Raw genomic sequence first — 112,743 nt, 5'->3', positions numbered from 1 at the left:
CACGGCCGCGAGGTATTGCTCGACGGCGGCGGCCTCGGCGACTGGATCAGCCGTGCGCCGCGCCCGGGACCGGTCGAAGCGGGCCTGCAGGAGGAACAGGGCGGCGAGCCGGTGCTCGTGCACCGGGCTGTCGAGCAGGATGTCAATCGCCGCCGGTTCGATGCCGGCGAACGCCTTGGCGACCTTCCGGGTGGCAGGCACGCGCACCCCGATGAATTCGTCGCCCTCGCCGTATTGTCCGGGCCCGGTCTTGAAGAACCCCGCCAGGAACGCGGCGTCGCCCGCGTCGGCGACGGCCGCGAGTGCCTCGACGACTGCTGCCGCCTGCTGCTCCGCATCCACACGCCAACGCTACTCCGCGTCGAGTCGCCAGAATCCGGCGGAATGGCGGGTGGGGAAGCGGCGTGCGTTGGCGATTCGATGCGACGACACTGCGAGCGCTGCGAGCAGAGCAGGCCAGCGCGGTGCGGCGGCAGGCGCAGGTGGCGGACGGCGCAGCGGACGGGCGGCGCAGCGGACGGGCAGGCGTCCGCGGGTGGACGGGCAGGCGTCCGCGGGTAGACGGACGGGTGGACGGACGGGTGGACGGACGGGTGGACGGGTGGACGGACGGGTGGACGGACGGACGGGCGTGGCGGATGGACCCGGCGCGGGCGGCGGCGAAGCGGGAGCTACGACGGGGGCGCGCGCACGCGTGCGGCGAGCGCACCCACGGGTCCCAGCTGCTCGGGCGCGTCCGGGCGCGTGAGGACGCGTGTATTCATCGCGGCCGACGGCACGACGCGGCGATGCTCAGGGGCGGCTCAGGCGGCATCCGTAGCGTGGCGGCATGAGCGCAGGGGTGGTGAGCATCGGCATCGGTGCGCGCGAAAGTGGCGGCGGTAGCGACGGAGACGGCGGCCTGGGTCCGGTCGGCGACTGGGTGGTGGGCCTCATGGAGACCTTCGGAGCTGCGGGCGCAGGGCTCGCGGTCTTCGCCGAGAACCTCTTTCCGCCGATCCCGAGCGAGGTCATCCTCCCCCTCGCGGGTTTCACCGCCAGCCAGGGCGACCTCGACCTCGTGGCGGCCATCGCGTTCACGACCCTCGGCTCGCTCCTCGGCGCGTTCACCCTCTACGGCTTGGGTGCATGGCTCGGACGGGACCGCATGCGCCGCCTCGCCCGGCACATCCCGCTCGTCGACGTCGACGACGTCGATCGCACGGAAGCCTGGTTCAACCGGCACGGCGGCAAGGCGATCTTCTTCGGCCGGCTCGTTCCCATCTTCCGCAGCTTCATCTCCATCCCGGCGGGGATCGAGCGGATGCCGCTCCTGACGTTCGGGCTCCTGACAACAGCCGGGAGCCTCATCTGGAACACCACGCTGATCCTCGCGGGCTACCTCCTCGGCGAGCAGTGGCACGTCGTCGAGGAGTACGCGGGCATCCTGCAGTGGGTGGTCATCGCGACCGTGGTCGGCGCCGTCGCCTGGTTCGTGGTCTCCCGCATCCGCAAGCACCGAGCCGGCGTACGCTGAGCCGCCCCAGGGGGCGCTGACAGCCGCCGTCAAGCGCTGATCGAGACGCCGAACCGCGTTCATCGACATGGGGTCAGCTTCTCGACCTCGCCGTTCAGGGTAACTGGCCCGCCGTAAAGGGTGACCTTCCGTGTGATGCCGTCCGAGATCAAGTCAACGACTGGCTGAGGCACGCAGTCTGGATGCACGAGGAGCACCGGCGAATCCTTCAGCCCCGCACCGACCCCTCCTGCCAATGCGTCGGGGAACGTCGTACCGCTGGCTAGATAGACCAGCCTCGGCGTTGTCGGGGTGAACGCGTCGCGCACGATCGCCTGCGAGACCAGATAGCGGTCAGCGCCGCTGAGGCGCTGAACTGTCGCGACGCCGCGGATCTGTGTCTCGATACCCGTACTGACGGAATTGGGCCCGCCTGAGATCTTGACCGATTTGCCCGCGCCCTTGAATTCGCCGATCACTTTCATCTCGTCGGCTGACAGACTCGCCGCGGCTCCGTTGACCAGCAGGATCGCTGAGTCGAGATGCGCCGCCGCCGCCGTGCTCGACAACGCGTCGGGGAAGTCTCCACCGTTCGCGACATAAAGCGTCGGTGAGTCGTCCGGAGCCAGATCACCAGTGAGCAGAGCGCGAGAAACGGCATAGCGGTCTGCGCCCTCGACCCGATCGACCGTAGCTCCAGGCACCGCTGCCTTGATCGAATCCAGCGCAGCCGACGACACCGATGCAGGCCCACCGACGACGACCACCCGCCGCGGCGCCAACCGCACCAGTTCACCTCTCGTGCTAGGGGGCAAGGCCGCTCGGGTGGTCAACAACACCGGCGCGTTGTGCGCGGCGGCGATCGGCCCCGCGCTCAGCGCATCAGCGAACGTCTCACCACTGACCACGAACACGATGTGTTCGCTACTCCCGCTGTAGTCGCCGGCCTTGGAGATGTTGACCGCGAGCTCGTAGCGATCCGAGCCACTGATGCGCTCGACACGAGGGGCGGTCGCGTCGATTCGAACCACTTTGCCGCTGTGCTGCTCTGCCGACCAGAGATATCGGCCGTCCGTGATGGTCATGCCGGCAAGGCCGCTCCTTTCCGTCGGCACGAGGTAATCGACCTTTTCTCCGCCGAGGTTCCATCCGATCGAGTTCGTGCCCGCGTCGGCAAACCAGACGATGCCTCCCAGGAACGCCACTCCGACGAGATCTCGCCGACCCGCGACAAGGCTGTCGACCTGAAATGATGTCGGCGTGCTCGTGACCTGCACCACGTCTGAGGCATTGAAAGCGATGCCCGTGGTGGCACCCCCGCCCGATGAAGCCCAACGAAGGCCTCTTTGAGGAGGCATCCGACCGAGGAGTACCGGTCGCTCACCGTTCCAATCCACCACATAGGCGGAACCAAGGTTGTCGACAACCCAGATCTTGAACCCCATCTTCGTGATGAAGACCGGCGACGAGCTGCCCGTGAAGGGAAGCTCGTCGAGTTTGCCCGTGGACTCCGTCAGCCGAGCGAGTTTCCCAGAACCCGACTCGGCGATGAGCACAATGTCGCCGTCGTCGAAGATCTGAGTAGGGAGCGCGTTCGGAGTAGGGAGGCGGATCTCCTCCGCTGACGGAGACAGCGTCACATGAGCAATTGAGTTCTCAGAGGGCACGGTCGCCCACACGCCGCCGTTGTTGTCGTCTGCCAGATTCGAGGGCGCACCGGCGAGCGACACCGATCGCACCACGCCGCCCGATCTGTCGAGTTGCACGATCTTCTTGTCGGACGACAAGGCGACCCAAACGGAACCGTCTAGGCCGGGAAGAACGTCGACCGGGTTCGCTCCGCCCGCGGCGAATTCGACTACCGTGGGCCCTCCGCTCAAAGACGCATCCAGGGCGTCGTCGGCTGGAGCGAATCCAGCCGCCGAGGATTCAGGGCCTGTCAATCCCCACCCGAGTGCCAACAGCACCGTGATGGCTGACGCAGTCCACACAAGTGATCGGACGTGCCCCATGACGAACCTCTCTCACCGCCGACGATCAGCGGTTCAAGTCTGAACGAGGCCTCATGAGGCGCGAGTTGAGTACTTTCTACTCAAGATCGCCCTAGGCCGCCCCCACCGACAGACCGTCGCCGTCAGGCGCGACATCGACGCGCACCGTGTCGCCGTCGCGCACCGTTCCGGAGAGCAGGGCGGTCGCCAGCTTGTCGTCGATCTCGTGCTGCATCAGGCGCCGCAGCGGGCGCGCGCCGTAGATCGGGTCGTAGCCGCGCTCGGCGAGCCAGGCCCGCGCATCCGGAGTCACCGCCAGCTGCAGGCGACGCTGCGAGAGCCGCCGCACCAGACGATCGATGTAGAGCTCGACGATCTGCGCGAGGTCTTCGTGCGTGAGCGCCTGGAACACCACGATGTCGTCGAGCCGGTTCACGAACTCGGGCTTGAAGGCCTGACGCACCAGTCCCTGCACCGCCCCTTCCTTCTCCTCCAGAGAGAGGGTCGGGTCGACCAGGTACTGCGATCCGAGGTTCGAGGTGAGGATCAGGATGGTGTTGCGGAAGTCGACGGTGCGCCCCTGGCCGTCTGTCAACCGCCCGTCGTCGAGCACCTGCAGCAGCACGTCGAAGACCTCGGGGTGCGCCTTCTCCACCTCGTCCATCAGGATCACCGAATAGGGTCGGCGGCGCACGGCCTCGGTGAGCTGACCGCCCTGCTCGTAGCCGATGTAGCCGGGAGGGGCACCGAGCAGCCGGGCGACCGAGTGCTTCTCGCCGTACTCCGACATGTCGATGCGCACGAGCGCCTTCTCGTCGTCGAACAAGAACTCGGCGAGCGCCTTCGCGAGCTCGGTCTTTCCGACACCGGTGGGCCCGAGGAAGAGGAACGACCCGGTGGGCCGATCCGCGTCGGCGATGCCCGCGCGCGACCGGCGCACCGCATCCGCCACCGCGTGCACGGCGCGCTTCTGGCCGATCAGCCGCTTGCCGAGCTCGCCCTCGAGGTGCAGCAGCTTCTCGGTCTCGCCCTGGGTCAGCCGGTCGAGCGGGATGCCGGTCCACGCCGCGATCACGGCGGCGATGTCGTCGCTCGTGACCTGGTCGTTGACCATCCGCTCGCCCTGCTCCTCCGACTCCTCGTCGCGCTCGGCCTCGGCGAGCGAGCGCTCGAGCACCGGGATCTCGCCGTAGAGCAGCCGCGAGGCGCGCTCGAGGTCGCCCTCGCGCTGCGCCCGCTCGGCCTGCATCCGCGCCCGGTCGAGCTTCTCCTTCAGCTCACCCACCCGGTTGAGGGCGGCACGCTCGCGATCCCACCGTTCCTGCAGCTCGGCGAGGGTCGCCGTGCGCTGCTTGAGGGTCTCGCGCAGGGCGGCGAGCCGCTCCTTCGACGCGTCGTCCTTCTCCTTCTTCAGCGCGAGCTCCTCGAGCTTCAGCCGGTCGACGCCGCGCCGCAACTCGTCGATCTCGACGGGTGCGGAGTCGATCTCCATGCGCAACCGCGACGCAGCCTCGTCGATCAGGTCGATGGCCTTGTCGGGCAGTTGCCGGCCCGGGATGTACCGGCTCGAGAGGGAGGCCGCCGCGATCAGCGCCGAGTCGGCGATGGCCACCTTGTGGTGCGCCTCGTAGCGCTCCTTGAGCCCGCGCAGGATGGCCACGGTGTCTTCGACCGACGGCTCACCCACGAACACCTGCTGGAAACGACGCTCCATCGCGGCATCCTTCTCCACGAACTCGCGATACTCATCGAGTGTGGTGGCACCGATCAGCCGCAGTTCACCACGCGCCAGCATCGGCTTCAGCATGTTGGATGCCGCCACCGATCCCTCGCCGCCGCCTGCGCCCATCAGGGTGTGCAGTTCGTCGATGAACGTGATGATCTGGCCGTCGGCGTCGTTGATCTCCTTCAGCACCGCCTTCAGGCGTTCCTCGAACTCGCCGCGGTACTTCGCGCCCGCGACCAGCGCCGCCAGGTCGAGCGACACGAGCTGCTTGCCCTTCAACGACTCGGCGACGTCGCCGGCCACGATGCGCTGGGCAAGGCCTTCGACCACGGCGGTCTTGCCGACGCCGGGCTCGCCGATGAGCACGGGGTTGTTCTTGGTGCGCCGCGTCAGCACCTGGCTGACCCGGCGGATCTCGGCGTCACGCCCGATCACGGGATCGAGCTTGCCGCTCGCCGCGATCTCGGTGAGGTTGACGCCGTACTGCTCGAGGGCGCTCTTCTGCTCCTCGCCGTTGGATGGGCCCTGGTTCGCCATGTGTGGATATGTCCTTTTCAAACTTGAGTTAATGTGACTCAAGTTTAGCAGAACGCCCGTTTCGGCACCACCGTTCGCCCAGCATTCACCTGAGCGTGATAAGACGTAACAGTGCATGTCCTTTCTCCACGCGTGCGTCTGCTGCTCGGAGTCATCGGTTCCGTGAGCATCGCCATCGGGTCGCTGGGCGTCGGCTGGCTCGGGCCGTCGAGCGCGCTCCGGGGCTGGGTCGTGTTCGAGCTGCTGCGGAACTCGCGTGGTGCGGTGACCCTCAGCGGCCTGCTCGTGGTGGGCGGAGTCCTTCTCCTGCTCGTCGCCTGGGTGGCGCTCGGTGTCTCGCTCCTCGAGCGTCGATCGTCGCGCGGCAGCACCCTGCCCGCCTCGGCGGAGGCACCGGGCGATAGCGGTGCGGATGCGCGACGCACCGCATCACAGGTTCGCACCGTCGCGATCTCGGCGACCGCGTGGAGCATCCCGCTCCTGTTCGCCCTTCCCCTGTTCAGCCGCGACATGTTCGCCTACGTGGGCCAGGGCCGACTGATGGCCGCGGGCCTCAACCCCTACAGCACCGGCATGGCCGACTTGCCGGGCTGGTTCGGCCTCGGGGTCGATCCGCTCTGGGCCGACACCCAGACCCCCTACGGGCCCATCTTCGTCTGGCTGGAGAAGCTCGTCGTGATGTCGACGGATGCGCTCCCACCCGAGGTCGCGATCTTCGCCTTCCGCTTCCTGGCCGTCGCGGGACTCGCGATGCTGGCCTTCTACGCCTGGCGGATCGCGCGTCTCCGCGGCCTCAACCAGGCGGGCGTGCTCTGGATCGTGGCCGCGAGCCCCCTCGTCATCATGAACTTCGTGGTGGCCGGTCACAACGATTCGCTCATGCTCGGCTTGATCGTGGCCGGCGTCTACTACGCGATGAAAGACCGCCCCATCCTCGGCACCGTCTTCGTGGCGCTCGCCATCGGCGTCAAACCGATCGCCCTCATCGCACTGCCCATCATCGGCTTGATCTGGGCGGGGTCGAACGCCGGCTGGCCCGCGATCATCCGCCGTTGGAGCGCGGTCGCAGCCGTCGGCATCGGCGGCGTCGTGCTGCTCGGCTGGGGCATCGGAGTCGGCGTGGGCTGGATCGGCGCGCTCGCCACCCCGGTCACCATCTCGTCGTGGTACGCCCCCGCGAACATCCTCGGCATCAGCATCGGCGGCCTCGCGAACGGGGTCGGCCTCGACGGCGACATCGCGCAGGCCATCGTGAAGACGGTGCTCCTGGCCGCCGGATGTGCGGCTGCCGCCTACCTGCTCATCACGAAGCGGCGCGCCGATCCGCTGTGGCTGCTCGGCGGCTGCTTCGCCCTGATCGTGCTCGCTTCGCCCGTCATCCACCCCTGGTACGGGTTGTGGCTGCTCACGCTGCTGGCCCTCGTGGGCGTCGACCGGCTCTGGCGCATCCGCGTCGTGCTCTACGCCACCGCGTTCTTCCTGCTGATCGGGCTGGCAGAGCCGATGGACCTGATCCCGCGCCTCGACACCGACACCATGATTCCGGTGGCGGTCATCGGCACGGCGATCGTCGGTGTCGCCGCCGTGCTCGTGTCGGCCGAGATGGTCACGCGGCGCACCGTCGCCGTGCGCGGGCTTCGGGTGCCCTCGATCCCGGGCTGAACGGCCGGCCGGCTCAGCGGCCTGTCGACACCATCACGGTGAATTTCGGGTTGCGGTCGACCTGACGTGTCGGCCCCACCGCCCGCTGCAGCGCGGCGCGGTAGGACAGGTGCGAGTTGAACACGGTCCAGAGCTCACCGCCGGGCCGAAGCACCCGGCCGGCGGCCTCGAACAGCTTCAATGCGATCCCCGCGTGCACCGTCGAACCGACGTGGAACGGCGGATTCAGCACGATGAGGTCGGCACTGTCGTCGTCGAAGTCGCCGAGAGCGTCGTCGCGCACCACCTCGACGAGGTCGGCCAGTCCGTTGGCCGCCATCGTCTCCCGTGCGGATTCGACGGCTGCCTCGGACTGGTCGGTGGCGATGACGCGCACGCCGCCGGCGCCGCGCGCGCGGGCCACCAGAGCGGCGAGCACCCCGGTGCCGCAGCCGAGGTCGATCGCGATGCGCGCATCCGGGGCCATCTCACCGAGATGCTCGATCAGCAGCCGGGTGCCGATGTCGATCTTCGTGCCCGCGAAGGCGTTGCCGGATGCGTACACCCAGAGATCGAGATCGGCGTGGTACTCGCGACGGTGCAGGGCGGCCCCCACGCCCTCGCGGGGCTTGCGGGCAACCAGCACGCGCGACTTCTGCCGGGCCAGCGTGGCAGTCACCTCGTCGAAGGAGGCGGCCAGCACGTCGTTCATCGCGGGGGTCATGTGCTTGACGCGGCCGCCGGCGTAGACCACGACGTCGGGATGCGCGTAGGCGGCGATCGCCCGGGCGATGTCGTCGAGCGCCGCGAGGCTGCGCGGGAGCTGCACCAGCACGACCGTGGCGCCCTCGAGCAACTCACGGCCCAGCGGATGATTCGTGTACCGCCCGCTGAGGTCGATGTCGACCACCCGACGGGCGTTCGCCGCGAGCGCGAGTTCGCTCGAGCGGGCGTCTTGCTGCACCCGGATGCCGTGCAGATCGAGCACGGCGGCGGCACCCAGCGTGAGGGCGCCGTAGTTGTCGCCGATCACCACGACCGTGCCGGGCTGTCCGACGGTGTCTTCGAGGGCGCCGTTCGCTTCGTCGAGGATGAGGCGATCGCTCGCGTCGACCGCGAAGAGGTTGTCGGCTTCGACGTCGGGCGCGCGCCGCAGGGCGTCGAAGGAGAACTCGGTCACGCCTCAACCGTACGCGGTGCGGCCGCTCACTCGGGGCGGGTGGGCGTGCGCGGGCTCCAGACCACGACTTCGGTGCGGCGCTGCGTGCGCGTGCCGTGCTTCAGCGAGATGACCTCGCCCTCGACTCCAGCCGCGAACACGCGGCGGCCGGGGCGGTTGAGCAGCTCGTCGGCGAGAGCCGACTCGAGCTCGCGCACGCGCGCGCTGAGTTCGACGACCTGATTCTCGAGCTGCAGGATGCGCGCGATCCCCTCGAGCGAGACGCCTTCCGACGAGAGGCGGGCGACTTCACGCAGCTGCACGACGTCGCGCATCGAGTACCGGCGTGACTTTCCGGCCGTGCGCGTCGGGCTGACGAGCCCCAGCCGGTCGTACTGCCGCAGCGTCTGCGGATGCATGCCCGCCAGCTCGGCCGCCACCGCGATCGCGAACAGGGGCGAGTTCTCGTCGACGTCGCTCATGTCTCGCTCCCTTCTCACGACCTATTTTCCGCCAACCGCCCGAAAACTCGGGTTTTGGGTCGGTTGGCGGAAAATACTCTTACTCTCGCGCCTTGGCGAGGAGTTCGGTGCGGGGGTTCTCGGCGGGCTCCACGGCGTGGAACGCCTCGAGCGCCTCGCGTTGCGCGGGCGTGAGATGGCTCGGAACCGCCACCTGCACCACGGCGAGCAGGTCGCCCTTGCCCTTGGACGACTCGACTCCCCGGCCCTTGACCCGCAGGATGCGGCCCGAGGGCGTGCCGGCCGCGACCTTCAGCTTCACCGGCGCGCCACCCAGGGTGGGCACCTCGATGGTGGCGCCGAGGGTCGCCTCGACGAAGGTGACCGGCACGTTCACGCGCAGGTTCAGCCCATCGCGCTCGAACACCGGATGCTTGCGCACCGACACCGTGAGCACGATGTCGCCGGGTTCGCCGCCGTCGGGCGAGGGCTCACCCTTGCCGCGCAGCTTGATCTTCTGCTGGTCGGCCACGCCGGCCGGGATCTTCACCGTGATCGGCTTGCCATCGGCCGTCTGCAGCTTGATGGTGTCGCCCTTGACGGCGGTGATGAAGTCGATCGTTGTGCGGGCGGTGACGTCTCGACCACGGGTCGGCCCGTAGGCTCCGAAGCCTCCCCCACCACGCCCGAACATGCCGCCCAGGATGTCGTCGAAGCCGCCCGGAGCCTGCTGATAGCTGTAGCTCTGACCGCGGGCACCGCCGCCGCCCTGCCCGAACATGCCGCCGAAGACGTCTTCGAAGCCGCCGCCCTGGCCCCCGCCGCCCGCCGTGAAGCGAGCGCCGGAGCCCATGGCGCGGATCTGGTCGTATTCCTTGCGCTGCTCGGCATCCGAGAGCACCGAGTAGGCCTCGGAGATCTCCTTGAACCGGGACTCCGCCTTGGCGTCGCCCTGGTTCGAGTCGGGGTGGTACTGCCGGGCCAGTTTGCGATAAGCCTTCTTCAGCTCGGCGTCGGAGATGTCTTTCGACACCCCGAGCACCTTGTAGAAGTCTTTGTCGAACCAGTCCTGGCTAGCCATTGGGCACCGCCACTACGACCTTCGCGGCGCGTAGCAGCGTGGACCCGAGGTAGTACCCGGATTCGACCACGTCGGCGATCGTGGGCGTCTCGACGTCGGCGCTCGGCTGCTGGAAGATCGCCTCGTGCACCTGCGGGTCGAACTCCTCCCCCGCCGCGGCGAAGGGCTTGAGGCCCACGCGCTCGACGTTCGAGCGCAGCTTCGTGGCGATGGCCGTGAACGGACCGCCCTCTTCGAGGTCGCCGTGCTTTTCCGCCCGGTCGAGGTCGTCGAGCACCGGCAGCAGCACCTTCACGACCTCGCCGACCGCGCGCTCACGCTCGATCTCGCGGTTGGCCTCGGTGCGCTTGCGGTAGTTGGCGTACTCGGCGGTGACCCGCTGCAGGTCGGCGAGCCGCTCCGCAGCCAGTTCGTCGGCCGAGGTCTGGCCCGAGAGGAACGCCAGATCGGCATCCGTCAACGAGGTCTCCACATCCGGTCCTTCAGCCTGGATGAAGCCCGAGTCGGGAGCGCCCTCTTCGGGCGCCCCCGACTCCGCAGCAGGCTGACGAACCTGACCGGTCTCGGGGTCGATGCGCCGCTTGTCGCGGATGATCGGCTCCTCGGGGCCCTCGGAATCGTCTCCGGGGCGACCGTTCTTGTCGTCAGTCATGAATTCAGTTGTCCTTCTTGGGCTCGTCTTCGTCTTCGACGACCTCGGCGTCGACCACGTCGTCATCGCTCGACGACGACTCGGTCGGCTCCTGCGCGCCCGCCTCGGGCGCAGCCGCCTCGGCCTGTGCAGAAGCATAGATCGCCTGACCGAGCTTCTGCTGGCTCTCGTTGAGCTTGTCGAACGCGGTCTTCACCGCGTCGTCGTCCTCGCCCGCGAGAGCGGACTTCAGAGCGTCGACATCGGCCTGCACCTCGGACTTCACGTCGTCGGGCAGCTTGTCGTCGTTGTCCTTGATGAGCTTGTCGGTCGAGTACGCGAGCGTCTCGGCCTGGTTGCGCACCTCGGCGGCCTCACGGCGCTTCTTGTCTTCGGCCGCGTGCTCCTCGGCCTCGCGCACCATGCGCTCGATGTCTTCCTTCGGCAGCGACGAGCCGCCGGTGATGGTCATCGACTGCTCCTTGCCGGTGCCCTTGTCTTTCGCCGACACGTGCACGATGCCGTTGGCGTCGATGTCGAAGGTGACCTCGACCTGCGGGATGCCGCGGGGCGCGGGTGCGATGCCGGTGAGCTCGAAGGTGCCCAGGTTCTTGTTGTCGCGAGTGAACTCGCGCTCGCCCTGGAAGACCTGGATGGCCACCGACGGCTGGTTGTCGTCAGCCGTGGTGAAGGTCTCGCTGCGCTTGGTGGGGATGGCCGTGTTGCGCTCGATGAGCTTGGTCATGATGCCACCCTTGGTCTCGATGCCGAGCGACAGCGGGGTGACGTCGATGAGCAGCACGTCTTTGCGCTCACCCTTCAGCACACCGGCCTGCAGGGCGGCGCCGACGGCGACGACCTCATCCGGATTCACGCCCTTGTTGGGCTCCTTGCCGCCGGTGAGCTTCTTCACCAGGTCGACGACGGCCGGCATACGGGTCGATCCACCCACCAGCACGACGTGCGCGATGTCGTTGACCGACACGCCCGCCTCCGCGATGACGTCTTTGAAGGGCTTCTCGGTGCGAGCCAGGAGGTCCTTGGTGAGCTCCTCGAACTTCGCACGCGTGAGCGTGACGTCGAGGTTGGCCGGGCCGTTCTCGGTGAGCGAGAGGTAGGGCAGCGTGATGCTGGCCGACATGCCCGAGGAGAGTTCCTTCTTGGCCTGCTCAGCGGCCTCCTTGAGGCGCTGGAGGGCGATCTTGTCCTTCGAGACATCCACTCCCGTGGTGTCCTTGAACTGCTTGATCAGGTATTCGACGACCCGCTGGTCCCAGTCGTCGCCACCGAGGCGGTTGTCGCCCGCGGTCGAGCGCACCTGGATGGTGCTGAAGTCGTCGTCTTTGCCCACCTCGAGGAGGGAGACGTCGAAGGTTCCGCCACCGAGGTCGAAGACCAGGATGAGCTCGTCTTCCTTGCCCTTGTCGAGGCCGTAGGCGAGCGCCGCGGCGGTCGGCTCGTTGATGATGCGCAGCACGTTGAGGCCCGCGATCTCACCGGCCTCCTTGGTGGCCTGACGCTCGGAGTCGTTGAAGTAGGCCGGAACGGTGATGACGGCATCGGTCACGGTGTCGCCCAAGTACGACTCGGCGTCGCGCTTCAGCTTGGCGAGGATGCGCGCCGAGATCTCCTGCGGCGTGTACTTCTTGCCGTCGATGTCGGCCTTCCAGTCAGTGCCGATGTGGCGCTTGACGCTGGAGATGGTGCGGTCGACGTTGGTGACGGCCTGCCGCTTGGCGGTCTCACCGACGAGAACCTCTCCGTCCTTCGTGAATGCGACCACGGACGGCGTGGTGCGGAAACCCTCCGCGTTCGCGATGACGGTGGGCTCTCCACCTTCGAGCACGGCGACCACCGAGTTGGTGGTTCCGAGGTCGATGCCTACTGCACGAGCCATATCGGCTGTTCTCCTTCTGTTGTGTTGCGTTCGTAACCTGCGAAAGTCTGCCAAGACTTGAGCCTTGTGGGTTCAAGTTTTCCAGGCAGACTCTCGCAAGTCAAGTTCTCACAGCAAAAGTTGAGTTAATTCGACTCAAGTTTGCCTCGGACTAGGCAGCCGGACCCTCCGTGAGGTGCACCGCGGCCTGCTGAGTGGCGCCGGTGGCGTCGACCCAGGTCAGCACGACCTGCTCGCCCGGCTCCATGTCGGCGAGCAGCGAGGAGAGCTGGTCTCCGGATGCGATGGCCGTGCCGTTCACGCCGGTGACGACGTCGCCCGCGGCGAGTCCCGCATCCTCGGCCGGGGTTCCGGCGATCACGCCGGCCACCACGGCACCGGCCGTCGCGCCGGTGACCGTGCGGCTCGAGCGGTCGGGGCTCGTCGCCTGGCTCGAACCGACCTCGATGCCCAGGAAGCCGGGGTAGCCGATCTCGATGGTGTCGGTCTCGACGCCCTGCTGGATCTGCGCGGCGATGTCGAGCGCCGTGGTGATGGGGATGGCGAACCCGGTGATCGCGGCCGAGCCGGAGGAGGCGGCGGTGTCGATGCCCACGACCTGGCCGTCGGAGTCGAGCAACGGGCCGCCGGAGTCGCCCGAGACGATGTCGGCGTCGACCTGGATGAGGCCGGTCAAGGCCTCGCCCTCGATGCCGGTCTCGCTCTGGGCGGTGATGCTCTGGCCGGTCGCCGTGACCGAGCCCGCGGCGGCCACCAAGTCGCCGGTGCCCTCGGCATTGCCCACGGCCGTGACCGCGTCGCCCGTCTGCGCGGCGTCAGCGGTGTCGAGCGACGCGGTGGTGAGGCCTTGCGCGTCTTGCAGCTGGAGCAGAGCGATGTCGTGCGTCGCATCCGTTCCGACGACGGTGGCCGCATAGCTCTGCCCGGTGGTCTCGTCGGTGACCTCGGTGGTGGTCGAGCCCTCGACCACGTGGTTGTTGGTGAGGATCAGGCCGTCGGAGGTGAGCACGATCCCCGTGCCGGCCGAGCGGGCGTTCTGGTAGGGGAGATCGGACACGATCGTGACCACCCCTGCGGTCTGCTCGACGCTCGCGGGCACGGCATCGGTCGCCGAAGAAGACGAGGTGCCGCTGCGCCCCGACGACCCGCCGGACTGCGACGGGCCGGAGCCGTAGTAGCCGTAATAGCCGTAGGGGCTCTGCGAGGTGGTGCCGCTCTGGCCGCCCGCGTACGGCGAGTATCCCCAGTCCTGAACGACGGTGGGGCTGGCGGATGCGCCGGTGCCGGTCGCGCTCGCACTCGCACTCGCGGCGAGCGACGACGACTGGTTCACGGCGAAGGCCGCGCCGGTGACGCCGAGTCCGGTGATCAGAGCGAGCCCGGCCGCCCCCGCGAGGAGAGCGGTGCGGCGACGACGCGGGGGCCGCACGACGGGGCGAGGATCGGCCGAGCGGATGGGGTCAGGACCGGAGACGGAGGTGGGATCGTACATGAGGTGTCCTTGCTCAAGAATGGCTGCGCGGGGCGGCGCTCATCCATCACAGCGCGCCCGATCCCATCGGGGCTGGGTGAACGTTAAGCGTTTCCTATGACGCTGTCGCCCTGAGCGAACGCGGGCGGGCTCAGCAACCCGAGCACGATCTCGCGCAACTGCTCGAACGGAATCTCCTCCCGCCCCAGGCGCACCGCGAAGTTCGCGGGCACCACGGTCTCGAGTTCTTCGACCCGCGTGAGCAGCTCGTGCAACGCGACGCGCACCCGTTCCGGGCGAGGATCGGGTTCGACGGCCTCCACGAACGCGGCGATGTCGCGCGCGACCTGCTCGAGCGCCGCGCGCTGGAGCACATCCAGCACCACGGGCTCCGGAGGGCGCACGGCCGCGAAGAACCGCGCGTAGACCGGATCGATCGTGGCGGATCCCTCGGCGGGCGGGGGTCCGAACCGCCGCCCGGCCCCGAGGAGCATCACCCGCGTGCCGTCGGCGCGGCATTCGACGGGGCCCGATTCGCGCAGCACCCCGTGCCGGTCGATCTCGAACACCATTCGCGTCACCACCGCGCGCCCTCGGGTGACCCGGATGGCGTAGACCCCCGGGTGCGCACTCAAGTCATGCACGCCGGGCACCTCGCCGAGAACGAACGCCCGGGCGCCGGGGAAGCGCAGTTGCACCTGCCGGTGGCGCGGCGCGTCGACCGAGGTGCCGAGGCGATCGATCAGCCGGACCTCCACCGGGCGTCGGCGCACTCCGGCGAGGCTCGCAGCGAGGCTCGAGCCGACGCCCGAGCCGGCAACGGCGCCGGCACCCGAACCCAGGACGGGACGGCCGTTGCGGTAGAGCACGGCACCGAGGTCGGCGATCCCTCCGCCGGCCTCCGCCTCGGCGCACCAGAAGCTGCAGGCGAGCATCGGTGCATCCGCCGTCGCGCTGTCGTCGAACCACAACACGGCGCTGTCGATCAGGTGCCGGCCCGACACCGCGAAACCGACCCCGATCTGCTCGACCGTGACCCTGCCGACGTAGAGCTCGACCCCGTCGAGGCTGAGCCGGAAGTCATACTCCCCCACCCCGCCGAGCAGCCCCGACTCGATGCGGAACCGACCCTGCACCACCGATCCGAGGGTGCCGCGCGCCTCCGCGCACGACATTCCCTGCCGCGCCGCGATCGCGGCCGTCACGCTCGAGGGCCGGCCGCCGACATCCGTCGCTCCGGCGACCTCGCCCTCGAAGACGAGACGGAATCCGGGCCCACCCGCACCTGGCGACACCACGCGCACCAGCAGGCTGGACACCACCGACTTCGCCATGAGCACCTCTCGAGTCTTCGTTTCTGAGTTTGCCTCAGCTTACGACATCGACCGGATTTCGAGCCCGAAAGGCCACCGATTGTTCACCGCCTGGGGCTACTGTGACTGCATGACCGACGGTGCTCCCTCCAGCGACTTCACGCCTCCGCCGCTCGCGAACACCCGCGCCGTCGCTGCGGCAGCCGCCGAGGGCGAGAGTGTCGGACAAGGCAGCGGCGCCCGCCCGAGAAGCACCCATGTTCTCGCCTGGGGCCTCTGGGACTGGGGCTCCGCCTCCTTCAACGCCGTCATCACCACCTTCGTCTTCACCGTCTACCTCACCAGCGACGCGTTCGGCGGCGAGACCGCCGTCTCGGCCCAGCTCGGCATCGCCATGACCATCGCAGGCGTGCTCGTCGCGTTGCTCGCCCCGATCACCGGGCAGCGCTCCGACCGGCGCGGCCGGCGCAAGCTCTGGCTCGCAGTGAACACCTACATCGTGGTGGCGCTGAGCGCGGCGATGTTCTTCGTGGCACCCGACCCGGGCTATCTGTGGCTCGGGCTCTTCCTTCTGGCCGCCGGCACGATCTTCTACGAGTTCGCCACGGTCAACTACAACGCGATGATCACCCAGGTCTCGACCCCGAAGACCATCGGCAAGGTCTCCGGATTCGGCTGGGGCATGGGCTATGTGGGCGGAATCGTGCTGCTGCTCATCGTCTACTTCGGCTTCATCGAACCGATCGGCGGCACCGCCCTGTTCGGTGTGCCCGACAGCGACGGGCTCCCGGTCCGCGTCACCGTGCTCGCGTCGGCCGTCTGGTTCGGGATCTTCGCGCTGCCGGTGCTGCTCCGGGTGCCCGAGTACCGCTCACCCAAGCAGGAGGCGGCGACGGCGGCCGGACGGGTGGGGATCGTTGAGTCCTACCGCATCCTCTTCCGCGACATCCGCGCCCTCTTCCGGGAGAGCCGGCAGACCGCCTACTTCCTCATCGCCAGCGCCGTGTTCCGCGACGGACTGACCGGCGTGTTCACCTTCGGCGGGGTGCTCGCGGCGGGGTCGTTCGGCTTCTCGTCGGGCCAGGTGATCATCTTCGCCATCGCGGCGAACGTCGTGGCCGGCGCGTCGACCATCCTGGTCGGGCTGCTCGACGACAAGTTCGGCGCGAAACCCGTGATCGTGGCGTCGCTGATCGGGCTGGTGGCCTGCGGAACCGCCGTGTTCTTCCTGCACGACGGCGGCCAGATCGTGTTCTGGACCTTCGGCCTCGCGCTCTGCGCCTTCGTGGGCCCGGCGCAGTCGGCCAGCCGCTCCTTCCTCGCCCGCCGCATCCCCGAGGGCCGCAACGGCGAGATCTTCGGGCTCTACGCCACCACCGGCAAGGCCGCCACCTTCCTCGCTCCGGCCATGTTCACGCTGTTCATCGGCCTCGGTGCCGCGATCGCCGGGCCGGGTGCGAACGTGCAGTACTGGGGCATCCTCGGCATCGTGCTGGTGCTGCTCGTGGGGCTGCTGTTGCTTATTCCCGTGAAGTCGGGGGCCGAGAACGGCACGACGGCCGCCTCCGAGTGAGGCGGTCACGTTTCGGGAGGAGGAGAGCGTTACCTCCCCCGAATTCGGGGTCGGTTGCGCTCTCCTCCTCCCGAAACGACCCGAAACGACCCGATCAGATGAGTGAGCCGAGCCAGAGGCCCAGCAGGGCCGCCGCGACGGAGACGAGCATCATGCCGACCCCGTTCGCGAGCGCCGCGCCCCAACGGCGGTTCTGCAGCAGACGCACGGTCTCGAAGCTCGCGGTGCTGAACGTCGTGTAGCCGCCGAGGAATCCGCCGCCGAGCACAAGGCGCCAGTCGTCGGCCACGAGATGGGTGAGCGCCAACCCGGTCACCAACCCGAGCAGCAGTGATCCCGAGACGTTGATGATCGTCGTGCCGACGGGATACGAGCCACGGATGCGCGCCTTCACCGCGCCGTCGACGAAGAAACGGGTCGCCGCCCCCACGCCCCCGGCCGCCGAGAGGGCGAGGAACACCAGCGGCGTCACGAGCGCACCCCGGCTCGCCGGGCGGCCCGGCGCGGCCGCCCGAGACGCATCCCGAGCGCGATGCCCGCCCACGTCGCGAGGGCTCCCGCCAGCAGGGTGGCGAAGGCGTAGAGGATCGCCACCCCCGCCGATCCGCCGGCCAGGAGCTGCGCCGTGTCGGTGGCGAACGAGCTGTAGGTGGTGAATCCGCCGAGCACACCGGTGCCGACCAGCAGGCGGATGCGCCGCCGCCGCCCTTCATCGGGCCCCCGGAGGGCGAGCAGGTCGAGCAGTCCGCCGAGCACGAAGGCGCCGACGACGTTGATGGCGAAGATCGCGATCGGGAAGCCGCCGATCGGTCCGATGCCGAGACTGATCGCTTCGCGCAGCGCCGTGCCGACCGCGCCCCCGATCGCTACGAGACCGAGGTAGCCGATGCGCAGGTGGGCGGGGCGGGGTGCAGCGGTGGTGGCGGCTTCGACATCGCTGTCCATGGGCAGCTCGGCGTTGGTGTCGCCCACCCAGGCGGGCCCGGAGGCGGCCTGCTCGTCGCCGCTCACGCGGTCTCCGCCGCTGAGCCGCCCGGCCTGCGCGGGCCGCCCGGCCCGCCCGCTCCGCCCGGCCCGCCCGCTCCGCCGGGTGCCGCCGACGGCCCGCGCTCTCCGGGTGCGGCGGCCGCATCGTCTGCGCCGCCGTCCAGCTCCGGCCACCCGGACGAGGGCGCCAGCGGATCCAGCGGCACCACCAGCACAGGGCGGTGCTGCCGGTGCGCCAGGTGCACCGCAACCGAGCCGCCGAAGAACTCGGCGATGCTCGCCCGCACCGTCGCATCCCGTGTGCCCACCACGATCATCGCGGCATCGAGCTCGTCGGCCAGCACCCCGAGGGCGTGCGCGGGGTCGCCGCTGAGAAACCGCACCGACCAGCGGATGCCCGCCCCGGCCGGGTCCGCCGGGTGAGCATCGAGCACACTCGCGATCTCGCGGGCGAGCGCCTCGTCGAAGAGCTCGGGCGGGTCGAGCGCGAGGTCGGGATCGATCGGCTGGGCCTCGGTCGTACCGTCGGCCCGCTCCACCGGGTAGCGCCCGGGATCGACGTAGGCGCAGACCAACGCGGCCCGGTACCGCGCCGCCACCCGGGCAGCCGTCGTCAGCACGGCGGGCGGTTGCCCCGGCACGACACCCACCACGATCGTCGCAGCCTCGCCGGCACGGACGCCCGCGGCCACACCCCCCGTGCTCGCCTCGCTCGCCGCGTTTGCGTCCGCTGTGCCTACGCCGGCCGCATCCGTCCCGCCCGCACCCCACGCATCCACGCCGCCGCTGTTTCGCGATCCGGCCATTCTGGGCTCCTATCTCCGGGCGCGCCGAGGCGCGCAGAACTCTCGAGATAGGGACTGTTGTCGGCCCAGGCCTTTCGGCCCGGCCCGAGGTTGGGAACGGTGAGCCCCACCGCCGTAGCGAACGGATCGCTTCCTCCAGCGTAGCGGGTTGACCCCGAACACTGGAGCGCGGGCCCATCCGACAAAGCGCGCGACCCGTCACTTCGTCTCGCTTTCGAGGGCACGGAAGGGGACGAACTGACGGGTCGCGGATGGTTGCGTTTGAACCCTTCTAGGGCGCCAAGTACCCGTTGAGCGCGGTGAGTAACGCATCGGAGACCGTATTCGGCCCACCGAGAACGACGATGTGCCGCGGCTTCAACCGCCGGAGTTCGGCGGCCACCGGGTCGGGCACCGATGTCGCCGTCACCAGCAGAACCGGTGAGCGCCCGGCGATCGCGGCGGCCGATCCCGACAGCGCGTCCGGGAAGGTGGCCCCCGACGCGATGTAGACGGTGCCGCCGGTCAGGGTGAACGCTGCGGCGGCCACTCCCGCCGACACCGCGTACCGGTCGCTGCCGCCGATCCGGGTCGTCGGCGCTGTGCCGTTCAGGGCCGCGACGACGGCGTCGGAGACCGTGTTCACTCCGCCCAGCACCACGATCCTCTTCGGAGCAAGCCGGGAAAGCGCAGTCGTGACGCTGGCCGGCACCTCGTCCTTCCCGACGAGCAGCACGGGTCCCTTCTCCATTCCCGCAGCCGCCGACCCCGACAGCGCATCCGGAAACACGGCCCCCGAGGCCACATACGCCACGGCCGGCCCGGCTGCGAAAGTGTCCGCGATCGCCGCCGAAACCGCATATCGGTCGGTCCCGGCGATTCTGCTCACATTCGCGGAGTACGTTCGCAAGTCGGCTTCGACCGTTGCATTGATCGTGGCTTCACCACCCAGCACTGTGATGCTGCCGGGCTTGAGACGCGTCAGTTCGGCGGCGACCGAGGCCGGAATGTGATCCTTCGCTACGAGAAGCACCGGAGCCTGCCTCAGACCAGCGATGGCCGACCCGGACAGCGCATCCGAGAACACCTCACCCGAGGCGACAAATACGTCCTTCACACCAGGATTGAAAGTGGATGCGGAGACTGCAGCGGAAACCTCGTATCGGTCGGCACCCCCGACGCGTTCCACAGACGACGGATCCTGAACGTCGCGCGCATACACCTGCGCAAAGCCCGAAGGCATGATCGGCGTAAGGTTCGTGGCCACCGACGAGAAGGCGACCCTCCTTCCATCGCTCGAGATGGCCGGGTTTGCGGAGTCACGCCCTCCCGCGTTGTTGGAATCTTGCGCCCGGCTCACCAGCACCGAGGTGTGAGACATCAGGTCGGTTACATAGACCTGAAACGTGGCTGGTGGAAAACTGCTGCCTTCAGGAACTATGTTCGTGGCTTGCGAAGCGTACGCCACGAGACGGCCGTCCGGAGAGATCGAGGGCTCCTTGCTCACAAAGTTTGATGCCCCACCTGACGGAATCCCGATCGACCCGAATTGCGTGGTGCCGGCTTGAAGGTCTCTCACAAATATTTGTGCGCTCCTGCCCGGCATGGTGGAATCAACGGCATCGGATGCCCCACTCGAGTAGGCGAGGTGCTGTCCATCGGCCGAGAGTGCGGCGTCGGAAACATCCCGGTTCACGCCCGCAATGCCATCGAAGTTGAGACTGACCAACTGGATGGCGTCGTGGACACGATCACGGACGTAGGCCTCCTGGTTCGGTGCGGGAAGGCCGGTGAGCTTCCAACTGGTGATGAATGCGATCAGATTGCCGTCGGCCGAGATAGTTGGTCCAAAGGCGTTGGCCTGCGCTCCTGTCACGGGCGTGACAGTCGTGTCACGGCTGACCAAAGCGGTCATGTGATCAGTGAGGTCGCGCACATACACCTGGCGGTATCCCCAGGTATTCTCCGGAGTCAGATTGGTAGCCGATGTCGACCATGCCACCGTCGTCCCGTCCGCCGACATGACCACTTCTTGTGCAGTGGCGTTAGCCACCTGCGGAACTGCATCATTCGACACGCTCACGACTTCAACAGCTCCGGTGTCGGCCGACCACAAAAACACCTGACCCACTGCACCAGGAGATAGGTTCGTTGACATCGACACGAAGGCAACTAATCGGCCATCTGCTGAGATCGACGGAGAGAACGAGATCCGATTTCCGGCAACGCCTGCTGGTGTCGCACTCACCATGCGGGTCGTGCCTGAGACAGTATCGCGGACGTAGACCTGACTCGTCCCGAACGCTGCGCCCGTCTCATTCGTCAAGTTCGTGGCATTCGACGTGAACGCGACGTAACGGCCGTCGGCCGAGATCGACGGATGCTCCGAAACCTCGTTGCCCGCGACCGGCGGCGTCGTGTTCGAGACGCTCACCAGTTGGGTCTGCGCGGGACCGGTGGCCCCTAACGCAGCGTGCGGCGCCAGCGATATCGATAGAGACAGGGCCGCAAGAGCGGCGACTCCTGCAAGAGACGACAGCCTTCTCATGGGTTACTCCGTACGGATCGAAACAGGGGAAGCGACCGAGGGTATGCATGGTCGTAGCTGACAATTTATCACTTCTCTGATGGAAGCTCCAGGCGAACCGACGAATTCTCAGGTCAGGGTGTGACAGTGACCCGCACGTCGACGCGTGTCTGCGCGGCCGCGACGGCATCGATCTGCGCCTTTGCGGCCTCGTCGGGGACGGTGAGCTCGAGGGTCTGCAGCGGCGGCAGGTCGCCGACAGGCTCGATCGACCAGGCACCGCCCTGCTCGATCGGCACGGTGGCCGCGAGGCGCTGCCAGATCTCCACGGCCTCGTCGATCGGCGCCGACGGCTCGGCGCTGACGCGGGCGGTGCCGTCGGCACTGGAGGCCGTGAAGGTGAGGTTCGTCTGCACGCCGCCCGCGCGATCGGCGAGCTCGAGCAGGTGATCCACCTCCGCGAGGAGCGCACCCGGATCATCGGCATCGACCGTGACGCAGAAGATGCCTCCGCAGTCCCCGTTGCCTCGCGCGCTCGCGATGACGTAGTGGTCGTCGTCGCGGATGCCGAGGAAGACGTCGAGCGTGGCCCGCCCGCCGAGGTTCGAGAAGCTGCGGCCGTTTCCGAGGTCGTAGCTCAGGAACGGGTTGTCCCATCCGGCATCCCGCGCCCGTTTCTCCGCCGCGTCGGCGAGAGCGATCAGGTCGTCGTCATCGATGTCGGGTTCGACCTGCACGGTGAGATCCACGCCCTTGTTCCACGGGTCTTCCGAGACGTACGACTCGGCCCCGATGACATGGTCCTGGCCGGCGATCCAGTCGGCGACCCGCTGGCCGTCATCGGTTCCGGGCCCCGCGCATCCGGTGAGCGCAGCGACGAGCGCGACGGACAGCACGACGACGGCCGCGCCTCCGACTGACGCCGACCTCGGTCGGATGCCCCTCCGACGCAGATGAACCATGGGCCGACCTTAGCGTGAAGTCGACGATCCGTCAGCTTGTCACGCCAGGGAAAACCGAGTGACCCCCCAATTGGGGAGTCGAGGAATCATCGACTTATCGAAGCCCGATGGTTATGGTCAGACCATCGAGGTCGGGGGCTGCATGGGGCAGAGGGCCACGATGGGGAATCGAGTCGAACATGGGTGTACAGACCACGGCTTCCGCGCGCCACAGGACAAGCCGAGTCAGGCGCGGGATCCGATCCGGGGGAATCGCGGCGTTCATCGTCGCGATCGTCGCCACCAGCCTTGGGAGCGGCGGCATCGCGCAGGCGTCCGGCGTCGGAGGAGATGCTTCGGATGACCCACCCAGCTCGGGCAGCGAGCTGTCGGTCTCGGTGTCGCGGATCAGTGCGGCCGACCGCTACGACCTCGCGGCGGAGATCGGAAAACGGGTCAGCCCCGGAGCGTCGAACGTCGTGTACCTCGCATCCGGAGCCTCCTTTCCCGACGCCCTGAGCGCCGGACCGGCCGCCAGCGTGAACTTCGCCCCGTTGCTGCTCGTGCCACCGGACAGCGTGCCCGCCTCGGTGGCCGCATCTCTCACCCGCCTCGATCCACTGGTGGTCAAGGTCATCGGAGGACCCGCCTCCGTGTCGGATGCCGTCGTCGCCACGGTTCGCACCCTCGCTCCGCACGCACTCGTGTCGCGTATCTCCGGCAGCGACCGGTATGCGGTCAGCCGCGCCGTGGTCGCCGACGCCTACCCCGACGGCGTGACGGGCGTCATGGTTGCCACCGGCCGAGACTTTCCCGACGCCCTCTCGGCGGGAGCGGTCGCGGGAGCGGTCAGAGTTCCGGTCCTCCTAGTCGATGGCGGGGCGGCATTCGCCGACGGGCCGACGGTGACATTGCTGCGCGACCTGAACGCCTTCATCGTGACGATCGTGGGTGGGCCCACGTCCGTCTCGGACGGCATCCAGAGCACGATCAATCCCGGGGGCGGCGTGCTTCGAGTGACGGGAGCGAACCGGTACGAGGTGTCTCTGAATCTGGCCGGGTTCGACGCCCCGACTACACGACGGTCTACCTGGCCACGGGCGCGAACTACCCCGACGCGCTCGCCGGTGGTGTTCTCGCGGCCAAGACGCACTCCCCAATGTTCGTCGTGCCGCCGGATTGCGTCCCCACGGGCGTGCTCGCGCTGCTCTCCAGCAAAGGCACGAAGAACGTGATCCTCCTCGGCGGACCGCTGTCGCTCACCCCCGCGGTCGCCGCCCTCACTCCATGCTCGTTCTGACCCCCTGTGTACGCCAAGACATCACTTTCCGCGCGAAACCGCGGAGGGTGGCGCGGAAAGTGACGTCTCGGCGGGGAGCTCGGCGGGTCAGGCGCCCGAGCGGGGTCGGCGACGGAGCACGAACACCGAGAGCAGTGCGACGAGAGCCACGACACCGAGCGCCGTGCCGACGCCGACCAGCACGAGCGGCAGCTGGATGCCGCCGCTCCCACCTCTGGCGTCGGCACCGGTCGTCGCGACCGCCGACGGGGTCGTGCCACTCACCGTCGGCGTGGGCTCAGGCCCCGCGGAGTCGCCCCCCGCCGACGGCCCGGCGTACTCGAACGCGAACTCCCCGGAGACCGCGTGGCCGTCGGCCGACACGTTCTGCCAGAGCACTGTGTACGACCCCGGCGTGGTGGGCGCCACGTCGATGCTGAGCGTGCTGTTCACGATCGACACCGCACCCGAGGCGACGTTCGTGTCGCTCGGGTCGTGCACCTCGATCGCGATCGCCGCACTCGCGTCGGCCAGGGGCGGCTCGTTGAAGGTGAGCGAGACCTCCGTCAGCGCCTCCGTGACCGTCGAGTCGGCGACCGGGTTCGTCGATACGAGATAGTCGTGAGCGGATGCGCTCTCCGCGCCGCCGAGAGATCCGCCGGCCACGAGACCCAGGGCGAGCAGGGCTCCGCCCGCCGTTGCGCCCCATCGGAGCGGGTTCGTGCGGGCCGTCACTTCGCGTCCGGGGAGTCGGGAGCCGGAGCAGTCGCGGCGGCCGGCGCAGTGCGGGCCGGACGACGGAGCACGGCGACCGCCGCCAGCACCAGCGCCAGGGCCCCGAGCACGAGACCCCCGATACCGAAGCCGAGCGCCAGCGATGCCGCGCCGTCAGCACTCGAGACTGCTGCCGCATCCGAACCGCCTGCCGCATCCGCATCACCGCCCGCGCCCGCCGTGACCGTCGCAGCTCCATCCTCTTCCGAGGCGGGAGGGGCCTCGGTGATGTAGAGGGTGGGCGCCGGATGCTCCGGCTCCTCCCCCGAGGCCGGCGTCGGCTCCGCCCAGTCGACGGTGCTGCCGTCGGAGTAGCCCTGATGGGCGGGCAGCACCACCGACCCCGTGTCGGGCACCGGCCCGACCGAGATCGGGAACTCCTGGAACTGGCCGGGCGCGACGCCCGCGGTGCCGGCATCCGCGGTCCACACCACGGAGAGCGGCGCCTCGGTGATGGTCGCATCGCCCGTGGTGATCGGACTCGGCAGGGTGCCGGTGATCACCTGGGCGCTCCACCCGGGAACGGGCCGGTAGGAGACGCTCGTGAACGGCGTGTCGGCCGGCAGGTCGACCTCGAGCCGCATCGTGCTCGCGGTGGCCGACTCGTTCGGCACCTTGAACGTGAGGGTGGTGTAGCTACCGGGCACGGCCTGCCCGGGGTCGACTCGGACGTGCGCAGAAGCGGCCAGGGGCGCGCCCACGACGACGGCTGCGGTCGCGAGCAGGGTTGCGGCGCCGAGAGTCGCGGCGCGCGAAAGGGTACGGGGATTCATCGATCTGTCCTTCGGTGAGAGATGGCGGAGCGAGCACGCGCGCACACCGACTCCCCACCGGTGTCGACCGACGGAGTCTAGAGGTGCACGGCGACCCTCGCCGGCGGACCGCGATGCCGACGGCTGCCGAGCAGCACACCGAGGTCGCGCAGCCGATCGACCACCGGAAGACCGGATGCGTGCGTCTGCGACCGCGCGGGAACAGGCTCCGAGAACGCGAGCCTCAGGAGCGCCCAGACGATTCCGAGCCGGGCGCGGGCGAGAAGGAGCAGATCGCGCAGCGTGCGCTCACCCCGGTGCAGCAGTGCGATCGTCGCAGCGGCGGCGAGCGCGTGCCCCAGCCACATCCATCCGGAATCGTGACCCGGATGCGCGGCGACGGTCGACGCATCCGTCACCGCGGCCAGCGCGATGTGCCCGTGATGCGTGGTCTGGGTCAGCACGAGGCCCGAGCCCGAGCCGGTCCCTACCCCGAACAGCATGTGCAGCGCGAACTGGCTGATCAAGACTGAGATGGCGAGCAACGGCAACGACAGTCGGCGGCGAGCCAAGACGACGCAGACCACCGCGGACAATGCCAGCGCGAGCGCGAGCCCGACGGCGCCCGGCGCTCCCCCGCCTGCGGCGGCGTGGGAGAACGCGGCGACGAAGACGGCGACGCCGGCGGCGGTCAGGCCGCGAGCGACGCGCATCCCTCTGCCGGTCATCCTGCGCCCTTCGATCCTCACGCTCCAGCATAGGAGAAACCGGATGGGCCAGACTTCGAAATGCTAGTTGGTCTAGCTATATGCCGTTAAATCGTCCCCTTGTCAACCCCCCTCCACCCCATTTTGGGGGGAGGCGGTTGCGGCGATAGCGTGACGAACAACCGGGATACGGATCAGTTACGGAGATGAAGATGTCACGCTCAGGAGTAACGACGACGATGCCGGAGGCACAGGTCGACGAAGGCGAGCCGGAGGCACGCCTCACGAACATCCGTGGGGCCTCGGAAGATCCGGTGAAGGACTACCTCCGCCAGATCGGTCGCACCGCCCTGCTCTCCGCAGAAGAAGAGGTCGACCTCGGCCGCCGCATCGAGGTGGGCGTGCTCGCCGACGCGAAGCTCGCCAGCAACCCCGTCCTGGACGCCACGCTGAAGCGCGAGCTCGAGTGGCTGGCCCGCGACGGCAAGGCTGCCAAGCGCAAGCTCATCCAGGCGAATCTGCGACTCGTCGTCTCGATCGCCAAGCGCTACCTCGAGCGCGGGCTCCCCTTCCTCGACCTCATCCAGGAGGGCAATATCGGCCTCGTGCGCGCGGTCGAGAAGTTCGACTACCAGGCCGGGTTCAAGTTCTCGACCTACGGCTCCTGGTGGATCAAGCAGGCCATCAACCGAGCCCTGGCCGACAGCGGTCGCATCATCCGCATCCCGGTGCACACGTCGGAGAAGATCTCCTCGATCACGCGGATGCAGCGCCGGCTCGTCATCGAGCTCGGCCGGGAGCCCTCGATCGCCGAGGTCGCCGACGCCGTCGACCTGCCGCCCGCCAAGGTGCAGGAATTGCTGCGTCACGGTCGCGACACCGTGTCGATCCACACCCCGGTGGGCGACGACGACGCCGAGCTGGGCGACCTGATCGAGGACACCTCGCAGGCCCAGCCCTTCGATGCGGCCGCCGCCACGCTGCAGCACCACGACCTGGCCGTCGCCTTGGCGACCCTGCCGTCCCGCGAAGCGCGGGTGGTGTGCATGCGCTTCGGGCTCGACGGAGAGGACCCGATGTCGTTCGACCAGATCGGCGAGGCCCTCGGAGTGAGCCGGGAGCGCGCACGCCAGATCCAGCGGCGTGCCCTCGGGATGCTCCGCGACGAGTCGCTGCACGACTACCTCATCGCGTGACGAACGCCCGTCAAGGGTTGCCCGCTCCCGCCATCGCGTGGGTCTGAGAGGGGCCGATCGCCTTGCGCGACGGCCCCTCTCTCGCGCTCACCCGGCGTGAGAAATCCCCAATTCGGATCGCGCAAGGGGGTTGACAGGGCCGTTTCAGGAGAGAAAGGTCGATGACAGCAGGGCATCCGACGAGGGATGCCCGGTTCCTGCGCAGGGGGTGACTGTCGTGGAACACGCAACTGAAGAGCGGTCACGACGCCTTCTGCGCCTCGGACTCGGAGCTCTCGCAGCGGTCGGTGGCCTGCTCGTGCTCGGAGCGGTCTTCGGATCGTCGTCCGCATCGGCCGAGGAGAGCGCTCCGCCCGCCGGATCCTCTTCGTCGTCCGGATCCCTGCTCGGCTCGGTCTCCGATCTGGTCGACTCCACGGGCTCCACGGGCTCCACGGTCGGCGCCGTCGTGGCCGGCGTGAGCGATCAGGTGCTCGAACCGGTGGCGAACCTCCTGCCGGAGCCCGTCGCCGAGGTCGTCGCGACGGTTCCCCAGCTGACGGATGTGCTCGGCGAGGTCGCCGCGTCCGATCCGGTGTCGACCGTGGCCGAGCCGGTGACCGACGCCGTGGATGGCGTGGTCGCCGCTCTGCCGGTCGTGCCTGATGTGATCGGTTCGGCGCCCGCCGGGTCGCTGACGTCGCCCGTGACGGGAGCGGTGGATGACGCGCTCGGCGGAGTGGGCGGAGCGCTTGCGCCCGTCGTGCACGCGGTCGTCGATCCGGTGACGGATGGCGCGGCCGGGCTGCTCCCGGAGCTTCCCGGGCTCCCCGTGCCCGGCACGCCGGGCGCCCTGGGCGGCAGCGATGGTTCGGGTGGCACCGTCGGTGCAGGAAGTGGTGCCGGATCGGGTCCCGGCACCGCGGTCACCGGCACAGCGGCGGGGGCTCTCGCCGCGGCGGCCGGTGCGGTCTCGGGTGCGCTGGGGGCATCCGATCAGGGGGATCGGGGCGGCCACGGCTCCCCGGGCGAGGGCGCGGCAGGTGCAGGGGGCGCCGCGGATATGGGCCTCGTTCCGGGAGCCGGTGGCTCGCCCGGGTCACCGGGGGGCGGGTGGCCCGGGGGGCCGGGGCCGTTCGGGTCGGGCGGCGGCGCGCTGCCGTCGTCCGGTTCGTCGAGCGGCGGCACCCTGACGGCCCACGGCGGCGCGACCGCGAGTTCTGATCTCTGGGGCGGCGGATTCTTCGCGCCGGCCCGCGCAGCCCTGTCCGGCGCCGCCTCCGACGACGCACTGCCGTCGTCGCCCTGCTACGACACCGACGTCTCTCCCGACTGAATGAGCCCGGCTCCGCCCCACGCGGAGCACGGACCGACGTCTCCCCCCGGGGAGCACACCTCATTCAATCGTTAGGGAGAAATCACCATGAACAAGTACGTCTCGAGAGGGCTGTGGACAGTCCTCATCACCGGGGGCCTGTGCGTCCTCGGCGCGGGAGTTGCGAACGCCGCTGAGACCAGTGGCGACGACGGCGCGGCATCCGGCAACCAGGCCATCATCCACGTGGGCCTGCCGATCGACCTCAGTGGCAACGGGGTCGCGGTCGTCGGGGATTCGTCGAGCAGCGACTCGTCGGCTGCGGTGGATTCCGCTCCCGCGGCGACGCCCTCCGTCGACGTCTCGACCGACGGCGCGGATTCGCTGATCGGCGGAAATCAGGCGGTCGTCGATGTCGACGTGCCGATCACGATCGGCGGTAACGCGATCTCGGTCATCGGGGATTCGTCGAGCAGCGATTCGGCGACGGACTCGGCTGCTCCGGTCGCCGACCCGACGCCCGCTGAGGCGCCCGCTCCGGCTCCGGCCGAGACCTCGGGCGACGACAGCGTGGCCGGCGGCAACCAGGTGCCGGTCGACGTGTCGGTGCCCGTGGTCGTGGGTGGCAACGCCGTCTCGGTCATCGGCGATTCGGAGTCGACGGATGCCTCGAACACCAGCACCGGATCGGCGCCCTCCGCGGGCACCGGCTCCGGCCTCACCACCTCCGGCGAGGACGGCGTGGCGGGTGGCAACCAGCTGCCCATCGCGGTCGGCGCGCCGGTGACGGTGGGCGGCAACGGCATCAGCGTCATCGGCGACTCCTCGTCGAGCGGCTCCGACGTCACCACCGCCGGCGGCAACGGCGGCTCCGCCACCGGCGCCACCACCACCGGCGAAGACGGCATCGCGGGCGGCAACCAGATCGCCCCCGAGATCGGCGCGCCCGTGACGGTGGGCGGCAACGGCATCAGCGTCATCGGCGACTCCTCGTCGAGCGGCTCCGACGTCACCACCGCCGGCGGCAACGGCGGCTCCGCTGCCGGAGACGGCACCACCACCACGGGTGAGGACGGCATCGCCGGCGGCAACCAAGTGCTGCCCGACCTGGGCGTCCCGGTGACCGTCGGCGGCAACGCCGTCTCGGTCATCGGCGACGCCGAGTCCTCGGGCTCGGAGGTCACCGCGACCACCGGGTCTGGCAGCGGTGACCCGGTGACCGGCGGAGACGACGGGATTCTGGGCGGCAACCAGATCATCCCGGGTGTCTCGCTTCCGGTCACGGTCGGCGGCAACGCGGTCTGCGTCGTCGGTGACTGCACCACCACGGGATCAACGGTGACCGACCCGGGGGATCCGACCGATCCGACGGACCCCACGGACCCGACCGACCCCACCGACCCGACGGACCCCGGAACGCCGACCAACCCGGTCGACCCGGGCACGCCGGTGACCCCGGGATCGCCGACGGAACCGGGCACCTCGGTGCCGGCCGGCTACTCGAGCTCGGCTCTCGCGAGCGACTCGGGAACCGCATCCGGCAGCCTCGCCCTCACGGGGGGAAACCCGATGCCGCTCCTCGGCGGCATCGCGCTCATGATGCTGCTGGGTCTCGGGCTGATCGCTGTCACGCGCCGCACAGGCCGGGGGGAAGGGTCGAGCCACTGAGCGCACTGCGCTGAACGCTCGACCCGGCGGGGTGTCGCCACCACGCGACGCCCCGCTTCGCCCTGCTCCGGGGCGCGGGAGTCAGCGGGCCGCGCGGGCACGCAGCAGGAGGCGCAGCAGGATGCCTGCTGCCAGAACTGCGGCGCCCACCGCGACCGCGAGCGGCGGCAGCGTCACCACGAGTACCACGCAGCCGACCGCGCCGAGCACCGCCAACCAGCGCCAGTACCGCCGCTGGGCGCGCGGCTGCGTGAACGCGGAGAGGTTGGCCACGAAGTAGTAGAGGAGCACACCGAACGAGGAGAATCCGATCGCGCCGCGCAGATCGACCGTGAGCACCAGCAGCACGACGATTCCACCCAGCACGAGCTCGGCCCGGTGCGGCACCGAATAGCGCGGATGCACGGCGCTGAGCCAGCGCGGAAGGTCGCCTTCACGGGCCATGGCGAGGGAAGTGCGCCCGATCCCGGCGATCAGGGCGAGCAGCGCGCCGAGCGACGCCAGCGCCGCACCGACGGTGACGATCGGCACCGCCCACGCCCAGCCGTTGGCCTCGACCGTCGCCGTGAGCGGATTCGCCGTTGCGGCCACCCCGGCCGGCGACAGCGCGCCAAGCGTGACGACGGCGATGGCAGCGTAGACCACCACCGCCACGATGAACGCGATCGTGATGGCGCGGGGAATGGTGCGGGCCGGGTCGCGCACCTCTTCGCCCATGGTGGCGATGCGCGCGTATCCGGCGAAGGCGAAGAAGAGGAGTCCAGCGGCTTGGAGCACACCGTAGAGGCCGCCCGCGCCGAGCGTGCCGGCGCCGAGCCCGGCGAACCCACCGGCCGCGTCAGCGCCGGTGCCCGCACCGGCCACGCCCGCCACGACTCCGGATGCCACGACGACCGCCAGGATCGCCAGCACCACCACCACGATCACCCGCGCCAGCCTCGCCGTGCGCGTCACCCCGAAGTAGTTCACGGTGACCAGTGCGGCCACGGCGAGCGCTGCGACCGGCCGGGCCCACGCATCCGGCACCGCGTAGGCCGCGAAAGTGAGCGCCATGGCCGCGCAACTGGCGGTCTTGCCGATCACGAAACTCCAGCCCGCGGCGAACCCCCACCAGGGGCCGAGGCGTTCGCGACCGTAGACGTAGGTTCCCCCCGCGGAGGGATACACCGCGGCCAGCTGCGCCGACGAGGTCGCGTTGCAGAAGGCGACCACGGCCGCCACCACCAGCCCGATGAGGAGCCCCGAACCCGCTGCCGCAGCCGCCGGGGTGAAGGCCGAGAAGATGCCGGCGCCGATCATGGCGCCCAGACCGATGAAGACGGCGTCGCCGAGACCGAGCCGCCGCGCGAGCGGCGCCGACGCGGGAGGGGAGACGGAAGGGGAATCGGGCACGAGCGGCACTGTACCGCGCCCGCGTGAACGGCTCGCGATCGACGCGGCGACCACGCGCCACCCACTAGCGTTGCGACATGAGCACGCACGTCAGCCGCCTGCAGAGCGCCCGCGCCCGACACCTCACGATCACCGAGGCGATGGCGGCCGGCCGGGCCCTGCGCGCCGAGGTCCCACGATCGGCGCATCGCGACGCCACGCGATCCGGCGCCGCCTCCACCGCGCCCGCCGACGCCACGACATCAGCCCGCGCCGAGGCTCCGACCCGCGACCCACTCGGCATCCTCGCCGCCCAGAACGCCACCCGGCTCGCCCATCTCGTGCCTCTGCGCCTCGAACGGATGCTCACCAGCCCGTTCGCCTTCTACCGCGGCACCGCCGGCATCATGGCCGCCGACCTCGCCGCCGGGGCTTCGACCGGCATCGACGTCGTCTCCTGCGGTGACGCCCACATCAGCAACTTCGGTCTGTTCGCCTCACCGCAGCGCACCCTGGTCTTCGACCTCAACGACTTCGACGAGGCGGCCTCCGCGCCGTGGGAATGGGACGTGAAGCGACTCGTGGCCAGCGTCGTCATCGGCGCCCGGGATGCCGGCCACAGCGAGAAGCAGGTGCGGCGCGCGGCGCTCGCCAGCGCATCCGCCTATCGCACGGGCCTGCGCGACATGATGAAGATCGACGCCCTCGAGCGCTACTACACCCGCGTCGACACCGACGAACTGCACCCCGAGCTCGACTCGGCCGCCCAGAAGGTGCTCGACAAAGCCACCCGGCAGGCCCGCCGCCGCACCAACGCCGCCTATCTCGAGAAGGTCACCGCCCGTGACGACGACGGCACCCTCCTGATCGTCGAAGACCCGCCCGTGCTCACGCACGTTGCCGAGGCCGTCGAATCCGACGTCGAGGCGCTGTTCGAGCGCTATCGCAGCACGGTGCCCGCCGATATCGCCCTGCTGCTCTCGCACTTCACCCTCAATGACGTCGCGATGCGCGTGGTGGGCGTGGGCAGTGTGGGCACACGGTGCTACATCCTCATCCTGTCGGGCCCGGCGGGAGAGCCGCTGATCCTGCAGGTGAAGGAGGCGCAGCAGTCGGTGCTCCAGACCTTCGGGGGCGCCGCGGTCCACGTCGACCACGCCTCCGACGGACAGCGCGTGGTCGACAACCAGCGCATCCTGCAGGCCGTCTCCGACTCCTTCCTCGGCTACCTGCGCTTCGGCGGGCGCGACTTCTACGTGCGTCAGTTCCGCGACATGAAAGGCTCGATCGACGCCTCCACCCTGCCTCCGAAGGAGTTCCGCACCTACGTCTCCGGGTGCGGCACCGTGCTCGCCCGCGCGCACGCGCAGAGCCTCGACGCCCCCGTGGTGGCGGGCTATCTGGGCGGTTCCGACGAGTTCGACCAGGCGGTGGTCGACTGGTCGCTGGCCTATGCGGATCAGTCGTCGGCCGACTTCGAGGCGCTGCGGGATGCGGTCTCCCGCGGCGCGCTGTAGGTTCCGGCCTACCCCGCGGCGGCGAGCCGGGGCGCCGGGATCAGCCCCGCGATGAGGGAGTGCCCTCGCGCGGTGAAATGGATGCCGTCGGCGTTCACGTCGGGCCGCAGCACCGACGGTTGCTGCGGATCTCGCAGGGTGTAGTCGGCATCCAGCACCCGGTCGACACCGTAGGGCCCGAGCGACAGCCAGGAGTTCCAGTCGAGACGGGTCCGTTCGGCTGCGCCGCTCAGGTCGCGCGGCGGCTCCGTGAGGGCGTAGACCGTCGCATCCGGCCACAGCGCCTGCACCTGGGTCACCACCGCTCCCCAGTCGCGCTCGATGTCGGCGAGCGGCCGGCCGTGCGCGATGTCATTGGAGGCCGTCCAGATCGTCACGATGTCGGGGTCGAGCTCACCGAACTCGGTCCACTTCGCCGCCCCGGGCCCGAACACGGTGGTCTCGGCGCCCGGCGAGGCGAACGACACGGCCGCCGCGTCGTTGCTGAGCGCCCACTGCTGCGGCCAGGCCGTCTGCTCGCCGCGGGTCGGGAACAGGTCGGTCCGGTAGTTGCCGGGCGCGTTGAGCGAGTGCCCGATGCTCACCAGCAGGGGCGCGTCGCCGGAGTACTCGTACTCGATCCAGACGTCGAAGTAGCTGAGATAGCTCTGTGCGCCCTGCACCCCGTCGGCGTTCGCTCGCGAGGAGCCGGCATCCGTCGCCAGCCAGGAGAGCCCCGGATTCGTGGCGAGCACGGCTCCGGCGGGCGCCGTCCAGCCGAGCGAGAGCAGGTAGCTGGTGTGGGCGTCGAGCGTGAACCGCCCGGGTTCGATCCAGTCGCTCACGAACCCGTCGGTGGAGAGGTTCGCCGTGCCCGCCACGCCGACCGGGGTCGAGGCGAAGGCGCCGCTCTGCCCCGACTCGCCGCTCATCGCCTGCTCACCGAGGTAGACGCCGGTGATCGTCACGGGGGTCGGAAAAGTCTCCTCCGAATTGAACTGCCAGTTGCGGATGTGCACGCGGAACGCCTCCGCCGGCACGCCGAGCTCGAACGGCAGGCGCATGCTCGCGTCCATCGGCGCGCCCGGGCTCGGCACCGCCCGGTCGGTCGTGTGGCCGAAGCTGAGGGCGGCCGCGGTTCGGGGCGCGCCGGCGTGGCGTTCGAGCAGCAGGCCTGGTCCGTCGGCGCCGGACTCCGTCGAGCCGCTGCCTGCCCCGCCTGCCCCGCCCGCTCCGCTGCCCGCAGCGGGCTGCTGGTCGGCCGAGACGGATGCCGCATGCCCGGTCTCCGAGGTGAGCGCCCACACCGAGACGCTCGCCGCCGCGACGGTCACCACCGCACACACCGCAGCGGCGGCGAGCAGCCGGCGGGAGCGGCGCTCGGCGCTCGGCTGCCGGGGTGGGCGCGTCATCCACCGATTCTAGGCAGACGCGGGGAGCACCCAGGCCCAGATGAGCAGCAGGGTCACGAGGAACCCGGTGGCGAAGTTGAGCCCGAGGAACCGGCGCCAGCCGGCGTTCGCCCGCTCCGCATCCGCGTCGGGGAGCGACCAGAACGGGAGGATGCTCACGGCATAGGGCAGGGCGAGCACGGCGGCGAGCGGCCCGGGCCAGGGAGTCAACAGCAGCAGCACGCCGGCCAGGAGGTAAGCGGCGAAGGCGAAGCGCACGGTCGCGGCGGCGCCGATGACGGTGGCGACGGAGCCGATTCCGCCCTCGCGGTCGGCCACGATGTCTTGCACCGCCCCGAACGCATGGCTGGCGACTCCCCAGAGGAAGAAGGCGCCGAGCACGGCCCAGAGTCCCAGAGTGAAGGTCGCGCCCGCGAGCACGAGTCCGTACACGGCCGGGCTCACGAAGTGGGTGCTGGAGGTGAGCGAATCCAGGAAGGGCCGCTCTTTGAACCGCAGCCGCGGAGCGCTGTAGGCGATGACCGCGAAGACGCTGACCGCCAGAACGAGCCACGAGAGCGGACTGCCCACCAGAACGAGAAACACCAGGAACGGCACGTTCGTGATCACCACGGTCCAGAGCGTCACGCGGTGCAGCGAGCGGTCGAGCACGGCGCCCTCGACCCCGCCCTTGCGCGGATTGCGCAGATCGGACTCGTAGTCGAAGACGTCGTTGATGCCGTACATCGCGAGGTTGTAGGGCACCAGGAAGTAGAGCGTGCCGAGCACGAAGACGAGGTCTACCTCGCGCGTGGTGAGCAGGTACCCCGCGGCGAACGGGAACGCGGTGTTCACCCACGAGAGCGGGCGGGAGGAGAGGAGGAGCTGGCGGATCACTCGGGGTCACCGCGCTCGTGCCTGGTCGCCCCTGGGCGTGGTCGCTCCAACAGCAGCCAGAGCGATGGGAGCAGGAAGGCGGCCGCCAGGGCATACGCGAAGTCTTCGAGTGGTGCGATTCCGACGAACGCCCCGCTGATGCGCCCCTCGTCGTAGCCCACCAGGCCGACCGCGATCATCACGTTGTCGAACAGTGCCGTGAGCACCAGCAGGAGGCCGAGCGTCAGACCGAACACGCCGGCGAGGCCGCGTCGCGCATCCGCCGGTCGCTTGCGCACGACGACGACGACGACCACGAAGACCACCGCGACCACCGCGAGGAAGACCAGGTTGAGCGCCCAATAGGTCACCGTGCCTCCTTGCGGCCACCGCTGCGCTCCCGCGTCACGAGCATATGCGCTCCGCGGAATACGTTCATCGTGAGATAGCAGAGCAGTGTGAGGAAGAACACCTCCTCGAGGGGCAGTTCGGGGGCGAGGAGGATGCCGGTCATGAAGTCGGTCTCGCCGCGGAAGAAGATGCCGAGGCCGATGCCGAGCAGGTCCCAGACCACGAAGAAGGCGACGCCGACGAGGAGCACCACGGCCGCGCGCACCGGTCGATCGAAGAAGAACAGCCGGAATCGGCGGTCGAGCACCACCATTCCGCCGAGCGACACGAGGAGCGCGGCGAGATACAGGATGCCCATGGCCGGCCGTCCGGATCAGCGCGGCTCGGCCGAGGCGCCGGGCAGCGGATCTGCGCCGGCGTCCGCACCGCGGGCACCGGGCGACGCGCCTCGCACGGCACCGAGGGGCTCGGGCAGCTGCCCGGTCGAGGTGTCGCCGTGCAGGCGCTTGATGACGAGTTCGGCGCTGATCAGACACATCGGCAACCCGATGCCCGGTGTCGTCGATCCGCCCGCGTAGTAGAGCCCGTCGACTTTCGTGCTCACGTTGCGGGCGCGGAAGAACGCGCTCTGCCGCAGCGTGTGCGCGGGCCCGAGGGCGGTTCCCTTCCAGGCGTTGAGATCGGTGGCGAAGTCGGCCGGGCCGACCGTGCGGCGAACGACCACGCGCTCCGCGAGATCCGGGATGCCCGCCCAGTCCGCGATCTGCGCGATCGCAGCGTCGGCCAGGGCTTCGATGCGCGCATCCCCCGCGCCGCCGATCCCGCCGGCCCCGATCGAGGGATCGGCCGGGATCGGCACGAGCACGAACAGGTTCTCGTGACCCACCGGTGCCACCGCGTCATCCGTCGCGCTGGGGCGGCAGACGTAGATCGAGGCCGGGTCGGGGATGGAGGTGCGGTGCGGTGTCGCGCCCGTTCCGGTGCCGAAGATCTTCTCGAAGTCGCTCTTCCAGCTCTTCGTGAAGAACAGGGTGTGGTGCTCGAGCTGGGGCAGCTCACCGCGAACGCCGAGCATCACGAGGAGGGCGCTGGGCCCGGCGACCTTCTTCTGCCAGTAGCTCTCCGGGTAGGTCTGGAGCTCGGGCAGCAGCATCGAGGTCTCGGTGTGCCAGAGATCGGCCGTGGAGACCACGAGTTCTGCCTCGAGCGAGTGCGCCCGGCCATCGATGTCGGTGTAGTGCACACCGCCGACGCGCGGACGGGAGGCGGTCGCGCCGGTGGCCGGAGAGCCCGTGTCCGAGGCGTCGGCGGCCGCCGGACCAGCGGAACGGGCACGACCGCCCGCCTGCGCGGGCGTCGGCTCTTCACCCGCCAGCACGCGGCGCAGCTCGTCGCGGTCGATCACATTGGTGTCGAACTCCGTGGTCTCGTAGTCGTACACGTCGACCGGAGCGGCAACGACCGGCGCCGTGCCCTCGACCGCCGTGACGATCCGCGACACCGCGGCTCCCGTGACGATCGTGACGCCCTCGGCGACCGCCAGCCGCTCGATCGCATCGATGACCGCGGCGATGCCGCCCCGCGGGTAGAGCACGCCTTCGTCGAGGTCGAGGTGGCTCATCAGGTGATACATGCTCGGAGCGGCATATGGTGACGTGCCGAGGAAGACGGCGGGGTAGCCGAGCACCTGCTGCAGCCGCGGATCGCGCACCGTGCGGGCCGCGAATCCGGCCAGCGGCTCCGTCAGCAGACGGGTGAGGCGCGGCAGTCTCTTCAGCACGGGGCCGGCGAACAGGGGCGAGACCTTCTCGAACGTCGAGTAGAGGAAGTACTCCTTCGCGAGCTCATAGGTGGAGGCCGCCGAATCGAGGTAGCCCGACATCCGCACCCCCGCGCCCGGTTCGAGCGACTCGAAGAGCTCGAGGTTCTCGTCGCGGCTCGCCGCGATGTCGATCGACGAGAACTCGCCCGCGAAGTAGACGCGGTAGCCCGGGTCGAGCTTCACGAGGTCGAGCTGCTCGGCGGCGCTCGTGCCGAGCAGGCGGAAGAAGTGGTCGAAGACCTCGGGCATGAGGTACCACGACGGGCCGGTGTCGAAGCGGAACCCGTCGCGCTCCCAGACACCCGCGCGGCCACCCACCCGCTCGTTCTTCTCGAGCAGGGTCACGGAGTGGCCCTCCCGGGCGAGGAGTGCCGCGCTCGCGAGCCCGCTGATCCCGCCGCCGATCACGATCGCTGTCTTCGCCGTCGTCGTCACTCGGTCGCGTCTCCCTCTGCCGGCGTCCGCGCTCGTCGCGGATGCGGGAGCCGGCCCAGTGCGGCCCCTGCAGCTATTCTCGCCTTCACGGGGTTCGGAACCCTGACACGCGTGCGGGCGAGTACGGATGCCGGCGTCGCGCGGAGGCGATCGGTGAGCTCCTCGAAGAGGCCTTGGGCGAGCACGACGGCCCGTCGGCTGGAGGCCGGCAAGCCCGGGAGGGTGACGCGCGCGATGCGCAGGTCCTCCTCGATGTCGGAGAGGATGCGCTCCTTCTCGGCCTCGGTGAAGGTGGTCACGTCGATTCCCGGGAAGTAGCTGCGGCCGAGCGTGCCGAAGTCGGCGGCGAGATCGCGGAGGAAGTTGATCTTCTGGAAAGCCGCACCGAGATGGCGCGCACCGTCGACGAGCACGGTGCGTCGCGCATCCGTCACCGGCTCGTCGCGGAGGAAGGCGGCCAGGCACATCAGGCCCACCACCTCGGCCGATCCGTAGACGTAGTCGTCGAAGGACTCGGGAGTGTGCCGGGTCTCCGAGATGTCGGCGCGCATCGAGCGGAAGAAGGGAGCCGTGAGGTCTTCGCCGATGCCGACCCGACGGGCCGTCCACCCGAAGGCGTGCACCACGAGGTTGGTGCTGTAGCCGCACGACATGGCCACGCAGGTCTCGCGTTCCAGGGCGTCGATGCGCCGCGTGATCTCGGCGCGGCCGAGCGCGGCCGAAGCAGCGACGCCGTCGACCACCTCGTCGGCGAGCCGCACCAGGGCGTAGATGTTCTCGACGTCTTGCCGCACCGGCTGGGCGAGCAGGCGCGAGGCCAGACCGAACGACGTGGAGTAGCGGCGGATGACCACGGAGGAGGCCTCCATGGCCACCCGGTCGTAGAGGCTCGGGCCGCCGCTCCAGCGCGCCGAGTTCCTGCCGTTCATCGCACCTCGATCATCGTGCCGTCGACATCCGGACCACCCGGCAGCGCGTCGGGGAGTCCTCGTGTCATCGAACCCTACCGAGCACCGAGGCCACCACGGGGCGGAACTCCTCGCGCGCCGTGTCGGGCAGCTCCGGATCGACGAGCGCTTCCCAGGCGCGGTTGGCGAAATCGCGCGCGAGCGCCTCGGTGAAGCGGCGCGACCCCGTCTGCTCGAGCACGGCACGGATGCGCGCAGCCTCGTCGGGCGTGAGCTCCGGCGAACCGACGAGATCGGCCACCTCGGCCCACTCCGGGTGGGCGGCCGCGTGGGCGAGCAACACGGTGCGCTTGCCCTCCCGCAGGTCGCCGAGGGTGGTCTTGCCGGTGTCGCGTTCGTCGCCGAAGACCCCGAGCAGGTCGTCGACGATCTGGTAGGCGATGCCGATGTTCCGGCCGAAGGCGCCGAGCGCGGCGATCGCGGCGGCGGAGGCCCCCGCGAGCGCGGCGCCGGCCTGCAGCGGGGTCTCGAAGGAGTAGACCGCCGTCTTCAATCGCTCCATCTCGAGGATGTCGTCGACGGTCGGCAGATCGGCGCCGCCCGCCGGCCCGCTCCGCAAGGCGAAGTCGACGTCGTACAACTCACCCGCCGCCGACACGAACATCGCCTCGTCGAGCAGATCGTGCAGCCGGGTGCGGAGGATGCCGTCGACGCCGGAGCGGTCGATCAGCCGGTAGGCGTTGAAGAGGGCGAGGTCGCCCGCGATGATGGCGACCGACATCCCGCGGTGCTCGGCATCGGGGAGTGGGATGCCCGCCGTCGTGGCGATGTCGCGGTAGCGACCCGAGACATTGACGCCGCCGCGCCGCACGAAGTCGCGGTCGATCACGTCGTCGTGCACGATCAAGGCCGTGTGCAGGAGTTCGAAGGCGGCGCCCACGTGTGCAGCGGCGTCGAAGTCGGTGCCTCCGAGCGCCTCGTAGGCGGCCATCACCATCCGCGGCCGCACGCGCTTGCCGCCGGAGGCATTGCGCTCGAGTGTCTGCCAGAGCGCGGCGTATGGTGCCCCGAGGGCTTTCGCCCGATAGTGGGAGTCACTGAAGAAGGCGGCCAAGACGCGCTCGACCTGCTCGTGTCGTCGTTCCGACACAGCGAGGAGGTCGTGAGTGTCCACAGCTCCAACTTACATGGTAGCCATGTAATAAAGGACAATAGTGAAATGACCAGCGATACCGAACAGGTCGTACTGCTCTCCGACGACGGCGCTCCCATCGGCGTCGCCGACAAGCACGAGGTGCACACCGACGACACGCCGTTGCACCTCGCCTTCTCCTGTCACGTCTTCGATGGGGACGGGCGCATCCTCGTCACCCGGCGCGCACTCACGAAACGCACCTGGCCCGGGGTCTGGACGAATTCGTTCTGCGGCCACCCCGCACCGGAGGAGGAGCTGACGGATGCCGTCGCCCGCCGCGCCCGCGACGAGCTCGGTCTCGAACTGGCCGGGTTGGAGCTCGCACTGCCCGACTTCCGCTACCTCGCGATCGACGCCTCCGGCATCGTGGAGAACGAGATCTGCCCGGTCTACATCGCCCGTGCGGCCGGATCCGTTCTCGCCAACCCGGCGGAGGTCGCGGAGTGGCGCTGGGCCGAGACGGCCGAGTTGCAGCTCGCGGTCTCGCTGACGCCCTGGGCCTTCAGCCCCTGGCTGGCGCTTCAGCTGCCGCAACTGTAATGCTGGGCACATGGATGCCCACGAGATCCGAAACTCCTATCTAGCGTTCCTCGAAGAGCGCGGTCACACGGTGATCCGGCGTGCCCCGCTGGTGCCGCGCGGCGACACCAGCACCCTCTTCAACGGCAGCGGGATGCAGTCGCTGCTGCCCTACCTGCTCGGGGAATCGCATCCGGACGGCCCGCGCCTCACCGACAGCCAGCCCTGCGTGCGGGCGCAGGACATCGACGACGTGGGCGACAACCGCCACACCACCTTCTTCGAGATGCTCGGCAACTGGTCGCTCGGCGACTACTTCAAAGAAGACCAGATCCGCTGGTTCTTCACATTCCTGGTCGACGTCGTGGGGCTCGATCCGTCGAAGATCTCGGTCACCTGCTTCATCGGCGACGAGGAGAACGGCATCCCGCGCGACACCGAGGCGGCCGGCATCTGGCAGCAGGTCTTCGCCGAACGCGGCATCACGGCCGAGATCGCGGTGATCGGCAGCCAGGCCGATGGCGATGCACGCGGTGTGCGCCCCGGCGAGCGCATCTTCTTCTACGACGGCGGCGAGAACTGGTGGTCGCGGGGCGGCTCGCTCGCGGCGACGCCGATCGGCGATCCGTGCGGGCCCGACAGCGAGGTGTTCTACGACTTCGGGCCGGAGTTCCAGGATGCGTCGTACGGACTCGCGCATCCGGCCAGCGACGGCGGCCAGTTCATGGAGATCGGCAACCAGGTCTTCATGCAGTACCGGCGCTTGGAAGACGGCTCCTTCGAGGAGCTCGCCCGCCGCAACGTCGACTTCGGCGGTGGGTTGGAGCGGATCGCCGCGGCCTCGATCGGGTCGGACGACGTGTTCCGCATCTCGCTGCTCTGGCCGATCGTCGAGACCTTGCAGGAGCTTTCCGGGCGCTCCTACGACGAGGAGACCACCGCGATGCGCATCATCGCCGACCACCTGCGGGGAGCGACCTTCCTCGCGGTCGACGGAGTGCGGCCGTCGAACAAGGAGCAGGGCTATGTGATGCGCCGGCTGCTGCGTCGCGCCATCCGTCAGGCCCTGTCGTTGGGACTCACCGAGAACTTCTTCGAGGTGGTGGTGCCGGTGATCGCAGATCTGTATGCAGCCGACTACCCGGAGGTCGCCGCGTCGCGCGAGGAGGTGATCGCGGTGCTGGTGAAGGAGGAGATCGCGTTCCGGCGCACACTCGAGGGCGGGCTGCTGGCGCTGTCGGGATACTCCGGCAGCACGCTGACCGGAGCCGACGTGTTCCGACTGTCGGACACCCACGGGTTCCCGAAGGAGCTCAGTGTCGAGGAGGCGCGGCGGCTCGGCATCGACGTCGACGACGCCTGGGAGGTGGGGTTCGCCGAGGCTCTCGAGGAGCAGCGCGCCCGCTCGCGCGGTGCCACACGACTCGGCGCGGCGGGCCTCCCGGGCGGGGGCCACCCGGCCTGACCGGCGCTCGGCGCCGCATCACCCCGACGCACTCGTCGGAATCTGTCACTTTCGGCCCTGAAAAGCACCAGGTAGGGCCGAAAGTGACGGGTCGGATGGGTCAAGCGGTCAGGCGCCGGCGGCGCCGTCAGTGACCGTCGAGACGTCGGTGCGGTGGAAGTTGAGGTGCGAACGCGAGGCGGTGGGACCGCGCTGGCCCTGGTAGCGCGAGCTGTACTGGCTCGACCCGTAGGGGCGCTCGGTGGGGCTGGAGAGCTGGAAGAAGCAGAGCTGCCCGATCTTCATGCCCGGCCACAGTTTGATGGGCAGAGTCGCCACGTTGCTCAGTTCGAGGGTGACGTGCCCCGAGAATCCGGGGTCGATGAATCCGGCGGTCGAGTGCGTGAGCAGTCCCAATCGGCCGAGCGAGCTCTTTCCTTCCAGACGAGCCGCGATGTCGTCGGGCAGGCCCACGCGTTCGAAGGTCGAGCCGAGCACGAATTCGCCGGGGTGCAGGATGAACGGCTCGTCGGGCTTGGTCTCGATCAGCCGCGTGAGTTCGGGCTGGTCTTCGGCCGGATCGATGAACGGGTACTTGTGGTTGTCGAACAGGCGGAAGTAGCGGTCGAGTCGCACGTCGATCGACGACGGCTGCATCATCGCGGGCTCGTAAGGCTCGAGGCTGACGCGGTTCTCACGGATCTGGGTGCGGATGTCGCGGTCGGAGAGGAGCACGCAGTCAGTGTAACGGGGCCGGCACGTCGATCGCGGGCCGGAAATACCGCGCCCGGCGGTGCGGACGCGGTAGCCTCGTCCCGACGTGTCCGATCGACGATGGAGTTGAGCTATGCACGCACAAAGCGATGTCACCGTGTTCCTCGTTCTCTGGGCTCTCGTGGGTGCGATCCCGGTCGCCTGCGGACTGGTGCTGACCCGCGCGCGCCCGCACCGCATCCGGGGCAAGCGCGGCGACCAGCTGCGCTGAGGCGTTGCGCTCCCCGTCGAGCCGACTTAGGCTGTGCAGGTTGGCGTTCGGGGGAGGTCACATGCGCACCGGGGTGGATCTCGTCTTCTTCGTCGCCTGGGCGTCCGTGGGGGTGGTGGCGCTGGGCATCTGGTTCGTCGCGACTCTGCGACTGACTCGCCGGCGCGCTCCGAAGGCCGATCCGCTGCGGGATCCGGCGCCCGACCGCGCTTCCACCGCTCCGGCAGCGCCCGTCACCGTGGCCGTCTGATCCGCAGCGACACGGCTGCTATCCTCGATTGCACGCGGATGTAGTTCAATGGCAGAACTTCAGCTTCCCAAGCTGATAGCGCGGGTTCGATTCCCGTCATCCGCTCTCTGAGACCGCCCTGAGACGAGCGATCCACGACCACGCAACGCACGACGCGATGCGTCGTGGGGTTCGATTCCCGTCATCCGCTCCAAGAGACCTTCCGTGGGCCCGGTCCGGGTGCAGGATGAGGGCATGACTCAGAAACGTCACGTCGCCCGCACCATCGCCCGGATCGTCCTGGGCGTCGCGCTGGTCGGCGCCGGTATCACGCACCTCACCGTCGCCCGCAAGGATTTCCAGGCCCAGGTGCCCGACTGGGTGCCGTTCGACAAAGACACCGTGGTGCTCGCCTCCGGCGTCGCCGAGATCGCCCTCGGCACGGCGCTCACCGTGCTGCCGAAGCAGCAGAAGGCCGTCGGAACCGTCGCCGCCCTGTTCTTCACGGCGATCTTCCCGGGCAACATCTCACAGTGGGTCAACGGCCGTGACGCGTTCGGACTCGACAACGACCGCAAACGCGCCGCCCGCCTGGTGTTCCAGCCGTTACTGGTCGCGTGGGCGATCTGGTCGACCCGTCGGGGGTGACAGCGGGCGGAGGAGCCCACCGGCCGGGGGAGTGCGGCGCGGTGTGCGCGCCGCAGGAGGTAGGCGCTGCATGCGGTGGCCTCACGGCAGGCGCACAGGGCGCGTGCGGGCGGGGCTCGTAGGGTGTGGGCATGACCACGATCGCACCCGTGCGGCGCCGGTGGAGCTGGGCCTCCATCAAGAACGCCGGCTTCGTGCAGCGACTGCCCGTCTGGGTGTGGCGGCTGCTCATGCACACCGTGAGCCGCAGCGAGCGCACCCGCTTCAACGCCGATCCGATCACCGCCGTCGACTACCGGTTCGACATCGACTTCGTGGGCGACGGAATCCGCGCGCACCGTCTCGACGTCATCAGCCCGCTGCCCGGAGCGGTCGTCGGCACGCCGACCGAACCCGGCACACCCCTGCCCGTCTACGTCTACTTCCACGGCGGCGGCTGGACCTCGGGCGACAAGGCCGCCCTCACGAAGTACTGCGCCAGCCAGGCCGTCGGCGGCATGGTGGTGGTGAACGTGAACTACCGGCGCGCCACCCGTTTCACCATGGCGCACATGCTGCACGACGCCAACGCCGCGCTGGCGTGGGTATCGGCCAACATCGCCGCCTACGGGGGCGACCCCGAGCGCATCGTGCTCGGCGGCGACTCGGCTGGCGGGCAGCTCTCTGCTCTCCTCTCCGCCGCCCATTTCCGCCCCGAGCTGGCCGAGCACTACGGCATCGCGCCCGCGGCGCCCCGAGAGCACCTCCGCGGCCTCGTGCAGCACTGCAGTGTCGTCGATTTCTCGGTGATGTTCGAACGCGGGTTCATCCTGGGCCTCGGATTCATCCGGATGCTCCTGCCCGGTCCGCTGCGGAGCACCCGCAGCCGGGGTGAGTTGCGTCGCGCCGCCGACTACCTCTCGCCCATCGAATGGCTCGACTCCTCGTTCCCGCCCGTCTTCGTCACCACCTCCGAGCGCGACTACTTCTACACCGCCAACCTCAACTTCATCGAGCGTCTCCGCGAGCACCAGGTGCAGGTGGATGCTCTCATCTACGACCGCGACAACGCCAACACCCTGCACACCTGGCAGCAGAACTACCGCTATCCGGAGTCGCAGGAGGTCTACCAGCGACTGCAGCACTTCGTGCACGACGTGACGGGCCCGATGACGATCGCCGCCACCGCCGCCGCCCCCACAGCGCGATAGATTGAAGCGGTGACCCAGCCGGTTCTGCTCGACGTCGACACCGGTGTCGACGATGCTCTCGCCATCCTGTTCGCCGTGGCGCATCCGGAGATCGATCTGCTCGGAATCACATGCGTCGCGGGGAATACATCTCTCGAGAACGTCGTGGCCAACACGCTTCGCGTGCTCGACGTGGCGGATGCGCCACCCGTTCCGGTGGCCGGCGGCGCGCTCCGGCCGTTGATCGAGACGCCACGTGCCTCTCACGTGCATGGTTCCGACGGACTCGGCGAGCTGAGCACCCATCCCGACTTCGCGCATCCGCGGTCCACCCGCGCTGCCGACCCGCGTCATGCGGTCGATCTGATCCGTGACGTGCTGCTCGCCTCGACGGCACCGGTGACGATCGTGGCCCTCGCCCCGCAGACGAATCTCGCTTTGCTGCTCCGCCAGCATCCGGAGCTCGCGCCCCGTATCGATCGAATCCTCTTCATGGGCGGATCGGCGGGAGTCGGCAACGCCACACCGGTGGCCGAGTTCAATGTCTGGCACGACCCCGAGGCCGCGGCGATCGTGATCGATTCGGGCGTGCCCACGTTCATGTACGGCCTCGACGTCTTCAACCAGGTCACTATCGGCCGCACCGACGCCGATGCTCTCGTGGCGTCGCCCCGGGCATCCGCTCGGTTCGCCGGCCGCCTGTTGCAGTTTCCGATGGGCGACGACCCGGATGCGCCGGACGCGGCGACGACGGATGCCGCCTTCGCGACCGCCGACGCCCGCTACACCGGGCACATCGGCGACGCGGGCGCCCTCTGCGCTCTCGTCGACCCCGGCGCTCTGCGGATCGAGCGGCACCCGGTGCGCGTCGAGCTCGCCGGCTTCGCGCGCGGCCAGACCATCGTCGACCGACGCCGCCGCGCGGGCGAGGATGCGATCCACGCCCCGGGAGAACGAGCGGGCAGCGCCGGAGCCCTCCCCGGCCCCGCCCTCGTCGACGTGGCGCTCGACGTCGACCGCGCGCGCTACGCCCGCCTCTTCCTCGACACGATCGCTCGCCTGCCGTGACGCGGGCGCTCAGCGAACTCGAATACGCCGCCGAGACCGGCGGCGGTCCCGCGCCGGCGGCCGCTCGGGCGGGCGACGACGTCTGGGTGCTGCCGCAGCCGATGCCGAACGAGTACTCGCCGCACTATTCGCTCGGCTACCTGATCCGGGATGCGCGGGGCGGCCTGCACCTCGTCGATCCGGGTCTCGACAGCGACGGCAATCGGGAGCGGCTCTCCGCTCTCGTCACCGAGATCCGCGGCGACAGCGGCGCACCCGGCGACTCGTGGGCTACCCCTGAGCTCGCCTCCATCACCGTCACGCACCTGCACCGCGACCACCTCGGCATGGCCGAGCGCCTGCGCCGAGAGACCGGCGTGCCCGTCGCCCTGCACCGCGAGGAGCAGGCTTCGCTCGCCCGGCTGCTCGAAGCCGCGCCACGGCACGCGGAGATCCAGGCGGCGCGCGCCGAGGCATGGGGGGTTCCGGCCGATCGGATGCCCGAACTCGCCGCCGCGGCCGATCGTGCGGCCAGCGGCGGCGCCGAGTCAGATTTCCGGGCCGACGTGCTGCTCGACGACGGGGAGCTCCTCGCGATTCCCGGGCGACGCATCCGCGCCCTCCACACCCCTGGCCACACCCCCGGGCACCTCTGCCTGCACGACCTCGACCGCGGCATCCTGTTCACCGGCGATCACCTCTTGCCCTCCATCTATCCGGGGATCGGCCTCGGCGGGCCGGCCGCCGACCCGATCGGCGACTACCTGCGCTCCCTCGACCGGGTCGCCGCCCTCGACGCGCAGGCCGCCGCAAGCGGGCCGGCCGCCCCGAGCGATCCCGGTTCCGGCGCCCTCGTCACCGAGGTCTTCCCGGGCCACGGCTACCGATTCACCGGCCTCGCCGAACGCGCGGAGGTCACCCGGCGCCACCACCTCACCCGCTCGGCCGAGGTCGCCGCGGTGCTGGCCGGGCAGGCCGACGCCACGGTCTGGCAGATCGCCGAGCGCATCCGCTGGACGGCCGGATGGCCCAACATGCGCGGCTTCTACCTCGCCTCCGCGCTCGCCCAGACCCAGATGCACGTCGCCCACCTCTCGGCCGCCTGACGGCGCATCGATGAGGCACGATTCGTCGATCGCCTGAGGGCCGGGAATCGAACCGTGCCCACTCGGTTGGACGGGCCGGCGCTCGGCCGTGCGAGAATCGAGGCAACGACCGGAGGAGCCGTGGCCGAATTCGTCGACATCCCGTCTCCGGGCTGGCCTCTGGAGTACGGCGAGCAAGGCCGCCCGACCATCGTGCTCGTGCACGATTCCTATGGGCGGCTTCCTTACCTCGAGGCCTACGCGCGCTCCCTCGCGAACCAGGGCTTCTTCGTGACGGTGCCCGACCTCTTCCACGGCGTGGCCACCGTCGATCCCGAGGGCGCGACCGAACTCGCCGAGCGCATCGACGACGGGTTCGCCCTGGCCACCCTCGACGACTCCGTGGCACTCGGCCGTGGGCACGGCGCCAGCCGCGTGGGACTGATCGGCCTCGGAATGGGCGGGCGACTCGCCCTCCGGCTCGCCCAGAGCGGTGATGCGGACGCGGTGGTCGCCTACTACGCCGTGCTCGGCGAGGAGGAGGCCGGCATCATCCCCTGCCCCGTACTGATGCATCGACCGGAAGACACCGGATGGGCGGGCGACATCGACGTCGACGTCTTCGTGAGCCGTCTGAAGGAGCACGGCACCCCGGTGACGCAGTACACCTACTCCGCGACCGCCGACGGGTTCGCCAACGCGACGATGCTCGAACTGCTCGACAAGAACGCCGCCGCGCTCGCCTTCGCGCGTTCGACCTATTTCCTCCAGGCGCAACTGCTCGACTGAGAGCGTTCTCGACTAGCGTTGGGAGGCGTGACCACCTTCCCTTCTGACATCGTCGACGCCGTCCTCCGCCACATGAACGGCGACCACACCGACGACAACCTCCTGATCGCCCGGGCCTTCGTCGACCCCGGGGCCTCCGCCAGCACCATGGTCGGCTTCGACGGCGACGGGGGCGAGTGGGACGTGACCCGCGATGAAGTGACCACCCGCGCATCCGTCGCCTGGCCGAACGCACCGATCTCCGAACGCCCCGAGGTGCGGCGGGAGATCGTGGCGCTCTACGACGAGGCCTGTGCGGTGCTCGGCATCGAGCCGCGCCCGCACGCCTGACCGAAACGCCCGGGTGGCGGCTGATCCGGCCGGTTCTTGCGAAACACCTAGAAATCACAGGCCCTTCGTCCGCTAAAGTTAGGTAACACTAACTTCGTCGTGGAATGAGCGTATGGCTGCCGTAATCCCTTTCTCGCAAGCTCTTCGTGAGCGCACCTGGACCGGTCACAGCGACAGCGAGGGCGCCGGTTTCATGACCGACCTGATGAGCGGCAAGGGCACCCGCGACGACTACATCGCGCTGGTCGCCCAGCACTACTTCATCTACGAAGCCCTTGAAGCAGCCGCCGAACGGATGAAGAACGACCCCGTCGCGGCGGAGTTCATCTCGCCGAAGCTGACCCGCCTGCCCGCGATCGAAGAAGACCTCCGCTTCCTGATCGGGGAGGACTGGCGTGAGCAGATCACGCCGCTGCCCACCACGGGTCGCTACGTGCAGCGCATCAACGAGGTCGCCGCGACCTGGAACGGCGGCTTCATCGCCCACCACTACACGCGCTACCTCGGCGACCTCTCGGGCGGGCAGATCATCCGCACCCTGATGCAGCGCCAGTTCGGCTTCGAGACCAACGGCGTCGGCTTCTACCTCTTCGGCGACATCGCGAAGCCGAAGGAGTTCAAGGAGACCTACCGCGCTCAGCTCGACGCCGTCGGCTGGGACGACGCGGAGCGCGACCGCGTGATCGATGAGGTGCTGGTGGCCTACCGCTTCAACACCGAGCTGTTCCTCGACTTGGCCGACGCGAAGGGCTCATCCGCGCAGATCGCCTGATCGGGCGCAGACGACGTCGCGATTGCCTCTCCTGGTGCACGAGAAGCACGAAGTCAGATCACGCCGGCTGAGCGGATGACGGCGTGCGAGCCTGCTCCGAGGCGCGGGACGGGGCCGGGACGGGCACCGTGCTGCGCGATCGAGCCCGTGTGACCGCGATCAATGTGAGGGCCAGACCGATCAGGGCGAAGACGACGAGCAGCGCCGCCTCCTGCGCCGCGAGTGCCACCGATCCGCCGCCGATGAGCGCTTGCATGCCCGTGATGGCATGTGACAGCGGCAGCAAGGAGGAGAGCCCCGTGTAGAGCGGGGAACTGAGTCCGTTCGGCACGATCACGGCGGCCGCAGCGATCTGCACCACCACGAGCGCGAGCGAGATCAGTCGGCCGGCCTGGCCGAACAGCGCGACGAGACCCTGGTGCAGCATGACGAAGGCGAGCGACATCACCACCGAGAACAGGATGCTGCCGGCAACGTGGGCGGGCTGCGCACCCACCAGGAACAAGACGATCGCGACGATGGCGGCCTGCAGCAGGCCCAGGAGCGCGGCCGGCGCGAGCGAGCCGATCACCACCCGGAACGTTGACGCGGTCGACGCCAGTTCCCGGCGTCCGAACGGAGCCAGGAGCAGGTAGATCGCGAAGGCCCCGACCCAGAGGGCCAGCGGCACCGCGACGGCGGCGATCGCGGCGGAGGAGGAGGGGAGGGCGTCGACGTCGCTCTGCTGGGTGACGATCGGCTGCGCCACCACGGTGGCCATCGTCTGCTGCTGCTGGTCGGTGTAGGTGGGGATCTTGGCAACGGCTTCGTCCAGGCCTGACGCGAGTGCGCCCATGTTCGTGGCGAGGTCGGTCGATCCGGTGGCGATCCCCGCGGCGCCGGAGGAGAGGTCGCCGAGACCCTTGGCCAGACTGCTCGTGCCGCCCGCCAGCTTCTCGGTGCCGTCGGCCACCTCGGAGAGCGTGGTCGTGAGCAGCGGCAGGTCTTCCGCGAACGCGGCATTGCCCTTGCTGACGAGGTCGGCGCCCGGCGCCAGCAGCGTGTCCACCCCCGCGTAGTCGACGCGGAGCGCGACGGTGACGAGGCCCTGATCCACGGCGATCGCGCCGGCGTCCTGCGCGGCAGTGCCGATGGCCTCTCGGTTCGGATCGGCAGGATCCATCGTGTCGTAGATGTGCTTGAGCGACTGCGCGAGGGCGGACTGGCGATCGGCGAGGCTCTGGCTCTCGTTCGCCCGGTCCTGGAACTGGCCACGCGTGATGTCCACGCCCTTGCTCACCGCGGTCGAGCCGTCGGCGAGCAGCTGCGCGTACGTGGGCAGGTCCGTCGTGCCGTCGGCGATCGCCCGCATCCCCACGGCGAGGCCCTGAACAGCCGTGTCGAGATCGGTTCCGCCCTGAGCCGCGCCGGCGAGCCCGGTGGCGAGTTGGCCCTGGTATCCGGCCAGCGTCGTGGCACCGTCGGCGAGCTTGCCCGCTCCATCGGCGGCCGTGGCCAGATTGGTGTTCAGCGCCGTGAAAGCGCTCAGGGTGTTCGTGACGAAGCTCTGCGTGGCTTTGTCGGCCAGGGCGGCCTGCAGGTTGGCCGACAGAGCGCTCGCCAGCAATTCGGTGACATAGCTGTTCGCACCGTTTGTCTGCACCTGCAGCTGGGCCTGCACGGGTGCGCTGCCGGCGGTGGAGACGTAGGCGGCCGAGAAGTCCTTCGGAATGGTGACGACCGCGGAGTACTGACCGGCGGTCAAGCCGTCGGATGCGGTGCCGGCATCCGTCACGGTCCAGGTGAAGCCCTGGCCGGAGTCGCCCGCAGTGAGTTCGCTCACGAGCAACTTGCCCGCAGCGACCGGGGTGCCGGCCTGGTTCGGGGTCGACGGATCGGCGGCCACCACGGTGCCGTCGTCCTGCAGATAGACGATCTGGTCGAGATTGACCACGGCCGCCGGAAGGCTGGGCGCGGCGGCGGAGGCCCCCGTCGAGGCCAAACCACCGGCCGACGACGAAGCCTCGGCCTCGGCGCGCAGCGAGGTGACGGCGACGCCGGCGATGAGCAGCGGGGTCAGCACGGCGAGTGCGATGGCCACGCGTCGGGCGAGCGGTGAGAGGCCGCCCGTGTCACCGCGACGCACGAGGGAGCGAAGGCTGCTCACGCGGTCACCTCTTCTCGGGGGTTCGGGTCGTTCGGGTGGTCAGGACTGTCGGATCGACCGGACTGGTCCGGCTCCTCGGCACCGGCGACCGGTGGCACCGGGGGCGACGGGGGAGTGGGCGGCTCGGGCACGACTGCGGCGAGCGCGATCACTCGCACCGGCCGCGTTCCCGCCTCGAGCCGAGCGCCGTGGTGGGCCACCACCAGGGTGGTCTCCAGCGGCAGCGCGGCGTCGATCACGCCGAGGGCGTGCTGCAGGTAGGCGGTGGGGATGCCGGTGCCGTCCAGTGCGATCAGGCGCACCCGCGGATGCGCGCGCGAGCCGCGACCGGCGACGATTCCGGCCGTCGCGGTGGCGATGGCCAGTTGGCGCATCCATTCGGCGGCCAGCTCGGCACCCCACAGCTCCGCGAGTTCGTCGCCGAGCTCGCGCTGCAGCCGCTCTTGCACGCTCAGTGCGCCGGGCGGCAGCTTTCCGAGCGGCAGCCGGTCGGCGAGCAGGTCGGCCTCGACCGGTCGCGCGACCAGCACGGAGTGCCGCCGCAGGGCGGCGGCGTGCACCGGCAGAGGTTGGTCGAGCACGCGCAGATGACCCTCGAGCAGACGCTGACGCCCGGCGATGGCGGCGACGACCGCGGCGGGATTGGTGTCGGCGGCACCCGTGACGAGCAGCAGCGAGCCCACTTCGGCCCGCGCCGAGAACGGCGCCACCCGCGGGGCCGCGACCGCGCCTTCGACCACGGCCAGCTCGGCGGCCACGGCATACGGCCTGGCCTCGCTGCCGACCGAAACACCGGCGACGGCACGGTCGGCGGCGTCGGCTCCCGACGCATCCGACCACCCTGCGAGCGGACGCCAGGCCACGGCGTCGAGCATCTCGCGCACACCCTCGCCCTCGAGGTCGACGTTCGGCAACGCACGTTCGAGCCGTCGGGGTATCGCCCAGCCGAGGCGGCCGAGCAGGGTCATGACGGCCGGGATGAACGTCATCCGCACCAGGAACGCGTCGATGAACACACCCGCCGCCAGTCCCAGCGCGATCGGCTGCAGCACGGCGTTGCCTCCCGGCACGAAGGAGGCGAAGACCGCGAACATGATGCACGCGGCCGCCGTCACAACGCGGGCAGCACCGATGAAACCGTGCTTCACCGCGTAGTGCGGGTCGCCGGTGTTCACGAACTCCTCGCGCATCCGCGACACCAGGAACACCTGGTAGTCCATGGCGAGACCGAACAGCACCGCCATCAACAGGATGGGGAAGAAGCTGATCACCGGCCCCACCTTCGCCACCCCGAAGACATCGGCCAGCCAGCCCCATTCGAACACGGCTGTGACGATGCCGAACGAAGCGGCGACCGAGAGCAGGTAGCCGATGGTGGCCGAGATCGGCACGGCGAGAGAGCGGAACACGATGGTGAGCAGGATGATGCACAGCCCCACCACCACCACGGCGAACGGCAGCAGAGCATCCGACAGACGGGCCGAGACGTCGATGCCGAGGGCCGTCTGTCCGGTGACCTGGTAGGTGAAACCGTTTTCGGCGTCGAAGGCGGGCGCGGCGTCCCGCATGGTGTGCACGAGGTTCTCGGTCTGCACGCTGTCGGGCGCGCTCGAGGGGATGATCGACACGATCGCCATGTCGAGCGTGGGATTCGGGATGGCCGTGCTCACGCTGGCCACGTCGTCGAGTCCGGCGAACTGGTCGTGCAGGGCGGTGAGAGCCGGCTGCAGATCGGTGATCTTCGAGATGTCGGCAGTCACCAGCAGTGGTCCGTTGAAGCCGGGACCGAAGCCCGCGGTGAGCTGCTCGTAGCCCTCGCGTGACATCGAGCCCTGCGGGTTGTAGCCCGCATCCGGGAGCGTCAGGCGGAGGGTGGTGGCCGGCAGCGCCACCACGACGAGCCCGATCACGACGACGACCACCGTGATCACGGGCTTCGCTGTGGCCAGGGCCACCCAGCGAGCACCGAGGGTGCGGCGCTTCGATGACGGGTCGGCCGAGGCGAGCTCGCGTCGAGCGGCTCGTGACGTCGGTTTGGGGATCAGCTTTCGCCCGAAGAGGCCGAGCACGGCGGGAAGGAGTGTGAGTGCCACCAGAACGGCGATCACCACGGAGACGGCGGCGCCGATGCCCATCACGGTGAGGAACGGGATCTGCACGACCGAGAGGCCGAGCAGCGCGATGATGACGGTGAGTCCCGCGAACACCACGGCGCTCCCCGCGGTGGCGACCGCTGTAGCGGCCGACTCCTTCGGATCCATCCCGTGGATCAACTGAGTGCGGTGGCGGGCCACGATGAACAACGCGTAGTCGATGCCCACCGCCAATCCGAGCATGGTGGCCAGCAGCGGAGCGGTGGACGAGATGGTGACGAAGCCCGAGACGATGGTGATCAGCGTCGAGGTGACGGCCACGCCGATCACCGAGGTGATCAGCGGCATGCCGGCCGCCAGCAACGATCCGAAGGTGATCAGCAGCACGATGAACGCCACCACCAGGCCGATCGCCTCGGTGTAGTCGACCGCCGCCTCGGGCGGGTCGGTCACGCCCGAGAAGTAGACGGAGAGGCCATCGGATGCCGCGGTGTCGCCGGCCGCGACGACCGCCTCGTTCTGCGCCTCGGTCAGCTGCGTGGTCGGAACGTCATACTGCACGGTCGCGTAGGCCATGGTGCGGTCGTCGTTGATCTGCGCGGTGGCGTCGGCCGAGAAGGGGCCGGTGACGCCGGAGACGTGATCCAGGGGTGTGAGCGCGGCGACGGATGCGGCGATCTGGCTCTCGAAGTCGTCGACCGTCTTGCCGGCCGGAGCCGCGTAGATCACCTTCGCCGAGCCGCCCGACGCCGCCGGGAAGCGCTGGTCGAGCATGTCGATGGCTTGTTGCGATTCGGTGCCCGGGATGGCGAACGACGAGGTCATCACGCCGCCGAGAGCTCCCGCGCCGGTGATCGCAAGGCCGAGCACCACGATCCAGCCCACGATGACGGCGATGCTCCGCCGTGCGGCGAACCGCCCGATTCGGTACAGCAGCGTGGCCATGACTCCCCTTCCCTGTTGAAGGGTATCGGCTGGGGTGGGCCGCATCCGGGGCGAACCATCCCCCCTTAGTGGGGTGAGCGGGCTACAGCGAAGGCGTCGGGCCCGGTGTCTCAGCCGCGCCGCGCGAGCGTGAGCGCATGAAGTTCAGCACGTTCTGGTCGACGATGATGTCGCTCGGCCGCAGCGGCCGGGTGAGGTAGAGGCCCTCGAGCGACGTGAGCCGGCTGAGCGCGACGTAGGTCTGCCCGGGGCTGAACACCCGGGCGCCGAGGTCGACCACGGCCTCGTCGTAGGTCTGGCCCTGGGATTTGTGGATGGTGACCGCCCAGGCCAGGCGCAGGGGGAACTGCGTGAACTCCCCGATCACCTCTTTGGAGAGCTGCTTCGACTCCGGCGCGTAGGAGTAGCGGTATTTCTCCCAGGCCACCGGATCGACCTCGTGCACCTCGCCGTCGACCTCGACCCACACCGTCGAATCGATCTTCGTGACCGTGCCGACGGTGCCGTTCACCCACCGCTGATCGGCGTCGTTGCGGAGGAACATCACCTGCGCGCCCACCTTCAGCTCGAGGTTCACGTCGGCCGGGTAGGTGCGCCCACCGAAGTCGCCGCTGATCTCGGCCTTCGCGCTCAGCACGCGCCCCGGCAGCTTGCCGAGCGCGGTCTGGTTGATGCGGTTCACCGCGTCGTTGCGGGTGGCCAGCGTGATGGCGGTGTCGGGAGCCGGGGAGCGGGCGCCCGTGGAGTTCAACGCGTCGGCGATCTCCTTGGTGACCATGCCGAAACGCACGGCGTTGAGCATGAACTTGAAGTCGTCGTCGTGCTGCCGGTGGATCTCGGTGAGCTCCACGATCTCGAGCTCGGTCTCCTCCCATACCTTCGCATCGAAGAACCACATCGAGCGGTAGTGGTCGGCGAAGTAGGCCCGCTCGTCGCCGTCTCCCGGCACGGGCGCCAGCTGGTAGGGATCGCCGAACAGCACCACCTGCACGCCGCCGAAGGCCTCGAGCGGGCGCTGCCTGGCCTGCCTCAGCGACCGGTCCATCGCATCCATCAGGTCGGCGTTCACCATCGACACCTCGTCGATCACCAGGGTGTCGATGGTGTTGAGGAGCTTGCGCACATCGCCGTTCTGCTCGATCGTGTGATCGGCGATGACCCCGATCGGCAGCCGGAAGAGGGAGTGGATGGTCTGCCCGCCCACGTTGAGGGCCGCGACCCCGGTGGGCGCCGAGATGACGAGCTGCTTCTCCGTGTTCCAGGAGAGGTGGTTCAGCAGCGTCGACTTGCCGGTGCCGGCCCGGCCGGTGACGAAGACGTGCTTGCGGGTGCCCTCGATGAGCTCGAACACCCGCTGCTGCTCGGCAGAGAGGGTGGGCCTGGTCATCCGTCCAATCTACCCGCCCGGCGAGCCGCGAAACTGAGCCCGCCTAAACTGTGGACATGAGTACGGCGGATGGGGACGAGCGCACCGCGCTGCACCGTTCGATCGTGATCTGGGTGGGCCTCCTGCTCCTCACCGTGGCCGCCTTGTTCTCAGCCATCGGCATCCTGAACCGCGAGGTCTACAGCGCCTCGGCCTTCGTGCGCATCTACCTCGATGCGGTCGCCCATCACGACGTGGATGCCGCGCTGGCCACCCCCGGCGTGGCACTCACCACGAACGACACCCCCGGCACCGGCGTCGCCGCCCTCGTCACCCCGGATGCGCTCGGCGACCTCGCCGACATCGAGCAACTGAGCGACACCGAGATGGCACCCGGCCGCCACCGCATCGTCTACGACTACACACTCTCGGGAGTCGGCCAGAACCGCGCGCACGGGCAGTCGGAGTTCGACGTGGTGCAGAGCGGAACGAGCTGGCTGTTCTTTCCCGAGTGGAGGTTCGTGCGCTCACCCGTGGCCACCGCAACGGTCACCGTGTCGCACGCCTCGTCGTTCACGGCGGGCCGCGCGGCGGTCGAGACGGCCGACCCCACCGCGTTCCACGCCAGTCAGGACTACGAGGTGCTGGTGCCGAGCCTCTACGTGCTGTCGCACCGCTCCGACTACCTGGGCGCGAACCCGATGGCCATGGCCGCCACCGCCCCGAAGTCGACGATCAGCGCGATCGTCGACGTGCAGCCGACCACCACCTTCCTCGACGAGGTGCAGACCACGGTGAACGGATTCCTCGACGACTGCGCCGAGCAGACCGCCCTCTACCCTCCCGGATGTCCCTTCGGGCAAGACGTGAACGACCGCATCGCCTCCGACCCGGCGTGGTCGATCGAGAGCTATCCGACGCTCACGATCCTGGCGGGGCAGGACAGCTGGATCGTGCCCAACGCCGCGGGCGCGGCGCACATCACCGTCGAGATCCGCTCGCTCTTCGACGGCACGGTCTCGACGCTCGACGCCACGGTGCCGTTCGACGTCACCTTCTCGCTGTCGATCCAGCCAGACGGCTCGGTACAGTTCGCGCCCCGCGCTTAGGGCTTGACGCCTACCGCCCGTCGCGCGCCGCGAGCTTCTCCAGCATCGCGTTGTACTCGCCGAGTTCGGCCTCGCCCGTGCGGTCGGCGTTGCGGTCGCGGCGCTTGGTCTCCTTCTTGTCGCTGCGGCTCCACTGGATGGCCACCACGAGCGCCAGGATGAACGTCGGGATCTCCCCGATCGACCAGGCGATGCCGCCTCCGGCCTGCTGGTCTTCGATGGCGCTGACGCCCCAGTCGCGGCCGGTGGCGCCGAACCAGTCGGCCAGCAGGAGCCCGGTGCCGCTCATCAGGGCGAGACCGAAGAAGGCGTGGAACGCCATCGTGGCGAGCAGGAGCAGCAGCCGGAAGGGGTAGGGCAGCTTGTAGGGCACCGGATCGATGCCGATCAGCGCCTGCACGAAGAGGTAGCCGACGATGAGGAAGTGCACGATCATCCACTCGTGCCCGATGTGGTCCTCGGTCGCCCAGCGGAACAGCGGCGTGTAGTAGAACGCCACGAGGCTGGTGGCGAAGAGCACGCCCGCCACGATCGGATTCGCGATCACGGTGGCGGCGCGCGAGTGCACGGCGAGCAGGATCCACTCGCGCATGCCCCGGGTGCCGTCGTCGCGCTTGCGGATGGCGCGGAGCGCGAGCGTCACGGGCCCTGCGGGCACGAGCAGCAGCGGCACCGCCATGCTGAGGGTCATGTGCCCGAACATGTGCATGCTGAACAGGTACTTCTCGTAGACGTTCAGACCACCGTTGGTGACGTAGAAGAGCATCAGGAGTCCGGCGATCCAGAGCACCGTGCGATACCACGGCCACCGGTCTCCGCGGCGGCGCAGGCGGAGCACCCCCATCAGGTAGAAGACTATGCCGAAGCCGCAGACCAGGATCCAGATCAGGTCGAAATTCCACTGGGTGAGGAAGTTCGCCGTCGTGAGCTCGGGCGGCAGCGGTGATCCGGTGAGGATCTCGGCGGCGGTCTGCGTGGCCGGAACGGTTTCGGGAACCGGGGTCGCGGTGCGGGCGAGCGCGGCGGCGAAGCCCGAGGCGATGCCCATGAAGGCGAGTTCGGCCACGATCAACCACCAGAAGTGACGGCGGCGACCGGTGTCCCCGAGCTTCTTGATGACGAAGCGGCGGTGCAGCGCGCCGAACACCCCGAGCGCGATGAGGGCGCCCACCTTCACGAGCACCAGCAGGCCGTAGGGGGTGAGCAGGCGGTCGAGCGAGCCGATCCGCAGTTCGGCGCTGACATAGCCGGATGCCGCCACCACGATGAAGCAGATCAGTGCGACGCTCGAATACCGCGTGACGATGTCGACCAGCTTGGGTGTTTCGATCTGTCGGCTGATCAGGGCGATCACGGCGAGGCCGCCGAGCCAGGCGGCGGCGAAGATGAGGTGGAGGCCGAGGGCCGTGATCGCCGCGTCGTGCCCGGTGGTGCCGGCGGCGTGCCCCTGCTGGGCCATCGGGATGAGGGAGGCGACGGCGAGCAGCCCGACGAAGAAGAGAGCGGTCTGGTTGCGCACCGCGAAGCAGAGCACCGTCACGACGGCACCGATGAGGGTGGTCTGCAGCCACGCCTGGCCGAGGGCGATCTGGGTGAGGAACTGGCCGAGGCCCTGGCTGAAGGTGTCGTCGAAGCTGAGAGCGCGGGCGGTGACGCTGAGATAGCTGAAGAAGCCGGTGAACGCGGCGGCCACGGTGAAGACGGCGGCCGATCCCGCGGCGACGTCGAGCGCCCGGCCGTAGGCGGCGCTGGCGGGCGGGATGGCGAAGAGCACCAGGCCGAGGGCGCCGATCATGCCCGAGGCGGCGAGGTTCACGAGCATCGTGGACGTCGGGAGGCCGAAGCGCACCACCGCTCCCGGGTCTTCGAGCAGCTGCGGGGCGGCCCCGCCGCCGATGGCAAGGGCTACGAGGAGTGCGGCGAATCCCACCCCCACGAGCGTGGCGGGCCCGGCGATCCGCACGACTCTCAGCACCTGACCACCTTACGCGTCCGTTCCTGACGTTAAACACGGAAGGGTGACGACCGAAGTCGTCACCCTTCCGAAGAACAGCCGGTGTTACTTGGCGGCAGCCTTCAGCTTCGAGCCGGCCGAGATCTTCACGGAGTGACCCGCGGGGATCTCGATGGTGGCGCCCGTCTGCGGGTTGCGGCCGGTGCGAGCGGCACGCGAGGTGCGCTCGACGGCGAGCCAGCCCGGGATCGTGACCTTGGTTCCCGAGGCAACCGAGTCGGCCAGCGTGGAGAAGAGAGCGTCAAGAACCTCGTTGACGGAAGCCTGCGTCTGGCCGGAAGCGGCGGCGACGGCTGCGACGAGCTCGGTCTTGTTGAGTGACTTGTCAGCCATTTAAGGTGTCCTCCTCGGACCTTTTCGCTGCGGATGCAGCTGTTTTACATGGAACGGTCCCGGCCACCAGGGCCAGTTCGGTTGGTCGGTATGACCGTGGGTAATTTACCAGCTGGACTTCGTAATGCCCGGCAACTCGCCCCGGTGCGCCATGTCACGGAAACGAACCCGCGAAATGCCGAACTTGGTGAGAACACCGCGGGGGCGACCGTCGACGGCGTCGCGGCTGCGAACACGGATCGGCGATGCGTTGCGGGGGAGCTTCTGCAGACCGAGGCGAGCGGCTTCGCGCTCCTCGTCGGTCGAGGTCGGGCTCACGAGAGCCTTCTTCAGCTCGAGGCGCTTCGCCGCATAGCGGTTCACGATCACCTTGCGCTGCTCGTTACGGGCAATCTTGCTCTTCTTGGCCATGTGGTTACCGCTCCTCTCGGAAGTCGACGTGCTTACGGATGACCGGGTCGTACTTCTTCAGCACGAGACGGTCGGGGTCGTTGCGACGGTTCTTCTTGGTCACGTAGGTGTAACCGGTGCCCGCCGTCGAACGGAGCTTGATGATCGGACGGACGTCCTGCTGCTTTGCCATTAGATCTTCTCCCCACGAGCCAGGATGTCCTTGACGACCGACTCGATGCCGCGGGCGTCGATGACCTTGATGCCCTTGGCCGACAGGGTCAGCGTCACGTTACGGCGAAGCGACGGCACGTAGTACGTCTTCTTCTGCACGTTCGGGTCGAATCGGCGCTTGGTGCGCCGGTGCGAGTGCGAGATGTTGTGACCGAAACCGGGAACGGCTCCTGTCACCTGGCAGACTGCTGCCATTGTTTCCTCCATTTGGTTACCGTGAGACGACTGCCTCACCCAAGATGACTTGTCGGCAAGGTGCACCATGCGGGCACCTCACAATGGGCGGAGGATTCCACCCAACCTGTCTATGGTAGGCGATCCCCGTCTTTCCGCCAAATCCCGGCCCGTGGCGCCCCTTGTGTGTACGATCGTCCACACGTATCATTGCGGATGATCGTCCACATGAGCTGGAGTGGACGATCGTCCACATCGAGGAGCAGCATGTTCAAGTCGGCACGGGAGTTGGGCGGGTACGTCCGCGAGCTCCGCCTCGAGCGTGAACTGACGCAAGCTGAGCTCGCGGAGCGGGCCGGGGTGTCGCGAGAGTGGCTGGTCGCCTTCGAGAACGGCAAACCGAGCGTCGATCTCGCGCGCGTTCTCGACGTGATCGGAGCCTTGGGCATGACGCTCGACGTGGTGCCCGACGGCCGAGACGGCGGCAACGACGACCTGCTCCGCCGCTTGTTCGGGGGTGAATCCGAATGAGCGAATCGCTCGATGTGTACATGGACGGACGGATGTGCGGCACCGTGTCGCAGTCGTCGTCCGGAGATCTGGGCTTCGATTACCACGAGGACTACCGAGCTGATCCGGCAGCGACGCCACTCTCGCTCTCGATGCCGCTCTCGCGCCCGCACCACCGCAATGCGAGCATTCGCCCGTTCCTTGCAGGGCTTCTGCCTGACAACGATGACGCGCTCGCTGCAATCGGCCGGGAGTATGACGAATCGCCGAAGAACCCGTTCGCTCTGGTGCGGCATGTCGGCGCCGACGTGGCCGGCGCGATCCAGATCGTTCCCCAGGGCACGGCGTCGCCCGACGGTACCCTGCCTCGCGGCGGCAGCACCCCCATCGGCGACCTCGACATCGAGACCGAACTCGACGCCGTGATCGAGGAGTACAGCGAGGGGAGGCCGGTGCCGGGGCTCACCCAGCGCTTCAGCCTGGCCGGCGCCCAGCCGAAGATCGCGTTGCACCGCTCGACCACTGGGTCGTGGGGCGTGCCGACTGGGTCGACGCCCACCACACACATCCTGAAACCCGTCGCCGGGTCGTTCCGCCGGCTCGACGTGGTGGAGTTCCTCTCGATGCGGGCGGCTGAGGCGCTGGGTCTCACGGTCGCCCAGTCCGAGCTGCTCACCTTCGGGTCGCGTCGAGCCTTCGTGACCACCCGCTACGACCGTCGGCATCTCGACGGCCGATGGCGGCGCATCCACCAGGAAGACCTCTGCCAGTCGCTCGCCGTGCCGCCGCAGAAGAAGTACCAGCGCTCCGACGGCGGCCCCGGTGTGGGTGCCATCGCCTCGCTCTTCAAGTCGCTGCCCGTGCCGGCCGACCGCACGTCCTGCGCGAGTTCGTTCTTCACCGCGTTGATGTTCAACACGGTGCTGGAGTGCACGGATGCGCACGCGAAGAACTACTCCGTCATCCTGCTCGGTGATCGGGTCATCCTGGCGCCGCTCTACGACCTTCTCACTTTCGCGCCCTACAAGTCGACGGCCACCACGTACTCGGCGATGCAGATCGGCGGCGAATACCGCTTCGACGCGATCGGCGAGCCGCAGGCGATCAAAGCGGCCGCTACCCTCGGAGTCAACAGCGAGACCGCGGTGGAGACGCTGGCGAGGTTCCGGCGCGACGCGGTCGGCGCCTTCGAGAGCGCGCGCGACCAGCTGGCTGGGCAGGATGCCGACACCCGCGAGATGGCGACCGAGGTGGTCGATGCCGTGGCGAAGCTGCCGTCCCTCGCGCGCTGACAGCGGCGCGCGCTGCTGACAGCGGCGCTCCCTGCTGACGGAGGTCAGTGGGTGGGGGGCGGCACGCAGGCCGAGCAGAAGCCGAAGATGTCGACCACGTGCTCCGGGCGGCTGAAGCCGTGCAGGGCCGCGGTCTTCTGAGCCCAGGCCTCCACCTCGTCGGCCTCGATCTCCACCGTGAGGCCGCAGCTGCGGCAGATGAGGTGGTGGTGGTGCACCATCGAGCAGGCGCGGTAGAGCGCCTCGCCTTCGGGCGACTGCAGCGAGTCGGCCTCACCCTCCTGCGCCAGATCGGCCAGCGCACGGTAGACGGTGGCGAGCCCGATCTGCGAACCGGTGCCCTTCAGCGACGAGTGCAGCCCTTGCGCGCTCACGAAGCCCATCTGGGTTCCGAGCGCACTGCGCACGGCCTCGCGCTGCCAGGTGTTCCTCTTCACGACTGCTCCACCTTTCTCATCGGCAACGCTAGTCCGGCATCCTGAATCCTTCCAGTGCCGGCGCCGCGCCGCCAGGCGATCACCCGGCACACCACGTAGATGGCGAAGGAGATGGTGGTGACGTAGGGACTGATCGGAACGGATGCGCCGAGCGCCAGCATGATGCCGCCCACCAACGAGGTCACGGCGAAGAGAGTGCTCAGCACCGGAACGAGCACGGGCGACGATGACACGCGCAGCGCGGCGGCGGCGGGCGTCACCAGGATGGAGAGCACCAGCAGCGACCCCACGATCTGCACCGAGACCGCCACCGCGAGCCCGAGCAGCAGCATGAAGAAGATCGACAGACCGCGCACCGGCACGCCGCGGGCCGACGCGACGTCGGCATCCACGCTCGCGAAGGTGAGCGGGCGCCAGACGAGCAGCAGGCCCACCACGACGACGATCGAGATGGCGATCAGAGAGTTGAGCCGCGGGTCGTCGACCGCCACGATCTGGCCGGTGAGCAGCCCGAACTTGTTCGCCGAACGACCCGGATACAGCGACAGGCACAGGATGCCGATCCCCAGTCCGAACGGCATCAGCACGGCGATGATGGAGTTGCGATCGCGTGCCCGCGTGCCGAGCAGCCCGATCAACAAGGCGGCGACGAGCGACCCGAAGATCGACCCTTGCACGACCCCCACGCCGAAGAGCAGGCCCGCCGCGGCGCCCGCGAACGAGAGCTCGCTGATGCCGTGCACCGCGAACGCCATGTCGCGCGACATCACGAACACCCCGATCAGCCCGCCGACGACCCCGAGCACCGCTCCCGCGATGATCGAGTTCTGCAACAGGGCCACCAGTTCGCCGTAGTTGGCGAAGTTGAAGATCTCGCCCCAGAAGTCGCCGCTCACGGCAGTCCCTCCAGTCGGTGCACCGGATGGTCGCCGTGCTCCGGATGCTCGGCCGAGACATCCGGAGCCCCCACCACGATCACCCGACCGTGCGTGCGGATGACGTCGACGTGGGAGCCGTAGAGCTCGCTGAGCACCTCCGAACGCAGCACCTCCGAGGGCGACCCGATGCGGAATCCGCCGCCCGCGAGATAGAGCACCCGGTCGACCATGTCGAGGATCGGATTGATGTCGTGCGTCACGAACAGCACGCCGAAGTCGCGCTCCCGCCGCTGCCGGTCGATCAACTCGCTCACCGCACGCTGATGCGTGAGGTCGAGCGAGAGCAGCGGCTCGTCGCAGAGCAGCAGCCGCGGGTCGCCCGCCAGCGCCTGGCCGATCCGCACCCGCTGCTGCTCACCGCCGGAGAGCGTCGAGACGCCCACGTTCGCGTACTCGGTGGCGCCGACGGCCGCGAGCAGCGCATCCACTTCGCGCCGCCGGGTCGCGGAGGGCAGCGGCACGCCCCAGCGGTGACCGGACAGGCCGAGGCCCACGAGGTCGCGGGCGCGCAGCGGCGTGCCATCGTCGGCGAGCTTCTGCTGGGGCACGTAGCCGATGCGCCGGTCGCCGCGCCGCCCCGGGGCCCCGAGAAAGGAGATGCTGCCCGAGGTGAGCTTCTGCTGGCCCAGGATGACCTTCAGCAGGCTCGACTTGCCCGATCCGTTCGATCCGAGCACGGCGATGAACTCGCCCGGCTGCACGTCGAGATCGAGCCCCGACCAGAGGGTGCGCGAGCCGAACGAGAGGCTCGCGTCGCGCAGCGTCAGCACCGGATCGGTCACCGTCACACCCTACTGCCCGGCCGCACGCCGCTGGCGGCACGATCCGGCAGCACGCGCCCCACTACTGGCCGAGCGCGGCCGAGACGGCGTCGAGGTTCGCCTTCATCCAGCCGAAGTAGTCGACCCCGTCGGGCAGCGTCTCGGTGACGCCCACCGCGGGGATGCCGTTCTTCTTCGCGGCCTCGATCACCGCATCCGTCTGCGGCCCGCCGGTCTGCTCGTTGTAGACCAACAGTTTCACGGCATGACTGTCGAAGAGCGCGAGCGCCTCCTGCAGCACCGTCGGCGGCACGTCGGTGTCTCCTTCGATCGCCTCGCTGAAGGCGTCGGGCGTGCGGTTGTCGAGCCCGGCTGCCTCGAGCAGATAGAGCGGCACGGGCTCCGTGATGGCGACACCCGAGCCGGAGTACGTCGCCTTGATGTCGGTCTCGGCCGCCTCGAGGGTGGCGAGCTGCGCTTTCACGCTCTCGCCGTTGGCCTGGAAGACGGATGCGTCACCGGCGTCGAGGGCGGACAGCTCCGTCACGAGCGAGTCGACCAGCTTCTGCATGGTGGGGAAGTCGTACCAGAGGTGCTCGTTGAACTCGCCCGAGGCCGGCTCCTGGTCGTAGCCGGAGATGTCGGCCACGTTCAGCACGGTCACCTCGGAGTTGTCGGCCGCCGAGAGCATGGTGTCGACGAAGTCGTCGTAACCGCCGCCGTTCTCGATCACGATCTGCGCCTTCGAGAGCGAGAGCTGGTTCTGGCCGTCGGCCTGGTATTCGTGCGGATCTTTGTCGGGGCTGTCGATGATCGACGTCACGCTCGCGAAATCGCCACCGACGGCCTCGGCGAGACTGCCGTAGACGTTGGTGGAGGCGACGATGCGGATGCCGTCGCTCGCGTCGGCGGTCTCGGCCGAGGTGCCGGAGGAGCAGCCGGCCAGTCCGAGAGCGAGCGCGGCCGCCGTGGCGGCCAATGCGGTGGAGAGGACGTGTCGTTTCACGTGGGGTGCCTGTCTAAGTCGGGAACGACTCCACGCTACCTAATTGATAATGATTTTCAAAATCACCCATTCATCCTCTTCACGACTCGCCAAAATCCGCCCCTTTCGCGCGCGAAAGAGGGCGGATTTTGGCGGGTCGCGAAGAGGGAGGAGGGAGGAGGGAGGAGGGTTAGAGGGCGGGGGCCTCGGCGAGCGCCTGCTCGGCGTGGTGGCAGGCCACCTCGCGGAGGTCGAGGGAGCGCAGGGGCGGCTGGGAGGTGCGGCACTCGTCGGTGGCCAGCCAGCAGCGGGGGTTGAACCGGCAGCCGGCCGGCGGGTTCACGGGGGAGGGCGGCTCGCCCCCCAGCACGCGGCGCCGCGAGAGCTTGCCGCGGTCGGCACGGCTGTGCGACGGCGTTGCCGAGAGCAGGGCCTGGGTGTACGGATGCGCGGGCGTGTCGTAGACCGTCTCCGTGTCGCCGAGCTCCGCCATGCGGCCGAGGTACATCACGCCCACCCGGTCGGCGATGTGCCGCACCACCGAGAGGTCGTGCGCGATGAACAGGATGGCGACGCCGAGCCGTCGTTGCAGGTCGGCGAGCAGGTTGATCACCTGGGCCTGCACCGAGACGTCGAGCGCCGAGACGGCCTCGTCGCACACCAGCACGTCGGGGTCGAGGGCGAGCGCGCGAGCGATGCCGATGCGCTGCCGCTGGCCGCCCGAGAACTGGTGCGGGTAGCGCGACATCATGTCGGGGGCGAGGCCCACGAGGCCGAGCAGTTCGGCCACCCGATCGCGCCGCACCGGGGCGGGCGCCGACCGCGTGGCCGCCATGGGTTCGGCGATGATGTCGCCCACGTTCATCCGTGGGTCGAGCGAGGTGTACGGGTCTTGGAAGATCATCTGCACGCCGCGGCGCAGCAGCTTGCGGTCGCTCGCGCGGCCCTTCGTGACATCCGTGCCGTGATAGAGCAGCGACCCTCCGTCGGGCTTCTCGAGGCCCACCAGCATGCGCGCGAGCGTCGACTTTCCGCAGCCGGATTCACCCACGATGCCGAGCGTCTCGCCGGCGTGCAGGGTGAGGCTCACACCGTCGACCGCGGAGACGTGGGTGGGGCGCAGGCGCGAGCCCCCCGTGAAGGTGCGGCGGAGGTCGGTGGCCTCGAGCACCACGCGGCGCTCGGACGCGTTCGTGAGAGCGAGTCCGCCGGATGCGCCCGCGACGACGTCAGCTGACGAGTTCATGCAGCAGTTCCTCCGATCGGTGGCACGCGGATGCGCGTCCCGCCGCCACGTCGACGAGCGGCGGCCGCTCGGTGCGGCAGATGTCGATGGCCATGTGGCAGCGCGGGTTGAACGAGCAGCCGGGCGGGGTCTGGGCAGGGCTCGGCGGGGAGCCCGGAATGGTGAGCAGGTCATGGCCGCGCGCCGCGGCATCCGGAACCGAACGCAGCAGGGCCTGGGTGTACGGATGGGCGGGCAGGTCGAGCACGGTGTCGGCGTCGCCGCGCTCCACGATGCGCCCGGCATACATCACGGCCAGGCGGTCGGCGACCTCCATCACCACGCCGAGGTCGTGGGTGATGAGCAGCACGCCCATGCCGAGCTGGTCGCGCAGCCGCCCGAGCAGGTCGAGGATCTGCGCCTGCACCGTCACGTCGAGCGCCGTGGTCGGTTCGTCGGCGATCAGCATCTCGGGCTCGAGCGCGATGGCCATGGCGATCAGGATGCGCTGGCGCATGCCGCCGGAGAACTGGTGCGGATAGTCGTCGACGCGGTTGTTCGGGGCCGGGATGCCGACGAGTCCGAGCAGTTCGATCGCCGCGGCACGCGCCTGCTTGCGGGTGGCCCCCCGGTGCACCTTGAACAGCTCGCCGATCTGGTTGCCGATGGTCATCACGGGGTTGAGCGCCGAGAGCGCATCCTGCAGCACCAGGCTCATCCGTTCGCCGCGCATCAACCGACGCTCCTCCTCGGAGAGGGCGAGGATGTCGGTGCCGGCCACGTCGAGCGAGGCGGCCGAGACCCGGGTGTACTCGTCGGTGAGGCCCATGACGGCGCGGGCGGTCACCGACTTGCCCGAGCCGGATTCGCCGAGCAGCGCCACGAATTCGCCCCGCGCCACGTCGAGGTCGACGTTGCGCACGGCACGGATCTCGCGCCCACCGCCGGTGAAGGTCACGTTGAGGTCGCGCACCCGCAGAGCGGGGGTGCCGGCCGTTGTCATCTCGTCTGCCACCACTCCATCATCACCCCTCGCCGTTACCGAATTGTTTCAAGCATGCTAAATCTATGCCGAAAAAGATCAAGAGAGTTGACAAACTTGCCGGAAATCGAAGAGGTTGTCTAAAGCAACGCCGGACTTTCCCAAGAAAAGGAGATCAGATGCTTGATCCCGCCGCGGCCTACAAGGGCTACACCGCCTACGACTACCTGGAAGCAGGAAAGGACTACAAGGAGTTCACCTACGCGAAGCAGATCGGCCGCGTCCCGGCCTACGAGGGTCTGGGCCTCAGCTCGGCGGAGGAGGAGCGCACCCGCAAGCTCCTGGCCGAGGAGACCGTCATCTCGCTGCACGACCACGTACAGGTCTTCCCGGAGGACATGGGGCAGCTGCGCGACCACATCCGCCAGGGCCGCGAACCAACGGGCTACGAGGGTCTGTCGCGCTCGGGCATCACCGCCGTTTTCGACAACGGAATGGACGGCACCTGCTGCATCTCGAGCGACGCCGGCTGGAAATACCAGGACGTGCTGTTCGACCTCGGCGTGCGGATGGCCGACCTCGCCCACCAGGACTTCGTGATCAAGGCCGAGTCGGTGAAGGACATCGAGCGCGCCCAGGCCGAGGGCAAGGTCGCCCATGTCTTCGCGCTCGAGGCGGCGACCATGATCGAGAACGAGGTCGACCGGCTCGACGTGCTCTACGGTTTCGGCGTGCGCCAGATGGGCATCGCCTACTCCGAGCAGAACACCCTGGGCTCGGGCCTCAAGGAGCGCGGCGACGGCGGACTCACCTACTTCGGCGAGCGCGCGGTGGAGCGGATGAACAAGCTCGGCATCGCCATCGACATCTCGCACTCGGGCGACCGCACCTGCGTCGACGTGATCAAGGCGTCGACGCAGCCGGTGTTCATCACGCACGCCGGGGCCCGCGGCCTCTGGCCGACGAACCGCATGAAGACGGATGAGACGATCATCGAGTGCGCGAAGCGCGGCGGCGTGATCGGCATCGAGGCGGCGCCGCACACCACGCTGTCGCCCCAGCACCCGTCGCACTCGCTCGAGTCGGTCATGGACCACTTCCAGTACTGCGTCGACCTGGTGGGTCTCGAGCACGTGAGCTTCGGACCTGACACGCTGTTCGGAGACCACGTGGGGTTGCACCACGCCTTCTCGTCGAACCTCTCGATCAGCCAGGCGCACGGACACGTCGAATACGAGGAAGTGGAATACGTCGACGGCATCGAGAATCCCGCCGAAGAGTTCTACAACATCATCGGCTGGCTCGTGAAGCACGACTACTCAGACGACGAAATCCGCGCCGTCGTCGGAGGCAACACCATGCGGGTCCTGAAGGAGGTTTGGGTTTAATGCGAAAACGAAGTCTGGTCATCGCGACGCTCGCAGCGAGCGTCGCCCTCACGCTGAGCGCCTGCGCGCCCTCAGCTCCCCCCGAGGCGTCGAGCAGCGCGGCAGCCGCGGGCAACGACACGCTCACCATCGCGACGACGACGGATGTGGTGAACTACAACCCGCTGATCGGCAACAGCCGCAGCGACTACTGGATCACCAACCTGATGTACCCGCACCTGATGTCGATCGACGACACCGGCAAGAAGACGCCCGAGCTCGCCACCGAGTGGGGCTACGTCGACGACACCACGGGCTACTACGTGATCCGCGACGACATGAAATGGAGCGACGGCGAGCCCGTCACCGCCGAAGACGTGGCCTGGACCATGAACGCCGTGAAGAAGGACGCCCCCTCGGGCACCTTCTACGGCCAGCTGGCGAACTTCGACTCGGCCACCGCCGTCTCCGACACCCGGGTCGAGGTCAAGCTCTCGAAGCCCGACTCGTCGATCATCGAGGAGATCGGATTCTGGGGCAACGTCGTGCCGAAGCACGTGTTCGAGAAGGCCGCGTCGGTGGCCGAGTTCCCGAACGACGGATCGGACGGCGGCTGGGTGGGCGCAGGCCCCTTCACCCTCACCAAGGTGCAGGTGGGTCAGAGCTACGAACTCGACCGCGTGGAGGACTACCCGCTGGTCGACGGCGGCACCCCCATCCCGGCCAAGGTCGTCTACCGCGTGTTCCCGGATGTGAACACCGAGATCCTCGCGCTGCAGAGCGGTGAGGTCGACGCGATCGCGAACGCCCTCCCGCCGGCCCAGGTCGACCAGCTGAAGAACTCTCCCGGCATCACCGTCGAAGAGGTCACGGGCCTGGGTTACGCGCACATGACCTACAACATGCAGAACCCCGATCTCGCGAAGCTCGAGGTGCGTCAGGCGCTCGCCCACGCGGTCGACTACGACGCGATCCGCACGGTCGTGCTGCAGGACCAGGCCGTGTCGACCGGATCGAGCCCGCTGATGCCCGTGCTGAGCGACTACTACGACGACTCGTTGACGGAGTACGAGTTCGACACCGACAAGGCGCGCGAGCTGATGGAGAAGGCCGGTTACACGGCCGATGCCAACGGCAACTTCCCGGTCTCGTTCCGGCTGATCTATTCGCTGCAGGACAGCGTGACCAGCCAGTGGGCGCAGCTCGTGAAGGACTCGGCGGCCGAGGCCGGAATCACCATCGAGCTCCAGGGAACCGAACGCAACACCTACCTGGCGCAGACAAACAAGGGTGATTTCGACATCTACGCCGGCAACTTCGCCATCATGGACGACCCGGTGACGAACTTCACCCTTGCCTACCTGCCGGGCGGCGCGATCAACTACACCTACGTCGACGACCCGCAGCTGAACGACCTGATCGCCCAAGGCGCTGTCACCAGCGACCAGGACGAGAAGATCGACATCATGCGCCAGGCGGCGAAGATCGTGCATGACAACGTCTACGACAACATCATGTACACGCAGAATCTGTTCTTCGCCCACAGCGACAAATGGGACGGATTCATCACCCAGCCGAGTGAGCTGCTGTCGATCGTGAACCCCGAGTCACTCGCCAGCGCCCACAAGGTGCAGTAACACCCGGCCGACAGGAAAGGGCAGCCCGCGTGCCTCGTTCTTCATTCATTCTCCGTCGCCTCGGCAGGGCGGTGTTCACGATCTGGTTCGCCGTGACCGTGACCTTCCTCCTACTGCGGCTGCTCCCCGGAGATCCGGCACTGGCGGTCGCCAGTCCGAACATGACGGACGACGCGCGGGCTGCCCTGCTCACCCAGTACGGGCTCGACAAGCCCCTGATCGTGCAGTACGGCCTCTACCTGATCCAGCTCGTTCAGGGCAATTTCGGGGTCTCGTTCACCCAGTCCATCCCGGTGATGGACGTGCTGCTGCAGCGATTGCCCTGGACACTACTGCTCACCGTCTCGGCCCTCGTGCTGACCACGGCCATCGGCATCCCGCTCGGCGTGCTCGCCGCTTCCAAGCGCGGCGGATTCCTCGACAAGCTGGTGCAGGTGATCGGCGTCACCGGGCAGTCGATCTTCGTGCCGTCGATCGGCGTGCTGCTGCTGTTCGTGTTCGGCCTCACCCTGCGCTGGCTGCCCATCGGCGGCGCCTACGACACCGACGCCTACGGGGCGGCCTGGTACGGCAGCGTCGCGTCGCACCTCATCCTGCCGGCCGTGTCACTCATGCTCATCCAGCTCGGCTCCTACGTGCTCACCATGCGGTCGACGCTGATCGACGCCCTGGGCGAGGACTATGTGACGCTCGCGAAGGCCAACGGCCTGCCCTATCGGCGCATCCTCTGGAAGCACGCCCTGCGCAACGCTCTGCTGCCCACGACGACCCTAATCGGCCTGCAGCTCGGCTTCCTGGTGGGCGGCGCCGTGCTCACCGAGACCGTGTTCGCCTACCCCGGCATCGGCCGGGGCATCTACGAGGCCGTGACCCAACTCGACTTCCCGGTGCTGCAGGGGGCGTTCTTACTCCTCGCCATCACCGTGGTGCTCGCCAACATGCTCACCGACATCGTCTACGGATTCCTCGACCCCCGGGTGAAGACATCATGACCTCTCTCGAATTCGATCCCGCCGCCACGGCCGGGATGTCGACACCCTCCGAGCCCGTCGCCACCGAGAGCGGACGGGCGGGCCTCGCCACCTGGCGGGTCTTCCGCAGGGAGCCGCTCGGCATCGCGTCGCTCGTCATCCTGGCGTTGCTCATCGTGGTCGCGATCGCCGCACCGCTGCTCGCGCCCTACCCGGCGAGCTACGGCTCCGACGTGCTGAAGCCGCCGAGCCTGCAGTACGTCTTCGGCACCGATTCGCTGGGGCGCGACGTGCTCGGCGAGGTGATCTGGGGAACGCAGCAGAGCCTGCTCGTCGCGATCGCGGCATCCGTCATCGCCATCGCGTTCGGCACGCTGGTCGCCGTGCTCGGCGCTTACTTCAAGAAGCTCGACGGGTTCATCAGCGTGATCGTCGACCTCACGCTCTCGCTGCCGGTGCTGCCGCTGATGATCCTGGTCGCCGCCCTCGTCGGGCCCAGCACCGCGACGATCATCGCGGTGGTCGCCGCGTTCTCCTGGCCCGAAGTCACGCGTCTGGTGCGGTCGCAAGCGCTCACCATCGTCAACCTGCCCTACGTCGACGCGGCCCGGCTGATGACGACATCTCCGCTCTGGATCATCTCGCGGCACATCGTGCCCGCCGTCACACCGGTGATCGTGGTCTCGGTGGTCGTCACCGCCTCGCGCGCCGTGCTCTCGGCCGCCGGGCTCGCCTTCCTCGGCCTCGGCGACCCGACCACGTGGTCGTGGGGTCGCATCCTCTACGAGGCTCAGCAGTCCGGCGCCATGTCGAGCGCCTGGTGGCTGACACTGTTCCCCTCCATCGCGATCCTCCTCCTCGTGCTCTCCGCGACGCTGCTGTCGATCGCCTACAACGACGCGCGCAATCCGCGCAACCGAGCCCGGTAGGAGCATCCATGACCCTGACCGACACCCCTCAGCGCTTCTCCCAGCGCCTCGCGCCCGAGTTCTTCGATCGCGTGCAGCAGCGCCTGCTGCCGGCGTTGGAGGAGAACGGATTCGACGCGCTGCTCACCGACGACCCCGAAGACGTGGCTTACCTCACCGGGTTCTTCCACCACCCGTGCGAGCGGCCGGTGGCCGTGTGGCTCGAACGCTCCGGGCGCGTCGTGCTGATGACACCGGAGCTCGAGCGCGAGAACGCCCTCCGGCAGAACGCGCGGGCCGAGGTCGTGTCGTATGCGGAGTTCCCCGGCATCGAGGCGCCGTTCGCCTCGCTGGCCCGAGCCGTCGACCGCGTCGGCGGGGGCTCCCGGATGCGCGTGGGGTTCACCACCCACATGACCAACGAGCGGCTCACGGCGGCCTCGTCCCAGCTCCCGGGCGCGACCTACCTCCCCACCGCGATCGTGACCGAGGCCCGCTACCTCAAGTTCGACGAGGAGATCGCCTTGCACCGTGAGGCGGCGCGGGTCACCGATGTGATGCTCGAGGCCGGAGTGGCCCTGGTGCGCGAGGCCGTGGCATCCGGTGGGCGGCTGCCGAGCGAGGCGGAGCTCAACTCGCACGTCACGGGCACCGGGGTGCGCACCATGTACGCCGAGCACGACGACGTCGTGGTGGTGTCGCCGCTGGCGGGCGCCCTCGTCTACGCCGGCGCCAACTCCGCCTTCCCGCACGGGCTGCCCTCGGGCTACCGGCTGCGCGACGGCGACACCTTCATGCTCTCGCTCGGTTGCGCCGTGGGCGGGCGCTTCGTGGAGGGCGAGCGCACCTTCGTGCTCGGCACGCCCACGGCCGAGCAACGGCTGTACCACGACACCATCCGGCGGGCGCAGGAGATCGGTGGGGCGGCCATCCATCCGGGTGCCGAGTGCCGCCAGGCCAACGCCACCTGCCTGTCGGTCATCGAAAAAGCCGGGCTCGGGCACTACATCCGGCATCGCCAGGGCCACGGGATCGGGCTCGGCATGCACGAGCCGCCCTGGCTCGAGGCCGGCGACGCGACCCTGCTCACGCCCGGGATGGTCGTGTCGAACGAGCCGGGCATCTACATCCCCGGGCACGCCGGCTATCGCATCAGCGACAGCATGCTCGTGACCGAGACCGGATCGGAGCCGCTCACCGCGTTCCCGCGCGGGCTCGACGACTGCACCATCGCACTGTAGAACCACGGAACCACGCAACGACAGGAGTCACCCATGACCGAGGTATCGCCCGAATTCGCGGCAGCCACCACCACCGCGCAGCGGGTCGTCATCAACGGCAACGAACTCGCCGTCGAGGTGCTCGGCCCCGAGGGTGCGCCCGTGATCATCACCCACCACGGCGCTCCCGGCCTCGGCAGTCGCGCCGAGCCGCGCGCCAGCTTCGGGCGGCTCGCCGACGAGTACCGCGTGATGGTGTTCGACGCCCGGGGTTCGGGCGAGAGCGAGGGCTCGGGCGAGTTCAGCCACGAGCAGTGGGCGGCCGACATCGACGGCCTTCGCGAGTGGATCGGCGCCGAGACCATCGTGATGGCCGGCGGCTCCTACGGCGGCTTCATGTCGATGGAGTACGCCATCCGCTACCCCGAGCGGGTGACCGCGATGGTGCTGCGCGACACCTCGCCCGACAACGGCAACGCCCACCTCGCGCGCGAGAACGCCCTGGCCTCCGACCGCGTCACGATCGACATGGAGAAGTTCGACCGCATCGACGAGGGGCGGGTCGCCGACAACGACGACCTGCGCGACTGCTGGCGCGAGATCCTGCCGCTCTACGACTTCCACTACGACCCGGCGTCGGTCGAGAAGAAGGTCGCCGCCACCCCGTACCGCTACGAGGCGCACAACTACGCGTTCTCGAAGAACCTGCCGAACTACGACCTCAAGCCGCAGCTGCCCGGAGTCACCGCACCGACTCTCATCACCGTGGGGCGCACGGATTGGATCACGCCGGTATCGTGTAGCGAAACCATCGCGAGCCTCGTTCCCGACTCGGAGCTCGTGGTGTTCGAGAAATCAGGGCATTCTCCGCAGATCGAAGAGGTCGAGCTATGGACAGCAACAGTTCGGGACTTCTTGCACCGCGTGGCCCCCACGGGCAAGGACAGCACGACGGAGCTCTGACGGTGCGGGCTCTCGACACGCTCGACGACCTCGATCGCCGCATCGTGGTCGCCATGCAGCACGACGGGCGGGCGAGCTGGCGGGCCATCGCCGAGATGGTCGGCTCGTCGACCGCCACGGTGGCGCGGCGCGGCCAGTCCTTGATCGCCTCCGGGGTCATCAAGGTCGCGATCAATCCCGCGCTCGGGGCGACCGGCCAGATCGACTCCTTCTTCATCCGCATCAACTGCGCACCCGGCACCCAGCTCATGGTGGCCGAGCAGCTCGTGGCCCATGAAGACGTGCGCTTCATCACCGTGGTCACCGGGCAGTATGACATCATCGCCGAGCTCGTGGTGAAGGGCGGCGCGACCCACTACCCGCAGCTGCTCGAGGAGCTGCAGTCGATCCAGGGGGTCGAGCGCTGGCGCAGCGACCTCGTGATGCACATCTACAAGGTCTCGTTCGACTGGGGTCGTCAGCTCTTCGCCGACACCCTGGCGCTCCCGGATGCCGGCAACGGCTTCGAGCGCTACGCCGAGCCCGAGAGCTGCAACCCCACGCATTTCGACGCCTCCGACTGGAAGATCATCGACGCGTTGCGCGACGACGGGCGCGAGACCTTCCAGGCCATCGCCGACCGGGTCGGCATGAACGAGTCGAGCGTGCGGCGCCGCTTCGAGCGACTGCGCTCGTCGAAGTGCATCGACATCCTCACCCTGGTGCCCGCTCCGGCGCTCGGGATGGGGGCGGAGACGCTGCTCACGGTGAAGGTGACCCCCTCGCGGATGGACGCCGTCGCGCTCGAGCTCGCGAAGCATCCGGCCATCCGCTATCTCGCGGCCACGCTCGACGAGAACTCGCTGTTCTGCGAGGTGATCCTGCCATCGACCGACGATCTCTACGGCTTCATCACCTCGACGCTCTCGCAGCTGGACGGCGTGGAGGGGTGGACGGCGTCGATGGAGCTGCTCTTCCTGAAGCGCGGCTTCATCGAGACGCCCTGGTGGCGCAGCCAGGTGGCCCAGACGGAGAAGAAGCCCGCCGCCTAGTTGCTCAGTCGAGGAGCAGGGCCGGCTCCTCGAGGATCGACGCCACGTCGGCCACGAAGCGGCTCGCCACGTCGCCGTCGACCACCCGGTGATCGAAGCTCGCGCCCACGGTGGTGACGAAGCGCGGCCGCACCTCGCCGTCGACCACCCAGGGCTTCTGCTTGATGGTGCCGAGGGCGATGATGCCCACCTCGCCGGGGTTGAGGATCGGGGTTCCCGTGTCCATGCCGAACACGCCGATGTTCGTGATCGTGATCGTGCCGTCGGCCATCTCGGCCGGCGAGGTGCGGCCCTCGCGCGCCGTGATCGTGAGCTGCTCGAGCGACTCCGCGAGCGTGCGCATCGACATGTCCTGAGCATCCTTGATGTTCGGCACGATGAGCCCGCGCGGGGTCGCCGCCGCGATGCCGAGGTTCACGTAGTTGCGCACCACGATCTCCTTCTCGGTGAACGCCGAGTTGACCATGGGGTTGCGCTGCACGGCCCAGATCACGGCCTTGGCCATGATGAGCAGCGGCGAGACCTTCACGCCCGCGAAGTCGGCCGAGGTCTTCAGCCGCTTCACGTATTCCATGGTGCGGCTCGCATCCACGTCGACGAAGAGCGACACGTGCGGCGCGGTGAACGCACTGGCCACCATCGCCTTCGCGATCTGCTTGCGCATGCCCTTCACCGGGATGCGCTCCTCCCGCACCGGGGCCCATTGCGGCGTCTCGATGTTGTGGAAGACCTTCGCCTGGTCGGCGTGCCGGATGACGTCGTCGCGGGTGATGTCGCCGATCAGCCCCGTCGGCGTCACCTCGTTGAGATCGACGCCCAGGTCTTTCGCGAGCTTGCGGATCGGGGGCTTGGCGATCACCGGCACACCGGGGATGGGCTGGTGGATGCGCGCCAGCCTCTGGGCGGGAGCCTTCGCATCCGGAGCCTCGCCGATGGCGGGGATGACGGCGGCCGCGCGGGAGCGAGCGGTGCGACGACTGGCGACGTGGCCCTTGATCCCGTACCCGACGAGCACGGCGCCCGACTTCTCCGCCTCGGGCGCGGGCGCCGGAGCGGCCTCCGCCGTGGGCTCGGGCAGGCTGATCACGCCGAGGATCTCGGTCGCCGCCACGGCCGGAGGCGCCTCTTCCCCATCGGTGGCGTCGACCGTGATGATCGCGGTGCCCACGTCGACGGTGGTGCCCTCGGCCACCAGCAGACCCTCGACAACGCCGGCGAAAGGCGACGGCAGCTCCACGAGCGATTTGGCCGTCTCGATCTCCACGATCACCTGGTTGATCTCGATGGAGTCGCCGGGCGCGACCTTCCACGAGACGATCTCGGCCTCGGTGAGGCCTTCGCCCACATCGGGCAGATGGAACTGCGACGTCGTCATTGTCTGAATCCTCAGTAGGCCATGGCCCGGTCGATGGCCTCCATGACGCGGTCGGCGTCGGGGAGGAACAGGGTCTCGAGCTTTGCGGGCGGGAACGGGGTGTCGAACCCCGAGACCCGCAGCACGGGCGCCTGCAGTGAATAGTAGGCGCGCTCCGCCACGGTGGCGGCGATCTCGGAGCCGACGCTCGCGAATCCCGACGCCTCCTGCGCCACCACCAGGCGGCCGGTCTTGGCGACCGAATCGAGGATGGGCCCGTAGTCGACCGGGCTGAGCGAGCGCAGGTCGATCACCTCGGCGCTCACCCCCTCGTCCTGCGCGATCTCGGCGGCCTGCATGAGCACGCTCACCATCGCGCCATGGGCGAGCAGTGTGACATCCGTTCCCGTGCGCACCACACGACTGGCGTGCAGCGGTGCGGCGGTGCCGGCGAAGTCGACCGGGCCCTTCGGCCAGTAGCGGCTCTTCGGTTCGAAGAACATCACCGGGTCGTTGGAGGCGATGGCCTCCTGGATCATCCAATAGGCGTCGTTCGGCGTCGACGGGCTCACCACGCGGAGTCCGGGCGTGTGGGCGAAATAGGCCTCGGGGCTCTCCTGGTGGTGCTCCACGGCGCCGATGTGGCCGCCGTAGGGCACCCGGATGACCACGGGCATCGAGAAGGCGCCCTGGCCGCGGTTGGTGAGCTTCGCGAGCTGCGAGGTGATCTGGTCGAAGCCGGGGTAGATGAATCCGTCGAACTGGATCTCGCAGACCGGCCGGTAGCCGCGCAGCGCCAGGCCGATCGCGGTGCCGATGATGCCCGACTCGGCCAACGGGGTGTCGATCACCCGGTCGCCGAACTCGGCGTGCAGGCCCTCGGTGATGCGGAAGACTCCGCCGAGCGTGGCGATGTCCTCGCCCATGAGCAGCACCTTCGGGTCGTCGGCGAGCGCCTGACGCAGACCGGCGTTCAGGGCGCGCGCCATCGGCAACTCCTCGACCCGGGCGGCGGGACGGGTGGTGCCGGAGGCGGTGGTGTCGATCGTGCTCATGCCTGACCCTCCTCGAACGAGGCTTCGTAGCGTTCGAGCCACAGTTTCTGCTCGGCCATCACCGGGTGCGGTTCGGAGTACACGTGGTCGAACATGGTGGACATCGGCGGCGGTGTCAACGTGAGGGTGCGGTGCCGGATGTCGGCGGCGAAGTCCTCGGCCTCGGTGCGCACCTCGGCGAAGAACGCATCCGACTGGCCGAGCGAGCGCAGGTACTTCTCGAAGCGGACGATCGGATCGCGTGACACCCAGTACTCGTACTCGGCCTCGTCTCGGTACTTCGTGGGGTCGTCGGAGGAGGTGTGCGCCCCGATGCGGTAGGTCAGCGCCTCGATGAACTGCGGACCGCGGCCGGCGCGCGCGTCGTCGAGGTGCTTGGCCGTCACCGCGAAGCTCGCGAGCACGTCGTTCCCGTCGATCTGCACGCTCGGGATGCCGAAGCCGCGCGAGCGCAGGTAGAGCGGGGTGCGCGACTGCACCCGCACCGGCACCGAGATGGCCCACTGGTTGTTCTGCAGGAAGAAGACGTTCGGCGTCTGGCTCGAACTGGAGAACACGAACGCCTCGCTCACGTCGCCCTGCGAAGTGGCGCCGTCTCCGAAGTAGCAGAGCACCGCGGCATCCACCTCGGCGTCGCCGGTGCCGACCACACCGTCGCGCTGCATGCCCATGGCGTAGCCGGTGGCGTGCAGGGAGTGCGAGCCGATCACCAGGCAGTAACCGTGGAAGTTGCCGTTCGTGGGGTCGGTCGGGTCCCAGCCTCCGTGCGTGTTGCCGCGCAGGAGCTCGACGATCGAGAGCATGTCGATGCCGCGCACGTGGCCCACGGCGTGCTCGCGGTAGGAGGGGAAGATGTGGTCCTGCGGCTTGGCGGCGAAGGCGGAACCCACCTGGGCCGCCTCCTGGCCGTGGCTCGGCACCCAGAGCGCCATCTGACCCTGGCGTTGCAGGTTGGTGCCCTCCTGGTCGAAACGCCGCACCACCACCATGTGCCGGTAGAACCGGGCGAGGTCGGCCTCGCTCAGGCGGTCGAGGTACGGGGTGTACTCCTCGGCCGAACCGGTGGGAGCCAACTCACCGTCGGCGGTCAGGAACCGGACGGTGTCGGTCCCGGTCTCGCGGTCGATGTCCGTCATCCGATGAGTCTCGCAATCTCTTCCGCGGCGGCGAGCACGTTCTCGACCGATTCCTCTTCGCCGATGGTCAGCCGCACGCCGTCGGGGAGATAGGCGCGCGCGATGATGTCGTGGGCACGGAAGACCTCGAGGGCCTCCGCCGTGCGTTCGCCGGTGGGGAACCAGACGAAGTTGCCGTGCGGGCGGGGAACGTCCCAGCCCTGCTCGAGGAGCGCCTGCCACACCACTTCACGCCGTGCAGCGATGTTGGCCACGCGTTCCTGCAGCTCCGCACTGCGGTCGAGCGAGGCGATGGCCGCGACCTGGGCGTGGTCGGTGAGGCTGAGCGGCATGATCGTGGTGCGGGCGGCGCCGAGGATCGGGGCCGGACCGATGCCGTAGCCGATCCGCAGGCCCGCCAGCCCGTAGGCCTTCGAGAAGGTGCGCAGGATGACGAGGTTCGGGTAGCGCCGCACCAGCTCGCGGCCGTTCACCGCATCCGGGTCGGTGATGAACTCGGCGTAGGCCTCGTCGAGGATCACCAGCAGATCATCCGGAACCGCGCCCATGAAGGTCTCGAACTCGGCCTTCGTCACGATGGTGGAGGTCGGGTTGTTGGGCGAGTTCACGATCACGAGCCGCGTGCGGTCGGTGACCGCCGCCGCCATCGCCACGAGGTCGTGGCGATGGTCGGGAGTGTTCGGCACCGGAACCGCCGTGGCACCCGGGAGCACCGTCATCCACGGGTACACCTCGAAGGAGCGCCAGGAGTAGACGACCTCGTCGCCGTGACCGGCTGCGGCGAGCGCGAACTGCACCAGCAGCGCCACGGAGCCTGCGGCCACGATCACCTCGTCGGTCTCGACGCCCCACTCCTTCGCCAACCGCGCCGTGATCTCCGGCGCTGCGGCATTCGGGTAGCGGTGCAGCTGCCGGGTGGCGGCGTCGACGGCCTCGAGCACGCCGGGCAGGGGATCGAAGGGGTTCTCGTTCGAGGAGAGCTTGAACCCGGTCGGCGCGGCCGATCCCTGCTTGTAAGCGGGGAGCGCGAGGATCTCGGGGCGCATCTTCACGGGGAAGTGCGACGGGGTACCGGGGTCGGAACTCATCCGTTCATCTTAGTTCGCGCTGTGAAAGCGCCTCTGGAATATATTCGGCGCCCGTTCAGGGTCGTTCAGGCCCGCCACTCGTGCTCGAGCATCGCGAACACGAGGGTGTCGGTCCATTCGTCCTTGAACCACTCGTCTTGCAGGAACAAGGCCTCCTGACGCATCCCCAGACGCCGCAGCAGGCGAGCGGATGCCTCGTTGCGGGCGTCGAGGCGGGCGATCACCCGGTGCAGGCCGAAGTCGTCGAAGGCAAGGCCGAGCACGGCCCGTGCGGCTTCCGTCGCATAGCCCCGGCCGGCCACGTCGGCGGCCATCGCGTAGCCCAGCTCGCCTCGCGCATCCGTCTCGCTGTCGTACTTCAAGAGCACCTCGCCGATCACGCGTCCGGTCTCACGCACCTCCATGGCCAGCACCAGCCACTGGCCGGGCTCGAACACCACGCCCTGGTGGGTGCGCGACTCGAGCGCCGCCCGCGTCTCATCGAGCGTGCGCACGGGCCAGGGGATGTACCGCACCACCGCAGGGTCGGAGTGGTAGAGGTGGAGATCGTCGAGATCGGCCATCCGATGCGGCCGCAGATGCAGGCGTGGGGTTTCGACGGGGTACTCGGGTGCCCAAGGGATGCGGACCATGCTCCGACTCTGCACCCGGAGGGGGCGTTTCGCGAAACGCCGGTGTCTGGGATAGTTGGGGGCATGCGCAGATTCCTCGTCTCCCTCGTCGCGAACGCCATCGCCCTCTGGCTCACCACGCTGATCGTCGGGGGAGTGAAGGTCGACGCCTTCGGCACCGACGACGGGGTGCTCTCCACCGTTCTCACCTACCTGTTCGTCACCCTCATCTTCGGTATCGTCAACGGCATCGTCGGCACCCTGATCCGAGTTGTCGCGTTCCCGCTCTACATCCTCACGCTCGGCCTCATCTCGCTCGTCGTGAACGCCCTGCTGCTGCTCCTGGCGAGCTGGATCTCGTCGCTGTTCGGATTCGGCCTCATCGTCGAGAACTTCTGGTGGGCGGTTCTGGGCGCCCTCGTGCTCGCCATCCTCGCCGCCATCATCGGCGCCATCCTGCGGCCGCTCGCCGGCAAGCGTTCGTAGCCCGCATCCGCGCCGAGGGCGCGGATGCGAGAATGGAGACCATGTCCCACGACCCCGACGAGACGCAGAACGAGGCGTTCCGCATCTCGATGGTCTGCACGGGCAACATCTGCCGTTCTCCGATGGCGGAGATCGTGCTGCGCGATCTGGTGGAGAAGGCCGGGCTCGGCGATCGCGTCATCGTGAGCTCGGCGGGCACGGGGGAGTGGCACGTCGGTGAGCACGCCGATCCGCGCACCATCGCGGCGCTCGAGTCGCACGGTTTCGACGGCAGCACCCACCGCGCGCGGCAGTTCGACCCGAGCTGGTTCGATTCGCTCGACCTCGTGGTCGCACTCGACCGCAGCCACGAGCGCGTGCTGCGCTCCTGGGCACACACCGACGAAGACCGCTCGAAGGTGCGGCTGCTGCTCGGCTTCGATCCCGAATACGCGGGCCGATCGGATGTGCCCGACCCTTACTACTCCGACGCGGCGATGTTCGAATCCGTGCTGGCCATGATCGAGCACTCCTGCCGCGCGCTGCTCCGCCAGCTCGAACCGGCGTTCCGCCGGTCACGCCTCGCCCTCTGACCGTCCCGTTCCGCGGCATCCGGCCGCCCCACCGACCGACCCCCTCACCACCTGGAAGGGCTCCATGCCTCCTCTGCCCCCTCAGCCCATCAGCCCGCTCGACGGCCGCTACCGCCCCGCGGTCACCGAACTCGGCGAGTTCCTCTCCGAAGCCGGCCTCAACCGGGCCCGGGTGCACGTGGAGATCGACTGGCTGCTCTACCTCACCGACCACTCGATGTTCGGTTCCTCACCGCTCGACCCCGAGCTCTCGCGCCGGCTCCGCGCGGTCATCCAGGACTTCGGTCAGGCCGACATCGACCAGATCGCCGAGCTCGAGGCCACCACGCGCCACGACGTCAAGGCCGTGGAGTACTTCGTGCGCCGCAAGCTCGCCGATCTCGGGCTCAACGAGATCGCCGAGCTCACCCATTTCGGCGCCACGAGCGAAGACATCAACAACCTCTCCTACGCGCTGACGATCCGCGAAGCCGTCACCGAGGTGTGGCTTCCCGCCTTCGATGCGGTGATCGCCGAACTGCGCGCCCTGGCCATCGCCCACCGCGACGACGCGATGCTCGCCCACACCCATGGTCAGCCCGCAACACCCACCACGATGGGTAAGGAGTTCGCCGTCACCGTGCACCGGCTGCAGCGCGTGCGGGCGCAGATCGAGGGCACCGAATACCTCGGCAAGTTCTCCGGCGCCACCGGCACCTTCGCCGCCGACCTGGTGGCCGACCCGTCCGCCGATTGGCAGGCCATCTCACGCGGCTTCGTGACCTCGCTCGGCCTGGAGTGGAACCCGCTCACCACGCAGATCGAGTCGCACGACTGGCAGGCCGAGCTCTACAACCGCATCAGCCACGCGAACCGCATCCTGCACAACCTCTGCACGGATGTCTGGACTTACATCTCGATGGGGTACTTCACGCAGATCCCCGTCGCCGGGGCCACCGGGTCGTCGACGATGCCGCACAAGATCAACCCGATCCGCTTCGAGAACGCCGAGGCCAACCTCGAGCTGTCGTCGGCGCTGCTCGACTCGCTCGCCGCGACCCTCGTGACCTCCCGGCTGCAGCGCGACCTCACCGACTCCACCACGCAGCGCAACATCGGGGTGGCGCTCGGGCACTCGCTGCTCGCGCTCGACAACATCCGCGGCGGCCTGGGGCAGATCTCGTTGAACACCGCCGCCCTCGCCGCCGATCTCGACGCGAATTGGGAGGTGCTCGGCGAGGCCATCCAGACGGTGGTGCGGGCGGAGGTCACCGCGGGGCGCTCGTCGATCGCCGATCCGTATGCCCTGCTCAAGGAACTGACCCGGGGCCACCGGATCGGCCAGGCCGAACTGGTGGAGTTCGTGCAGGGCCTCGACATCGGCGACGAGGCCAAGGCGCGCCTGGTGGCGCTCACGCCCGCCGGCTACACGGGACTGGCGTCGCAGCTGGTCGACCGGATCGCACCTGACGCGGAGTGACGCGCAGAACTCAGTGAGCTGAGGGCTTCGGTTCTTCGTCGTCGTCGATCTCGTGCTGCTCGGCGTCGTTCGGCTTGATCGAGAGCGAGAACATCGCCAGGATCACGAGCGACACGATGAAGGCGACGCCGAAGAAGATCAAGGAGAGGATGATCTCCCGCGTCGACAGCAACACCACCAGCCCGACGAACAGCGACATGACGGCGGACAGGACGAGCAGTTCGACCGGCTTCAGCCGATCGCGCCTCGAGGGTTGGTTCACGATCTCTTTCCAGTGGATGCGGACCCGGTAGCGGGTGACGGCTGGGTTCCCCAGCGCAGGGAGAGCCCGGCGATCACGAGGAACAGCCCGACGATGGCGGCGTAGGCGCCGAACATCCCGACGGCGAACACCGGGTCGGTGGGGAAGAAGATCAGCACCAGAGCGAACACCACGGTGAGTGCGCCGACGATGGCCCAGTCGCGGCTCGCCGGGTTCTTCGTCTGGCGCAGGCCCGAGTAGAGCTCGAGGAAGCCGCAGATGGCCGAGTTCATGGTGGCGCAGAACAGGAAGAAGCCGAGGCCGCCCGCATTGAAGCCGAGCGCGAGCGCTCCGAAGAGCACGTTCGAGATGCCCTGGATGAGGAAGATGACGCGGGTCGACTTCTCGGGCACGGTGCGCCACGACAGGGTGCCCACGATGACGCCGGAGACGATGGCGAAGACCCCGTAGGCCAGCAGGCCCGCCTGCGCCGAGTGGTTCGGCGAGAACGTGATCACCAGTGCCGTGATGATGAAGGGCACGGCACGGGCCACGGGCACACCCCAATAGGGCGACCGCACGGTCGTGCGGGGAGAGTCGGTCACTCCGGGGGCCTCGATTCAGGTCGTGCTCGTCTCCTTAGTTTATTGCGCTCCGCCTGAGTGCCTCGCGAGTGCCGGGTGCGACGGCCACCAGAAGCGGTCGCCGGTGAGGAAGACGAGGGCCGGCACGAGCACCGTGCGCACCACGAGGGTGTCGAGCAGCACGCCGATGCAGACGATCACGCCGATCTGGGTGAGGGCCACCACGGGCAGCACTCCCAGCACCGCGAACACCGCGGCGAGCAGGATGCCGGCACTCGTGATCACCCCGCCGGTGGAGCTCAGCGCCCTGACCATGCCCTCGCGGGTGCCGTGCCGCACGGTCTCCTCGCGGGCGCGGGTGGTGAGGAAGATGTTGTAGTCGACCCCGAGCGCCACCAGGAAGAGGAAGGCGAACAGGATGACGTTGGAGTCGAAGGCGGGAAAGCCCAGAACGTTCTGGAACAGCACGTTCGACGCGCCGAGGCTCGCGAAGAAGGTGGCGAGCACGCTCGCGATGAGGAGCACGGGCGCCACCAGCGAGCGCAGCAACAGCGCCAGGATGGTGAAGACGATGGCGAGGATCAGCGGGATGATGAGCGCCTGATCGGCCGCCGAGGCGGTGTTCGTGTCGAGGGCGGTGGCGTCGCTGCCGCCCACCAACGTCTCGCTCATGTCTCCTCCGGCGCTCGCATACGCATCCCGGAGCGCCTCGATCGTGGCGAAGGCGGAGTCGCTCTCGGGTTCGCTCGCGAGCGACACATCGAGGCGGGTGAGTCCGCCGGAGCTCTCGCCCGGCCGCACGGACTCCACACCGTCGATCCCACCGGCGATCGTCGTGGCCTGCTCCACCGCGCCGTCGGGCGTGAGCACAATGGTCTGGCCGGTGAGTCCGGCCGAGAAGGAGGCGTCGATCACCTCCTGAGCGGCCACCGACTCGGGGTCACCGAGCAGCTGATCGGTCTGTGAGAGCCCCACGCGGTAGCCCGAGAGTCCGAGAGCCAGGACGCCGATGCCGAGAGTGGCGACGATCGCGACGGCCGCCGGGCGGCGCGCCACCCCGCGGCCGAGGCGCATCCAGACACCCTGCTTCGCAGCGGCGTGGTGGCGCTCGTCGGTCGCTGCGACCGCTCGCGGCACGAACGGCCAGAACAGCCCGCGGCCGCACACCACGAGCGCGGCCGGCAGCACGAGCAGAGCGAAGAGCACGGCGATCACCACCCCGATCGCGCAGGCGAAGCCGAGCGCGCGGTTGCCGGCGAGCTGGGCGAAGAGCAGGGTGAGCAGGCTCAGCGCCACCGTGCCGCCGCTCGCGGCGATCGCGGGACCGGCGCTCGTGACGGCCGTGAGCATGGCCTTGTGGCGGTTCTCCTCGTGGGTGAGTTCCTCGCGGTAGCGAGCCACGAGCAGCAGGGCGTAGTTGGTGCCGGCGCCGAACACGAGCACGCTCAGGATGCCGCCGATCGAGGCGTCGATGGTGATGCCGAGCGGTTCGGCGAGCGCCGTCACCACGATGCGGGCGAGGCCGTCGGCGATGCCCACGACGGCGAGCGGAACGATCCAGAGCACCGGGCTACGGTAGGTGATGATCAGGAGGACCGCGACCACGATCACGGTCACGAGGAGCAAGCGGAAGTCGGCGCCGGCGAAGGCGTTGGAGATGTCGGCCTGGAAGCCGATGGGTCCGGTCAGCAGGGCGGTGAGTCCGTCGGGCAGATCGGTGCTCGCCGTCGCGCGCAGCTCCGTGGCGGTCGCGCTGATGTCGTCCTCGGCAGCGGTGGCGTCGAGTGGCACGGCCACCAGAGCCGCGGTGCCGTCGTCGCTGAACTGCGGAACGACGGCCTGCGGCGCGATCGACTGCTCGGCGAGGGCGGCGGCGTTCGCCGTGATGGCGGCCTTGTCGGCCTCGGTGAGCGCGCCACCGTCGCGGCTCCACACCAGGATGCCCGCCGTGGCGTCGGCACTCGGGAACTCGGCGAGCAGGGCGGTCACGTGGGCCGCGTCGCTGGAGTCGGGAAGGCCGCTCGGCGGGTAGCTGTCGGAAGCGCTCTTCGGCAGCAACGCGAACAACGCTGCGATGGCGACGACGGCCAGTCCCAGCGTGATCCAGGCGGTTCCGCGGGCGGTCAATCCGCTCACGAATCGGGCGATCGCGCGCATCCGGAGCCCTTCCTTCCACGTTGCTAAGCAACTTAGCTACCTAGGGTATTAGCATGTCAGTCATGACGGATGCGCGCAACCTCGGCGAGGTCTGGTCGCGCGACGAGCTGCCCACCACCGGCATTCCGGAACCGAACGAGATCAGCAGCTCGCTGCGCGAGATCAACTCGGTCTCGCGCGCCTTCGAACGGCGGCTCGGAGCGGTGCTCGCGGTGAACCCCACCGATCTCTCGGCGATGGAGCACCTCATCCAAGACGGCCCGCTGACGCCGAGCGACCTGGCGGCCCGCTTGGGCGTGACGACGGCGGCGTCGACCCTCGTGGTCGACCGGTTGGCGGCGCTCGGTCACGTCGAACGGCATCGGCACGAGCACGACCGGCGCAAGATCGTGGTGGTGCCGACCCGGGCATCCGTGAACCGCGCGATCGACGAGCTCATGCCGGTGATCATGGGCGTCTCCCGGCTCGTCGAGGAGCTGCCCGAGTCGGAGCGCGAGGTGATCGCCTCGTTCCTCACCCGCGTCATCGACGTCTACCGCACAGCGGTCGACGCCCCCCTCGAAGGGCCCTGACCACCCGCAACCGCCCGACTTCTTGCCCCCAAACGCCCTAATTCCACTGTTTTGGGGCGCCTGGCGGCAAGAAGTCGACGAGGGCTAGGCCGGGGGCATGTCCGCGAAGCGGGAGAAGTGGCCGTGGAAGCCCACCGTGATGGTGGCAGTGGGGCCGTTGCGGTGCTTGGCCACGATGAAGTCGGCCTCGCCGGCGCGGGGGTTGTCTTTCTCGTACGCACCTTCGCGGTGCAGCAGGATGACCATGTCGGCATCCTGCTCGAGTGAACCCGACTCACGCAGATCGCTGATGGCGGGCTTCTTGTCGGAGCGCTGCTCCGGACCACGGTTGAGCTGCGAGAGCGCGATGACGGGCACCTGCAGCTCCTTCGCCATGAGCTTCAGCGCGCGGGAGAACTCCGAGACCTCCTGCTGGCGGCTCTCGACCTTCTTGCCGGAGGTCATCAGCTGCAGGTAGTCGATGACGACGAGCTTGAGGCCCACCTTCTGCTTCAGCCGCCGGCACTTCGCGCGGATCTCGACGAGGGTCATGTTCGGGCTGTCGTCGATGTAGAAGGGGGCGTCGTTGATGCGCCCACGGGTCGAGGCCAGCGTCGTCCAGTCACGGCCCTCGATGCGGCCCTTGCGCATGCTCTGCAGGGGCACGGATGCCTCGGCCGAGAGCAGGCGCATCGCGATCTCCGAGCGCCCCATCTCGAGCGAGAAGAAGATCGACGGCATGTCGTTCTTGATCGAGGCCGCGCGGCAGAAGTCGAGCGCGAGAGTCGACTTACCGAGCGCCGGTCGCGCGGCCACGATGATCATCTGGCCCGGGTGGAACCCGTTGGTGAGGTTGTCGAGATCGGCGAACCCGGTGGGCACACCGGTCATCTGGCCGTCTTTGCCCGCGGCCGCCTCGATCTCGTCGATCGCCGCCGTCACGGCGACGGTGAGCGGAACGTAGTCTTCGACCTCGACGCCGCCGTTGACGGCGTAGATCTCGGCCTGGGCGTTGTTGACGAGGTCGGTGACCTCGCCTTCGCTGGCGTAGCCCATCTGCACGATGCGGGTGCCGGCCTCCACCAGGCGGCGCAGCACGGCCTTCTCGCTCACGATCGAGGCGTAGTAGCCCGCGTTCGCGGCCGTGGGCACGAGACTCGTCAGCGTGTGCAGGTATTCCGCGCCACCGGCTCGGTTCAGCTCACCGGTCTTGGTGAGCTCATCCGTCACCGCGATGACGTCGGTGGGCTCGCCGTGCGAGTAGAGGTTGAGGATGGCCTCGAAGATCACCTCGTGCTTCGGAACGTAGAAGTCGACCGACCGCATGACCTCCACGACGTCGGCCACCGCATCCTTGCTGAGCAGCATGCCGCCGAGGGCGCTCTGCTCGGCGAGGAGGTCGTGCGGGGGCGTGCGGTCGCCCTGACGGGTCTCCCCCGGACGCTGCTCCCCCGCCAATCCGAGATGGGCGATCGACACGTGTTACTCCTGATCTGCCGTTCGATGACGGCGCACCTGTTGCACGCACCATTCCTAACCCCGACCACTGACATCGGAGGTTCCCCCTAGGCGCTGCCCAAGACTAGGAAGAGGGCGGGAGCCCACACAAACAGCCTTGTGGATAAGCATGTGGAACATGTGCGCGAAACGCCGGGAGTGGTGTGTGTAATCTGTGGACTGGCCTGTGGACAAATCCGCCAGATTTCCTGAGAAACAGCATCTGACCTGGTGTTCTGTATTCCCACAGTCTGTGAGTGGAGACATCCTTCGACCAGTGCTTGAAGCTTCGAAAACCCGGCCCTCCCTGTGTACAGCGCTGGGGAGAGAGTTCGAGAAATCGGGCGCGAAAAAGGGGCGTCAAGGGTCGGAAACCCTTGACACCCCTTCTCGGAGTGACTACTTTGCTGCGACCACCTGAAGGGTGATCGTGGCGGAGAGGTCGTCGCGCAGGCGCACGGTGGCCTCGTGGGTGCCCGTCACCTTGATGGCGTTCGGGATCTCGATCTTGCGCTTGTCGAGCGAGCCGATGCCGGCCGCCGACACCGCGTCGGCGATGTCGGAGGTCTTCACCGAGCCGAAGAGACGACCGCCCTGGCCCGCCTTCACGGTGAGCTTGACGGTGGCGTTCTCGAGCGTCTGCTTGAGGTGCTGGGCCTCTTCGATCGTGGCGAGCTCACGAGCGGTGCGAGCCGCCTTGATCGACTCGATCTGCTTCTCGCCACCGCGGCTCCACGCCACGGCGAAGCCCTGCGGGATGAGGTAGTTGCGGGCGAAGCCGTTCTTGACGTCGACGACGTCTCCGGCGGAGCCCAGTCCGGTCACCTCGTGGGTGAGAATGAGTTTCGACATGAATGCTGCTCCTTAACGGCCCGAGCCGGCGTAGGGCAGAAGTGCCATTTCGCGGGCGTTCTTGACGGCACGGGCGATGAGGCGCTGCTCCTGGACGGAGACTCCCGTGATACGGCGAGCGCGGATCTTTCCACGCTCCGAGATGAACTTGCGAAGGGTCGCAACGTCCTTGTAGTCGATGACTCCGACGCGAATGGACTTCGCGGGAGCGGCGTTCTTCGCGCCCTTGGCGCCGCGGAGCGGCTTGCGGCGGTCGCCGCTTGACTTTCCAGCCATGGTTTTTCTGTCCTGTTCTGAAAGAAGAGAAGTTTAGAAGGGGGTGTCGTCGGCGTAGCTGCCGGGAGTGTTCCAGACGTCGCCGCCTGCGCCACCGGATGAGGAGGGAGCGGATGCCGCCCACGGCTCGTCGACGGCCGGCTGGCCACCGCGGTTTCCACCGCCGCCACCACCGAACGATCCGCCACCGGCACCGGGGCCACCACTGGTGGCACGGGTGACCTGTGCGGTCGCGTAGCGGAGCGAAGGACCGATCTCGTCGACCTCGAGCTCGATCGAGGTGCGCTTCTCGCCCTCTTTCGTCTCGTAGGAGCGCTGGCGCAGACGGCCGGTCGCGACGACGCGGCTGCCCTTGGTCAGCGATCCGGCGACGTGCTCGGCGAATTCACGCCAGACGCTCGCGCGGAGGAACAAGGCCTCGCCGTCTTTCCAGTCGTTCGACGCGCGGTCGAAGGTTCGGGGAGTCGACGCGATCGTGAAGTTCGCGACAGCCAGCCCGTTCTGCGTGTAGCGCAGCTCGGGATCGGCGGTGAGGTTGCCCACCACGGTGATTACGGTTTCACCGGCCATGACGGACTACTCGCTGGCCTCAGCCGGAGCGGCAGCCGCAGGAGCAGCAGCCGGAGCAGCAGCCGCAGCGGGCTTGGCGGAGGAAGCAGCCTTGACGGCAGCGGCCGGAGCGGCAGCGGCCGACGGCGCCGAAGCAGCAGCCGGAGCAGCGGCCTTGGGGTTGGCGGCCTTGCGGGCGGCCTTCTCCTCGGCGAGCTTCGACGCGGCGGCGACCTGCGCGATGGCCTCTTCGGCACGCAGCACCTTGGTGCGCATGACGGCCTCCGACAGCTTCAGCTGACGGTCGAGTTCCTTCGTGGCGTCGGCGTTCGCGGTGAGGTTCACCACGGCGTAGATGCCTTCGGTCTTCTTGTTGATCTCGTAGGCCAGGCGACGACGACCCCAGATGTCGATGTTGTCGACAGTGCCGCCATCGTTGCGGATGACGTTGAGGAACTTGTCGAGGCTGGGAGCCACGGTGCGCTCATCGATCTCAGGATCGAGGATCACCATGAGTTCGTACTGATGCGTCACAAACCCACCTCCTTCGGACTTGAACGGTCACAGACGGTCTGTGACAGGAGGGTTCTGCATCGGTCCCGCACCCGCGTGGAGAATTCCACTGGGCACAAGACAACCTGAGTAGCCTATCAGACCGGGTCGATGTGTGAAGGTGGAAGGGTGAGTCGCCGTATCGCCCTGGTCTCCCTGCACACCTCGCCGCTGGCGACGGCGGGCAGCGGCGACGCGGGCGGGATGAACGTCTACCTGGTGGGCCTCGCCGGCGCGCTGCGGGCGCGCGGCTACGAGGTGGAGCTGCTCACGCGCGACACGGGCGACCCGGATGCGCGTGACCCGCACGCTCGCACCGTCGACGGCGTTCCGGTGCGGTTCCTGCGGGCCGGGCCCCGCGCATCCGTGCCCAAGGCACGACTCGCGGCGCTGACCGGCGAGTTCGGCCGCGCGATGTCGGAGCTGCCGGCGTTCGACCTGGTGCACTCGCACTACTGGCTCTCGGGCGCCGCCGCACTGCCCGTCGCGCAGGGCTGGGGCGTGCCGCACGTGCTCAGCCTGCACACCGTCGCCGCCGCGAAGAACGAGCACCTCGCGCCCGGCGACGAGCCGGAGCCCGCGGAGCGACTACGAGCAGAGGCAGCGCTCGTGCGCGACTCCGACCTGACCGTCGCGGCGACGCAGGCCGAGCGCGCGGCGATCCTGCAGGCGACGGAAGCCGCTCCCGGCCGCGTCGCTGTGGTCACCCCCGGCGTCGATACGCATCTCTTTCACCCTGTGCCCGCCGCGACCGGCCCGGCGCCCGTTCAGCCGGTCGCACGGGATGACGTCTCGGCGCATCCGGCGACCTGGAAGGAGTCGGAGAGCGGGAGCGCACTCCCTCGAGACGACCGGCCGACGGTGCTCGCGCTCGCGCGCATCCAGCCGCTCAAGGGCGTCGACCTCGCCATCCGCGCCGTCGGCGCCATCCCGCGCGGGCGACGGCCGAGGCTCGTGATCGCGGGCGGCACGAGCCCGGGCCACGAGGCCTACGCATCCGGACTGCACGGCCTCGTCACCGCGCTCGCCCTGCACGACGACGTGTCGTTCCTCCCCGCCCAGTCGCGCGCCGACGCCGCCGCGCTCGTGCGCGAGGCGACCCTGCTCCTCGTGCCCTCGCACTCCGAGACCTACGGACTCGTGGCGCTCGAGGCCGCCGCCAGCGCCACTCCGGTCGTCGCGGCGTGCACGGGTGGACTGGTCGAGTCGGTGCTCGACGGTGTGAGCGGCATGCTCGTCGACGACCGGTCTCCGGATGCCTGGGGTCGGGCGATCGACGACCTCCTGCACGACCCGGCCCGGCTGGCGGACCTCGAGGCGGGTGCCCTCCGGCACGGCCGCACCCACAGCTGGCCGCACACGGCAGAGCATCTCGCCGCCTTCTACGACGACCTGCTCGAGCGCAACAGCCGGCACGACGGGCCAGAATGGCGGGCATGAGCGATTCCCTCCTCGTCTTCGGCAGCCGTCCCGTGTTTATGCACGCGCATCCGGACGACGAGTCGATCTCGACCGGGGGCACGATCGCTCTCCTCGCCAGACGTGGCGCCCAGGTCACGATCCTCACCGGCACGCGGGGCGAGCGCGGCGAGGTGGTGCCGGGCGATCTGCACGAACTCGAAGGCACCGCGGCGCTCGGCCCGCACCGGGTCGGCGAGCTCGCCTCGGCGCTGCGGGAGTTGGGCGCCCCCGCTCACGCCTTCCTCGGAACCGCGCCGGCGCGGGCACGCGACCGAGCAGAGCGGGAGTATTCCGATTCGGGCATGCGTTGGGGCGCCGACGGATTCGCCGAGGCGGCCGAGGATGCGAGTCCTACGTCGCTGAGTCTCGCCGCGCTCGACGAAGTCGTCGACGACGTGCTCGCCGCGGCGACGGCGGGCCGGCCGACGGCGATCGTGAGCTACGACGCCCTGGGCGGTTACGGGCATCCCGATCACGTGCGGATGCACGCCGCCGGCGTCGAGGCGGCGCGCCGTCTCGGGGTCGCGTTCTTCGCGATCGTCGAGCCGCGGGTGGCCGGAACCGACGACGACCACGACGACGAGCTGATCGAGGTCGACCTGCTCCGCTTCGATGGCCTGGCGGCGAAGACGCGGGCCATGGCCGCCCACCGCACGCAGCTCACGGTCGAGAACGGCAGCTTCGTGCTGAGCGGCGGGCAGCGGCATCCGATCGGCGCGGTCGAGCGGTTCCGACGTCTCTTCTGAGGCCGACGGTCACGGCATCGCAGTCGAGCCGGATAGAATCGTTGAGTTTTGACAACGACCGAATCACCGACAACAGAACAAAAGGGCTGGGCCGAATGAGCATCAAGGTGGCGATCGCCGGAGTCGGGAACTGCGCGAACTCCCTCATCCAGGGCGTGACGTATTACGCCGACGCGGATGAGACCGACGCGATTCCCGGGCTCATGCACACCCGCTTCGGGCCGTTCCACGTGGGAGACCTCGAGTTCGTGGCCGCCTTCGACGTCGACGCCGCGAAGGTGGGCGCCGATCTCGCCGACGCCATCTGGGCGAGCGAGAACAACACCCTCAAGTTCGCCGACGTGGCGCCGACCGGCGTCACCGTGCAGCGGGGGCCGACCCTCGACGGCCTGGGCGAGTACTACGTCGAGATGATCGAGGAGTCCGACGCCGCGCCGGTCGATGTGGCCGCAGCCCTCCGCGCCTCGGGTGCCGAGGTGCTCGTCTGCTACCTCCCTGTCGGTTCCGAGCAGGCCGCCAAGCACTACGCCCAGGCGGCACTGGATGCCGGTGTCGCGTTCGTGAACGCCGTGCCCGTGTTCATCGCGAGCGATCCCGAATGGGCCGCCAAGTTCGTGGCGGCCGGTCTGCCGATCGTGGGCGACGACATCAAGAGCCAGGTCGGGGCCACCATCACGCACCGGGTGCTCGCTCGTTTGATGGAGAGCCGCGGCATCCACATCGACCACACCTACCAGCTCAATGTCGGCGGCAACATGGACTTCAAGAACATGCTCGAGCGGCGGCGCCTGAAGTCGAAGAAGCTCTCGAAGACGCAGTCGGTCACGAGCAACATCGACATCGACCTGCCCGAACGCGACATCCACATCGGCCCGAGCGACCACGTGCCGTGGCTCGACGACCGCAAGTTCGCCTTCGTGCGGCTCGAGGGGCACGGCTTCGGCGGCGCCCCCATCAACCTCGAGTACAAGCTCGAGGTGTGGGATTCGCCGAACTCGGCCGGTGTCATCATCGACGCCGTGCGTGCCGCGAAGCTCGCGCTCGACGCCGGGCTCGGCGGCCCGGTGGAGTCGGCCAGCGCCTACTTCATGAAGTCGCCGCCGGTGCAGTTGCCCGACGACGTGGCCCGCACCCGACTCGAGGAGTTCATCGCCGCCAACACCCCGGCGTGACCTGCGGCGGGCTGTCACCCCGCATTCGCGCCCGGCGAACCGTCATCAGGCGGTGCGCGCCGCCCACCACTCCTTGAGACGAGCCGTGGCCTCCTCCTCCGAGAGCGGGCCCTCGTCGAGGCGCAGCTCCAGCAGGAAGGCATAGGCCTCGCCCACCGCGCGAGACGGCTTGAGGTCGAGGATCGCCATGATCTGCTCGCCGTCGAGATCGGGGCGAACGGATGCCATCTCCTCCTCAGCGGCCAGAGTCGCGATCCGCTCCTCCAGATCGTCGTAGGCGAACGACAACCGGTCGGCCTTGCGGCGGTTGCGGGTGGTGACGTCGGCGCGGGTGAGGATGTGCAGCCGCTGCAGTTGATCGCCCGCGTCGCGTACATAGCGGCGCACCGCCGAGTCGGTCCAGGCGCCGTCGGTGTAGCCGAAGAAGCGCAGGTGCAGTTCGATCAGGCGACTCACGGCGGCGATCGTGTCGTTGTCGAAGCGCAACTCGCGCAGGCGCCGTTTCGCGAGCTTGGAACCCACCACGTCGTGATGATGGAAGCTGACCTGCCCACCCGGCTCGTTGCGCTTGGTGGCGGGCTTGCCGATGTCGTGCAGCAGGGCGGCGAGGCGCAGCACGAGATCGGGCGAGGTGATGCCCGTTTCGGAGCCCGCACGCGCCTTCTCGAGCTCGATGGCCTGGTCGAGCACGGTCAGGCTGTGCTGGTAGACGTCCTTGTGGTGGTGGTGCTCGTCCATCTCGAGCTGCAGCGCCGGGATCTCCGGGATGATCAGCTCGGCCAGCCCGCTCTCGACCAGCAGTTCCACACCGGCGCGCGGCGCATCCGTCTTCAGCAGCTTGGAGAGCTCGTCGTTGACCCGCTCGATCGAGACGATGCCGATCGAGTCGCGCATCTCGGAGATGGCGATCGCCGTGTCGGGCGCCACGGTGAAGCCGAGTTGTGCGCTGAAACGGATGGCGCGGAGCATCCGCAGCGGATCGTCGCCGAACGACACCTCGGGCGCGCCGGGGGTGCGCAGCACGCCGGCGATGAGATCGTCCATGCCGTGCGCGGGGTCGACCAGCACGAGCTCGGGCACCCGCAGGGCCATCGCGTTGACCGTGAAGTCACGCCGCCGCAGGTCACCCTCGAGGCTGTCGCCGAACTCCACGGCGGGCTTTCGGGTGGTGCCGTCGTAGCTGTCGGACCGGTAGGTGGTGATCTCCACGGTCTCGCCGTCGATCCGCGCGGCGATGGTGCCGAAGGCGCGCCCGACATCCCACTGAGCCTGCGAGACCGGCGTGACGAGGGCCAGGATCTGGTCGGGCGTGGCATCCGTCGTGAAGTCGAGGTCGGTGATCGGCCGGCCGAGGAAGGCGTCGCGCACCGGGCCGCCCACGAGAGCCAACTCGTGGCCGGCTGCGGCGAAGGCCGCCGCGAGAGTCGCAACCGGACCACTCGCCGCGAGCTTCCCGAGGAACTCGAGGGATTGCTGAACCGGCTGCACCGGCCCATTTTAGCCGGGCCTTCCGCCGGGCCCTGGCGGTTCCCGGTTCTCCCAGGCCCCTTCTCCTAGAATCGCAGTACGGATGCGGGTGCCCCCAGCGCTCCCACGACTACCTATGAACTCACCAGCGCGTCGATTGATTCGAGTTGCGCCCGCGATCGCCGCAAGTGCGCTGATCGCCGGTGCAGTCTTCGCGACCCCGATGGCAGCCGGTGCGACGGATGCGCCCGCCACGCCGACCACGACCGTCGCGCTCTCCGTCGCCCCGGCCGGCAACGGCGTCGTCACGCCCGGAGCCGACCTCCCAGTGACGGTCGAGGTCGCGAACCCCGGCCCTGACACGATCGCGGAGGGCACGATCGACATCGTGCTCGAGCGCTCCGCGCTCACCTCGGCGAGCGCCTACGACGCCTGGGTGGCCGGCCCGGCCGACGACGCGCCGGCCGACGACGATCTCGTCACGGTCGCCACGGCTCCCTCGGCCGCGGTTCCGCTCGGCGCGACCCATTCGGTGCAGCTCACCGTTCCGGCCGATCGACTCGCGCTCGGCGAATGGGGCAGCTACGGACTCGAAGCCCGCCTCACCGTCGACGGGGTCGTCGTCGCCGACACGCGGTCTGCGATCGTCTGGAACGATCCGGCCACCACGACGCCGGCCGCGGCCGACGTCACGGTCATCGCCCCGCTCACGAGCATCGCGAGCACCACGGGTCTCATCCCCGCAGCCACGCTCGAGACCTTCACCAGCGAGACGGGCGTACTCACGCGGGAACTGGATGCAGTCATCGACCGACCGGTCACGATCGCGGTCGATCCGCGCATCATCGTCTCGATCCGCGCCCTCGGATCGACGGCACCCGACTCGGCCGTCGGCTGGCTCGAGCGCTTGGACGCCGCATCGAACCCGATCATCCCGCTCACCTTCGGCGACTCCGACATCGCGGCAGAGCGCCAGGCCGGCGCACCCGGGGTGCTCGAACCCACCTCCTTCGCCTACGCGCTCAATCCGGCGAACTTCACCGACGTCGACGAGCTGATCGAGCCCGCGGCGACCCCCACTCCCGCACCGACCGGCACACCCTCGCCCACCCCCACGCCGGCGCCCGCCGCGGTTCCCACGCTCGAGCAGCTCACCGACTGGGACTACACGAGCACCGCCATCGCCTGGCCCCGCGCCGGCTCGGTGGTCTCGGCCGACCTGCCGTTCTTCGCGCAGTCGGGACTCACCACGAGCATCCTCGACTCGACGCAGCTCTCGGCCGGCGAAGGCGGCGCGCTCGACGCCGTCGTCTCGGTGGGAGATCAGACCGCGCTCGTCGCCGATCACGGCATCTCGACGGCGCTCCAGGATGCGCTGGCCGCCAATTCCGACGCGCGCCGCGGCCAGGCCCTTTCCCAGCTCTCGGCCTCACTCGCGATCGCCGCCGGCGCGGGAGGTGGCGCGGATGCCGATTCCGGCACATCGGGGCGCCCCGTGCTCGCGGTGCTCGACCGCACCGCGATGAACCTCACCGACCTCGATCAGGTGCTCGGTGCCCTGCAGTCCTTGCCCTGGGCGAGCACCGCCCCCCTGCAGAACCTGCTCTCCGAGACGCCCACCCAGTCGGTCACGCTGATCGACGCGGCGGAGTCGGCGGATCGGGTGGGGCAGATCCAGCGGCTGCTGGGCGCCTCGCAGAGCATCGACTCCTTCTCCTCGGTTCTCGCCGATCCGCAGGTGCTCACCGGCGAGAACCGCGCCGACCTGCTGGCGCTGCTCTCCAACAGCTGGGTGCCCAACGAAGGCGGCTGGAACGTGGCCGTGCAGGGCAGCCTCGACGCCACCACGAAGACGCTCGGCTCCGTGCAGATGATCGACGGATCGAACATCAACCTGCTGTCGAATCAGGCCCCGCTCCCGGTGACGCTGAGCAACGAACTGCCCTATCCGGTGACCGTGCTGGTGCATGTCACGCCCTCGAACGGCCGCCTGCTGGTGGAGCAGAACGACGTCGAGGTGACCATCGAGGCCTCCTCGAGGAAGGGCGCGCAGATCCCCGTCACCGCGGTGGCGAACGGAGCCGTGACGCTCAACATCCAGCTGCTCAGCACGACGGGCGTGCTGATCTCGACGCCCTCGCCGGTGGTCGTGAACGTCAGCGCCGAATGGGAGACCTGGGGCACCGTACTCTTCGCCATCCTCGTGGTGCTCGTGTTCGGCTTCGGCATCGTGCGCAACATCCTGCGCCGCCGCAAGAAGAGGCGCACCGAAGACACGGAGGCCGCGGATGAGTGAGACGACTCCCAGCCCGAGCCCGAATCCCAGCATCGGCCGCTCGAGCGCCCTGCTCGCCTCCGGAACCATCGTCTCGCGGATCATGGGCTTCGTGCGCACGATCATCCTGGCGCAGACCATCGGCCTGGTGGGCAGCGCCAGCGCCGACGCGTTCGCGGTGGCGAACCAGCTGCCCAACAACATCTACGTGATCATCGCCGGCGGAACCCTGAGCGCCGTGCTCGTGCCCCAGATCGTGCGCGCCATGCTGCATTCGGATGGCGGCAAGGGCTACATCAACAAGCTCTTGACGATCACCATGGTGATCCTCGGCGGCACCACGCTGGCGGCGACCCTCCTCGCACCGGTGCTGGTCACGATCTCGGCGGTGGGCTTCACGGGTGAGCAGCGGGCCCTGGCGATCGCCTTCGCCTACTGGTGTCTTCCGCAGATCTTCTTCTACGGGCTCTACACCGTGCTCGGCGAGGTGCTGAACGCGAAGAACGTCTTCGGCCCCTTCACCTGGGCGCCGGCGCTCAACAATGCCATCTCGATCGCCGGCCTCGTGGTGTTCATGCTGCTGTTCGGCGACGACCCCAACGGCGAGCGAGCCGTCTCCGACTGGGGGCCGGACAAGATCGCACTGCTCGGCGGTTTCACGACACTCGCGGTGGCGGCGCAGGCGCTCGTGCTCTTCGTCGCCTGGCGGCGGGTCGGCATCCGTTACCGACCGGATTTCGCCTGGCGCGGAGTGGGCCTCGGATCGGCCGGCAAGCTGGCCGGCTGGACCTTCGGCATGCTGCTGGTGACCCAGGCGGCGGGGCTGGTGGAGACCAACGTGGCGTCGATCGCCTCCGGCTCCGACGCCTCGATCGCCACCATCCAGAACGCGTGGCTGATCTTCATGCTGCCGCACTCGCTCGTGACGGTCTCGATCGTCACGGCCTACTTCACGAAGATGTCCGGCCACGCCAATCGCGGCGAGATCCCGCAACTGCGAACGGATGTCTCGGCGGCCATCCGCTCCACCTCGCTCTTCATGGTGCTCGCCATGGTGGTGCTCATCATCGTCGCCTATCCCTTCGCAAGCCTGTTCAGTCAGAGCTTCTTCGGCGCTTCGGCGATGGGCGACGTGCTGATCGCCTTCCTCGTCGGCCTGCTGCCCTTCACCGTGCTGTTCGTGGTGCAGCGGGTCTTCTACTCGTTGAGCGACACCCGCACTCCGTTCTTCCTGCAGGTGCTCCAGGCGTCGATCTTCACCGTGCTCGCGCTCGCGTGCTCGTTCCTGCCCGTCGAATGGGTCGCGGTCGGTCTCGCCCTGGCGCTCTCCGCGGCCACCGCGGTGCAGACCCTGGTGGCTGCGTTGATCATCCGGCGCCGCCTGGGTGGTCGTGGTGGGGCCACCGTGCTGCGGAGCTACGGCCGTTACGGTCTCGCCGCCATCCCCGCGTCCGTGGCCGGCTACGCCGTGATGTCCGCCCTCGGCGGGCGCACCGAAGGGGGCTTCGCCGTGACACCGTTCGTGCCCGCCATCGCGTCGATGGCGATCGTCGGAGTGGTCATGCTCGTCGTGTACCTGGGCGCCCTGTTCCTGCTCCGTTCGCCGGAGCTGCGGGATGCTCTGCGGCCGATCCGGGCACGACTGAACCGGTAGCGGCGTCCGCTCCGAACACACCTGAAAGCGACCTCCGACCGCCGCTGGCACTGGAATACTCCGCGGTTAGGATGGGTTGTATCGGTCAGTGAGTGCACTGCTGGTGTGCCCACGATCATCCTCAGGAGTGGAAACGACATGCGCGAGATCATCATCATCGGGTCGGGCCCTGCGGGCTTCACGGCGGCGATCTACGCCGCGCGAGCCGGACTCAACCCGCTTCTGCTCGCGTCGAGCGTCGAGGCCGGCGGAGAGCTGATGAACACCACCGAGGTCGAGAACTTCCCGGGCTTCCCCGAGGGCATCCAAGGCCCTGATCTCATGATGAAGCTGCAGGAGCAGGCCGAGAAGTTCGGCACCGAGGTCATCCTCGACGACGTGACGAGCCTGCACCTCGACGGTGACATCAAGACCGTGCACACCGGCTACAGCGGAACCTTCGAGGCCCGCTCGGTGATCTTCGCCACCGGCTCCGCTTACCGCAAGCTCGGCCTGGCCGACGAAGAGCGACTGAGCGGCCGCGGCGTGTCGTGGTGTGCCACCTGCGACGGCTTCTTCTTCAAGACCAAGACGATCGCGGTCGTCGGGGGCGGCGACTCCGCCATGGAGGAGGCCACCTTCCTCACCCGATTCGCCGAGAAGGTGTACGTCGTACACCGTAAGGACACCCTGCGTGCGTCGAAGATCATGCAGGAGCGCGCCTTCCAGAACGAGAAGATCGAGTTCGTCTGGAACTCCGAGGTCGTCGGCATCTCGGGCGAGAGTGCCGTCGAGGCGCTGTCGCTCCGTGACACCGTCACCGGTGAGCAGTCCGAACTCCCCGTGCAGGGCCTGTTCGTGGCCATCGGCAACGACCCGCGCGTGCATCTCGTGCATGGTCAGCTCGACCTCACGGCAGACGGCACCATCGCGGTGCAGGGTCGCTCGTCGAAGACCAACCTTCCCGGTGTCTTCGCCGCCGGCGACGTCATCGACCCCCACTATCGCCAGGCGGTCACCGCCGCGGCGTCAGGAACAGTCGCCGCTCTCGACGCCGAGCAGTTCCTCGCAGCTCTCGACCAGGTGGAGGAATCGTCGCGAGTCGACTTGGCCGCCGCACTGGCCGACGAGGTCGACGACCTGGTCGCCGCCGACTGAACACTCACGGAGAGGCCCGTTCGGGCATCCGGAACCCCATTCACACGAAAGAAGGAACAATGTCCAACGCCAAGGCAGTCTCCGACGCCAGCTTCGAGGCCGACGTCCTGAAGTCCGAGAAGACCATCCTCGTCGACTTCTGGGCCGAGTGGTGCGGGCCGTGTCGCGCGGTCGCCCCGATCCTCGACCAGATCGCTTCGGAGCACTCCGACAAGATCGAGATCGTGAAGCTCAACGTCGACGACAACCCGCAGACCGCGATGAAGTACCAGATCACCTCGATCCCCGCGATGAAGGTCTACCAGGGCGGCGAGGTCGTGAAGACGATCATCGGCGCCAAGCCGAAGGCGGCCCTCGAGGCCGACCTCGCCGCCTTCATCTGAGCCGCATCGCCCTCCCGAACGGCCTGATGGCCAGTTCGTGTCAAGTGGCCCGCCGCATCCGTGCAGCGGGCCACTTTTGCATGTCATACGATGGAATTTCGGTCTACGTCGGGATGTACGAGTGAGCAGCCAGAAACCCCCTTCGTCCGCGGGCAACAATCTCGATCCGTGGTACGCCAACTATGCCGAGCGCACAGCCGGTCTCGCCGCCTCCGAGGTGCGAGCCCTGTTCGCCGTGGCTTCCCGTCCTGAGGTGGTATCGCTCGCCGGCGGCATGCCCGCCGTCTCCGCGCTGCCGCAGGAGCTCGTGATCGAGTCGATGAACCGGGTGATGCGCGAGCAGGGATCGGTGGCTCTGCAATACGGATCGGGTCAGGGCGTGCCGGCGCTGCGCGAACAGATCCTCGACGTGATGGCCATGGAGGGCATCAAAGCGAGCGCCGACGACGTCGTGGTCACCACCGGCTCCCAGCACGCGCTCGAACTCGTGACCAAGTTGTTCATCGATCCAGGTGACGTCGTTCTGGCCGAAGGGCCGAGCTACGTCACCGCGATGGTGATCTTCCGGTCGTTCCAGGCCGAGACGCATCATGTGGCGATGGATGCGCACGGGATGATCCCCGAGTCGCTCCGCGAGAACATCGCGCGGCTGAAGGCGCTCGGCAAGAAGATCAAGTTCCTCTACACGATTCCCTCGTTCCAGAACCCGGCGGGCGTGACGCTCTCCTGGGAGCGCCGGCTGGAGGTGCTGCAGATCGCGAAGGAGAACGGCATCCTCGTTCTCGAGGACAACCCCTACGGCCTGCTGCACTTCGACGCACCGCCTCCCCCTGCGCTCCGCTCGGTCGAACAGGAGGGCGTCATCTATCTCGGCACCTTCTCGAAGACGCTCGCCCCCGGCTTCCGGGTCGGCTGGGCCCTCGCACCCCACGCGATCCGCGAGAAGCTGATCCTGGCGAACGAGGCGGCCGTTCTCTCACCCAGTTCCTTCAGTCAGCTCATCATCTCGGAGTACCTCGACACCATCGACTGGCGCGCGCAGGTCGACCGCTTCCGTGGCGTCTACCGCGAGCGAAAAGAGGCGATGATCGGGGCTTTAACCGAATACTTGCCGAATCTCGAGTGGACCGATCCGAATGGCGGCTTCTACGTCTGGCTCACTCTGCCCGCCTACCTCGACTCGAAGCAGATGCTCCCTCGCGCGGTCAAGGAACTCGTCGCGTATACGCCGGGAACGGCCTTCTACGCAGACGGAGGCGGGCGCAACAACATCCGCCTCTCGTTCTGCTACCCCACTCCCGAAGCGATCCGGGTCGGCATCCGCCGCCTGCAGAACGTGATCAATGGGGAACTCGACCTGCTCGAGACCTTCTCCGCCACCGGCCCCCTCGACACCGTGCGCGATCGCAACTTCTCCGCGCCCCCTCCCAACCTGGATTGAGATCATGACCGATTCCTCCACTCCTCGCACCGTCGTCGTTCTGGCCGGCGGGATCTCGCACGAGCGAGACGTCTCGCTGCGATCGGGTCGGCGCGTCGCAGACAGCCTCGCCGAGCGTGGTCACACGGTCATTCTGCGGGATCCGGATGCCACGCTGCTGCACTATCTCGACGAGACCCGTCCCGACGTGGTGTGGCCCGCCCTCCACGGGGCGAGCGGCGAAGACGGCGCCTTGCGTGCCCTCCTCGATGTGCTCGAGATCCCGTATGTCGGGTCTCAGGCCAAGGCTGCCCGGCTTGCTTGGCAGAAGCCGACTGCGAAAGTCCTGGTCGAGCGGGCCGGTTTCGCGACCCCCCGCTGGCTCACCCTCCCCCGCGACACCTTCCGGGAGTTGGGAGCCACTCAGGTACTCGACCTCGTGTCGCGCTCCCTCGGCTCCGAGCTGGTCGTCAAGCCGGCGATGGGTGGGTCGGCGCTGGGCGTCGGCGTCATCACCTCGTCCGACGACCTCCCGCGCGCCGTCGTCGACGCCTACACCTACGGTGAGGTCGCGTTGATCGAGCAACGCGCCCGTGGCGTCGAGGTGTCGATCGGCATCATCGACCTCGGTGACGGCGCCTTCGCCCTGCCACCGGTCGAGATCGAGCCGCGCTCGGGTGTCTATAGCTTCGAGGCCCGATACAACGCCGGTGAAACCAGCTTCTACGTGCCGGCCCGACTCGACGACGACATCGCAGCGAAGGCGAGCGCTACAGCTCTGGCCATCTACGAGACTCTCGGGCTCCGGCACATCTCGCGGATCGACCTCATCATCGACGACGCGGGCGTTCCGTGGTTCTTGGAGGCGAACGTGCTCCCAGGTCTGACCGAGACATCCACGGTGCCGCAGGGGATTCTCGCGGCCGGCTTCTCGTTGGGTTCGGTCTACGAGAAGCTCAGCGAAGTCGCCATTGCCGGAGCCACAGCCGGCGCTGGCGCGGCCTGACGTCGCCGGTTCACGCCGAATGTTTCACGTGAAACGTCACCGTCGATGTTTCACGTGAAACGTGGGCCGCTGAGCGGGCGCTCGCGACCGTAGCCTTCTTCGCCGAGTTCACTGAGGATTCGATTGAGATCGTCGATCGTCGCGAAATCGATCACGATCTGACCCTTCGAGCGGCCGAGACTCACGCGCACTCGCGTGTTCAGGCGGTCGCCGAGGCGCTCACCGATCTCGTCGAGGTGGCCGCGCTTGGTGCCCGCAGTGGTCTTGGCGCGGGATTGTTTCGGGGCCGATGAGGCAAGCGCCTCCGCGGCCCGCACGGAGAGATCCTCGTTCACGATCTTATCGGCGAGTTTGGTCATGGCATCCACGTCACCGACGGCCAGAACAGCGCGCGCGTGCCCCGCGCTCAGAACTCCGGATGCGACGCGATTCTGCACCGCCGGAGGGAGCCGGAGAAGGCGGAGCGTGTTCGTGATCTGCGGGCGCGAACGCCCGATCCGCTCGGCCAACTGCTCCTGGGTGATACCGAAGTCGTCGAGCAACTGCTGGTAGGCCGACGCCTCTTCCAACGGGTTGAGCTGTGAGCGGTGCAGGTTCTCGAGCAGCGCATCGCGCAGCATGTCCTCGTCTGCGGTGTCTTTGATCACCGCCGGAATCGTGTCGAGCCCGGCCTCCTTGGTTGCGCGCAGACGCCGCTCACCCATGACGAGCTCGTACTGCTGCTCGCCTCCCTCTTCGAGGGGAAGTTCACGCACCACGATCGGCTGCAGGACGCCGATCTCGCGCACCGAGTGCACGAGCTCCGCGAGATCCGAGGCGTCGAAGACACTCCGCGGCTGCTTGGCATTCGGCACGATGCTGTTGGGATCGAGCTGAGCGAGCCGAGCGCCGGGCACAGCGACCAACTCCGGCACTCCCGCCGGCGCGTCGAAGAAGACGTCGACCGGCCGCGCGCCCTCGACGCGAGGCTCGTCTGTCGGGATCAGGGCGCCGATGCCGCGGCCGAGACCGGTTCTCTTCCTAGTTGCCACGATGAGGCGCTCCTCTGTCTGCTATTTCGGCCGCGGCCTCCAGGTAGGAGACCGAACCGGGGGATCCGGGGTCGAAGCTGATCACGGTCTGGCCGAAGCTCGGTGCCTCGGAGATCCGCACCGAACGGGGGATCACGGCCTTCAGTGTCTCGCTCGGGAAGTGCGTGCGCACATCCTCCGCCACCTGGAAGGCCAGGCGCGTACGGCCGTCGTACATCGTCAAGAGGATGGTTGATACGGCGAGCGTGGGGTTCAGATGCCGTTCGATCAAGTTGATGTTGTTGAGGAGCTGGCTCAGACCCTCGAGTGCGTAGTACTCGCACTGGATCGGTATCAGCACTTCACGAGCGGCCACGAAGGCATTGATCGTCAAGAGACCCAGCGACGGCGGGCAGTCGATGAAGACGTAGTGGAACGGCTCGCCTTCCTCCGTCTTCTGGGAAAGAAAGCGATCGAGGCTGCCTCGGAGCCGCTGCTCGCGTGCAACCATCGGCACCAACTCGATCTCGGCGCCCGCAAGATGGATCGTCGCCGGCAAACAGAACAGATTACCGGACTCGGGGCTCTGCTGCACGATGCCGGCCATCGGTTCGTCGTGAATCAACACGTCGTACACACTCGGCTTGTCGCCGCGGTGATCGACTCCGAGCGCAGTCGAAGCGTTGCCCTGCGGGTCAAGGTCGATCACAAGCACCCGCGCGCCCTCGCGAGCCAAGGCCGCTGCAAGATTGACGGTGGTCGTCGTCTTACCGACGCCGCCCTTCTGGTTGGCGACAGTCAGAACTCGGGGAGCCAGGGGGAGGGGAAACTCTCGCATTGCCAGTTGCCGCTTTCGTTGGGAGAGGTCCGCAAGTTCCCGGGCCAGCGGCGTCGACGCATCGAAGGCGGTTGCATCACTGGTCATTCACACAATCCTGTCGGTATGTTTCACGTGAAACATCGGGAGCGAGAAGCCCGAACGGACGTCTTCGATCGTATCGAACTACGCCGGGACACGGGCACGGATCACCCGAGTCACCTCGACCCCGATGGACTCTCCCAGCTCGAGGACTTCCACATCGGCGAGCTTGTACTTGCGAATGGCCTTCTCGGCCGCCGCGATCTCGGCGCTCGCACCAGCGCCCTTCATCAAGACCATCTCGCCACCCGGGCGGAGCAGGGGAGCGGTCATCGGAATGAGCTTGCTGAAGGCGCTGACCGCGCGAGCCGTGACCTGGTCGAGTCGCTGGGGGAGTCGCGCCTCTTCGGCGCGGGCTCGCACGACCGTGACGTTCGTCAACCCGAGAAGCGTGCGCTGCTCCTCGAGCCAGGCCACGCGACGCTCCATCGGCTCGACCAAGACGAAGTCCACATCCGGGCGGGCGATGGCGAGCACGACACCCGGCAGCCCTGCGCCGCTGCCGATATCGCCGACGAGCCCAGGGCGCAGCAGGGGAGCCACGACCCCTGAGTTGATGATGTGCCGGCTCCAGATCCTGGGCAGCTCCAACGGGCCGATCAGCCCGAGCTCCTCGCCGCGGCGTACGAGGTCGGCCGTGTACAGGCGAGCGAGATCGATCCGATCGCCGAACACCACCGCAGCCGCAGCCGGCTCGGTCTCGACTACGTTCTGCTCGTCGTCCGTCACTGTTTCACGTGAAACTATGCGCGCGAGATCACGGTGTGACGATCGCGACCTTCGCCCTCGGACTCCGAGGCGAACCCACGCTCGGCCACGATGTCGTGCACCAGCTTGCGCTCATATGACGACATCGGCTCGAGGTGCGCCGACATGGAGCCGGCCTCGATCCCGGCGATCGCGCCATCGACGAGCTTCTCCAGCTCCCGCTGCCGCTGCTCTCGACTGCCACCGACATCCAGGATCAACCGTGAGAACTCGCCTGTCTTCGTCTGAACCGCAAGACGAGTCAATTCCTGCAAAGCAGCGACCGTCTCGGTACGCGAAAGCACTCGCAAGTTGCTCTCGCCTGAGGCGTTCACCGAGATGTACGCCCGGCCGTCGGTGACCTCGATGTCGATGTCGCCATCGAGGTCGCAGATGTCGAGAAGCTCCTCGATGTAGTCAGCGGCTACATCACCCTCGTCGTCGAGACGGGAGTGCGGCGCAGCAGACGAATCCGCATCCGTCGCGGAACCCTTTGACAGCGAGGCGTCCTCCACGTCGAAGTCCTGACTGGTGTCGGTGGTCTCGGTCACATCACTCATTTCTTATCACCTTGCTTCTTCGCCCGGTTCTTGTTCACGGGCTGCTGCCGCTGCGTCGTCTTCGGCGGCTCCGGGATCGATTCGATCGCAGGCGCCCCCTTGGTCGGCTCGAGCTTGCCCTTCTTGGCCAGCCGCGCCTCACGCGCCTTGGCGGCCTCACTGCCCGGCGTGGGCATGTTGCGAATCACGAGGAACTGCTGACCCATGGTCCAGAGGTTCGAGGTGAGCCAGTAGAACATGACACCGAGGGGGAACGCCACACCCGAGAACACGAACACGAGCGGGAGGATGTAGAGCAGGATGCGCTGCTGCTTGAACATCGGGCTGTTCTTCGCCTCGGGCGACTGGTTCTTCGCCATGATCTGCAGCTGCGTGTAGAACTGCGACGCCGTCATCAGCACCACCATGAGGCCGGCGATGAGCATGACCTGCCACGGGCCGCCCGCATTCCACGCACCGATGAAGGTGTCATGCAGGGGAGCGACACCGAACAGCGTCGCGTCACCGAACTGCTTGCCGAGCTCGGCATTCAGCGGGCCGACCCCCGCAAGCCCCTTCTGGGCGTTGTTCAGCACCGAGAACAGGCTGAAGAAGATCGGCATCTGCAGAAGAAGAGGAAGACAGGATGCGAGCGGATTCGTGCCCGTACGCCGATACAGCTCCATCGTCTCTCGCGACATCGCCTCGCGGGAGAACTGGTCTTTCTTGCCCTTGTACTTGTCCTGGATCTTCTTCAGCTGGGGCGCGACCTCGAGCATCTTGCGCTGACTCTTGATCTGCCGCACGAAGATCGGGATGAGCGCCGCACGCACCACGAGCACGAGACCCACGATCGAGAGCACCCAGGTGAGGCCGGCCGCGGGGTCGAGCCCGATGAAGGTCCACAGATAGTGCCAGGCGACCAGGATGAGTTCCACGACCCATTTGATGGGCCAGAGGATCGTATCGAGAAACGGGATTTCCATGGGGTGGGTTAGCCCTTTCCGTGGCTAGCTACGACAAAACCGAAAGGCGTGAGCCGGTATCTCTGGCGACGCACCGGCGGCACGTCGTCGATCCCGCCTTTGGCCCACGGATGACAACGCGCGATGCGGTAGAGGCCCATCGCCGACCCGACGACCACGCCCCGCTGCTGAATCGCCTGCAGGGTATAAGAGGAGCACGACGGGTAATAGCGGCACACGTCGCCGTAGAGAGGGGAGATCACTGCTCGGTAGCCGCGCAGGATGAGCACGGCGAGGTTGCGGGGGAGCAGCACGATCGCAGTCACCACTGACATCATGCGAGTACTGATCCTTTGGTGAGAGAGCGCGACAGTTCTTCGAAGAGTACGTGGTAAGGCTGAGTCCCAGCTTCGGGCAGCGCACGCACCACCACGTCGTACCCGGACTCGATCTGCGGCAGCAACGAATAACTCGCCGCCTTCAGTCGCCGGCGCACCCGATTTCGCACCACGGCGATGCCGACCGATTTCGCCACGATGAACCCGAAACGCGCATCCGACGAATCGGATGCGCGAATGTAGGTGACGGTGTTCGGCCCGACGAACTTCGCACCACGCCGGACGGTGGCGCGATAGTCACGACCGTGGGTGATGCGATTGCCTCTGGCCAGCACCGCGACGACAGGATCTGTGTCTAGGCGGGAATCAAGCAGAGAGCTCGGTGCGGCCCTTACGGCGGCGAGCCGAAAGGATGGCGCGGCCGGCACGCGTGCGCATACGCAGACGGAAGCCGTGCACCTTGGCGCGACGGCGGTTGTTCGGCTGGAAGGTTCTCTTGCTCATAATGATCTCCGTGGTCCGGCAGGCACTCGGAATGACTGCCGTGAAGTGAAGGGGTGTGGGATTCCACAAGTCAACTGATTAAAACTACGGTCTTAATCCCCTGTGGTCAAACCGGATCTGCACAAAGGATCAATTATCCACAGACTGTGGACAACATCTGTGAATGACACGCGTACAGTCAATACAGCGAACTTGCCCTGTGGCATGGCAGTCACTAGCTTAGTTGCCTACAGTTACTAACAGCCGGCGGGGGCGCAGCAAACGGCAGACAGTCGAACCGGTGAGTTCGGCCACGCAATTCACGTTCGACAGGAGTTCCATTGGCTGAGGGTGCCGGCTCGACAGAGGACAACTGGCGAACGGTGCTCCAGGTGCTCTCCACCGATCAGCGCATCACCCCGCAGCTCAAGGGCTTCCTCGGTCTCGTCGTGCCGAAGGGCATCCTCGGCGGTTCGTTCTACCTCGAAGTGCCCAACGACTTCACACGCGACATGCTCGAGCAGCGGGTGCGGCCCTCGCTGCTCTCAGCACTCGGCACGCTGGACCCCCAGCTCGACGTGAGCAGCTTCTCCGTGGTCGTGAACCCCGACATCGACGGCTACGAGACCACGACGGTCACCGAACCGGCTCCCGTGATCCCGGTCGGCAACGGTCCGGGGGTGGGTTCGGGCGCCGACTCGGCCTACGTCGAATCGGTCGCGCCACCCGTTCAGGAGACCACCGGCCCGCACCGCAACAACGACACCCGTCTCAACGCCAAGTACAGCTTCGACAACTTCGTCATCGGCGGTTCCAACCGCTTCGCCCACGCCGCCGCCGTGGCCGTGGCCGAGGCGCCGGCCAAGGCCTACAACCCGCTCTTCATCTACGGCGATTCCGGGCTCGGCAAGACGCATCTCCTGCACGCCATCGGGCATTACGCCATCAGCCTGTATCCCGGGGTGCGGGTGCGCTACGTGAGCTCGGAGGAGTTCACCAACGACTTCATCAACTCGATCGCGAACAACCGCGGCGCCGCGTTCCAGTCGCGCTACCGCGACATCGACCTCCTGCTCATCGACGACATCCAGTTCCTCCAGCGAGCGGTCGAGACCCAGGAAGCGTTCTTCCACACGTTCAACACGCTGCACGACCACAACAAGCAGGTGGTCATCACCTCCGACCTCCCCCCGAAGCACCTCACGGGATTCGAGGAACGGATGCGCACCCGCTTCGAGTGGGGCCTCATCACCGACGTGCAGACCCCCGACCTCGAGACCCGCATCGCGATCTTGCGCAAGAAGGCGCAGAGCGAGCGATTGCGCGTGCCCGACGACATCCTCGAGTTCATGGCCTCGAAGGTCTCGAGCAACGTGCGCGAGCTCGAGGGCACCCTCATCCGCGTCACCGCATTCGCGAGCCTGAACCGCACCCCCGTCGACATGGCTCTGGTGCAGACGGTGCTGAAAGACCTCATCACCCTCGATGACGACAACGTGATCGCGCCGGTCGACATCATCAACCACACCGCGGAGTACTTCAAACTCTCGGTCGACGACCTCTACGGCTCCAGCCGCTCCCAGGCCATCGCCACGGCCCGCCAGATCGCCATGTACCTCTGCCGTGAGATGACGAGCCTCTCCCTCCCCAAGATCGGTCAACTGTTCGGCGGCCGCGACCACACCACGGTCATGTACGCCAACAACAAGATCGGCAAGCTGATGACCGAGAAGCGCTCGATCTACAACCAGGTCACCGAGATCTCGAACCGGATCAAGCACAACCAGCGCTACAAGAGCGCCTGAGTGCGACCTGGCAGCGTTGTCCACAGATTGTGAAGAGTGTGTGGATAACCACGCCGTGGATGTTGATCAGTCGCCCCGGGATGTGGATTCGTTCACGCAGCGTTCATCGCCCATCCGCCCGCACCAACACCGAGTTCACAACGGCTCTACAACTCACACGCGTGTAGTTCGGCTGGATCGAGCGGTTTAAACAGAGTTATCCACATATCCCCAGGCGTTAAGAACATTAAGAGATCTTTCTTTAAGCAAATGACATCCAAGAACCTTGTGCAGAAATTGCTCCACCGATCCGGCGGCTCGCACCCGATAACATGGAGCGACCCCAGGTCAGTCAAGTCGACAGAGGTGACTTCGTGAAGTTCCAAGTAAACCGAGACGTCTTCAGCGAAGCAGTGTCGTTCGCCGTGAAGTTGTTGCCTCAGCGCACCACTCTGCCGATCCTCAGCGGAGTGCTGATCGAAGCGACGGATGACGGTCTCACCCTCTCCTCGTTCGACTACGAGGTCTCGGCGCAGACGCAGATCTCCGCCGACGTCGAGGAGCCGGGTGTCGTGCTCGTCTCCGGCCGGCTGCTCTCCGACATCGCGAACCGCCTGCCGAACGCCCCGGTGAGCTTCTCCACCGAGGATTCGCGCATCGTGGTCAGCTGCGGCTCCGCCCGCTTCACCCTGCTGAGCATGCCGGTGGAGGAATACCCGACGCTGCCGCAGGTGGGAGCCGAATCCGGATTGCTGCCGGCCGACCAGTTCGCCGCTGCCGTCTCGCAGGTGGCGGTCGCGGCATCCCGCGACGACGTGACCCCCGTCATCACGGGGGTGCAGCTCGAGGTGAGTGAGAACACCATCTCCCTCGTGGCGACCGACCGCTACCGCGTGGCCGTGCGCAACATCGACTGGGACTCGAACGACTCCGGCACCCAGTCCGCCACCGCTCTCGTTCCCGCCCGCACGCTGCAGGAGGTCGGCAAGACCTTCGGCAACGCGGGCACCATCTCGGTGGCGATCACCAATACCGACGACCGTGAGCTGATCGCCTTCAAGGCCGACAAGAAGACGGTCACGACGCTGCTCATCAAGGGCAACTTCCCGCCTGTGAAGCGCCTCTTCCCCGAGAGCGTCGACAACTACGCGGTGATCAACACGGCCGATCTCATCGAGGCCACCAAGCGCGTCTCCCTCGTGCTCGAGCGCGAAGCAGCGCTGCGCTTCACCTTCACCATCGACGGCGTGACCCTCGAGGCCATCGGCTCGGAGCAGGCCCAGGCCTCCGAGTCGATCGATGCCCTCCTCACCGGCTCCGACACGGTCGTTTCGCTGAAGCCGCAGTTCTTGCTCGACGGGCTCGGCGCCGTGCACTCCGAGTTCGTGCGGATCTCGTTCACCAAGACCGACAACCCGAACAAGCCCGGTCCGGTGCTCATCACGAGCCAGTCGTCGAAAGACCAGCCCGGCTCCGACGACTACAAGTACCTGCTGCAGCCGAACCTTCTGCTGCGCTGACTCACACGCTGACCACACAAGGAGCTGTCATGAACATCGGTCTTATCGGTCTGGGCAAGATGGGCAACAACATGCGTGCCCGCCTGAAGAAGTCGGGCATCGACGTCGTGGGGTATGACACGAACCCGGCCGTCAGCGACGTGGCCGATCTCCCCGCTCTGGCCGCAGCCCTTCCCGCCCCTCGCATCGTCTGGGTGATGGTGCCGGCCGGTGCGATCACCGACGGCGTCATCCACGACCTGGCCGAGGTGCTCGACGAGGGCGACCTCATCATCGACGGCGGCAACTCGAAGTGGACCGAGGACTTCAAGCACTCCGAGTTCCTCGCTCCGAAAGGCATCCAGTTCATGGACGCCGGAGTCTCCGGCGGCGTCTGGGGCCTCGAGAACGGCTACGGCCTCATGGTCGGCGGCACCGCTGAGAATGTCGAGCGCGCAATGCCCGTGTTCGACGCGCTGCGCCCCGAGGGCCCGCGCGCCGAGGGCTTCGTGCACGTGGGCGAGGTGGGCGCTGGGCACTACGCCAAGATGGTGCACAACGGCATCGAGTACGGCATCATGCAGGCCTACGCCGAAGGCTACGAGCTGCTCGACGCGAAGAAGGACATCATCAAGGACGTGACCGGCACGTTCAAGGCCTGGCAGCGCGGCACGGTCGTGCGTTCCTGGCTGCTCGAACTGCTGGTGCGTGCCCTCGAGGCCGACCCCGAGTTCCATGACATCCAGGGCTACGTCGACGACTCCGGCGAGGGTCGCTGGACCCTCGAGGAAGCCATCGAGAATGCCGTGCCGATGCCCGCCATCAGCGCGTCGATCTTCGCGCGCTTTGTGTCGCGCCAGGAGGACTCGCCCTCGATGAAGGCCGTCGCCGCACTGCGCAACCAGTTCGGCGGCCACGCGGTCAAAGAGCTCGACTAGCTCCTGCCGGCTTGTTCGTCCGTCACCTGAGTCTCACCGACTTCCGCAACTACGTCACGGCCGAGGTCGCACTCGTGCCGGGGCCGAACCTGTTCGTCGGCAGCAATGGGCAAGGCAAGACGAACCTCGTCGAGTCGCTGGCCTACCTCGCCACGCTCGGGTCGCACCGGGTCTCCACCGACCAGGCGCTGATCCGGGCAGGGCAGGAGTCGGCGATCGTACGAGCGCGGCTCGAGCACGACGGTCGTGAGCTGCTGGTCGAACTCCAGCTGAATCGCGCGGCCGCCAATCGTGCCCAGGTGAATCGGGCCGCGGTGAAGCCGCGTGAACTGCCGCGCTACGTGTCCACTGTGCTCTTCGCCCCGGAGGATCTCGCGCTCGTGCGGGGCGAGCCGTCGACGCGCCGGCGCTTCGTGGATGCTCTACTCGGCGCGAAGTCACCGCGACTGCTGGGCGTCTTCGCCGACTACGACCGGGTGCTGAAGCAACGCAACGCGCTTCTCAAATCGGCGCGGGCATCCGGATTGAAGAACGAGAAGCTCTCGACGCTCGAACTCTGGAACGAGCGGCTCGTCGCACTCGGCTCGGAGATCATGGCGGAGCGGATAGGGATCATCACCGCACTCGGGCCGTTCGTGCGCGAGGCTTACCAGGCGGTGGCCGGCTCCGATCAGGAGCCGACGCTCGAGGTGGTGCTGAGCATCCTCGCCGACCATCCCGAGGCCGACGACGCGGAGGCCACCGTGCCGGCGGCGGCCGATCTCACTCGGGACGGACTGGCCGATGCGTTCCGCGCCGCCCTCGAGAAGGTGGCCCGCGCGGAGCGCGACCGCGGCATCACCCTCGTGGGCCCGCACCGCGACGACCTGCTGTTCAAATTGAACGGATTGCCCGCGAAGGGCTATGCCAGCCATGGCGAATCCTGGTCGTTCGCCCTCGCCCTGAAGCTCGCCTGCGCCGAACTGCTGCGTGCCGACTCGATCACCGGCGACCCGATCGTC

Annotated in this window: 108 protein-coding genes, 1 tRNA gene and 2 pseudogenes (2 of these 111 running past the window's edge); 48 read left to right on the top strand and 63 right to left on the bottom strand. The window is 68.3% G+C overall.

What is annotated here, in order from left to right; genetic code table 11:
* Positions 1-342, bottom strand: the 5' portion of a protein-coding gene (locus tag BLW00_RS06135) for a DNA alkylation repair protein (protein WP_092550581.1). It extends 399 nt beyond the left edge of the window; 342 of the gene's 741 nt are visible here — the first part of the coding sequence; its start codon is at positions 340-342; its stop codon lies off the left edge, out of view.
* Between the two features lie 487 nt (positions 343-829).
* Between BLW00_RS06135 and BLW00_RS06130 the strand changes: the two genes are divergently transcribed.
* Positions 830-1,516 carry a DedA family protein gene (locus tag BLW00_RS06130; protein ID WP_092550578.1) on the top strand — a complete coding sequence of 229 codons (687 nt, stop codon included), beginning with the start codon at positions 830-832 and terminating at the stop codon, positions 1,514-1,516.
* A gap of 59 nt (positions 1,517-1,575) precedes the next feature.
* On the opposite strand, the gene BLW00_RS06125 is transcribed toward BLW00_RS06130, so the two are convergent.
* On the bottom strand, positions 1,576-3,282 hold the full coding sequence (locus tag BLW00_RS06125) for a cell wall-binding repeat-containing protein (protein WP_217634300.1): 1,707 nt from the start codon (positions 3,280-3,282) through the stop codon (positions 1,576-1,578).
* Positions 3,283-3,598: 316 nt separating this feature from the next.
* Positions 3,599-5,749, bottom strand: coding sequence for an ATP-dependent Clp protease ATP-binding subunit (locus tag BLW00_RS06120; protein ID WP_092550572.1), 2,151 nt, complete (start codon positions 5,747-5,749; stop codon positions 3,599-3,601).
* 111 nt (positions 5,750-5,860) lie between these two features.
* Here BLW00_RS06120 and mptB point away from each other — a divergent pair, with 111 nt between their 5' ends.
* Positions 5,861-7,411: a polyprenol phosphomannose-dependent alpha 1,6 mannosyltransferase MptB gene (gene mptB, locus BLW00_RS06115; RefSeq protein WP_322788331.1), complete on the top strand. Its 1,551-nt coding sequence runs from the start codon at positions 5,861-5,863 to the stop codon at positions 7,409-7,411.
* 13 nt (positions 7,412-7,424) lie between these two features.
* Here mptB and BLW00_RS06110 read toward each other — a convergent pair whose 3' ends face one another.
* From BLW00_RS06110 to BLW00_RS06080, 7 genes are all read right to left on the bottom strand, one after another.
* Positions 7,425-8,570 carry a class I SAM-dependent methyltransferase gene (locus BLW00_RS06110; protein ID WP_092550566.1) on the bottom strand — a complete coding sequence of 382 codons (1,146 nt, stop codon included), beginning with the start codon at positions 8,568-8,570 and terminating at the stop codon, positions 7,425-7,427.
* Between the two features lie 26 nt (positions 8,571-8,596).
* Positions 8,597-9,031: a heat shock protein transcriptional repressor HspR gene (locus tag BLW00_RS06105; protein WP_092550563.1), complete on the bottom strand. Its 435-nt coding sequence runs from the start codon at positions 9,029-9,031 to the stop codon at positions 8,597-8,599.
* 79 nt (positions 9,032-9,110) lie between these two features.
* Positions 9,111-10,091 (bottom strand): DnaJ C-terminal domain-containing protein, encoded by a 981-nt coding sequence (locus BLW00_RS06100; protein ID WP_092550560.1) that lies wholly within the window; start codon positions 10,089-10,091, stop codon positions 9,111-9,113.
* Positions 10,084-10,743, bottom strand: coding sequence for a nucleotide exchange factor GrpE (locus tag BLW00_RS06095; protein ID WP_092550557.1), 660 nt, complete (start codon positions 10,741-10,743; stop codon positions 10,084-10,086). The genes BLW00_RS06100 and BLW00_RS06095 overlap by 8 nt, the downstream gene beginning before the upstream one ends.
* Before the next feature lie 4 nt (positions 10,744-10,747).
* On the bottom strand, positions 10,748-12,619 hold the full coding sequence (gene dnaK, locus BLW00_RS06090) for a molecular chaperone DnaK (RefSeq protein ID WP_092550554.1): 1,872 nt from the start codon (positions 12,617-12,619) through the stop codon (positions 10,748-10,750).
* 151 nt (positions 12,620-12,770) lie between these two features.
* On the bottom strand, positions 12,771-14,111 hold the full coding sequence (locus tag BLW00_RS06085; protein ID WP_092550551.1) for a S1C family serine protease: 1,341 nt from the start codon (positions 14,109-14,111) through the stop codon (positions 12,771-12,773).
* 83 nt (positions 14,112-14,194) lie between these two features.
* Positions 14,195-15,424 (bottom strand): hypothetical protein, encoded by a 1,230-nt coding sequence (locus BLW00_RS06080; RefSeq protein ID WP_217634299.1) that lies wholly within the window; start codon positions 15,422-15,424, stop codon positions 14,195-14,197.
* A gap of 109 nt (positions 15,425-15,533) precedes the next feature.
* On the opposite strand from BLW00_RS06080, the gene BLW00_RS06075 reads away from it, so the two are divergent.
* Entirely contained in the window at positions 15,534-16,976 is a 1,443-nt protein-coding gene (locus tag BLW00_RS06075; RefSeq protein ID WP_092552073.1) for an MFS transporter, read from the top strand.
* A gap of 94 nt (positions 16,977-17,070) precedes the next feature.
* Here the strand turns inward: BLW00_RS06075 and crcB are convergent, their stop codons facing one another.
* The 5 genes from crcB to BLW00_RS06050 all read right to left on the bottom strand — a co-directional run bounded on the left by crcB (position 17,071) and on the right by BLW00_RS06050 (position 22,237).
* Positions 17,071-17,448: a fluoride efflux transporter CrcB gene (gene crcB, locus BLW00_RS06070; protein ID WP_092550545.1), complete on the bottom strand. Its 378-nt coding sequence runs from the start codon at positions 17,446-17,448 to the stop codon at positions 17,071-17,073.
* The gene (locus BLW00_RS06065) at positions 17,445-17,987 is read right to left on the bottom strand and encodes a fluoride efflux transporter FluC (RefSeq protein WP_407650950.1); all 543 of its coding nucleotides are present in this window, start codon (positions 17,985-17,987) and stop codon (positions 17,445-17,447) included. Before BLW00_RS06065 ends, crcB begins: the two co-directional genes overlap by 4 nt.
* Positions 17,984-18,769, bottom strand: a complete 786-nt coding sequence (locus BLW00_RS06060; protein WP_092550543.1) for a universal stress protein — start codon at positions 18,767-18,769, stop codon at positions 17,984-17,986. Before BLW00_RS06060 ends, BLW00_RS06065 begins: the two co-directional genes overlap by 4 nt.
* 271 nt (positions 18,770-19,040) lie before the next feature.
* Positions 19,041-21,182, bottom strand: coding sequence for a cell wall-binding repeat-containing protein (locus BLW00_RS06055; RefSeq protein ID WP_175494154.1), 2,142 nt, complete (start codon positions 21,180-21,182; stop codon positions 19,041-19,043).
* Positions 21,183-21,409: 227 nt separating this feature from the next.
* The gene (locus tag BLW00_RS06050) at positions 21,410-22,237 is read right to left on the bottom strand and encodes a hypothetical protein (RefSeq protein ID WP_139256640.1); all 828 of its coding nucleotides are present in this window, start codon (positions 22,235-22,237) and stop codon (positions 21,410-21,412) included.
* A gap of 107 nt (positions 22,238-22,344) precedes the next feature.
* Here BLW00_RS06050 and BLW00_RS06045 point away from each other — a divergent pair.
* A pseudogene (locus BLW00_RS06045) lies at positions 22,345-23,184 on the top strand (cell wall-binding repeat-containing protein); the annotation flags it as partial.
* On the top strand, positions 23,103-23,516 hold the full coding sequence (locus BLW00_RS24410) for a cell wall-binding repeat-containing protein (protein WP_407650958.1): 414 nt from the start codon (positions 23,103-23,105) through the stop codon (positions 23,514-23,516). The pseudogene BLW00_RS06045 and the gene BLW00_RS24410, both read left to right, overlap by 82 nt.
* Positions 23,517-23,603: 87 nt before the next feature.
* On the opposite strand, the gene BLW00_RS06040 is transcribed toward BLW00_RS24410, so the two are convergent.
* The 3 genes from BLW00_RS06040 to BLW00_RS06030 form a co-directional block, all read right to left on the bottom strand.
* A complete protein-coding gene (locus tag BLW00_RS06040; RefSeq protein ID WP_092550531.1) occupies positions 23,604-24,230 on the bottom strand; it encodes a copper resistance CopC family protein in 627 nt (208 codons plus the stop codon).
* Positions 24,227-25,042 carry a YcnI family copper-binding membrane protein gene (locus BLW00_RS06035; protein WP_092550527.1) on the bottom strand — a complete coding sequence of 272 codons (816 nt, stop codon included), beginning with the start codon at positions 25,040-25,042 and terminating at the stop codon, positions 24,227-24,229. Before BLW00_RS06035 ends, BLW00_RS06040 begins: the two co-directional genes overlap by 4 nt.
* Positions 25,043-25,119: 77 nt before the next feature.
* On the bottom strand, positions 25,120-25,749 hold the full coding sequence (locus BLW00_RS06030; RefSeq protein ID WP_139256638.1) for a hypothetical protein: 630 nt from the start codon (positions 25,747-25,749) through the stop codon (positions 25,120-25,122).
* Between the two features lie 191 nt (positions 25,750-25,940).
* Here BLW00_RS06030 and BLW00_RS06025 point away from each other — a divergent pair, with 191 nt between their 5' ends.
* From BLW00_RS06025 to BLW00_RS06015, 3 genes are all read left to right on the top strand, one after another.
* On the top strand, positions 25,941-26,924 hold the full coding sequence (locus tag BLW00_RS06025; RefSeq protein ID WP_217634298.1) for a sigma-70 family RNA polymerase sigma factor: 984 nt from the start codon (positions 25,941-25,943) through the stop codon (positions 26,922-26,924).
* A 217-nt stretch (positions 26,925-27,141) separates the two neighbouring features.
* Positions 27,142-28,239: a hypothetical protein gene (locus BLW00_RS06020; RefSeq protein ID WP_092550519.1), complete on the top strand. Its 1,098-nt coding sequence runs from the start codon at positions 27,142-27,144 to the stop codon at positions 28,237-28,239.
* An 87-nt stretch (positions 28,240-28,326) separates the two neighbouring features.
* Complete coding sequence (locus tag BLW00_RS06015) at positions 28,327-29,886, top strand: hypothetical protein (RefSeq protein ID WP_092550516.1); 1,560 nt, start codon at positions 28,327-28,329, stop codon at positions 29,884-29,886.
* A gap of 81 nt (positions 29,887-29,967) precedes the next feature.
* Here BLW00_RS06015 and BLW00_RS06010 read toward each other — a convergent pair whose 3' ends face one another.
* Entirely contained in the window at positions 29,968-31,185 is a 1,218-nt protein-coding gene (locus BLW00_RS06010) for an APC family permease (protein WP_092552067.1), read from the bottom strand.
* A 170-nt stretch (positions 31,186-31,355) separates the two neighbouring features.
* Here BLW00_RS06010 and BLW00_RS06005 point away from each other — a divergent pair, with 170 nt between their 5' ends.
* A complete protein-coding gene (locus BLW00_RS06005) occupies positions 31,356-32,774 on the top strand; it encodes a DUF2252 domain-containing protein (protein ID WP_092550513.1) in 1,419 nt (472 codons plus the stop codon).
* Between the two features lie 8 nt (positions 32,775-32,782).
* Here BLW00_RS06005 and BLW00_RS06000 read toward each other — a convergent pair whose 3' ends face one another.
* The 7 genes from BLW00_RS06000 to BLW00_RS05965 form a co-directional block, all read right to left on the bottom strand.
* A complete protein-coding gene (locus BLW00_RS06000) occupies positions 32,783-34,165 on the bottom strand; it encodes an SGNH/GDSL hydrolase family protein (RefSeq protein ID WP_092550510.1) in 1,383 nt (460 codons plus the stop codon).
* Positions 34,166-34,174: 9 nt separating this feature from the next.
* Complete coding sequence (locus tag BLW00_RS05995; RefSeq protein ID WP_092550507.1) at positions 34,175-35,041, bottom strand: prenyltransferase; 867 nt, start codon at positions 35,039-35,041, stop codon at positions 34,175-34,177.
* Positions 35,038-35,391, bottom strand: coding sequence for a lycopene cyclase domain-containing protein (locus BLW00_RS24205; protein ID WP_092550504.1), 354 nt, complete (start codon positions 35,389-35,391; stop codon positions 35,038-35,040). Before BLW00_RS24205 ends, BLW00_RS05995 begins: the two co-directional genes overlap by 4 nt.
* Complete coding sequence (locus BLW00_RS05985) at positions 35,388-35,729, bottom strand: lycopene cyclase domain-containing protein (RefSeq protein WP_092550501.1); 342 nt, start codon at positions 35,727-35,729, stop codon at positions 35,388-35,390. The genes BLW00_RS24205 and BLW00_RS05985 overlap by 4 nt, the downstream gene beginning before the upstream one ends.
* Before the next feature lie 15 nt (positions 35,730-35,744).
* On the bottom strand, positions 35,745-37,628 hold the full coding sequence (crtI, locus tag BLW00_RS23980; RefSeq protein WP_245741316.1) for a phytoene desaturase family protein: 1,884 nt from the start codon (positions 37,626-37,628) through the stop codon (positions 35,745-35,747).
* Positions 37,625-38,557 carry a phytoene/squalene synthase family protein gene (locus BLW00_RS05970; RefSeq protein ID WP_092550495.1) on the bottom strand — a complete coding sequence of 311 codons (933 nt, stop codon included), beginning with the start codon at positions 38,555-38,557 and terminating at the stop codon, positions 37,625-37,627. The genes crtI and BLW00_RS05970 overlap by 4 nt, the downstream gene beginning before the upstream one ends.
* Positions 38,558-38,621: 64 nt before the next feature.
* Positions 38,622-39,710 (bottom strand): polyprenyl synthetase family protein, encoded by a 1,089-nt coding sequence (locus tag BLW00_RS05965; protein ID WP_245741314.1) that lies wholly within the window; start codon positions 39,708-39,710, stop codon positions 38,622-38,624.
* Between the two features lie 45 nt (positions 39,711-39,755).
* Here BLW00_RS05965 and idi point away from each other — a divergent pair, with 45 nt between their 5' ends.
* On the top strand, positions 39,756-40,271 hold the full coding sequence (idi, locus tag BLW00_RS05960; RefSeq protein WP_092550492.1) for an isopentenyl-diphosphate Delta-isomerase: 516 nt from the start codon (positions 39,756-39,758) through the stop codon (positions 40,269-40,271).
* A gap of 10 nt (positions 40,272-40,281) precedes the next feature.
* Positions 40,282-41,715, top strand: coding sequence for an alanine--tRNA ligase-related protein (locus tag BLW00_RS05955; RefSeq protein ID WP_092550489.1), 1,434 nt, complete (start codon positions 40,282-40,284; stop codon positions 41,713-41,715).
* A gap of 108 nt (positions 41,716-41,823) precedes the next feature.
* Here the strand turns inward: BLW00_RS05955 and dcd are convergent, their stop codons facing one another.
* Complete coding sequence (gene dcd / locus BLW00_RS05950) at positions 41,824-42,429, bottom strand: dCTP deaminase (RefSeq protein ID WP_092550486.1); 606 nt, start codon at positions 42,427-42,429, stop codon at positions 41,824-41,826.
* A gap of 112 nt (positions 42,430-42,541) precedes the next feature.
* Between dcd and BLW00_RS23355 the strand changes: the two genes are divergently transcribed.
* From BLW00_RS23355 to BLW00_RS05905, 10 genes are all read left to right on the top strand, one after another.
* Positions 42,542-42,679: a hypothetical protein gene (locus tag BLW00_RS23355; protein WP_175494151.1), complete on the top strand. Its 138-nt coding sequence runs from the start codon at positions 42,542-42,544 to the stop codon at positions 42,677-42,679.
* 61 nt (positions 42,680-42,740) lie between these two features.
* Entirely contained in the window at positions 42,741-42,929 is a 189-nt protein-coding gene (locus BLW00_RS05945; protein WP_092550483.1) for a hypothetical protein, read from the top strand.
* Between the two features lie 34 nt (positions 42,930-42,963).
* Positions 42,964-43,034 (top strand) — tRNA-Gly (locus BLW00_RS05940).
* Between the two features lie 129 nt (positions 43,035-43,163).
* On the top strand, positions 43,164-43,556 hold the full coding sequence (locus BLW00_RS05935; RefSeq protein WP_092550480.1) for a DoxX family protein: 393 nt from the start codon (positions 43,164-43,166) through the stop codon (positions 43,554-43,556).
* A gap of 131 nt (positions 43,557-43,687) precedes the next feature.
* Positions 43,688-44,746, top strand: a complete 1,059-nt coding sequence (locus BLW00_RS05930) for an alpha/beta hydrolase (RefSeq protein WP_245741312.1) — start codon at positions 43,688-43,690, stop codon at positions 44,744-44,746.
* A gap of 9 nt (positions 44,747-44,755) precedes the next feature.
* Positions 44,756-45,793 carry a nucleoside hydrolase gene (locus BLW00_RS05925; protein WP_245741311.1) on the top strand — a complete coding sequence of 346 codons (1,038 nt, stop codon included), beginning with the start codon at positions 44,756-44,758 and terminating at the stop codon, positions 45,791-45,793.
* Positions 45,790-46,878 carry an MBL fold metallo-hydrolase gene (locus BLW00_RS05920; RefSeq protein ID WP_092550474.1) on the top strand — a complete coding sequence of 363 codons (1,089 nt, stop codon included), beginning with the start codon at positions 45,790-45,792 and terminating at the stop codon, positions 46,876-46,878. Before BLW00_RS05925 ends, BLW00_RS05920 begins: the two co-directional genes overlap by 4 nt.
* Positions 46,879-46,998: 120 nt before the next feature.
* A complete protein-coding gene (locus BLW00_RS05915) occupies positions 46,999-47,646 on the top strand; it encodes a dienelactone hydrolase family protein (RefSeq protein WP_092550471.1) in 648 nt (215 codons plus the stop codon).
* 27 nt (positions 47,647-47,673) lie between these two features.
* Positions 47,674-47,976 (top strand): DUF2470 domain-containing protein, encoded by a 303-nt coding sequence (locus tag BLW00_RS05910; RefSeq protein WP_245741310.1) that lies wholly within the window; start codon positions 47,674-47,676, stop codon positions 47,974-47,976.
* A 112-nt stretch (positions 47,977-48,088) separates the two neighbouring features.
* On the top strand, positions 48,089-48,748 hold the full coding sequence (locus BLW00_RS05905; protein WP_092550468.1) for a biliverdin-producing heme oxygenase: 660 nt from the start codon (positions 48,089-48,091) through the stop codon (positions 48,746-48,748).
* A gap of 58 nt (positions 48,749-48,806) precedes the next feature.
* Here BLW00_RS05905 and BLW00_RS05900 read toward each other — a convergent pair whose 3' ends face one another.
* From BLW00_RS05900 to BLW00_RS05890, 3 genes are all read right to left on the bottom strand, one after another.
* Positions 48,807-50,894, bottom strand: a complete 2,088-nt coding sequence (locus tag BLW00_RS05900; protein WP_092550465.1) for a YhgE/Pip domain-containing protein — start codon at positions 50,892-50,894, stop codon at positions 48,807-48,809.
* On the bottom strand, positions 50,891-53,932 hold the full coding sequence (locus BLW00_RS05895) for an MMPL family transporter (protein ID WP_175494150.1): 3,042 nt from the start codon (positions 53,930-53,932) through the stop codon (positions 50,891-50,893). The genes BLW00_RS05900 and BLW00_RS05895 overlap by 4 nt, the downstream gene beginning before the upstream one ends.
* A gap of 82 nt (positions 53,933-54,014) precedes the next feature.
* Positions 54,015-55,319: an ATP-dependent DNA helicase gene (locus tag BLW00_RS05890; protein ID WP_092550460.1), complete on the bottom strand. Its 1,305-nt coding sequence runs from the start codon at positions 55,317-55,319 to the stop codon at positions 54,015-54,017.
* Positions 55,320-55,375: 56 nt separating this feature from the next.
* Between BLW00_RS05890 and BLW00_RS05885 the strand changes: the two genes are divergently transcribed.
* On the top strand, positions 55,376-56,407 hold the full coding sequence (locus BLW00_RS05885; RefSeq protein ID WP_139256637.1) for a hypothetical protein: 1,032 nt from the start codon (positions 55,376-55,378) through the stop codon (positions 56,405-56,407).
* Between the two features lie 10 nt (positions 56,408-56,417).
* Here the strand turns inward: BLW00_RS05885 and BLW00_RS05880 are convergent, their stop codons facing one another.
* From BLW00_RS05880 to rpmB, 5 genes are all read right to left on the bottom strand, one after another.
* Entirely contained in the window at positions 56,418-58,382 is a 1,965-nt protein-coding gene (locus tag BLW00_RS05880) for a cytochrome c oxidase assembly protein (RefSeq protein ID WP_217634297.1), read from the bottom strand.
* An 84-nt stretch (positions 58,383-58,466) separates the two neighbouring features.
* Positions 58,467-58,754 carry an HU family DNA-binding protein gene (locus BLW00_RS05875; RefSeq protein WP_022897485.1) on the bottom strand — a complete coding sequence of 96 codons (288 nt, stop codon included), beginning with the start codon at positions 58,752-58,754 and terminating at the stop codon, positions 58,467-58,469.
* A gap of 105 nt (positions 58,755-58,859) precedes the next feature.
* Positions 58,860-59,165: a 30S ribosomal protein S14 gene (rpsN, locus tag BLW00_RS05870; protein WP_092550454.1), complete on the bottom strand. Its 306-nt coding sequence runs from the start codon at positions 59,163-59,165 to the stop codon at positions 58,860-58,862.
* A 4-nt stretch (positions 59,166-59,169) separates the two neighbouring features.
* A complete protein-coding gene (gene rpmG, locus BLW00_RS05865) occupies positions 59,170-59,337 on the bottom strand; it encodes a 50S ribosomal protein L33 (RefSeq protein WP_022897487.1) in 168 nt (55 codons plus the stop codon).
* Complete coding sequence (rpmB, locus tag BLW00_RS05860) at positions 59,337-59,573, bottom strand: 50S ribosomal protein L28 (RefSeq protein WP_092550451.1); 237 nt, start codon at positions 59,571-59,573, stop codon at positions 59,337-59,339. The genes rpmG and rpmB overlap by 1 nt, the downstream gene beginning before the upstream one ends.
* A gap of 246 nt (positions 59,574-59,819) precedes the next feature.
* On the opposite strand from rpmB, the gene BLW00_RS05855 reads away from it, so the two are divergent.
* Together BLW00_RS05855 and BLW00_RS05850 are read left to right on the top strand one after the other, a co-directional pair.
* Positions 59,820-60,083, top strand: coding sequence for a helix-turn-helix domain-containing protein (locus BLW00_RS05855; RefSeq protein WP_092550448.1), 264 nt, complete (start codon positions 59,820-59,822; stop codon positions 60,081-60,083).
* Positions 60,080-61,354: a type II toxin-antitoxin system HipA family toxin gene (locus tag BLW00_RS05850; RefSeq protein WP_092550445.1), complete on the top strand. Its 1,275-nt coding sequence runs from the start codon at positions 60,080-60,082 to the stop codon at positions 61,352-61,354. The genes BLW00_RS05855 and BLW00_RS05850 overlap by 4 nt, the downstream gene beginning before the upstream one ends.
* A gap of 44 nt (positions 61,355-61,398) precedes the next feature.
* Here the strand turns inward: BLW00_RS05850 and BLW00_RS05845 are convergent, their stop codons facing one another.
* From BLW00_RS05845 to BLW00_RS05820, 6 genes are all read right to left on the bottom strand, one after another.
* Complete coding sequence (locus BLW00_RS05845) at positions 61,399-61,791, bottom strand: Fur family transcriptional regulator (RefSeq protein WP_092550442.1); 393 nt, start codon at positions 61,789-61,791, stop codon at positions 61,399-61,401.
* Positions 61,788-62,687: a metal ABC transporter permease gene (locus BLW00_RS05840; protein ID WP_092550439.1), complete on the bottom strand. Its 900-nt coding sequence runs from the start codon at positions 62,685-62,687 to the stop codon at positions 61,788-61,790. Before BLW00_RS05840 ends, BLW00_RS05845 begins: the two co-directional genes overlap by 4 nt.
* On the bottom strand, positions 62,684-63,511 hold the full coding sequence (locus tag BLW00_RS05835; RefSeq protein WP_245741308.1) for a metal ABC transporter ATP-binding protein: 828 nt from the start codon (positions 63,509-63,511) through the stop codon (positions 62,684-62,686). Before BLW00_RS05835 ends, BLW00_RS05840 begins: the two co-directional genes overlap by 4 nt.
* Before the next feature lie 61 nt (positions 63,512-63,572).
* Positions 63,573-64,496: a metal ABC transporter solute-binding protein, Zn/Mn family gene (locus tag BLW00_RS05830; protein ID WP_092550436.1), complete on the bottom strand. Its 924-nt coding sequence runs from the start codon at positions 64,494-64,496 to the stop codon at positions 63,573-63,575.
* Between the two features lie 169 nt (positions 64,497-64,665).
* A complete protein-coding gene (locus BLW00_RS05825; protein ID WP_092550433.1) occupies positions 64,666-65,721 on the bottom strand; it encodes an ABC transporter ATP-binding protein in 1,056 nt (351 codons plus the stop codon).
* Positions 65,705-66,703, bottom strand: coding sequence for an ABC transporter ATP-binding protein (locus tag BLW00_RS05820; RefSeq protein ID WP_092552049.1), 999 nt, complete (start codon positions 66,701-66,703; stop codon positions 65,705-65,707). The genes BLW00_RS05825 and BLW00_RS05820 overlap by 17 nt, the downstream gene beginning before the upstream one ends.
* A gap of 158 nt (positions 66,704-66,861) precedes the next feature.
* Between BLW00_RS05820 and BLW00_RS05815 the strand changes: the two genes are divergently transcribed.
* The 7 genes from BLW00_RS05815 to BLW00_RS05785 are packed head-to-tail and all read left to right on the top strand — an operon-like array spanning position 66,862 to position 74,779.
* Positions 66,862-68,070: a dipeptidase gene (locus BLW00_RS05815; protein WP_092550430.1), complete on the top strand. Its 1,209-nt coding sequence runs from the start codon at positions 66,862-66,864 to the stop codon at positions 68,068-68,070.
* A complete protein-coding gene (locus BLW00_RS05810; RefSeq protein WP_092550427.1) occupies positions 68,070-69,686 on the top strand; it encodes an ABC transporter substrate-binding protein in 1,617 nt (538 codons plus the stop codon). Before BLW00_RS05815 ends, BLW00_RS05810 begins: the two co-directional genes overlap by 1 nt.
* A 29-nt stretch (positions 69,687-69,715) precedes the next feature.
* A complete protein-coding gene (locus BLW00_RS05805) occupies positions 69,716-70,678 on the top strand; it encodes an ABC transporter permease (RefSeq protein ID WP_092550424.1) in 963 nt (320 codons plus the stop codon).
* Positions 70,675-71,586: an ABC transporter permease gene (locus BLW00_RS05800; RefSeq protein WP_245741304.1), complete on the top strand. Its 912-nt coding sequence runs from the start codon at positions 70,675-70,677 to the stop codon at positions 71,584-71,586. Before BLW00_RS05805 ends, BLW00_RS05800 begins: the two co-directional genes overlap by 4 nt.
* A gap of 8 nt (positions 71,587-71,594) precedes the next feature.
* Positions 71,595-72,806, top strand: coding sequence for a M24 family metallopeptidase (locus BLW00_RS05795; protein ID WP_092550421.1), 1,212 nt, complete (start codon positions 71,595-71,597; stop codon positions 72,804-72,806).
* A 33-nt stretch (positions 72,807-72,839) separates the two neighbouring features.
* Positions 72,840-73,748 carry an alpha/beta fold hydrolase gene (locus tag BLW00_RS05790; protein ID WP_092550418.1) on the top strand — a complete coding sequence of 303 codons (909 nt, stop codon included), beginning with the start codon at positions 72,840-72,842 and terminating at the stop codon, positions 73,746-73,748.
* Between the two features lie 2 nt (positions 73,749-73,750).
* Complete coding sequence (locus BLW00_RS05785; protein WP_092550415.1) at positions 73,751-74,779, top strand: Lrp/AsnC family transcriptional regulator; 1,029 nt, start codon at positions 73,751-73,753, stop codon at positions 74,777-74,779.
* 4 nt (positions 74,780-74,783) lie between these two features.
* On the opposite strand, the gene BLW00_RS05780 is transcribed toward BLW00_RS05785, so the two are convergent.
* The 5 genes from BLW00_RS05780 to BLW00_RS05760 form a co-directional block, all read right to left on the bottom strand.
* Positions 74,784-76,154 (bottom strand): dihydrolipoamide acetyltransferase family protein, encoded by a 1,371-nt coding sequence (locus BLW00_RS05780; protein WP_092550412.1) that lies wholly within the window; start codon positions 76,152-76,154, stop codon positions 74,784-74,786.
* Between the two features lie 11 nt (positions 76,155-76,165).
* The gene (locus BLW00_RS05775; protein WP_092550409.1) at positions 76,166-77,188 is read right to left on the bottom strand and encodes an alpha-ketoacid dehydrogenase subunit beta; all 1,023 of its coding nucleotides are present in this window, start codon (positions 77,186-77,188) and stop codon (positions 76,166-76,168) included.
* Entirely contained in the window at positions 77,185-78,324 is a 1,140-nt protein-coding gene (locus tag BLW00_RS05770; RefSeq protein WP_092550407.1) for a thiamine pyrophosphate-dependent dehydrogenase E1 component subunit alpha, read from the bottom strand. Before BLW00_RS05770 ends, BLW00_RS05775 begins: the two co-directional genes overlap by 4 nt.
* A complete protein-coding gene (locus BLW00_RS05765; protein WP_092550404.1) occupies positions 78,321-79,412 on the bottom strand; it encodes a histidinol-phosphate transaminase in 1,092 nt (363 codons plus the stop codon). The genes BLW00_RS05770 and BLW00_RS05765 overlap by 4 nt, the downstream gene beginning before the upstream one ends.
* A gap of 65 nt (positions 79,413-79,477) precedes the next feature.
* Complete coding sequence (locus BLW00_RS05760; RefSeq protein ID WP_092550401.1) at positions 79,478-80,044, bottom strand: GNAT family N-acetyltransferase; 567 nt, start codon at positions 80,042-80,044, stop codon at positions 79,478-79,480.
* 63 nt (positions 80,045-80,107) lie between these two features.
* Here BLW00_RS05760 and BLW00_RS05755 point away from each other — a divergent pair, with 63 nt between their 5' ends.
* The 3 genes from BLW00_RS05755 (at position 80,108) to purB (ending at position 82,540) form a co-directional block, all read left to right on the top strand.
* Positions 80,108-80,509 (top strand): phage holin family protein, encoded by a 402-nt coding sequence (locus BLW00_RS05755; RefSeq protein WP_092550398.1) that lies wholly within the window; start codon positions 80,108-80,110, stop codon positions 80,507-80,509.
* A gap of 41 nt (positions 80,510-80,550) precedes the next feature.
* On the top strand, positions 80,551-81,081 hold the full coding sequence (locus BLW00_RS05750) for a low molecular weight protein-tyrosine-phosphatase (protein ID WP_092552043.1): 531 nt from the start codon (positions 80,551-80,553) through the stop codon (positions 81,079-81,081).
* Between the two features lie 64 nt (positions 81,082-81,145).
* Positions 81,146-82,540, top strand: a complete 1,395-nt coding sequence (gene purB, locus BLW00_RS05745) for an adenylosuccinate lyase (RefSeq protein WP_092550395.1) — start codon at positions 81,146-81,148, stop codon at positions 82,538-82,540.
* A gap of 10 nt (positions 82,541-82,550) precedes the next feature.
* Here the strand turns inward: purB and BLW00_RS05740 are convergent, their stop codons facing one another.
* From BLW00_RS05740 to BLW00_RS05730, 3 genes are read right to left on the bottom strand one after another with little or no spacing between them, the layout of a single operon-like run.
* Positions 82,551-82,802, bottom strand: a complete 252-nt coding sequence (locus BLW00_RS05740; RefSeq protein ID WP_092550392.1) for a hypothetical protein — start codon at positions 82,800-82,802, stop codon at positions 82,551-82,553.
* On the bottom strand, positions 82,799-83,386 hold the full coding sequence (locus BLW00_RS05735) for an HdeD family acid-resistance protein (RefSeq protein ID WP_092550389.1): 588 nt from the start codon (positions 83,384-83,386) through the stop codon (positions 82,799-82,801). Before BLW00_RS05735 ends, BLW00_RS05740 begins: the two co-directional genes overlap by 4 nt.
* A gap of 39 nt (positions 83,387-83,425) precedes the next feature.
* Positions 83,426-85,522, bottom strand: a complete 2,097-nt coding sequence (locus BLW00_RS05730; RefSeq protein WP_092550386.1) for an MMPL family transporter — start codon at positions 85,520-85,522, stop codon at positions 83,426-83,428.
* Between the two features lie 53 nt (positions 85,523-85,575).
* Between BLW00_RS05730 and BLW00_RS05725 the strand changes: the two genes are divergently transcribed.
* On the top strand, positions 85,576-86,094 hold the full coding sequence (locus tag BLW00_RS05725; protein ID WP_245741302.1) for a MarR family winged helix-turn-helix transcriptional regulator: 519 nt from the start codon (positions 85,576-85,578) through the stop codon (positions 86,092-86,094).
* A gap of 84 nt (positions 86,095-86,178) precedes the next feature.
* On the opposite strand, the gene dnaB is transcribed toward BLW00_RS05725, so the two are convergent.
* The 5 genes and pseudogenes from dnaB to rpsF form a co-directional block, all read right to left on the bottom strand.
* Entirely contained in the window at positions 86,179-87,552 is a 1,374-nt protein-coding gene (dnaB, locus tag BLW00_RS05720) for a replicative DNA helicase (protein WP_092550383.1), read from the bottom strand.
* A 417-nt stretch (positions 87,553-87,969) separates the two neighbouring features.
* The gene (rplI, locus tag BLW00_RS05715; protein ID WP_092550380.1) at positions 87,970-88,422 is read right to left on the bottom strand and encodes a 50S ribosomal protein L9; all 453 of its coding nucleotides are present in this window, start codon (positions 88,420-88,422) and stop codon (positions 87,970-87,972) included.
* A 12-nt stretch (positions 88,423-88,434) separates the two neighbouring features.
* A complete protein-coding gene (gene rpsR, locus BLW00_RS05710) occupies positions 88,435-88,698 on the bottom strand; it encodes a 30S ribosomal protein S18 (RefSeq protein WP_022895757.1) in 264 nt (87 codons plus the stop codon).
* Between the two features lie 33 nt (positions 88,699-88,731).
* On the bottom strand, positions 88,732-89,268 hold the full coding sequence (locus tag BLW00_RS05705; RefSeq protein WP_092550377.1) for a single-stranded DNA-binding protein: 537 nt from the start codon (positions 89,266-89,268) through the stop codon (positions 88,732-88,734).
* Between the two features lie 147 nt (positions 89,269-89,415).
* Positions 89,416-89,760: pseudogene (gene rpsF, locus BLW00_RS05700) on the bottom strand (30S ribosomal protein S6); the annotation flags it as partial.
* Between the two features lie 168 nt (positions 89,761-89,928).
* On the opposite strand from rpsF, the gene BLW00_RS05695 reads away from it, so the two are divergent.
* From BLW00_RS05695 to BLW00_RS05685, 3 genes are all read left to right on the top strand, one after another.
* The gene (locus BLW00_RS05695) at positions 89,929-91,239 is read left to right on the top strand and encodes a glycosyltransferase (protein ID WP_175494149.1); all 1,311 of its coding nucleotides are present in this window, start codon (positions 89,929-89,931) and stop codon (positions 91,237-91,239) included.
* Positions 91,236-92,006 (top strand): PIG-L family deacetylase, encoded by a 771-nt coding sequence (locus tag BLW00_RS05690; protein ID WP_245741299.1) that lies wholly within the window; start codon positions 91,236-91,238, stop codon positions 92,004-92,006. The genes BLW00_RS05695 and BLW00_RS05690 overlap by 4 nt, the downstream gene beginning before the upstream one ends.
* A gap of 95 nt (positions 92,007-92,101) precedes the next feature.
* On the top strand, positions 92,102-93,178 hold the full coding sequence (locus tag BLW00_RS05685) for an inositol-3-phosphate synthase (RefSeq protein ID WP_092550365.1): 1,077 nt from the start codon (positions 92,102-92,104) through the stop codon (positions 93,176-93,178).
* Between the two features lie 45 nt (positions 93,179-93,223).
* Here BLW00_RS05685 and BLW00_RS05680 read toward each other — a convergent pair whose 3' ends face one another.
* Positions 93,224-94,666 carry a CCA tRNA nucleotidyltransferase gene (locus BLW00_RS05680; protein ID WP_092550362.1) on the bottom strand — a complete coding sequence of 481 codons (1,443 nt, stop codon included), beginning with the start codon at positions 94,664-94,666 and terminating at the stop codon, positions 93,224-93,226.
* A gap of 82 nt (positions 94,667-94,748) precedes the next feature.
* Here BLW00_RS05680 and BLW00_RS05675 point away from each other — a divergent pair, with 82 nt between their 5' ends.
* The 6 genes from BLW00_RS05675 (at position 94,749) to BLW00_RS05650 (ending at position 102,520) form a co-directional block, all read left to right on the top strand.
* The gene (locus BLW00_RS05675) at positions 94,749-96,941 is read left to right on the top strand and encodes a DUF6049 family protein (RefSeq protein ID WP_322788330.1); all 2,193 of its coding nucleotides are present in this window, start codon (positions 94,749-94,751) and stop codon (positions 96,939-96,941) included.
* Positions 96,934-98,574 carry a murein biosynthesis integral membrane protein MurJ gene (gene murJ / locus BLW00_RS05670; RefSeq protein ID WP_092550355.1) on the top strand — a complete coding sequence of 547 codons (1,641 nt, stop codon included), beginning with the start codon at positions 96,934-96,936 and terminating at the stop codon, positions 98,572-98,574. Before BLW00_RS05675 ends, murJ begins: the two co-directional genes overlap by 8 nt.
* A gap of 138 nt (positions 98,575-98,712) precedes the next feature.
* The gene (gene trxB / locus BLW00_RS05665; protein WP_092550353.1) at positions 98,713-99,711 is read left to right on the top strand and encodes a thioredoxin-disulfide reductase; all 999 of its coding nucleotides are present in this window, start codon (positions 98,713-98,715) and stop codon (positions 99,709-99,711) included.
* A gap of 59 nt (positions 99,712-99,770) precedes the next feature.
* Entirely contained in the window at positions 99,771-100,094 is a 324-nt protein-coding gene (trxA, locus tag BLW00_RS05660) for a thioredoxin (protein WP_092550350.1), read from the top strand.
* A gap of 121 nt (positions 100,095-100,215) precedes the next feature.
* Positions 100,216-101,535 carry an aminotransferase-like domain-containing protein gene (locus BLW00_RS05655; protein ID WP_092550347.1) on the top strand — a complete coding sequence of 440 codons (1,320 nt, stop codon included), beginning with the start codon at positions 100,216-100,218 and terminating at the stop codon, positions 101,533-101,535.
* Between the two features lie 4 nt (positions 101,536-101,539).
* A complete protein-coding gene (locus BLW00_RS05650) occupies positions 101,540-102,520 on the top strand; it encodes a D-alanine--D-alanine ligase family protein (protein WP_092550344.1) in 981 nt (326 codons plus the stop codon).
* Between the two features lie 50 nt (positions 102,521-102,570).
* Here the strand turns inward: BLW00_RS05650 and BLW00_RS05645 are convergent, their stop codons facing one another.
* From BLW00_RS05645 to rpmH, 8 genes are all read right to left on the bottom strand, one after another.
* Positions 102,571-103,551 (bottom strand): ParB/RepB/Spo0J family partition protein, encoded by a 981-nt coding sequence (locus BLW00_RS05645; RefSeq protein WP_092550341.1) that lies wholly within the window; start codon positions 103,549-103,551, stop codon positions 102,571-102,573.
* Positions 103,541-104,455, bottom strand: a complete 915-nt coding sequence (locus BLW00_RS05640; RefSeq protein WP_092550338.1) for a ParA family protein — start codon at positions 104,453-104,455, stop codon at positions 103,541-103,543. The genes BLW00_RS05645 and BLW00_RS05640 overlap by 11 nt, the downstream gene beginning before the upstream one ends.
* Before the next feature lie 78 nt (positions 104,456-104,533).
* Positions 104,534-105,178 carry a 16S rRNA (guanine(527)-N(7))-methyltransferase RsmG gene (gene rsmG, locus BLW00_RS05635; RefSeq protein ID WP_092550335.1) on the bottom strand — a complete coding sequence of 215 codons (645 nt, stop codon included), beginning with the start codon at positions 105,176-105,178 and terminating at the stop codon, positions 104,534-104,536.
* Between the two features lie 14 nt (positions 105,179-105,192).
* Positions 105,193-105,756 (bottom strand): Jag family protein, encoded by a 564-nt coding sequence (locus tag BLW00_RS05630; RefSeq protein WP_092550332.1) that lies wholly within the window; start codon positions 105,754-105,756, stop codon positions 105,193-105,195.
* Entirely contained in the window at positions 105,753-106,721 is a 969-nt protein-coding gene (gene yidC / locus BLW00_RS05625; protein WP_407650949.1) for a membrane protein insertase YidC, read from the bottom strand. The genes BLW00_RS05630 and yidC overlap by 4 nt, the downstream gene beginning before the upstream one ends.
* Positions 106,722-106,729: 8 nt before the next feature.
* Positions 106,730-107,038 carry a membrane protein insertion efficiency factor YidD gene (gene yidD / locus BLW00_RS05620; protein WP_092550329.1) on the bottom strand — a complete coding sequence of 103 codons (309 nt, stop codon included), beginning with the start codon at positions 107,036-107,038 and terminating at the stop codon, positions 106,730-106,732.
* On the bottom strand, positions 107,035-107,466 hold the full coding sequence (gene rnpA, locus BLW00_RS05615; protein WP_245741295.1) for a ribonuclease P protein component: 432 nt from the start codon (positions 107,464-107,466) through the stop codon (positions 107,035-107,037). The genes yidD and rnpA overlap by 4 nt, the downstream gene beginning before the upstream one ends.
* Entirely contained in the window at positions 107,405-107,542 is a 138-nt protein-coding gene (gene rpmH / locus BLW00_RS05610) for a 50S ribosomal protein L34 (RefSeq protein ID WP_022895130.1), read from the bottom strand. The genes rnpA and rpmH overlap by 62 nt, the downstream gene beginning before the upstream one ends.
* A 320-nt stretch (positions 107,543-107,862) precedes the next feature.
* Between rpmH and dnaA the strand changes: the two genes are divergently transcribed.
* From dnaA to recF, 4 genes are all read left to right on the top strand, one after another.
* Positions 107,863-109,326 carry a chromosomal replication initiator protein DnaA gene (dnaA, locus tag BLW00_RS05605; protein ID WP_092550323.1) on the top strand — a complete coding sequence of 488 codons (1,464 nt, stop codon included), beginning with the start codon at positions 107,863-107,865 and terminating at the stop codon, positions 109,324-109,326.
* Between the two features lie 353 nt (positions 109,327-109,679).
* Positions 109,680-110,825, top strand: a complete 1,146-nt coding sequence (dnaN, locus tag BLW00_RS05600; RefSeq protein WP_092552034.1) for a DNA polymerase III subunit beta — start codon at positions 109,680-109,682, stop codon at positions 110,823-110,825.
* A gap of 29 nt (positions 110,826-110,854) precedes the next feature.
* Positions 110,855-111,742: a phosphogluconate dehydrogenase (NAD(+)-dependent, decarboxylating) gene (gene gnd, locus BLW00_RS05595; protein WP_092550320.1), complete on the top strand. Its 888-nt coding sequence runs from the start codon at positions 110,855-110,857 to the stop codon at positions 111,740-111,742.
* 11 nt (positions 111,743-111,753) lie between these two features.
* Positions 111,754-112,743, top strand: the 5' portion of a protein-coding gene (recF, locus tag BLW00_RS05590) for a DNA replication/repair protein RecF (protein ID WP_092550317.1). Its footprint extends 180 nt past the window's final position; 990 of the gene's 1,170 nt are visible here — the first part of the coding sequence; its start codon is at positions 111,754-111,756; its stop codon lies beyond the right edge, outside the window.

The organism is Herbiconiux ginsengi, assembly GCF_900107435.1.
GTDB classification, from domain to species: domain Bacteria; phylum Actinomycetota; class Actinomycetes; order Actinomycetales; family Microbacteriaceae; genus Herbiconiux; species Herbiconiux ginsengi.
Note: the sequence above shows the minus strand (reverse complement) of the source record. Positions and strands in the feature narration are given on the sequence as shown.

What these genes read in the sequence shown, in the direction of transcription:
- rplI (WP_092550380.1), bottom strand. Translation starts at nt 88,422, where the DNA reads ATGTCGAAACTCATTCTCACCCACGAGGTGACCGGACTGGGCTCCGCC.
- BLW00_RS05875 (WP_022897485.1), bottom strand. Translation starts at nt 58,754, where the DNA reads ATGGCTGACAAGTCACTCAACAAGACCGAGCTCGTCGCAGCCGTCGCC.
- BLW00_RS05855 (WP_092550448.1), top strand. Translation starts at nt 59,820, where the DNA reads ATGTTCAAGTCGGCACGGGAGTTGGGCGGGTACGTCCGCGAGCTCCGC.
- BLW00_RS06100 (WP_092550560.1), bottom strand. Translation starts at nt 10,091, where the DNA reads ATGGCTAGCCAGGACTGGTTCGACAAAGACTTCTACAAGGTGCTCGGG.
- BLW00_RS06075 (WP_092552073.1), top strand. Translation starts at nt 15,534, where the DNA reads ATGACCGACGGTGCTCCCTCCAGCGACTTCACGCCTCCGCCGCTCGCG.
- BLW00_RS06095 (WP_092550557.1), bottom strand. Translation starts at nt 10,743, where the DNA reads ATGACTGACGACAAGAACGGTCGCCCCGGAGACGATTCCGAGGGCCCC.
- rpsN (WP_092550454.1), bottom strand. Translation starts at nt 59,165, where the DNA reads ATGGCCAAGAAGAGCAAGATTGCCCGTAACGAGCAGCGCAAGGTGATC.
- BLW00_RS23355 (WP_175494151.1), top strand. Translation starts at nt 42,542, where the DNA reads ATGCACGCACAAAGCGATGTCACCGTGTTCCTCGTTCTCTGGGCTCTC.
- BLW00_RS05795 (WP_092550421.1), top strand. Translation starts at nt 71,595, where the DNA reads ATGACCCTGACCGACACCCCTCAGCGCTTCTCCCAGCGCCTCGCGCCC.
- BLW00_RS05705 (WP_092550377.1), bottom strand. Translation starts at nt 89,268, where the DNA reads ATGGCCGGTGAAACCGTAATCACCGTGGTGGGCAACCTCACCGCCGAT.
- trxA (WP_092550350.1), top strand. Translation starts at nt 99,771, where the DNA reads ATGTCCAACGCCAAGGCAGTCTCCGACGCCAGCTTCGAGGCCGACGTC.
- BLW00_RS05970 (WP_092550495.1), bottom strand. Translation starts at nt 38,557, where the DNA reads ATGAACGGCAGGAACTCGGCGCGCTGGAGCGGCGGCCCGAGCCTCTAC.
- yidD (WP_092550329.1), bottom strand. Translation starts at nt 107,038, where the DNA reads ATGATGTCAGTGGTGACTGCGATCGTGCTGCTCCCCCGCAACCTCGCC.
- BLW00_RS05725 (WP_245741302.1), top strand. Translation starts at nt 85,576, where the DNA reads ATGTCAGTCATGACGGATGCGCGCAACCTCGGCGAGGTCTGGTCGCGC.
- BLW00_RS05935 (WP_092550480.1), top strand. Translation starts at nt 43,164, where the DNA reads ATGACTCAGAAACGTCACGTCGCCCGCACCATCGCCCGGATCGTCCTG.
- BLW00_RS06025 (WP_217634298.1), top strand. Translation starts at nt 25,941, where the DNA reads ATGTCACGCTCAGGAGTAACGACGACGATGCCGGAGGCACAGGTCGAC.
- BLW00_RS05730 (WP_092550386.1), bottom strand. Translation starts at nt 85,522, where the DNA reads ATGCGCGCGATCGCCCGATTCGTGAGCGGATTGACCGCCCGCGGAACC.
- BLW00_RS06080 (WP_217634299.1), bottom strand. Translation starts at nt 15,424, where the DNA reads ATGGCGAAGTCGGTGGTGTCCAGCCTGCTGGTGCGCGTGGTGTCGCCA.
- BLW00_RS05750 (WP_092552043.1), top strand. Translation starts at nt 80,551, where the DNA reads ATGTCCCACGACCCCGACGAGACGCAGAACGAGGCGTTCCGCATCTCG.
- BLW00_RS06060 (WP_092550543.1), bottom strand. Translation starts at nt 18,769, where the DNA reads ATGGCCGGATCGCGAAACAGCGGCGGCGTGGATGCGTGGGGTGCGGGC.
- BLW00_RS05885 (WP_139256637.1), top strand. Translation starts at nt 55,376, where the DNA reads ATGAGTACGGCGGATGGGGACGAGCGCACCGCGCTGCACCGTTCGATC.
- BLW00_RS06085 (WP_092550551.1), bottom strand. Translation starts at nt 14,111, where the DNA reads ATGTACGATCCCACCTCCGTCTCCGGTCCTGACCCCATCCGCTCGGCC.
- rpmB (WP_092550451.1), bottom strand. Translation starts at nt 59,573, where the DNA reads ATGGCAGCAGTCTGCCAGGTGACAGGAGCCGTTCCCGGTTTCGGTCAC.
- BLW00_RS05640 (WP_092550338.1), bottom strand. Translation starts at nt 104,455, where the DNA reads ATGACCAGTGATGCAACCGCCTTCGATGCGTCGACGCCGCTGGCCCGG.
- idi (WP_092550492.1), top strand. Translation starts at nt 39,756, where the DNA reads ATGACCAGCGATACCGAACAGGTCGTACTGCTCTCCGACGACGGCGCT.
- BLW00_RS05810 (WP_092550427.1), top strand. Translation starts at nt 68,070, where the DNA reads ATGCGAAAACGAAGTCTGGTCATCGCGACGCTCGCAGCGAGCGTCGCC.
- BLW00_RS05760 (WP_092550401.1), bottom strand. Translation starts at nt 80,044, where the DNA reads ATGGTCCGCATCCCTTGGGCACCCGAGTACCCCGTCGAAACCCCACGC.
- BLW00_RS05650 (WP_092550344.1), top strand. Translation starts at nt 101,540, where the DNA reads ATGACCGATTCCTCCACTCCTCGCACCGTCGTCGTTCTGGCCGGCGGG.
- BLW00_RS05890 (WP_092550460.1), bottom strand. Translation starts at nt 55,319, where the DNA reads ATGACCAGGCCCACCCTCTCTGCCGAGCAGCAGCGGGTGTTCGAGCTC.
- BLW00_RS06050 (WP_139256640.1), bottom strand. Translation starts at nt 22,237, where the DNA reads ATGGTTCATCTGCGTCGGAGGGGCATCCGACCGAGGTCGGCGTCAGTC.
- BLW00_RS05955 (WP_092550489.1), top strand. Translation starts at nt 40,282, where the DNA reads ATGGATGCCCACGAGATCCGAAACTCCTATCTAGCGTTCCTCGAAGAG.
- BLW00_RS05690 (WP_245741299.1), top strand. Translation starts at nt 91,236, where the DNA reads ATGAGCGATTCCCTCCTCGTCTTCGGCAGCCGTCCCGTGTTTATGCAC.
- BLW00_RS05775 (WP_092550409.1), bottom strand. Translation starts at nt 77,188, where the DNA reads ATGAGCACGATCGACACCACCGCCTCCGGCACCACCCGTCCCGCCGCC.
- dnaK (WP_092550554.1), bottom strand. Translation starts at nt 12,619, where the DNA reads ATGGCTCGTGCAGTAGGCATCGACCTCGGAACCACCAACTCGGTGGTC.
- BLW00_RS05685 (WP_092550365.1), top strand. Translation starts at nt 92,102, where the DNA reads ATGAGCATCAAGGTGGCGATCGCCGGAGTCGGGAACTGCGCGAACTCC.
- BLW00_RS05895 (WP_175494150.1), bottom strand. Translation starts at nt 53,932, where the DNA reads ATGGCCACGCTGCTGTACCGAATCGGGCGGTTCGCCGCACGGCGGAGC.
- trxB (WP_092550353.1), top strand. Translation starts at nt 98,713, where the DNA reads ATGCGCGAGATCATCATCATCGGGTCGGGCCCTGCGGGCTTCACGGCG.
- yidC (WP_407650949.1), bottom strand. Translation starts at nt 106,721, where the DNA reads ATGGAAATCCCGTTTCTCGATACGATCCTCTGGCCCATCAAATGGGTC.
- BLW00_RS05820 (WP_092552049.1), bottom strand. Translation starts at nt 66,703, where the DNA reads ATGACAACGGCCGGCACCCCCGCTCTGCGGGTGCGCGACCTCAACGTG.
- BLW00_RS05630 (WP_092550332.1), bottom strand. Translation starts at nt 105,756, where the DNA reads ATGAGTGATGTGACCGAGACCACCGACACCAGTCAGGACTTCGACGTG.
- BLW00_RS06105 (WP_092550563.1), bottom strand. Translation starts at nt 9,031, where the DNA reads ATGAGCGACGTCGACGAGAACTCGCCCCTGTTCGCGATCGCGGTGGCG.
- BLW00_RS05800 (WP_245741304.1), top strand. Translation starts at nt 70,675, where the DNA reads ATGACCTCTCTCGAATTCGATCCCGCCGCCACGGCCGGGATGTCGACA.
- murJ (WP_092550355.1), top strand. Translation starts at nt 96,934, where the DNA reads ATGAGTGAGACGACTCCCAGCCCGAGCCCGAATCCCAGCATCGGCCGC.
- BLW00_RS06035 (WP_092550527.1), bottom strand. Translation starts at nt 25,042, where the DNA reads ATGAATCCCCGTACCCTTTCGCGCGCCGCGACTCTCGGCGCCGCAACC.
- BLW00_RS05905 (WP_092550468.1), top strand. Translation starts at nt 48,089, where the DNA reads ATGGCTGCCGTAATCCCTTTCTCGCAAGCTCTTCGTGAGCGCACCTGG.
- rpsR (WP_022895757.1), bottom strand. Translation starts at nt 88,698, where the DNA reads ATGGCTGGAAAGTCAAGCGGCGACCGCCGCAAGCCGCTCCGCGGCGCC.
- BLW00_RS05780 (WP_092550412.1), bottom strand. Translation starts at nt 76,154, where the DNA reads ATGACGACGTCGCAGTTCCATCTGCCCGATGTGGGCGAAGGCCTCACC.
- purB (WP_092550395.1), top strand. Translation starts at nt 81,146, where the DNA reads ATGCCTCCTCTGCCCCCTCAGCCCATCAGCCCGCTCGACGGCCGCTAC.
- BLW00_RS05770 (WP_092550407.1), bottom strand. Translation starts at nt 78,324, where the DNA reads ATGACGGACATCGACCGCGAGACCGGGACCGACACCGTCCGGTTCCTG.
- BLW00_RS05675 (WP_322788330.1), top strand. Translation starts at nt 94,749, where the DNA reads ATGCGGGTGCCCCCAGCGCTCCCACGACTACCTATGAACTCACCAGCG.
- BLW00_RS05815 (WP_092550430.1), top strand. Translation starts at nt 66,862, where the DNA reads ATGCTTGATCCCGCCGCGGCCTACAAGGGCTACACCGCCTACGACTAC.
- BLW00_RS05790 (WP_092550418.1), top strand. Translation starts at nt 72,840, where the DNA reads ATGACCGAGGTATCGCCCGAATTCGCGGCAGCCACCACCACCGCGCAG.
- BLW00_RS05755 (WP_092550398.1), top strand. Translation starts at nt 80,108, where the DNA reads ATGCGCAGATTCCTCGTCTCCCTCGTCGCGAACGCCATCGCCCTCTGG.
- BLW00_RS05945 (WP_092550483.1), top strand. Translation starts at nt 42,741, where the DNA reads ATGCGCACCGGGGTGGATCTCGTCTTCTTCGTCGCCTGGGCGTCCGTG.
- gnd (WP_092550320.1), top strand. Translation starts at nt 110,855, where the DNA reads ATGAACATCGGTCTTATCGGTCTGGGCAAGATGGGCAACAACATGCGT.
- BLW00_RS05930 (WP_245741312.1), top strand. Translation starts at nt 43,688, where the DNA reads ATGACCACGATCGCACCCGTGCGGCGCCGGTGGAGCTGGGCCTCCATC.
- BLW00_RS05850 (WP_092550445.1), top strand. Translation starts at nt 60,080, where the DNA reads ATGAGCGAATCGCTCGATGTGTACATGGACGGACGGATGTGCGGCACC.
- BLW00_RS05985 (WP_092550501.1), bottom strand. Translation starts at nt 35,729, where the DNA reads ATGGGCATCCTGTATCTCGCCGCGCTCCTCGTGTCGCTCGGCGGAATG.
- rpmH (WP_022895130.1), bottom strand. Translation starts at nt 107,542, where the DNA reads ATGAGCAAGAGAACCTTCCAGCCGAACAACCGCCGTCGCGCCAAGGTG.
- BLW00_RS05825 (WP_092550433.1), bottom strand. Translation starts at nt 65,721, where the DNA reads ATGAACTCGTCAGCTGACGTCGTCGCGGGCGCATCCGGCGGACTCGCT.
- BLW00_RS06000 (WP_092550510.1), bottom strand. Translation starts at nt 34,165, where the DNA reads ATGACGCGCCCACCCCGGCAGCCGAGCGCCGAGCGCCGCTCCCGCCGG.
- BLW00_RS06030 (WP_139256638.1), bottom strand. Translation starts at nt 25,749, where the DNA reads ATGACCGGCAGAGGGATGCGCGTCGCTCGCGGCCTGACCGCCGCCGGC.
- BLW00_RS05765 (WP_092550404.1), bottom strand. Translation starts at nt 79,412, where the DNA reads ATGAGTTCCGACCCCGGTACCCCGTCGCACTTCCCCGTGAAGATGCGC.
- BLW00_RS06120 (WP_092550572.1), bottom strand. Translation starts at nt 5,749, where the DNA reads ATGGCGAACCAGGGCCCATCCAACGGCGAGGAGCAGAAGAGCGCCCTC.
- BLW00_RS06130 (WP_092550578.1), top strand. Translation starts at nt 830, where the DNA reads ATGAGCGCAGGGGTGGTGAGCATCGGCATCGGTGCGCGCGAAAGTGGC.
- BLW00_RS06010 (WP_092552067.1), bottom strand. Translation starts at nt 31,185, where the DNA reads ATGATCGGCGCCGGCATCTTCTCGGCCTTCACCCCGGCGGCTGCGGCA.
- BLW00_RS06005 (WP_092550513.1), top strand. Translation starts at nt 31,356, where the DNA reads ATGAGCACGCACGTCAGCCGCCTGCAGAGCGCCCGCGCCCGACACCTC.
- BLW00_RS06015 (WP_092550516.1), top strand. Translation starts at nt 28,327, where the DNA reads ATGAACAAGTACGTCTCGAGAGGGCTGTGGACAGTCCTCATCACCGGG.
- rpmG (WP_022897487.1), bottom strand. Translation starts at nt 59,337, where the DNA reads ATGGCAAAGCAGCAGGACGTCCGTCCGATCATCAAGCTCCGTTCGACG.